Raw genomic sequence first — 99,836 nt, 5'->3', positions numbered from 1 at the left:
TGATGCTGCCCATCAATGCGCTGCAAGAAAACTTGAGTATTTAAATTTTGATTCGAAAATTGAATATGAATGGCACGTTTTTGTGCTGTAAGGCCGAGAGTCTCTAACGCTTGAAATATATTAGCCAACATCTTTTTTATAAAATATTAAATAAAATTTTAGGCATATTATACAAAATAGACTAGTTTGTCTATTTTGTATAATTATCGTTAATTCTAATTGCTTTGCCGTTTATAAATCCCTTCACTCATTAATGCATAGATATTTTCCAAGTCTTTTCGATGCATATTTGCCAATAGCTGAGTGTGCATATTTAATATATTCTGATCGCCACGCATTGCAGGCCCTGTCTGCATTTGGCGAGGATCATTGAGTGTTGCCTTATTCGCAGTTTCCCTTATTAAAGGGTATAACAAACTAAAATCAACCTGCTCAGCATCGACCACTTGCTTCGCCATGTCATAACAATAATTACTAAAATTACAAGCAAATACTGCGGCTAAATGCAAGGTTAAACGCTGTGTAGAACTATATTGATAAACACGTTGGCTTAAACTGTTTGCCAAATCCGTTAATAATGTTAAATCCTGTGTTTGAACTGCTTCGACAAACAAAGGTGTTTCAGACCAGTTCACTGCTCTTTCAAAACTAAAGGTTTGCAATGGATATAAAACCCCAGCGCGCGAATGCTCATGCTGAAGTATCGACAAATCCGTACTGCCTGAAGTATGAACAATAAGATTTTCTGGTAAAAATTGAGTAATCGCTTGAATCACGCTCGAAATTGCTTGATCACTCACAGCAATAATGACCAGATCTGTTTGTGGGTCAAGTTGTTGAACCTGATCAATTGCCTGAGCATTGACCTGATCAGCCAGTGTCTGTGCGTGCTGTAAATCGCGACTATAGATTTGAACGATTTGATGCTGTAACTGCAATACTTTTGCGAAATGTGTTGCCACACGCCCTGCGCCAATCAATGTAATTCGCATAATCTCTATCTATTCATCGTGATTGCTTAAGCATGCCAATAAAAAAAGGACGAATCAATTCGTCCTCGTTCTGGTTGCTTACTTAATTGACATTATTGAGATAAACAATACGCTCAATCGTACGTTGAGTAAAACATTTGGTGTATTGCATATCTCGATCTTGTTGACGCATTGCATCATTCCAATAACTGGATTGTTTCTGATAGGTCTCACGATCTTTTTCAGCAATGTCGTACACACTTTTTTGTGACAACACCTTACAATCGACATCACGCTTTTCAAACCAATCTGCTTGATCTTGCTGTAATTGTGACTTTTGTTCAGGGCTGAATTTATCCCATGTTTGGTTTAAACGCTCGACTTGTTTGGATTTCTCAGCATCAAGCTCTTTCTTGCGAATATCCATCGCTTTTTGCGCCAAGTCCATTTGAGCAGAAGATTCTGCATCATACTCTTGTTGTGCTTGTTCGCTACTTTGTTCCATCAAGCGATTTTCTTTTAAGTAAGCAACATATTGCACCGCCTTGGTCGCCATGAACACCACACCATCAATCACGCCATTTTGATCAGGGATATTGAAAACTAAACCATCCTTATCTGTTTTGGTCAGATTATAGGAAAACTCACCGCTTAATTGGTCATTTTCGAGTGTTAATGGATAATCACTATCCGAGAAATAATCACTCAACGTATAGGTTCTTGGATCTTCATCCTCACCATCGTGTTGATATTTTTGCTGTTCAAGATAGGCATTTTCCGCACGTTTCTGCAACCCTTTCGGGAAAGAAACCACAAGCTGGCTCTCACAACTCAATAAGGTCTTTGATGTCTGTTCAGTTTCACTGGCATCTAATGTGCGCACATTTTTAATTTCAAACTTTAAACCTTTATTGATGGTATCTAAAATCGTATAGTCCGCTTGATATTCACTGTCACGTAAACTGCGCTCTATTTGCTTTAAATACGCTTTTTTTAATGCAGCCTGAATATTATTGAGGTTGTCTTGATTGGTACAGCTCCACTCAGCAACAGCTGTACTATCTATATTTTCAACTTTATCTTTCGGCTTTAACTTATCACAACCTGTGAGTAAAACTGCTGCCGTTAATGTTGTGAATATAAAAAGCTTATTCATATTAATACCCTGTTATCTTGTTTTTTTTCGGGCGTATTCTACTCAATTTAAATCTAGACTTTCGAGTCTTTTCTTGGATTTTATGCAAACAACCAGTTCTAGAATCATTTTTACGCAATTAAATAATTAAAATAAAAGGAGTTATTACAATAATAACTCCTGTTTTAAATAGTACTTGAAGGATGAATTAAGGGGTCACAGAAAACTCAATACGGCGGTTTTTGAAACGGCCGTCTTCGGTCGCATTATCTGCTACGGGGTTATCTGCACCATGACCTACAGCGGTCAATTGAGCCGCATCAACGCCTTGGCTCACAATATAATCGACCACGGCTTGCGCACGTTTCTGCGATAAGGCTTTATTGCTATCAGCATTACCTGTCGAGTCGGTATAACCTGCAACCGTTAGTTTTGCATCTTTAGCGGTTTTCAATAAAGTCGCAGCTTTATCTAAAATTGCTTTATTTTCATCTGGAATCTGATTCGATCCTGTGGCGAAATTAATAATTTGTAGATTAAGGGCTTTTATCACTTCATTAATGTCAACTTTATTGCTATCAATATTGGCCAATACATCCTGAGCGGCATTTAAACTATTACTTACTGAATCAGCTGCACTCACAGGCGCTTCAATCACAACTTCTGTATTTGGAACCAGACCTTGAATCTTGCCTAATAACTCATTCAGTTTGGCTGTATCAGCACCTTTCAACGTGATTTTGTCCCCCACCCAATCCAAAGAGAGATTAGGGACACCTTTAAGCAATCCCAACACGCCAGCAAGTCCAGCTTGATCAGTAAATGTTGCGGCATGTGTTGTTGCAGTATCTACGGTACAGTCTTGATTGGAAGAGAAAACCTCTTTGACCTTCGCTTGAATGCTTGCCAAAAATCCTTGATCACCCACACCGACCTGACATTGAGCAACATTGCCACTGGCATCTGTGGTTAAAGACAAGCTTGCAGGCGACGTATCGCTAGTTACTTGTGATGCCGAAGTACCTTCATTATTGGTTGGAACAGCCACTTGTTTATGCTGACATGACTTCCATAGCCATGCGATCAATAATGCTAAAATAATGACAGCCACAATCGGTAGCCAAGCACGTGATTTAGTCCCAGTTGCAGCGGCAGTGTTTGCCAAATTTGAAGCTGAGGTCGAGCTAGTTGCGACCAGCCCTAATGGAGCAAGCAAGCCGACTGCCCATGCAGGCAAAAGCGAGCGAATTGAATCGGCATGCTGTTTTAAGTAATTCACGATGCTTGATGTGTCATTTCCTGCTTCATTGGTCAAAGCAACCAGACTCTTTGGAATCGCTTGATTTAATGTGTGTTCAACCTCAGCAGGTGGAACCTGACCACCTGCAAGATTAGACAACAGTGCATTTTTAACTTGATCATTGTGTCCAAATAAATCAAGTAAAGAGGGTGAGATTGATTCTTTGAGTTTCTGAATAAGTTCAGGTTTTGCGGCTAATACGGAAAGAAAAATCGGATAGAACCTAGATAACAGCGCACTTTTTTCGTTCGCCAAACTGTCTTGACCACTCACAACCGTCGAGGTCACTTTTTGCTTTAACAATTCCATTGGGTTTATTGACATTGTTATTCACTCCAACTCATTAAATTTATAATATTCAGATCGCTTAAGAAAAATGCGAAGCGCAAGCAAACTGATGCTTTTTCATTCTAATCATTTGTGTGTTTTTTATTCGTTTTTATATAATTTAAATACAATACTTACATCACACTTTACAAAGTGAAGTACAAGATAGCGCGTATTAATCCTCAATCAGCCAAACCTTCACTTGATGAGTTGATATAAAAAAACCAATGAAAAACTTGCGAAAATCAGAGTTAAAAATGGAAAAAATCGATAAGGCTTCTTCGCTGGTGGTAGATCAAGCTCTACTGGTGCCTCTTCAATAGGTTGTGCTGGAACAGCAACTTCATTTAAAAGCGAAAGTACCTCGTCAGACCAATTTGGTAACAGTGCATTGATCGATTGCTTATGTTCTCTCAGGTAATGAATAATGCTAATTGCATCATTTCCTACTTCATTCGACAGTACAGCTAAACTTTTTGGAATCGCTCGATTAAGCGTCAGTTCAGCCTCTGCAACCGAAACTTTGCCTGCTGCCAACCGCAATAGCAATGCATTTTTTACGCGTTCATTTTCTTCCAACAAATCAAAGACAGACGGCGTAAGCTTTTCTTTTAATTGATCAACCAATTCAGGTTTCTCTAAAAAACGATGCAAGAAAACAGGATAAAATCTTGATAGAACATCATTTTTTTCATTTACCAAACAGGTTTGGTCATTCACAATCACAGATGAAACTTTTTGTTTAAGTAATTCCATTGGATTTATAGACATGTTATTAAACTCCAATTATTTAACTAATTTATTTCTCGTTTTTATAATTTTATGTAAGGCATATCTCATTTATTCGCTTACTTTAATCTAATTTTTTTATTTTTATCTACATTTGTAAAATTTTAATACAATATCAACATCACACTTTACAAAACAGAATAAGACTTTTGCATCCTATTCTGCTTATTTCACATTAGTTTATGCAAAAGTCGTAAGCACTTTGCCTGTCAATTGCTGACCGAGTAATGGCGTATTTTTGCCTTGCGAAACAATGGTTTCTTTAGAAACAGTCCATTTCAGTTCTGGATCTACCAGCACCCAACCTGCTTCTTGCTGCCAGCGTTCCGTCATATTAGCCACTTGTGCAGGAATCGACGTCACTTTTGCCACCCATTCTAAAGGTTCGAATACACCTTCCTGAATCAATTGCACACCGAGGCCCACATAGGTATCAAATGCAGTAATACCAGGTTGCGTTTCTGCAAACGGTGCCATTTTGGCAGAACTACTCAATGGTTCATGATGGGTACAAATTGCATCAATCACACCTTCTTTAACGCCCTGACGTAATAAGGCTTTATCTTGTTCAGAACGCAATGGTGGGCGCACATGAGCCAAAGAGTTAAAACCATCTGTCAATTGTTCCGTTAAATGCAGTTGATGCATCGCAACGTCCGCAGTCACAGGCAAACCTTTGGCTTTGGCGATACGAATCAGTTCTACCGATGCACCACAAGACAAGAGACCAAAGTGAGCTTTTACACCCGTCACTTCAATCATCAACAGATATTTTGCGATTGCGACCGTTTCTGCAATCGCAGGAATCATTGGCAAACCTTGACGAGAAGCAATGAAGCCTTCATGAGCACAGCCGTCTTTGGCAATTTGTGGTTCTTCCGCATAGAACACAACGGTCAAGCCCAAACCAGCAGCATATTCAAGCGTACGGATCACTACATCATCATTTTCAAAAGCAGCATTGGCATTGGAAACTGAGGTACAGCCACCCTTCTTTAATCCCGCCATATTGGCAGGCTGTTTACCATTCAAACCTTGAGTCTGTGCGCCAATAATCTGTAAATAGATTCCACCATCTAATTGCGCTTTTTCAATCAAGCCATGAATCAGAGCACCGTTGTCTTGAACGATTGGCTTTGAATCGGGAGGCGTAATCACATGCAAAATACCATTGGTACGTGCCGCTTTACCTTCCGACTTTAAGGTTCCATGCTGTTGCTGACCCGGTTCACGCATTCGTGCGCACAAGTCCACCATGGTCGGCATTAGCCATTTGCCTTGTCCATCAATGTTTTCATCGACTTGATCTACTGCATCAATCAATTTACCGTTTTCAATATAAACCGTTTTGACTTGATCAGTATTTTGAATTGGATCGAGCACACGGACATTTTCAATTTTTACAATACTCATGTGATCTATCCCTTACAGTGCAATCGCTTCAATTAAACCTTGTTCTTGTAACTGGCCTTGCATCGCAAGTGCGAGTACCGCCATACGAACTGCAATACCATTGGTGACTTGCTTTAAAATCACCGATTGATCGCCATCCGCAACACTTGAATCAATCTCAACCCCACGGTTCATCGGGCCGGGATGCATCACGATACAATCAGGCTTCGCCATTGCAAGGCGCTCTTTATTCAGACCATACATTTTGTAGAACTCAGCCTGTGAGGATAAAGCTGGCGAATCAATACGTTCATTTTGGATACGCAAGGCGATAATCACGTCACAGTCTTTGACGCCATCATCCATTTTATTAAACAGACGGACATGCTCGCCATATTCATTGAAGCCTACTGGCAACAGCGTATTCGGTGCAATCACACGAATATCTTTACAGCCCAATGTTTGCAAGGCAGCTACATTTGAACGCGCCACGCGTGAATGCTTAATGTCACCGATAATGGCCACGGTTAATTCTTCAAAAGGCTTTTTGGTTTCGCGGCGAATCGTCAACATATCCAACATCGCTTGGGTTGGATGCGCGTGACGACCATCACCTGCGTTAATAATTGCAACTTTCGGACATACATCTTTGGCGATGAAATGCGCTGCACCAGATGATGAATGGCGAACAACGAAAATATCCGCTGCCATCGCTTCCAGATTCCACAACGTATCACGTAGCGTTTCACCTTTAGAGGTACTTGAACGCGCTATATCAATATTCAAGACATTAGCAGACAATCGTTTTGCTGCCGCCTCAAAGGTGGTACGAGTACGAGTAGAGTTTTCAAAGAACAGATTCATGACCGTCAACCCTTCAAGTAACGGACGGTTGATCAAATTATTATTTTCATCTAAAAAGCTTTGCGCTGTATCTAAGATCTTGGTTAAGGTTTCTTTGGAAAGACCTTCAATTGTTAAAAAGTGCTTTAGATTTCCTTGTTGATTGAGCTGGATCTGACTCAAAGTATGCAATGCCGCCAAGTGCATAAGAGATTCCTAACACGTTAAGTTAACGCATTATACAGACTTTAGATTTCATTCGTAGTTGAAGTTTTCAGCACTTAAGTAAAAAGGATGCAATTCCCCACTGACATCCTTTTATTTTATCTTTTTAAATGACTTATCGCTTAGCGTAACGCACCAATATAATGATGATGCACCTGTGCCTGATATATTTCCTCTTCAGTAACTTCCACAGAATAGGTTTCTAAAACCTCAGCTTTTACTTTTTTAGCTTCGGCTTTCACTTCTGTCACAACTACACTTGGCTCAGCATATAGATCAATCAATGGGCTTAAACGTGCGACAAATCGTTCGAGTTCTTGATCCTGAGTTGCTAAGGCAACCTCAAGCACATGTTTGGCATAATCTTGATTATTGACTAAATACATTACATCGATCACACGACCACAAACACGTCTTAAACGGACATACATTTGAGTTGCAATCGTAAAAGCTTCAGCATTGACCGATACTTCACTATTCATGCTTTCTTTCATAATATCCTCACAGCCATCAAATTAAAATTCTTAAATTTCATCAGCTTTAAGTAAAATCGTTTACTGATGTATTGCAAATCTAAAAGCAAAAGCTGTACCAACTATGCAATAAAATAATCAATAAAAATGAAATACATCACGGTCCTAATGCCGCATCTACCCAGCTCAATGAAGAAAAAATGTAATAATTAGATGATAAAGCTGACAATCAAACAAATATGCACCGACAGAACCCATAAAAATCAGTTAAAATAGCCGATTGCTAAAAATGTTTTGGAAATTTGAATGAACGCTAAACCACGTCTAACAGACTATTGGGTCACCTGTGCGGACGGGCTTGAAACCTTATTACAACAAGAGCTTGAAGATTTAGGCATTCAAAATATCCAACGTTTTGCAGGACGTTTAATATTTAAAGGTACATTGGAGAACGCTTACCGCATTTGTATGTGGTCTCGTTTGGCCTCTCGCGTGCTTTTACCTATTCATACCCATGAGCTTGAACACACGCATGATGCGCGTGATGTTGCTGAAGAACTCTATGAAGGTGCAATCAGCTTTGACTGGTCACTGATTTTTGCACCACAAAGTACCTTTGCCGTTCGTTTGCATATCGAACGTGACATTAAAGTAAACTCTCAATTTGCGACCTTGCGCGTAAAAGACGGTGTTGTAGATTCCTTTATGGAAGCGGTTGGCAAACGCCCAAGTATTGATATTAAACAACCAGAAATTACTCTGTATGTCTTAGCGGGTAAAACCGAACACACCTACTGTTTAGATCTCTCTGGTGATTCTTTACATAAGCGTGGCTATCGTCGTTTTATGACCGAAGCACCAATTAAAGAAAACTTGGCGGCAGCGATTCTACAAAAAGCACAACTCGCGCAATATCAGCCTGACATTATCCTCGACCCAATGTGCGGTTCAGGTACATTTATTATTGAATCCTTATTAATTTTAACTGATCGTGCACCTGGTTTAGTTCGCCGTTTTGGTTTTAATGGCTGGCACGGTCATGACAATGAATTATGGATGACGCTCAAAGCTGAAGCAGCTGAACGCCATGAAAAAGCATTGCAGCAACCCTTACCACAATTCTATGCATATGATGCAGACTGGGAAGCAGTAAAAGCAACACGTCAAAACATCATTGCCGCTGGTTTTGAGAATTTACTGGATAAGATTCAAATTGAAGAACGTACCTTAGCAGACTGGGATGATTTCCATGCTGAAGGAAAAAAAGCCTTTATTGTGACCAATCCACCGTATGGTGAGCGTTTAGGTGATAAAGCGTCTAACCGTTCGCTCTACCTAGGCTTATCTGCTTTATTGCAAAAGAATTTTCCAAATCAACGTGCTGCCATTATTGCTGCCCAAGTTGAACAGGCCGATGTGCTTGCCTTTAACGATCCGCAAATTTTACGTTTGATGAATGGTAAATTACCTATTTATGTTCGTTTTGGTACAGTCAAACCTGCTACTGTTACACAGCCATTTTTAGCAACTTGGCAACCCCAACAATTTGAAAAAATTGAAGGTGCTGAAGACTTTACCAATCGTTTGCAGAAAAACATGCAAGCATTGAAAAAGTGGGCCGTGAAAGAGAACGTCTACTGTTTACGTCTTTATGATGCAGATTTACCTGACTTCAATATTGCAGTCGACTTATATGGGGATCGATTGCATGTACAAGAGTATGCACCACCAAAAACCATTGATCCTGAAAAAGCTAAAAAGCGTTTTAACCTTGGTCTTGCCGCAATCCGTGCTGTAACAGGCTTAAACCGTGATGCTATTTTCATAAAAACACGTGCAAGACAAGCAGGTACCACGCAATATACTAAACAGAGTACCGCCTCTAAACGTTTTATCGTACAAGAAGGTGATGCACGCATTTTAGTGAATTTGACGGACTACTTAGATACAGGTTTATTCCTCGATCACCGCCAAATTCGTCTGAGAATTGCCAAAGAAGCGCGTGGTAAGCACTTCCTAAATCTTTATAGCTATACCTCAACTGCAAGTTTGCATGCCGCTTTAGGTGGTGCAGCGAGTACCACCAGTGTCGATTTATCCAATACTTATTTAGGTTGGTCGAAAGAGAACTTTGTACTGAATGGTTTAACGGTAGACCACGCAGATGAACAGCATATGTTCTTTGCAAGTGATTGCTTTGAATGGTTAAAAGAAGGTCATGAACAATATGACCTAATCTTTATTGATCCACCAACCTTCTCGAACTCGAAAAAGTTTTATGGAACTTTTGATGTTCAACGTGACCATATTTCACTGCTTAAACGTGCTATGAACCGTTTAACCACTGATGGAACCTTATACTTCTCAAATAACTATCGAGGCTTTGAGTTGGATGAAGAAATTGAGGCGATGTATCAAATCGAAGAAATCACCTCTGAAACCATTGGTTTAGATTTCAAGCGTAACCAAAAAATTCATCGTGCTTGGAAAATTCAACACCCTGCTATTTAATTACCAGTTCAGCTTTAGTGTCATCATTGTAAGTCACGTGAACGTTGCCTGATTCGAATTCATAAATCATGTAACGATCAGGTGGCTGTGCATGTGGCTTAATCGTAGCCTCGCGCTTATCCTTGTCTCTCGTATCAACAGCGAGTATTTTCTTTTGCTCTTCATGAGAGGAAAGTACGCCATCCAAGACGGTACTGACACGAATCTCGCCCAAAAATTTATCGCTTAAGGTACGCTGAGCACGCCAGCGTTCTTCTTCAGGCTTCAAGGCATCTTGTTGAGCTTTAATGATAATACTGGGAAGTGCATTATTCAGTACACCCGTTTGTAAAGCGAGTGTTCCTTCATTCAATGGCTGCGCAGCATGTACCATTGAAGATAAAGCGGTCATCAACAAAATTACACAACTATATGTGCAATGATGTCTGTTATTTTCCATTGCAATTCATCCTGAATTTTTTTGTTATTTGTTCAAGAAACTAGCAAGTTTTTCATCAAGTCGCAATGTTATCGGTAATATTACTGAAAAAATCAGACCAGTTGCACCAATACAAAAAAAGATGGTGACTTTCATCACCATCTTTTGAGTCAAAGGTTAAAATTTAGATTTAGCTCAATTTCATTTTATCAAACACAAGATGACCATTTTCACCTTTGATTAAAATGTTATCGCCAGCCTGAAATTCACCAGACAGGATTTTTTGAGCCAAACTATTTTCCACTTGTTGCTGAATGGCGCGTTTCAATGGACGTGCTCCATATATCGGATCGAAACCAGCATCGATTAACAAATCGAATGCAGTGTCATCTACTGTTAAGCCCATATCACGATCACTCAAACGTGAACGCAAACGATCCAACTGAATATCCGCAATACCACGAATCTGTGCTTTTTGCAGTGAATGGAAAATCACCAACTCATCAATACGGTTAATAAACTCTGGACGGAAATGCTGTGTTACCGCATTCATGACCACAGTTCGAACTTCATCATCTGTCGCCCCTTCACCCAGCTCACGTACATCTTGTGAGCCCAAGTTAGAGGTCATTACGATGACCGTATTTTTAAAGTCAACCACACGACCTTGTGAGTCGGTTAAGCGACCATCATCCAAGACTTGCAATAAAATATTGAATACATCTGGATGCGCTTTTTCCACTTCGTCAAATAGCACTACACTATATGGTTTACGGCGTACGGCCTCAGTTAAAACACCACCTTCTTCATAACCCACATAACCTGGAGGTGCACCCACCAAACGACTGACCGAATGTTTTTCCATAAACTCCGACATATCAATCCGGATCATGGCATCATCGCTGTCAAACAAGAAGTTGGCCAATGCTTTGGTTAACTCAGTTTTACCGACACCCGTCGGACCAAGGAACAAGAACGATCCACTTGGACGATTCGGGTCAGATAAGCCAGCGCGTGAACGACGTACCGCATTAGACACTGCTACCACGGCTTCATCTTGTCCCACCACACGATTATGTAAAAACTCTTCCATCTTCAGAAGTTTCTCACGTTCACCTTGCAGCATTTTGGTCACAGGAATACCTGTTGCCGCACTAACGACTTCAGCAATCTCATTCTCAGTCACTTTGGTACGAATCAACTTCGGTTCTTCGTTTTCCTCTGCAACTTCAGCTTGCTCTAAGCGTTTCTGCAATTCTGGAATTACACCATATTGCAAGCGCGCAGCTTCGGCCAAATCACCTTCACGTTTGGCTTTTTCCAAAGCACTACGCGCTTGATCCAGTTCGACTTGTGCTTTTTTATCACCTTCAACCAGTGTTTTTTCAGCTTTCCAAATCTCTTCTAGGTCATTGTACTCTTTCTGCTTTTCAGCAATTTGCTGTTCAAGATGATTGACTTCAGCTTTACTGCCAACATCTTCATCTTTTTTCACCGCTTCCAATTGCATTTTCAACTGAATTAAACGGCGATCTAATTTATCCAAAGCTTCTGGCTTAGAGTCGATTTCCATCTTGATACGTGATGCCGCTTCATCAATCAAATCAATTGCCTTATCGGGTAACTGACGATCAGTGATATAACGATGTGACATTTTCGCCGCAGCAATAATCGCTGAATCTAAAATTTGTACACCATGATGAGTTGCATATTTCTCTTTTAGACCACGCAGAATCGCAATGGTGTCTTCAACGCTTGGTTCATCCACCAACACTTTTTGGAAACGACGTTCAAGCGCGGCATCTTTCTCGATGTATTGACGGTACTCATCTAAAGTCGTTGCACCCACACAACGGAGTTCACCACGCGCTAAGGCAGGTTTGAGCATATTCCCTGCATCCATCGCGCCGTCACCTTTACCTGCGCCCACGAGGGTATGAAGCTCATCGATAAACAGGATGATTTCGCCTTCATGTTTTGCTAGGTCTTTAAGAACTGCTTTTAAACGCTCCTCAAATTCACCACGATATTTTGCACCTGCAAGTAATGAACCCAAGTCGAGTGACAGTACACGCTTATTCTTTAAGCTCTCTGGTACTTCACCATTGATAATACGCTGCGCCAACCCTTCTACAATCGCAGTTTTACCGACCCCTGGTTCACCAATCAGTACAGGGTTGTTTTTCGTACGACGAGAGAGCACCTGAATGGTACGACGAATCTCATCATCTCGGCCAATCACAGGGTCTAACTTCCCTGCCAAGGCACGCTCAGTCAAATCGATGGTATATTTATTTAGTGAGTCACGTTGATCTTCGTGATTGTTACTCATGACTTTGTCATTTCCTCGAATATTTTCAATTACCTTGCGTAAATTTTCTGGTGTTACTCCAACACTATTTAAAATAGTTTTGGTTTCGCCCGTTTCTGCCAAGCTCAGCAATACCCAATCCGTAGATAAAAACTCATCACCTGCTTTCTGTGCATAACGGTCAGCTAAATTGAGTGCCTTGACCGCTTCAGGATTCAGATTGATATCACCTGTCGGATTGGCCAAAGTAGGTGCATTTTGCACCGCTTGTTCAAGTTTCTGCTTTAACTCTGGTAAACGCGCACCCGCTTGTTGCAATAAACTCAGATTGGCCGGCTCTTCTAATAAAGATGTTAAGATATGAATCCCTGCAATTGCAGTATGGTCCTTACCCATAGCCAATGATTGTGCATCTGAGAGTGCTTGCTGTAAGCGGTTTGTAAATTTTTCAAATCGCATTCTTGTTATTCCTCACAACAAATTTTTAACTTATCACTTAGATGGGAACACTTTTTAAAATTTCAAATAAAATTTATATATTTTTCAATATATTATACAAAATAAAAAATATAAGACTCGGCTTTAATATGGGTACAAAAACAATCTATTTCAAGTATATTTTGTATAATTTTGCTACCTATTCTGTTTTGCACACAACCAATATTGTACTTTTAAGCAGAACCTTTTAGCTTAAAGCTTTACTTTACACATAATGATGATCATGTATTTAAAAAGAATCTATCTGGCAGCCACTTGCCTTCTTCCACTTCATGTTGCTTTTGCCCAACTGCCACAAGACTCAAGACGAGCTGGTGGGATTGCGGTTATTCCTCTAGAAGCAAATACCACGCAAGTGTTTTATGAACAAAATCCTGTACTGATTACGCAGGAAGGCTCACAACGTTATGCTGTGTTTGGTATCCCTTTATCTGTGCCTCTCGGTCCACTCACCTTAAAAACCAATAACAGTCCGATTCAAATTGAGCTTAAGCCATATCCCTATGCTGAGCAGCGCCTCAACGTCAAAAATCAGGATTACGTCAATCCAAAGCAAGAGCAATTGGATCGTTATACACGTGAAGCCAAAGAGCAAAATGATATTTATAGCTCGTTTAGTCAAAGCACATGGACAAAATTCCCAAATTTTATTCGACCAACTGCTGGTAAATTTAGCAACTCTTTCGGACGTAAACGCTTTTTTAATGGTGAAGAACGTGCGCCACATTCTGGCCTGGATATTCCTGCACCAGTTGGACAAAAAGTCGTAGCCCCTGCTGATGGTGTGGTGGTGCAAACTGGAAATTATTTCTTTAATGGTAATACGGTACTGATTGACCACGGTCAGGGCTTGATCAGTATGTTCTGCCATCTGAGTAAAATTAGCGTAGAAAAGGGACAGCAAATCCGTCAGGGAGAAACACTTGGATTAGTGGGAAATACAGGACGAGTTACAGGTGCTCATTTACATTGGGGCATGAGCCTGAATAATGCTCGGGTCGACCCACAATTATTTCTAAAATAAAAAGAAAAGCTTATAAAAAAGTGATCTATAAAAACAGATCACTTTTTAGCAAAACTTAATAATTTAAGCTTTATGCGGCTTCAACAATTTCAAAATCATGGGTAATTTCAACACCACCATCCGCAAGCATTTTACTTGCTGAACAATATTTCTCCGCTGAAAGTTCAACCGCTTTTTCAACTTGCTTGGTTTTTACTGCTTTACCTGTCACCACGAAATGTAAATGGATTTTAGTGAACACGGCTGGAATCGAATCTGCTCTTTCCGCCTTAAGCTGACATACGACACCCGTCACATCTTGGCGAGATTTCTTTAAAATGGTCACAATATCAAACGAAGCACACCCACCAAGTCCCATTAAAATCAATTCCATAGGACGTGGACCACGGTTTTCACCCCCATATTCAGCCGAACCATCCATCACCACAGTGTGGCCACTTTCTGATTTTGCCTCAAAAGCAACATTCTCTAACCAATGTACACTTGTTTGCATTGCAACTACCCGAAAAACGTTATAAATTTACTGTGTTCTTGTACACTAACATAAAATGAGTTGATAAGGAATTTCATCTCTTCTGTGTAGAAAAGGCTCTAGCAAGGGCCTGTGCGATCGGTTTTATCCAAATTCGGAAATTTTAAGCATGACTTCAAATTTTTCACAACTTAGCACTGATGCTTTGTCTCCAGGTCAACTACCTGAATCAGTTAAAGCATTGCTAAAACGTGCTCATATTAACAGATACCCTAAACGCACCGCGATTGTTGACGCTGGAACTGAATCAAAATCACTGTATTTAATATTAAAAGGTTCAGTGTCAATTATTTTACGTGAAGATGATGAACGTGAAATCGTCGTTGCCTACTTAAACCCTGGTGACTTCTTTGGTGAAATGGGGCTTTTTGAAAAGAACCCTCAGCGTACCGCAGAAGTACGTACTCGAGATGTATGCGAAATTGCAGAAATTTCTTATGACAACTTCCACGAGTTAAGTAAACAGTACCCAGATCTAAGTTACGCTGTGTTTGCTCAACTGGTGCGTCGTCTTAAAAATACAACGCGTAAAGTAACAGATCTTGCATTCATCGATGTGTCTGGTCGTATTGCTCGCTGTTTAATTGACTTATCTGCACAACCTGAGGCAATGATTTTGCCAAATGGTCGCCAGATTCGTATCACACGTCAAGAAATTGGTCGTATCGTGGGTTGTTCTCGTGAAATGGTTGGACGCGTACTCAAGACGCTTGAAGATCAAGGCATGATTCAAACTGACGGTAAAGCCATCTTAATTTTTGACGCTTCTTTAGAAGAAAATACTTTTACTGAAGAAGAGTATGATGAAGAGGATTAATTTGATCTGAGATCAAATGCGTTCGAATTAAAGCCAGTGCCCGTCACTGGCTTTAATTTTTTCAATCAAACCTATAACAGCTGCTGATTACATAATTACAATGATTATAGAGGTATTCAGAATGTTAACTGCTGTCAACATTTTTTATAATCCTCCCTAATCACGACTATATTCATAAGATACTGATTTGGAGAGAATAAGTATGAAGAAGTTAGCTTTGAGCCTTTGTGCTGTTACTGTAATGACTATTTCTGGCTGCGCATCTTTCGCAGATATGGCAGGTGCCGACAGCGCAACCTTGAATGCTCAATCAGCACAAGGCTTCTCTAAAATGACGCAAGAAGCGCGTGCCAAAAATCAACTTGATAGCAGCTCAAGTACTTATCAACGTATCAATACTGTCTTCCAGCGCTTAAAGCCTTATGCAGACCAAATGAACCAGACTGGCCAACGCTTTGACTGGCAGCTGGCTGTATTAAAATCTGATACCGTCAATGCGTATGTTGCACCAGGTGGTAAAGTGGTTTTCTATACAGGCATTGTCAACAAGCTTAATCTGACCAATGACGAAATTGCGGCAATTATGGGTCATGAAATGACACATGCTTTGGAAGAACACGCAAAAAGTAAAATTGGTGCTCAAGCTTTAACAAATCTTGCGATTGGTATTGGTAAGTCATACGCAGGTAGCAGTATCGGTGATCTTGGTAGTGCTGCAATCGATTTGGGCAGCCAAGTAGGTGTGGGTCTACCTTACTCACGTAATTTGGAAAGCCGTGCCGATTACGGTGGTTTAATGTTGATGGCGAAAGCAGGCTATAACCCAAATGCTGCGATTAGTCTTTGGGAAAAAATGAATCGTCTCGATGGTGCGGGTGGCAGTTCATTCTTGTCAACTCACCCATCAAATACACAACGTATTAGTGATATGCGTAAAAACTTACCTGCTGCTTTAGCGCTTTATAATAAACGTCGCTAAGCAAAAAGCCCTTCAATTCTCAGCGTAGAATTGAAGGGCTTTTTTAAAACAAACAATAGAATAAAAAATTAAGCTTTGAGCATACGCAGATGTAACATATGCGTCGCAACGGTATGACGGATACGATCTGGTCGTGCATAAAAATAACGCTCAGTTAATCCATCCCCTGATAAATCCTCAGTGACGATATATCCCATTTGTTCTACTGCCTGATGCAATACTTTGGGTCTAAATTGCCCTTTTAATGGTTCTTTTAAAAAACGAGTAAATTGCGACACAAACAACGTGCCTAAACGCTCTATACCCTCTAATTCACGATAGTCAACCGAATAGTCCAAGACCACTTCGCTTTCCTGTGCTGCTATCTGAGAAATGCTTGCCAATGTACTTAAGGTCGTTCTTGGTTCTAAATAATGTGTCGTCCCCAACCATGAGAAAAAAGCAGCTTGATCCTGCTTGAACGTACTCCGGGCTAAAGCATCTGCAATTGATTCTTTTTCAAAATCGATTGCAACAAACTCAACATTCGCTGGAAGCACTCCAAATTGGCGTAATTTGCTTTGTTTTGCTGCTTGGGTATCTGGATGATCGACTTCAAAAATTTTTAACTGTGGGTATTTCTGGGCCTGTCGTAAGGTAAAAGAATCTAAGCCTGCTCCTACGAGCACATATTGTTGAATTCCCTTCGCGATTGCATGCTCAAGCAAGTCTTCTGCATATCTTGAACGCCCGACCACTTGCCCTGTTAATAATCCAAAAGTGCGATTAAATACAGAGGAGTTCATGACTTTCACGGTCAACGAAGTGGTTAACAGTTTCTTCCAACCCTTACTGGTTAACTCAAATGCAAAAGGATCAGAGAATACTGGATTTTCAGCATTTTGAAAATGATTGGCACGTAATGCTGCAGCAGCTTCAGCGGTGCGACTCGATTGTCCTTCTTTCATTTTTATTCCCCATTTTTATTGCTATCTTGCAAAAAATAAGCAGCAAATTCTACCCTAAGATAAAATTTACTGCTGTTTGATGATTGATCTAAAATCAGTTGGTTTTTTCAGTCTGATAGGTCACTTGATAGTCATTCAAATCCATACGTTTCAAACGTTGCTTTAACTTTTTCAATGACCACGGCCACGCAGCAAAGTTACGGCCATTGGCATCTAAGTAATAGCTCTTACATCCACCCGCGTTAAACACTGTGGTTTTCAGATGTTTTTGCACCAGCTCGTTATGATGCTTGATCACTTCTGGCTTAATATTCAACTTACTGATGCCTTTTTCTTTGATTTTTAGTAAACCATCAACGATATAATCAAGTTGCGCTTCAGCCAAACCAATGAATGAATCATACACCAAAACATTTGGTCCTAAGACAAGGAAAGCATTCGGGACATTCTCAATACTGGTGCCTAGATACGCTTCTGGTGAAGTGCTCTTCCATAGATCATTCAGGCACTCGCCTTTCTCATTTGACACGCGCTTGCCAATCGGTGGATGAGACACCTCAAAACCAGTTCCCCAAATGATCACATCGACTTCATGACGTTCACCATTTGCAGAAACAACCGTATTGCCTTCTACTTTTACCAATCCATGTGGAATCAGTTTGGTATTCGGTTGTTGTAATGCAGGATAATAATTATTAGCGAACAGCAAACGCTTACAGCCAATCGTAAAGTTCGGTGTTACATTTTTACGTAATTCAGGATCTTCAATCTGGAAACGTAAAATCAATTTTGCCAATTCGCCAACAGGTTTTAACACGGCTGGATTACGTAAGCCGAAATTAATTGCATTCAACGATTGTGCAACCGCTTGACGCCATGTTTTTTGAATCAGTGGAAACTTCTCAATCAATGATTTACTAATATCACCTAGATCTGTATCTGGCTTTGGGACCACCCACGGCGCTGTACGTTGATACACGTACAATTCTTTTGCTAATGGCTGAATCTGAGGAACAAACTGAATCGCTGATGCACCTGTCCCAATCACAGCGATACGTTTACCTGTCAGGTCATAATCATGATTCCATTTCGCTGAATGGAACATTTCGCCCTTAAAGCTTTCTAGGCCTTCAAGTTTTGGAATTTGCGCTTCGGTAATTGGACCTGTTGCAAAAACCACAGTTCTGGATAGGTTTTGACCTTTATTGGTATCAATCACCCAAAGATTACGCTCTTTATCCCATGTCGCGTTGAGCAACTCGGTACCAAATTCAATTTTTGAGCTGACATTGAAATTTTCGCTGACTTCTTCTAGATAGCTTAGAATCTCAGGCTGGCGAGCAAACAGATGACTCCATTTGGCACTCGGTGCAAATGAATAGGAATACAACGCCGACGGTACATCACAGCCACAACCTGGGTAAGTATTTTCACGCCAAGTCCCACCCACACGTGTCGCCTTCTCAATGATCTTGTAGTTGCTATAACCGACCTGATCAAGACGAATTGCCGTTGCGATACCAGAGATTCCAGCACCCACGATAAAGCTATCATAGATGTGTGGTGGTAAAGCCTTTCCTTCAGCTGAGTTTAATTTTTTTGCTTGAGCTGTCATTTAAAATATCCTTTATTCATTCAACTGAAATAAGCCTATCGCCGATTGAGTTTCGTCTTATTTCAGTGTTTAAAATCTTTTATCCAAGGTGATTACTTCATAAATCGATATGATGTGCCTAAGAATTTTGCATATAAGTTCGGTGCAGTACGTTTCATCAACCAAAATAACTTGGCGTCGATTTGTGGAATGGTATAAAGCTCACCTTTGTCCAAACGATCCAAGGTCAATTTGGCTACCTTGTCACTGGTGGTAAAAGCCAAATTGGTCAGCGCATAATCCAACAGCCCTTTATGTGGGACTTTGCCATTTTTAATGATATTGGTCGGTACTAAAGTTGGACAAAGTACATTGACCTTAATATTTGATTTTCGTAGTTCAGCCGAAAGCGTTTCTGATAGAGCACGAACACCTGCTTTAGACACGTTATAGACGGTCATTTCTGGTGCTGCCGTATAAGATGCTGCTGATGCCACATTGATAATTGCGCCATGACCAAGTTGTTTAAACTTCGGTACAAAAGCACGGCAGCCGTGGATCACCCCCCACAAATTAATATTCATGCACCAATGCCAGTCTTCAGAAGACATTTCATCAAACTTGCCCCCTAAACCGATCCCTGCATTATTAATTACCAGTGTGACTGGGTTCTGCATCAATTGTTGAGCCTGCTCAGCCAATTGGTTGACTTGCTCTTCTTTGGCAACATCACATTGTACAGCAAAGGCTTTTGCTCCAAGTGCTTCCACTAAGCTCACCGTTTCTTTGGCTGCATCAAGGTTAATATCCGAACACACCACTGTGCCGCCACGTTTTGCCAATTCAAGTGCAAAACTACGACCAATCCCGCTTCCTGCACCTGTCACCACAGCGAATGCTTTTTCGCTAGGCTTGGTTTTTTTCCCAAATAATTTCATCTTTGCTTTCCAATAATCTCGTATTGATCTGGACCAAGTTATGCAGTCGCTGCACGTACAGGTGGTACAAACTCTTTCAGGAAATAAGGGCTTAATAAACCTGTTTCAGGGTTTAATAAACGTTCTTTGTAATACGCCATATACGCTGTGGTATCGTGGTCATTTGGATGAAAACTTGGACGTAGATATTCAAGAATGTGCATAAAGCTACTTCCGAATACCCCACGCTCGCTACCGAACAGTAAAGCTGTACTTTCCACGATATCTTTCATATAACAAGGATTAATCAGGTTGCTTGGCTTGCGTACAAATGGCATCAAATAACCACCCAGCGAAACACCACCTAAAATAGTTAAGCTTGCCAGCAAGAAACCTGTAATTCTGAGCCAATAATTACCTGATAACTCTAAGAAAACATCATATGCAATATCTTTATGTTCAGACTCTTCCAACATATGCCACATCCACATGGCACGCTGTCTTTCGTCTTGAGAACCCAACAGATATTCTTCATGCTGCATCATGAATTCAGCAAGCACAGCAGTGTAATGTTCAATGCCTGCCATCAATGAAAGCTGTAAAGACTGTGGAAGTTTATAGATGCCATATTCGAAAACTTTGCCTGCAATTGCGCGAAGCAATTCAACTGGATAACCATTTTCTTTCAACACTTCATCATTAAACTGATTGTGGATTTTTGAATGAATCGCTTCTTGCCCAATCAAAGACGTTAGTCTTTGTTTTAAAATCGGGTCTTCAATAAAATCACGATGATGACGTGCAGTATCGATGACCACATCTTCACCAAAGGTTAGGAAGATGGATAAAGCATGAAAATAAGAGGTTGCTAACTCTTTATTTAAAAAAAACTTTTCATCCAATTCATTTGGATTGAATTTAAAATCAAAATGACGAATTGGGATAGGTGATTTATTCGCTAGATTTTGAATAATCCCCTGATATTTGGTACTTAATTTGTCTGAGAAGACATTTCGAAGAACTTGAGCGACCATGTCTTAATTCCCATAGAGAGAGTAAAAATAAAATCAAACAGCAATGCATCCATCAAAAATCGTAAAGTTGTCTATAAGATTATTTCTGCAACTTTAACGACCTCGATTCTTAAACTTTAAGTTGGGATGCATCACCCTATACACGGGTCAGCTGAGAATGGTTATTTGCATAGTGCATGAGCGAAATAACGGCAACAAGAACCAAACTGCTCATAAGACATTGAGCTTTTTTGCCAACCTATTGCCTTTATTTCACCGCACTCTACTTAGCTATCTGATTCAAAAATTAAGCCGCTTGTACCTTAGGCGTGAACTCTTTTACAAAGAATGGATGCAATGCACCACCTTCTGATAAAAGTTTCTTTTCGTAGTATTCAAAATAAGCGGTTGCATCATGATCATTTGGATGGAAATCCGTACGTAAATAATCAAAAATACGACCTTGGGTACTTCCAAAAACCCCATCCTTCGGACTAAAGATCAGCTTGACACCACGTCGTGCATCTTTCCAAAATTTCGAGGTCAACATTTCTTGTGGCTTACGTAAGATCGGCACCATGGTTGCCGAGAACGGAATCAACCCAAGAATGGTGAAATAAGCCAGCAAGAAGCCTGAGATACGTAGGGCATAATTACCGTTCAGTGTTTGATAAACATCATAGGCAACATCTTTATGCTCTGATTCTTCAAGCATATGCCACATCCATAAGGCGCGGGTTTTTGCATCATCAGAAAAATAGAAATTCTGCTCATGCGCCATCATGTATTCCGCCAATACTGCGGTAAAATGTTCAATCCCGGCCATCAATGAAAGTTTCAGCGGTTGCGGGAATTTCAAGAAAATATGATCAAAGAACTGTTCACCCAGAAAACGATAGAGTCGTACTGGATAATCAAGATCAACAATTGCATCGTTAAATTCATTATGTAATTTTGAATGGATCGCTTCCTGACCAATCAATGAAGTCACACGCTGTCTCAAGATCGGATCTTTCAATTGATCGCGATGATGACGTGCTGTTTCAATCACCAAGTCTTCGCCATAAGTTAAAAATACTGACAGCGTAGCAAAGAAAATCGTAGCGAATTGATTGTTCATATAAAATGAGAGATCAACTTCTTTGCCTTCAAATCCGATGGCCAAGTGACGAATTGGAATACTTTTTTTACTCGCAAAATCGATTTGCTCAGTTATTGGGTTAGATTTAAATAAACTTAAACCTTTCTTTAATGTGCTGCTAATCATGGCTACACCTACCTACTTCACTTGAGCGTCATTTGCCCTTTGACATGCGTTGCATCGGGTTCATCTCTTTTCATCTTTCTCAGTCATTTGAGAAGTCTGAAAAAATATTCGGGAGATTTTTTTGAACCTGATCCTGATATGAAATTACTTTAAACCGATCTTATGTTCGGATTCAATTCGGGTAATTACCAAAGTTTGAATGGATAAATTCTTCATAAAAAGTGGTTCTTATCAAATTTTTAAAACACAAATAAGAACAGCTTAATTATATTTTTTACTTTTATTATCATATATATATTTAAAATTAAAAAACAAACTCCATAAGCCAAAATCAAGGTTAATCTTCGCAAACTGATTTTTATTACAGAAAAAATATAAATATTAAAATGCATGTAATTTTATTTGTTCGGATTAATTAAGCGACCCTTTCATAGGATTCCAGCACATGTTAATCTGACATTATGTTCGGATTTTAACAATAAAAGCTTATGGCGACTCGTAAACCACGTCAATCCCGCTCAAAAGTAACCGTAGATACCATTATCGAAGCTGGTTTCATTGCAGTTGCCAGTAATGGCACCAGTGGCACAACCACACGGCATATTGCAGATATTGCGGGTGTCAGTGTCGGCTCTTTATATGAGTATTTTAAAAACAAAGAAGAAATTTATGATGCAATGGCCAGAACTTTTGTCAAAGAAGTATTGGATATGGTCAAGGAACTCACGCCGATCATCATTGAACAGGAGTTAGAACCTTTATTTGAAATGATTTTCTATACCTTTAGAGATCTACTGACCCGCGATGATGACCGCTATCTCATCTGCCTAAGATATGCGACTGAACTTAAATATGAAAAATATATTGGTCAGATCGAAATGGCACTGATGGAAGTTTTGATGAAATATATGATTCGCCATCCTCGTTATCTAAAGGTCAATAATCTCAGCGTGACTGCTTATATCAGTATTAATAGCAGTATCTTCAATGTGGCACGTCATTTGATTTTACCCAATCCGCAAATCAGCTTTGATGAAATGGTCAAAGGTTTAAGCACCATGATTATTAGCTATATCGAAGCAGAATTGGCAAAAGCAGGAAATTAAAAGCCAGCTTTCACTGGCTCTGCTTAACTTTAGAATGGTCTTGCACCTGCCAAGCTGACACGTTTCAGCAAACGACGTTGCTCGGCAGGAAAAGCTGTACGTGAATGCAAGGTCAACTGATTATCCCAATAGACGATATCTCCAATTTCCCACTGGTGTTCATAACGATATTCAGGCTTGACGATATGCGCTCTTAAGCGTTCGATCAACGCGGCACCCTTTTGGTCATCATAGCCTACAACTTCAACTTCGGTCTGTGCGTCCAGATAAATACCACGTCGACCACTCTCAGAATGTGTACGAACCAATGGATGTGGAAACGCTGCACCTAATATCGGTTGATCAGAAAAGCGATACTTTGGAATCGGGCTTTTATCCTTCAAGCGCAAAAATGGATTATACGTAATCAACTGCAGCCCTTCGATTTCGTCTTTGGTTTCCTGATCAAGGTCTTCATACGCCTGAACGGTGTTATACCAACTGGTCGCACCACCATCTTTTGGAAGTTCAATTGCATAAAGCAAAGATCCACTAGAAGGCTGTGGGGTCCAGTGATGGTCACTATGCGGGGTGAGTTCGCCATGACCAGTATAATCCCCCTCTCCAACCGCATTGGATACAGGTACAATATCAGGCGGTGCGTTGGTATCATGACGTGTTGCCAATACAGGAATATCTGTTGGCGGACGGAAAATCCCGCCAAAATAACTCGCAAAGGCCAGTAAGTCGTTGTCTTCCAAGTCTTGTGACTTAAAAACCAGGATTAAATGTTCATGCAATGCCTTTTTCAGCTTGAGGATCACTTCCCCGCTCTGAGGTTTACTGGCATCCAATCCAGTCACAATCGCCCCCAATGCGCCTTCGATGGGTGTGATGTGCACGGTATCTAAACTATGCTTCTTGTATTCATGCCAACGCGGTGCACTTTCGATCGCGGCTGAAAGTTGTGTGAGTACGGTCATTTTCTTTCCTTTAAATCATTCATTATATTTTTTAAAGCATTCAGCTTTATTCACGATTCCCCAATCACATAATTAGTGATCTATTTAAATATATGCAAACCGTGAAATATAAGAACCAATATTTTTATATTAATTTATTTGTTTTTATGATTATAAATTTTAGTTCACTTGGGCTTACCAAGCGAACTGAAATTGATTAAAATCTTTAATTGGCGGGATAATTAAATGATCTTCAGTTGCATGACTAAAATCTGTCAAAATATCATTTCTAATCGCCGCAAGTCGAACGTCTTCTCGAACACGTGGGTGCGGTAAATGAACAGGAACAATTCGTTTAATTCGGCCAGGATTGGGTTGCATCACTACAACACGATCACCCAGAAAAACGGCTTCCTCGACATCATGGGTCACAATAATCATGGTAATTTTTTCAGTTTGCCAGATCCGTTGTAATTCCTTTTGTAGATTGGCACGTGTGAGTGCATCCAATGCGCCGAAAGGTTCATCCAACAACAAGATTTTAGGTCGATTAATCAGACTTCTTGCAATCGCAACACGTTGACTCATCCCCCCTGAAAGCTGTGCTGGATAAGCATCTTTAAACTTGCTCAAGCCGACCAATTCAATGTGTTCATCAATCAATTGATCCTGTTCAGCACGCGTTAATTTACTATTTAATAATGCAACCCGAATGTTATCTTGCACATTCAGCCAAGGAAATAATCGATGATCTTGGAAGACGATACCGCGCTCCAGACTGGTGCCTTGAATCGGTTGTCCATCGACCAGAATCTTACCTTCAAATTGATCATCCAAACCGACCAGTAAACGTAATAAAGTTGATTTTCCACAACCACTACTACCGACAATACTGACAAATTCCCCTGCTTTAATCTCTAAAGAAATATCATCCAATACAGTTAAGGCATGTTCTTGATACTGCCCATATGATTTATTGAGATGATTAATTTTTACTGAACCCACATTTAATAATGTCATTTTAGCCCCCCTAAAACAGAAATCAAAAATATAATAAAATCAATCTTTACTATATTTTTGATATGACGCTCTATAGTTTTGCCAAAGCAACTTCTGTAGACTTAATTAAAACAATGACTTCACTACCTAATTCTAAATTTAGGTTTTTCACTGATCGTGTGGTAATCACCGAAGTAAAAACTCCCGCAGGTGTTTCTACATCTACCTCAGAAACAACACTACCTTCAATAATTTCTTTAACGACACCACGAAACTGGTTACGCACATTAATTTGAGGAATACTCATCTTTCACCACTTTAGATCTGTTTATTAAGTTATGTTTAGCTATATTAGAAAATGTACAAATATTTAGAACTATTATTTTTGAATATTTTTTGATTAAAAAGTTATATTTATTTTAAATCATTGATTATTATTTTTTAAGAAAAGTGATTTTCAACCAATAAAAAGGTGAACGCTGTCACCTGATTATTGATTTCAATTAACCCAATAATTCTTCCAACATAATATTGACTACTTTATCGTTTCCCACCAAGCCATATTTGACCAATCTTGCACGCACGATGTTGCGACTAATTCCTAACAGCTTAGCTGTTTGGACCTGATTGCGATGGCAATATTCATAAGCAATCCGAATCGTTGCTTCTTCAATCAAGCGATCTAGATTTTCATTTTTCAAGGCATGCGACGATTCAAATAAATTCAGAAGCGCATGCTGCAACATTTGTTTAGGCAATAAATCTGTTCTTGGAATGGTGTGTGTGCTCTTCTCCAAATCAGAAATCTGTCGCAAATTCAAGCTACTGGATAAAGATGCAAAGCAAAAGTCAGTCGGCTGAATTTGATGATTCTTGCAGACCAGTAAGGCATGGTGAATGGCATTTTCCAGTTCACGAATATTACCAGGATAGCCATAGGTCAAGAGTTTCTGGACAGCACTTGGACTCATTGTCGCTATTGGATAGCCCAAACGTTTGCAATACTGGGCAATGAAAAAATTAGCCAATGGTAAAATATCGCCAGGGCGTTCTGCCAAAGGTGAAACTTTAAGCAAAGCGACATTCAGCCGATAAAATAAATCTTCTCTAAACTTGCCTGCTTGAACTGCCTCATCTAAATGGACATTGGTAGCCGCAATCACACGGACATTCAACTTAATTGGCTTGAGTGATCCGACTCGAACAATTTCACGCTCTTGCAGAACCCGTAATAATTTCACCTGCATTGCTGGAGATAAGTCACCGACTTCATCTAGAAACAACGTGCCATGATTGGCCGCTTCAAACCAACCCGCCTTGCTATTGATTGCACCTGTAAATGCGCCTTTTTCATGTCCAAATAACTCACTTTCAGCCAATGATTCTGTAAATGCGCCACAATTTACTGCCACAAAAGGACCACGACTGCGCTGGCTCATCATATGTACCTGACGTGCAACCAGTTCTTTACCCGTCCCGGTATTGCCAATAATCAGGACGCTCGCCTCACTAGGTGCAATCTGTTCAATGCGATCCAGCAAATCTCTTGATTTTTGATCTTCAAAAACCATCGCTGTCGCCCGCTCAGTTCGCGTTAAAGTCTGATTTTGTGGATAAGTAATGAATGACATGCATTTACTTCCCTATTGTTCTAAAAGAGAAGTTATCTTGCATGACTATTTGTTTAAATAGAAATCAATAATTCACCTTTGTTATTTCCATTTATTAAAATAGAAATAAACTCCAATTAATTAAACTACAAAGATGATTTAATTTGGGCTATATGCATTATATTGATTGCTATATATCTTTTTATAATCAATCTGATTTTGTTTTAACTGACCTTCAGAGATTAAATTATTAACCCATATTGTAAAATCATCATTTTTAAATTTCCCTGCATGACTAGGAATTCCCCATTGTGTCCAATATTTTAACATGGCACTATTTTCAGGTCGTTTACGTTTCTCCAAAATGTGTTCAAAACGCGCAATCACCTGATCTCTCGGTTGTTGTCTAGACCATTCAATTGCTTTGGCAATACCCGTTACCACTTTACGGGTAGTATTTGGATGTTCAGCAATATAGCGATTTGCCATGACATAAGTTCCAGTCGTCAGATCGCCAACCAGATCATAATCCCGATAAAGACGACGTACCCCACCCCGTTCGATTGATGGTCCTGTCAAAGGCGCTAAATCCACATGACCATTTCTTAGGGCTTGCTCTGAGGAACCTGGTGGCAAGACCACAAGCGTTACCTGATTAATTTCTTCAGGGCTAAGTCCTCCTTTTTTTAAATAGGTTTTGAGCATATATTCCACTTGTGCACCCAGAATATTGGTTCCAACTTTTTTACCAATTAAGTCTCTGGCTGAATGAATTGGGCTATTTTCCAGTACATAATAGCCAGCAAAAGGATCATCAAAAGTACCGTAGGCAGCAATGACGACGGTTCCCGGTACACCACTGGCCACCATTTTAACGGCTGAGCCCGCAAAACTTGGACTGCTTATATCACTATCACCTGACAAAGCCGATTGAATGCCCTGAGGTCCTCCTGTAGAAACACCCTGATAGCTTAATTTGATTGGTGCGAGATAACCTAAATCCTCAGCCAATTCCAATGGTGTCACCACGCCTGGTGAACCTAAATATTTAAATTCTAAAGATTCAAGTCCATCGACTGCGGTCAATTTCGATGCTGGTTTTGTACATCCCAACAAAATGAGCGACAATGTCACCACATAACTCAAATCAAATAGATGCTTTCCCCAGCCTTGCTTAAACATGTCGATGTACTCCTAACTACCTTTCAGTTTTCCACGCGGTCAAACGCTTTTCGATCGCAAGCAGACTGTAATTAAACAATAGACCAATCGTGGTAATACTAATGATGCCAAAGAACATTTCGGGAATCTGGAAGTTATATTGCGCATAATTAATCAGATAACCCAAACCGGCTTTCGCCCCAACCATTTCTGCGGCAATCAACATCAACACTGAGAATGAACCTGCCAAACGTACGCCCACGAAAATCGTTGGAATCGCAGCAGGTAAAATCACTTTACGGAACAACTGAATAGAACTCAGTCCCATGGTTCGTGCTGACTTGATCAACAATGGATCAACATTACGAACACCGCTGATGGTATTCAGCAAGATGGGCCAAGTGCAGGCATAAGTGACCAATGCAATTTTCGAACTCTCACCAATCCCAAGAAAAAGAATAAACACAGGCAATAAAGCTAATGCAGCCGTGTTTCGGAACACTTCCAATAAAGGGCTCAGAAATTCGGAAAAACGGGTGTACCAACCAATCGCCAAACCTAAAGGAATGGCAATAATGATCGCAAAAATAAAGCCACTGAGTGAACGAATCAAACTAGCTTGCAAATGTGTTAATAATTGACCATTTTGAATCAAGCCCCAACCACTCACCAGAACTGTAGAAAAAGTCGGTAAAAATGCTGAATCGACCAAGCCAATGCGCGGTACGATTTCCCAAATGGCCAAAAACAGTAAAATTGCAGCAGAACGCTTAAAACTACTGGAAAGCCAGCTTAGATTAAAACCATCCACCAATGAACTGATCTTAGATGGAGAAGAAATTGAACTGGACTGAATTGTTTTTGGAAACGTTAATGTCTCTTTTGTGCTCGACATAATCACCTCTGCTTCTTGTTAATCTTTAAAATACGCTGTGCTTAAGCGACCAACTGCTTTTGTTTTTCCTGCTCTTGGGCTTTTAATACTTCTTCACGTAACAAGCTCCAAATCTGATGACGCAGTTGGCTGAATTCGGGGCTGGAACGGACATCCTCCTGATCACTTCTTAGCTCAACTGGTACTTCAATCACCTGTTTGATGCGTCCGGGACGCGAGGTCATAATGGCAATGCGCTGTCCCAAATAAATCGCTTCATCAATACTATGTGTAATAAAAATGATGGTCTTCTGGGTCTGTTGCCAAATTTTGACCAGTTCAGCCTGTAAAGTTTCGCGGGTCTGTGCATCGAGTGCAGCAAAAGGTTCATCCATCAATAGAATGTCGGGGTCATAGGCCAAACTCCGTGCAATTGCGACGCGCTGCTTCATGCCACCCGAAAGTTCATTTGGATAATGATGTTCGAATTCCGCAAGCCCAACCAGATTTAAGAAATACTTTGCCGTTTGATAACGCTGTTGTTTATCAACACCTTTTGCATCCAATCCAAATTCAATGTTTTCTAAAGCCGTTAACCACGGAAATAAAGCATATTGCTGAAAGACGATACCGCGATCTAAACCCGGTTTCTTAATGGCTTGCCCATCAATGGTGATTTGACCTGAACTTGGTGTCGTTAAACCAGCCAAAAGATCGAGTAAGGTTGATTTTCCACAGCCACTGGGACCAACAATGGCAACAAATTCACCCGCCTTAACCTCTAAAGATAAATTTTCGACTGCCACAAAATCTTCGGCCTGGACTTTTGCACCTTTGACTTTTTTGGCAGCAAAAGACTTATAAACATTTTCAATTTTTAATTTTGTACTCATTGCTTCTGCTCCTTACTGTGCTGATCGTCAGCTACATTTTTGTTTACACTTACGTAGGGATTAAATTGATTGGTAAATAAAGCATCTGCCTTAACCTGATTGGGTTTGAACTCACCCCGTTTTTCAAATAGGTCAATCCAACGTTGATATTGTGCTGCATTTAACAACCCACCTTGACTGACTACCCCATAGCTGCGCCAGTACTGCATCAGCACATCGCTTTCATTGCGTTTTCTCTTTTCAATAATGCTTTTAAAACGGGCGAGCACTTGTTCTCGTGGTGTTTGCTTGGTCCATTCCACGGCTTTGGCAACACCTGTTACATATTGCTTGACCACTTCTGGGTGCTGCTGAATGAATTTTTCAGTAAAGACATAACTACCCGCGGTAAAACTGCCATACAGATCCGTGTCTGAGACCAGTTTTCTTAAACCACCACGTTCCAAGGCCTTATCTTGAAAAATAGAAACCAGCGCTGCGGCATCCACTTGTCCTGCACGTAAGGCTTGTTCTGTGTTGGTAGGCGGCAATACAACAAATTCCACTTGATTGATTTCGTCATTGCTTAAACCTTGACGTGCCAAATAGTCTTTCAAGACAAATTCGTAATGTGCACCCAATGTGTTTACAGCCACTTTTTTGCCGATCAAATCACGCGCTGAATGAATCTGACTATTATTCGGAACGTAATAACCGACCCAACTTTTATCATCACTGCCATAAGAGGCAACTACGGCCTTGATCTTAATCCCTGCTGCTGCAAGCTTGATGATTGCGCCATCAAAAGCCGTTGCAACATCCACATCGCCCGTCGTGAGTGCTTGTAAGTCCTGAGGACCACCTTGCACACTGCCAACATATTTCAGCTTTAAGTCACCTAAATAACCCAAGTCTTCAGCCAGTTCTGGTAATGAAACCACACTGGTTAAAGATTGATAACGAAGCTCATGTACCTGATTGGGAGGAATATCTGATTGTTTACTACATGCAATGAGACTGATTGCCATTAAACTCAATACGCTAATCTGCCCAAGCGATTTAAAATGCCGTTTGAAAAACTGCCGAAAATTCTGTTGTTTCATTTTATTATTCTCCTAACGTCGCCAAACCAAAATACGACGCTCAGTTAAGTTGGCTAAGCTATTCCACGCCACACCGATAAAACCAATCACGATTAAACCAAATACAATCAGACCAACATCTAAAGCAGCCCGTCCACGAATCACGATATTGCCCAGCCCGACACCATAGTTTGCCAATAAAAACTCTGCCCCGATGGTCGCTACCCAAGCGAAAATCAAACCCAGTTGTAAGCCCAAAAAGATTTGGCTGGCTGCCGCAGGTAAAATCAGTTTGCTCAAGGTCTGCCAAGCATTGAATTGATAGACTTTGGCAACTTCGTATTGATGCAATGGAATTTGTCTGACCCCATCAATGGTATGTAAAGCCACGGGATAAAAAACTGAGAGCACAATGAATAAAATTTTCGCGCTATTGCCATAATCCAAAAAGGTGGTGATTAACGGTAACCATGCAAACAAAGAAATCTGCCGCAATACATTAAAACTGGGCAAAAATAAATAATTGGCCCAACGTGAAACGCCAACGACAATGCCAAAAATAATGGCCAGAATGCTGCCTATGACAAAACCGGTCAGATCACGGAACAGGCTCGCGCCTAAACCTGTCCAAAACTCTTGCTGCTGAAATTGAAGAATTGCGATCTGCACCACCTCAAATGGTGCTGGAATGAGTTTAGGATTGACCCAATTCAACTTGGATGCGATCGCCCACAACACAATGAAAACAATCGGGAGGACCAAACCATAAACGTTTAAATAATTGAAATTAAATCTTGGTTTGGATGTAGACGTAATAGACATATTCAATCCCCTTAAAATGCACTGCGTTGCCAATGGCTAAACCAGCGTTCAACCCAACCCAAAATATGATCTAGAACAAAACCCACGATCCCAATCACAATAACAGCCATAAAAATAATGTCGGGTTGGATCAATTGCCGTCCCCACACAATCAGGTAACCAATTCCTTCACTACTGGCTAATAGTTCGACAAAAACCAGTGACAGCCACGCCTGCATAATCCCTTGACGTAAACCACTGACAATATTGGGCAAAGCAGAAGGCAAAATGACACGACGAAATCGCTGCCACGCACTAAAGCGATACACCTGCGAGACTTCTAATAAATGTGGAGGCACATTCAAAACACTGCGATAAGTCGCAACCAATACAGGCACAAATACCGCAAGTGAAATCGCTGCAATTTTTAAGCTTTCATCAATACCCAAAAAGATCATGAGTAATGGAATCCAGCCAATCACTGGAAATTGCGCAATCAGATTAAAAGTTGGGTAAATGAACTTGTGTGCGAGACGTGATAAACCGATCAGAAAACCCAATAACAACCCGATGCTGCCGCCCACCAAGACACTCCAAGCAACCCGTTTTAAGCTAATCCATAAATTATCCTGTAACTCATGCGTATCGATCAGTTCTAACGTGGTTTGCCAAACCAAGGCAGGACTAGGCAAAATTTGTTCAGGTAACCACTGCTTCTGAAAAGCATAATGCCAAACCGCCAAAGCGATCCCAGGTAAAACCAAAGCCAATAAAATACGAACTGCCCATATGCCGATTTGCTTGAAACAAGGGGATAAATTAATTCGCTGCCAAGTGTGTTCATTTTCTAATTGAGTTTCGATGCTACTCATTTTATTGACCCTCTATTTCTGAATACATTTCAATCTCTACGGGCGGTGCTGTAAAAACTTGTGTAAGTTGCTGGGCAAAGCCGATCAGCCCGCCAAATAAAACTGCTGAAATAAGAAACATCGACTGTAAGCCCCAGTAGTGACCTAGCCAGCCTCCTACTATGCTTCCTAGCAAAGCCCCCGCAGGTCCTGCCATTGCTGTTAATCCAGAAACCTTTGCCATTCCCAAGCGTTCACCCACATTGGCAAACATGGTGAAATTGACAATATGCAACATCGCAAGCCCCAAACCCAAAATCACAGCACCCATCCACAACAGCGCTGGAACTTTGGGAATACCCAAGGCCACAGATGCCACTGCAACACAGGCAAAACCCGTTTGATAAAAGCGTTTTATCCCCCAGCGTGCGAGTAAAGTACCTGTCGTAAATAAGGCCACAACAAACACCGCACCCTGTAGTGTCACCAAACTGGCAGCAATCGTTTCACTCAAACCAAAGTCTTTGATTGCAATAACAATGATGAAAAAACCGTAGTACGCCATCACGGCATTGCTCGCCATTTCAATTAGACTGGTACGTCGTAAAGCCTGATCTTGTTTTAATAAAACCAATTGCTTGGCAATTACGGCAAGGCTAAAGGCCTCGTTCTGTTGCGCTTGACTGATCTCTGTTGAGTTTGATCCAAAGGCCAATGGTGCAAACACTATCGGTAGCAAAAAAAGTACCGCAATCCACCAAAATGCGCCTGAGAATCCAGCCCCACTTACTAAACTCACGGCCAATAACGGACCAACCAGAAAGAAGCCCATCATATGCGTGCCTCTAAACCATCCCGCCCTAGCAGCACCTATACTTTTTAAATGCTGCATATACACTGTATTGAGCGAAACAAACCGCATTGGCATACATAGCCCAACAAGGAAAGTACATAAGATCAGATACCAAACCGCTGGATAAAACGGCACCGTGACATACACCACTGCTGCGAGAAAACTTCCTAACACAAACATTGTCTTAGGCCCGTGTCGCTGTACTAACAAACCAATTGGTAATCCGATCAGCAAAATACCTAAACTCTGTACTGCGGCAATCAATCCCATTTCAAACTCATTCGCAGCTAACTGCACCGCATATAACGAGGTCACGATTTTCGCAATACCAATGCCCAAGCCTGCACACAATGCCAAGCCAATAAAGCCCAATACAAAGTGCCACTGACCCAATTCAGCCTGAGCAACCGATTCCTGACGCATAGGTCATTCCTAAAATGGTGAACAAATAAACTGGCTTGCCAAAGGCATACACGCCCTTGGCTCAACCCAGATCACAATTACTTTTTACGGTTGCCATTCACATCAAATTTTGGCCAGAAGTTTTCCAGTCTCAGTTCTTGAATTGCCGTGTTGAGATACTTCGGTTCAATCCAAGAATCCACATCCACTGGACGTCGAATCAGTTTGTAATCAATCGACTGCTGAACTGATTTCTTTAAAGAGTTGACTGCGTAATCATCAAGGTATGGTGAGTTACGATCTTTCAGCGAGTAATCATCCCAGTCTTTTTTATAGTCAAGATAAGGCACACCGCTTTGAGCCCATAGCTTGTACTGCGTATCACGATTCTTTTCATCTGAGCTCCACACGTTATCCTTGATAAATGTGGTCACCACACGCTGTACAATTTGTGGATATTTCTTTTCAAAATCTTCGCTGACCCATGCCACCAACGGACCATTCAGGTTTGGATCTTTACGCACTTCTAAAATACGCTTTGCCACACCACGTGCTTCCAATGTCCACGGGCTGGTAATCAGACCATCAATATCACCTGTTGATAGTGAGGTTTGAGCTGAATAAAAGTCCTGACTAATTACACGGAAATCTTTTTCAGTGAATCCGTATTTACGGAATAAACGCCCTAAAATCAGCTGTTGGTTGGTGCCTTTAAATACAGAAATGGTTTTGCCTTTTAAATCTGCCAGACTTTTCGCACCTGAATCCGATGGCACTGCAAAGTAAACAGGTCCAAAACGCCCCGTCACAAATAACAGTTTGGATTTCAAACCTGTTGAACGTCCGACAATCGAAGGCAAATCACCATGCCCGATACCAAAATCAACTTTTTTGTTGGCTAATGCCTCATTTAATGCTGGACCTGCACCTGGGAAAAAGCTCCATTTCACCTTGATGCCGTCTTTGGCAAACTCTTTTTCCAAAATGCCACGTAAGTTCGCACTTGCATAAGCACTTCCCCCAACTTTGGGTTTTCCACCTACCCCTGCACCAGGAACCCCCAGTCGAATTTCTGTGGGATTGCTTTCAGCAAAAACTGAGAAACTGGTGGCAACCAGCAAACCTGCCGTTGCACCAATAAATAAATGTTTTGTCAAAAATTTCATTGTGTCATTACTCATATTGGAACATTAAAAGGTGTATTGGAATTGCGCTTGTACTTCCGAGAAGTCTTTTTGCGCAGCTGTCTCGTGGTCATAGCTCCAGCGATTCAGCCCTAATTGGAATTTTGTGGTTTGTGCAAAGAAGAAATTTAGGCCCAAAGTATGAATATCGACTTTGCCAAGTCCTTGCCCAGCAATGCCAATGACATCTGCACCTTTATTTGGGTTGTAGCTGTCATAGCGATAGAAGGTCTGGATTGATTTCGGCCAGAAGTCATCAAACTTCGCAACAGATTTCACACTGTTATAAAATTGATCGCCAAAGGTATAAAACAGGGTTGCGGTATGCCCTTCAGACTTTACTTCTGAGGTAGAGCCTGTGGCCGTTGCATAGTCACTGAGTCCTTTGACATATTCATAAGTCACGCCAAACGGTGCATGGTTGTAGTAAATATCGAAACCTAAACGATCATTGCGACCGTTACCATCGAGAACATTACTGCCTGCGATGACATTTTTACTGCCTTTGAGATACGAAGCACCAAATTTCAGCTCACGGAACCAACTGGCATAATCAACAGGTAAAGTGAAAGCGACCCGTCCGATATAATCTTTCTTGTCATTGTCATCGACTTTATTGGTCCCATTTCCATTAACCACACCCAAAGCATATTCAAATAATGGCGCTCGATAGTTTGATGAATAATCAACAAATGGTTTTACATCGCCACGCACAATCAGACCTGTCTGGCGATTGAATAAACCCAATTGCGCCAGTCCTGTTGCAACGTTGATGGTCGGCCGTAAATCCTCTGGAGATTGCGGGTCTAAGCCAAAGGGAATCAGTTGTTGTCCAAGCGTCACGTTTAAACGAGGGACTTCGGGACCACCATTGGTTGAAGTAAAGTTATAGCGTAAAAATGCATCGGCCAAATTCAAATCACTGGCACTACCCGCTGTACCTGTACGTTTGCCGTAGCTAAAAGACAATTGATAATCTAAGTTTTTGCCTTCTTTATAATCTCGATATAAATTTCCTCGTACGCCAAATAACGCCGTTGGGATATCAAACGTATTACGGCGTGGTGTAACCGGTGCAGGATTTCCAGCTGAGGTATCCCGACTTTGTGTTTGTGCACGGACTTGTACCGTTCCATACAAAGTCGTATCTCGAGTTGATTTCACCGAAGTACGCTCATATTGGCGTGATTGATCATACTTATAGTTTTCTAAATCACTCCGAAAACCAGCCAATTCGCTTTGAGTTGCAAAGCTATGTTCAGTATTTTCTTCCTGAGCATCAGCTGATGTTTCATCTTGAGCTGCAAGCTGTGCTGCCTCACCGACCTCGGTTGAAGCTTGTTTTTTTTGCTTTAACGCATTGACCTGTTGCTGTAATGCCGTCAATTGCACCTGTAATTGCGCTAATGTAGTATCAATATCTTCTGCTGCCTGAGCTGTGCCGCTTCCCAAAAGTGTTGCAATGCTCAAAGCAATCGATAAAGAGAGATGATGTTTTTTCACCAATAAAGCCCCTAAAACTAAAACAATAAAATTTGAGTAAAAAAATCCGATGTGTGACTGAATAAGCAAGCACACCGAAAAAAGATCCCAATGAAATGAATTAAAAAATGAGAGAGAAATTAACTTTCCATACAACAACGCAACATCTTCATCCTGTGCTCCTCAGCCTGCATAAAATCAATCTTTGATTCATATACCAAGATATTTGCAAGCAGCATGCCAATTATTAAATGTTTGTTTTTTATATAAATTTATAAAACCTCATCTCTATTTTTCTGTTGAAGCCATGTTGATTTTCCAACACCCTGCTTATACAAAAACAGCATATTTTCAGGTTTTTATTTCTTATTTTTAGATATTTGAATCGTACAGCGATATGCTTATCTGAAAATAAAAAAGGACAGCTGGAATGACTCAGCTGTCCTGAATAAAAGAAGAGATTAAATTGAACGATATTCCTTATGTTTTAAGGCGCAGGATTAGGATGCGCTTGATGAATTTGCTCAATCCCCTGAATGACCTCATCAGATAACTGTAGGTGAATACTCTCAATATTGGTTTTGAGCTGATGTAAATTGGTCGCTCCAATAATATTACTGGTCACAAAACGGCGGCTGTTCACATAGGCTAAAGCCAACTGGGCAGGATCTAAATCATATTGCTGCGCCAACGCAACATAACGACGGATTGCATCTTCAGATGCTTGACCTTTATAACGTGCAAAACGTTCCCATAAGGTTAAACGTGCTCCTGCTGGCTGCGCCCCATCTAAGTATTTACCCGTCAATGCACCAAATGCCAAAGGTGAATACGCCAGCAAACCCACCTGTTCTCGGATTGCAATTTCAGCATTACCGATTTCAAAACTACGGTTCAATAAATTATAGGGATTTTGGATAGACACAACCCGTGCTAAGCCCAAGGTTTCGGAATACTTCAAAAACTGACTCACGCCCCATGGGGTTTCATTGGATAAGCCAATATGTCGGATCTTGCCTGCTTGAATGAGTTCAGACAAAACAGTCAGCGTTTCTAAAATTGGAACGGTATCTTCATCTTCAACATGGTTATAGCCCAATTCACCGAAATGATTGGTACTTCGGTCTGGCCAATGAAGTTGATAAATATCAATATAGTCCGTCTGCAAACGTTGCAGGCTATCATGCAGTGCAGTTTCAATATTAGCGCGATCTAGCTTGGTTTGACCTGAACGAAAATGCGAAGCTTGGGTGAGTTTCCCTGAACGGCCTACCACTTTGCTGGCAATCAGGACTTGGTCCCGTTTCTGTGACTGCTTTAACCATGTCCCTATATATTTTTCAGTTAAGCCCTGTGTCTCAGGTTTCGGTGGTACTGGATACATTTCAGCGGTATCAATCAAATTTACGCCTTGCTCCACGGCATAATCCAACTGCTCATGTGCTTCGGATTCAGAATTCTGTTCACCCCAAGTCATCGTACCTAGCGCAATCACACTTACATCAATATCAGTTTGACCTAATTTTCTATATTGCATTTTTCACTCAATTCAATTGTGATGACACAAGAGCGACTGTTAATGGTCGCCCTTGTTTCTTTAATTTATGCTTCAGTTTTAACATGAATTTAACTGGCTTTGTTTTTTTCAACCTGTCGAGCAAGGACATATTGATTTTCTGGACGTGCCAGTCCCAAGTTTTCGCGCAACGTTGTTCCTTCATATTCGGTACGAAATAAACCACGACGCTGTAACTCTGGCACAATCAACTCGACAAAATCATTCAAGCCTGCTGGCGTGCTTGGTGGCAAAATATTGAAGCCATCGGCAGCTTCATTTTCAAACCATTGTTGTAATTGATCGACAATCTGTTCAGGTGTGCCAATCAGTTGCCAATGTCCACGTGCACCAGCAACCCACTCATAGAGCTGACGGATACTGAAATTGTTTTTCTTGGCAATATCTGCAATTAAAGCAGGACGACTCACCATTCCTTGCCCTTCACCTAACTCAGGGAATGGACCATCTAGATCATAGCCTGAAAAATCAAAGCCACCACTTAAACCACTCAGTAAAGCAAGCCCTGCTTCTGGTTGAATCAAGTCCGTAAGCTGTTGATATTTAGCGCGCGCTTCTTCTTCTGTACGCCCCACAAATGCAGAAACCCCGGGTAAAATTAAAAGTTCATCCGCTGAGCGTCCATATTTCGCTAAACGGCTTTTTACATCACGATAGAACTCTTGTGCATCTTCCAGTTTTTGATTGGCGGTAAAAATGACTTCTGCATAACGTGCTGCAAGATCACGCCCAGGCCCTGACTGTCCTGCCTGCACAATGACGGGGTAACCTTGAGGCGTACGCGGCACATTCAAAGCACCTTTTACGGCATAGTATTTGCCTTGATGATTCGGGTTATGAACTTTTTCGGGATTATAGAAAACACCTGATGCCTTATCATGAATAAAGGCATCATCTTCCCAGCTATCCCAAAGTTTTTTAATCAGCTCAACATATTCCTGTGCACGCTCGTAACGCTCTGCATGTGGAATTTGTTGTTCATAACCAAAGTTTGCGGCAGCAGCCTCCGAAGCAGAAGTCACCACGTTCCATCCAGCTCGACCATGACTGAGGTGATCGAGTGAAGCAAATTTACGCGCCAATAAGTACGGTTCTTCATACGTTGTCGACGCAGTTGCAATAAACCCGATATGTTTGGTTACTGTTGATAAAGCCGCAAATAGTGTGACGGGTTCAAAGCCAGCCACTTTATCACTATAGCCCGTTTTTTCTGCTTGTCCGAAATTCACAGCTAAACCATCAGCCAAGAAATAAGCATCAAATAAGCCTTTTTCAGCTAACTGTACCTGTTCTTTAATAAAATCAAAATCAACAGCTTTTGTCGGTTGCGATTCTGGATGTCGCCATGCAGCGATATGTTGTCCAGTTGCTGGAATAAATGCACCCAATCGAATTTTTCTACTCATGTTCTGCTCCAAATTTGTTGTTCAACACAATTCATCTTTCACTGTGATGAATACAAATTGGGTGCCATATTTTTATTTATAAATATCAAATAATTAAAAAATAGTCGTTTTAGCTATGCTTCAGCAACAGCATGATTCTGTTGAGGGGGTGGTGGAAAATCAACAATGCTCGTCGATAAAACTTCATTGAAGTAAATCTACTGTCATCCACATTTTGGATTTATTCTGAGGATGTCGTTATTGGTAACTTGATGCTAAACACACTATTCTGATTCGGATTGCTATATTCAATTGAACCTTTATGCGCAACCACAATCGCGTGGACAACGGCTAGACCTAAACCCGTGCCACCAAATTCTTTATTTCGTGACTGTTCCAGTCTAAAAAATGGATCAAATAGGTCTTGTTGATATTCTGGGGCAATACCTGGACCTTGATCCTCAATTTTCAGCACCCAATCATCTGCCACCCACTGCGTAGAAATTTTAAGTGTTCCTGCATTTGCATAGCGAATTGCATTTTCAATCAAGGCAATAAGTATCTGCTCAATACGCCGACTATCACAATGTATAAATGAGGCCCTGACATCCAGTACTGGGATAATTTGGGCTTTTGCCAAGCGATCTTCGAACAGTTTTAAAACTTTTTCCGCATGCAGTTTAAAATCAATCTTTTCATAATTTAATCTGAGTTGCTGATTTTCCACTAGACTCAGTGTCCGTAGGTCTTCAACCAAATGTGACAAACCTTCTACCTGACTTAATAAGCTTTTAAATAAGGCCTCATCGGGTTTAAAAACACCATCAAGAACCCCTTGTAAACGTCCCTGTAAAATCGTGATTGGTGTTCTCAACTCGTGTGCGATTGCAGCATTCCAGACCTGTGCATTTTCAACCGAGCTTTCTAGTTTTTTTGCCATATCGTTGAAATTATTCATCAGTTCAGCAATTTCAGTAGAATGAATCTTGCTGTCGTCTGCCCGTGCGGAAAGGTCACCGTGGCTAATTTTCTTTGCTGCTTCGGCCAAATAATTAATCGGTACGATAAACCGTTGTGCTAAATGCATACCAATAATCAATGAAATCACTGAACCACAAAACACCACCGTACCAAGCCAAATCCAATCGACAAAATGGAATTCCGTCCAATCTCCCTGTAAAGAACTTAACGTAATCCAACCAACATCAATGGCATAGTTATAAATGAAATAGCCTAGAAAAACTGAAAAAAGTGTCACGCTTAAGTTGACAATACTTAAGGCAATAAAGAGCTGTTTACTGATTCCTGAGCGACTTTTCATAACATTTTTTCCAGATAACTTGCCTGCTGATCTTTTGGCTACACTATATTTCCTGCGGATGATCGAGTCGATAACCCACACCTCGAACATTGATCAACATTTGCTGCAATCCATGCTCCTCTAATTTTTTTCTTAATTTACTGACATGACTATCTACAGTACGCTCCAAAGCGTCACTATCGGGTAAGCAGTGATTTAGCAACTCACTACGAGTAAATACTTTATGAGGATGATCAATCATTTGCAGTAAGATTTTATATTCAGTTAAGGTTAAATTTAGCATCACTTTTTTATGCTGCTGATGAATATAAACACTATGAATATCGGTATTAATTTCAATATTTTTATAACTTAGATTTCTATTAAGTACCTGCTGACTCTGCTGTGTTCGTCGCAGTACTGCTTGAACGCGAGCCACAACTTCATTCGGATTAAAAGGTTTGACTACAAAATCATCCGCACCAATTCTTAATGCCATGACCTTATCAATTTCCTGATCCAATGCCGTAAGCATAATGACGGGGGTTTGCGCCTTTTGACGAATTTTACTGAGGACGTCCCAGCCATTCAGTTCAGGCAATTTTATATCCAACACAATGAGATCAATTGTTTGTGCGGCATGGATTTCAATCGCCTGTTTACCATTCATTGCCCGAATAACACTCATCCCTTCACGCTTGAGATAGTGCTCAATAATATCGCCAATATCATACTCATCCTCTACCACAAGAATAAGTTTGTCGTGACAATCGAAAGAAAAGGAATGCTCAAACATAACGATCCAGATCAATAAAACAATCGATTCATCATACGCTGATTTATCTGTATATCTCCACACTTTTTCCACACTTCCCCGATGTTGGTTACACAAAGCTGGAAAATAATGTCAGCATCAAAAACTCCCAAGGTTTGGACAGAATGCAAAAGCATCTATTACTTCCACTATTTTTATCCATCGGGCTTGTATTACAGGGCTGTGGTTCTGATGAGGCAAAGCCAGCTGAAACGCCCCCTGCAAAAGTGAGTGTTTTAAATCTTCAACCTCAAGCGGTGAACTTTAGCGAAAACTTGCCAGCACGTGTACAGGCTTTCAGAACTGCTGAGATTCGCCCTCAGGTCGGCGGTATTATTGAAAAAGTGTTATTCCGACAAGGCAGTGAAGTCAAAGCTGGCCAAGCGCTATATAAAATTAACGCTGAAACCTTCCAAGCGGATGTGAACAGTAATCGCGCCTCACTGAATAAGGCTGAGGCTGAAGTGGTACGTTTAAAAGTTCAGTTAGAACGCTATGAACAACTATTGCCAAGCAATGCGATCAGTAAACAAGAAGTCAGTAATGCCCAAGCCGAATATCGTCAGGCCTTAGCCGATGTTGCCCAGATGAAAGCGCTACTTACCCGTCAAAACTTGAATCTGCAATATGCCACGGTACGTGCCCCGATCTCGGGTCGTATTGGACAATCTTTTGTGACCGAAGGTGCATTGGTCAGCCAAGGTGATGCCAATACCATGGCAACTGTACAACAGATCGACAAGGTTTATGTTGATGTAAAACAGTCGATTGGTGAATATGAACGATTACAGGCTGCGCTACAAAGTGGTGAACTATCTGCCAATAATGAAAAAACGGTACGTATTTCAAATAGCCATGGTCAAGCGTATAACGTCACCGCCAAAATGCTATTTGAAGACATTAATGTCGATCCAGAAACTGGCGATGTCACCATTCGGATCGAAGTTCAAAACCCTGAAAGAAAGTTACTTCCAGGTATGTACGTACGTGTGAATATTGACCGTGCTTCTGTTCCACAAGCTCTATTGATTCCAGCACAAGCGGTACAACGCAACATCAATGGCGAGCCACAAGTGTATGTGATCAATAGTAAAGGTGCAGCAGAGATTCGCCCAATTGAGTTGGGGCAACAGTATGATCAGTTCTATATCGCCAATAAAGGCCTTAAAACAGGCGATAAAGTGGTTGTAGAAGGTATTGATCGTATTCAGCCGAATCAAAAACTTGAAATCAGCAACTGGAAAGTCCCTGCAATACAAGGAGCTCAATGATGATGTCACAATTCTTCATTCGCCGCCCTGTGTTTGCCTGGGTGATTGCGATTTTCATTATTTTATTTGGGCTACTGAGTATTCCCAAATTACCGATTGCCCGCTTCCCAAGTGTGGCGCCACCTCAAGTCAACATTAGCGCGGTATATCCAGGAGCGACTCCAAAGACGATCAATGACAGCGTTGTGACTTTGATCGAACGAGAATTATCTGGGGTTAAAAACCTGCTTTACTATAGCGCGACTACGGATACCTCTGGTACGGCTCAGATTTCTGCGACCTTTAAACCGGGTACCGATGTTGAAATGGCACAGGTCGATGTACAAAACAAGATCAAGGCTGTTGAAGCACGTCTACCTCAAGTGGTTCGCCAGCAAGGTTTACAGGTTGAAGCTTCGTCATCAGGCTTCCTGATGTTGGTTGGAATCAACTCACCGAATGGGCAATATTCTGAAGTTGACTTGAGTGATTATCTGGTCCGTAACGTGGTCGAAGAACTGAAACGTGTTGAAGGCGTAGGTAAAGTTCAATCCTTCGGTGCAGAAAAAGCCATGCGTATCTGGGTTGACCCAAACAAACTGGTGTCTTACGGTCTGTCGATTAGTGATGTCAATAATGCGATCCGCGAAAATAACGTCGAGATCGCACCCGGTCGACTCGGTGATCTACCAGCAGTCAAAGGTCAATTAATCACGATCCCCTTGTCTGCTGAAGGTCAGTTGGGTGATGTTGAACAATTTAAAAATATCAGTCTCAAAAGTAAGACCAGTGGTAGTGTCATTAAACTATCTGACGTTGCCAATGTAGAAATGGGTTCACAGGCCTATAACTTTGCGATTTTAGAAGATGGCAAACCTGCAACGGCTGCTGCGATTCAGCTCAGTCCGGGTGCCAATGCGGTGAAAACAGCTGAAGGTGTCAGAGCAAAAATTGAAGAATTAAAACTCAATTTACCTGAAGGCATGCAATTCAGCATTCCTTATGACACTGCACCTTTCGTTAAAATTTCAATCGAAAAAGTAATTCATACCTTACTTGAAGCCATGGTTCTAGTGTTCATTGTGATGTATTTATTCTTGCATAATGTTCGCTATACCTTAATTCCAGCCATTGTTGCACCGATTGCGCTATTGGGTACCTTTGCAGTCATGCTGCTTGCAGGCTTCTCGATTAACGTACTGACCATGTTTGGTATGGTACTCGCCATCGGGATTATCGTCGATGATGCGATTGTGGTGGTGGAAAATGTCGAACGGATTATGGCAACTGAAGGCCTGCCACCGAAAGAAGCTACCTCCAAGGCGATGAAGGAAATCACCAGCCCGATTATAGGTATTACCTTGGTCTTGGCCGCAGTATTCTTACCGATGGCATTTGCCAGTGGTTCGGTTGGTATTATCTATCAACAATTTACCTTAACCATGTCAGTGTCCATTCTGTTCTCAGCATTATTAGCATTGATTTTGACCCCTGCACTATGTGCCACCATCCTCAAACCGATTGATGGACATCATCAAAAGAAAGGTTTCTTTGCATGGTTTGACCGTAGCTTCGATAAAGTCACTAAAAAGTATGAATTGATTCTGCTGAAAGTGATCAAACATAGCATTCCAATGATGGCGATTTTTGTGGTCATTACAGGCCTTACCTTTGCAGGCATGAAGTATTGGCCTACAGCATTTATGCCTGAGGAAGATCAAGGCTGGTTCCTGACTTCGTTCCAGTTACCTTCTGATGCCACTGCCGAAAGAACACGAAGCGTGGTCAATGAGTTTGAAAACAGTCTAAAAGACAATCCGGATGTCAAAAGTAACACTACCATTATGGGCTGGGGTTTCAGTGGTGCAGGTCAAAACGTAGGTATTGCCTTTACCACGCTCAAAGATTTTAAAGAGCGTACGTCAAGTGCAAGCGAAATGACCAATGCTGTCAATGAAACGATGGCACATAGTAAAGAAGGCGCAACCATGGCTGTGCTTCCGCCTGCCATTGATGAACTTGGGACTTTTTCAGGTTTCAGCTTACGCTTACAAGACCGTGCCAACTTAGGGATGCCTGCACTTTTAGCTGCACAAGACCAGTTAATGGAAATGGCAGCCAAGAATAAAAAGTTCTATATGGTCTGGAATGAGGGTCTACCGCAAGGTGACAATATTTCTTTAAAAATTGACCGTGCAAAATTGAATGTTCTTGGTGTGAAGTTCGCAGATGTTTCTGACATCATTTCTACTTCAATGGGTTCTATGTATATCAATGACTTCCCAAATCAGGGACGTATGCAACAAGTCATTGTACAGGTCGATGCCAAGTCACGGATGCAATTAAAAGATATTCTGAATCTGAAAGTCATGGGTTCAAATGGTCAATTGGTCTCGCTATCTGAAGTGGTCACACCGCAATGGAATAAAGCACCACAGCAATATAACCGCTATAACGGTCGCCCATCGTTGAGTATTGCAGGTATCCCAAACTTTGATACTTCATCAGGTGATGCGATGCGTGAAATGGAGAACCTGATTGCCAAATTGCCAAAAGGCATCGGCTATGAATGGACAGGTATTTCCTTGCAGGAAAAACAGTCTGAGTCACAAATGGCGTTCTTACTTGCACTCTCTATGCTGGTGGTATTCCTTGTTTTGGCTGCACTTTATGAAAGTTGGGCAATTCCGCTTTCGGTGATGCTAGTTGTACCTTTGGGTATCTTTGGTGCGGTGGTTGCGATTATGTCTCGAGGCTTGATGAATGATGTGTTCTTTAAAATTGGCCTGATTACCATTATTGGTTTATCCGCCAAGAACGCGATTCTGATTGTCGAATTTGCCAAGATGCTGAAAGAAGAAGGCATGAGTTTAGTCGAGGCTACCGTTGCTGCAGCTAAACTTCGTTTACGCCCGATTTTGATGACTTCGCTGGCCTTTACCTGTGGTGTGATTCCATTGGTGATCGCTTCTGGTGCCAGTTCGGAAACACAGCATGCCTTAGGTACAGGTGTATTTGGTGGCATGATTTCAGCGACAATTTTGGCAATCTTCTTTGTACCCGTGTTCTTCATTTTCATTCTGGGTGCAGTTGAAAAGCTGTTTTCTTCGAAGCAAAAAAATCCATCTTAACTGACATTGAGCAGAGGGAATCGAATGATTTTCTCTGACTCCTCCTCTGTATTTATCCTTATCTTATTTGGAGAAGACCATGTCTAATGTGACTGTCTTATCTCGTGGCCTGTTTGTCTCTACGCTTTCAATGGCCTTGACAGCGTGTATGAATATGCAGGCACCAAAACCTGTGATTAAATCCGATATTCCACAAAATTTTTCTCAAACCACAGTTGGAACTTCGATTGCCAACCAGGGTTATCAACAATTTTTTTCTGACTCACGTTTATTAAAAGTGATCGAAATCAGTTTAAATCACAATCGTGATTTACGTACTGCAACACTGAATATCCAACGTACACAACAACAATATCAAATCAGCAAGAATGACCAGTTACCGACCATCGGAGCAACTGGCAGTGCCGTACGACAAGTCAACCCTACTGTAAATCCAAATAATCCTTATTCCACCTTTCAGGTAGGACTTGGCGTAACTGCTTATGAGTTAGACTTTTGGGGCCGTGTACAAAGTTTAAAAGACGCAGCGCTGAATAATTACCTCGCCACCCAAAGTGCCAGAGATGCCACTCAAATTAGTTTAGTGAGTCAGGTCAGCCAAGCATGGTTGAATTATGCCTATGCAAAGGCCAATTTAAATCTGGCTGAGCAGACCTTAAAAGCACAACTCGATTCCTATAACCTCAACAAAAAACGCTTTGATGTCGGGATTGACAGTGAAGTTCCTTTACGTCAGGCGCAGATTTCGGTTGAAACAGCCCGAAATGATGTCGCGACTTATAAGACCCAAGTGTCACAAGCACAAAACCTACTGGATCTATTGGCTGGTCAAGCTGTTCCTCAAAATCTCCTGCCGAATCAAGCCGTGAAAAATATCAGTGCTGAAAGTAGTTTTGCAACGGGCTTAAGCAGTGATTTACTCAATCATCGTCCAGACCTAAAAGCTGCTGAATATCAGCTGCTTGCTGCTGGTGCAAATATTGGTGCAGCGAAAGCACGCATGTTCCCGACCATCAGTCTGACAGGTTCAGCGGGATATGCATCGACAGATCTCAAAGATTTATTTAAATCAGGGGGATTCTCTTGGTCAGTTGGGCCAAGTATTGATCTTCCAATCTTTGACTGGGGAACGCGTAAAGCCAATATTAAAATTTCTGAAACAGAGCAAAAAATTGCAGTTGCCGACTATGAAAAAGCCATTCAATCCGCTTTTCGAGAGGTTAATGATGCCCTTGCTGCCCGTGCCCATATTGAAGATCGCTTGAGTGCTCAACGCCGTTTGGTTTCAGCAACCGATACCACTTATAAATTATCTACGGCTCGCTTTAGAGCAGGCATTGACAGTTATCTGACCGTGTTGGATGCGCAACGTTCTGCTTATGCAGCTCAGCAAGGTCTATTGATGCTGGAACAAACCAAGTTAAATAATCAGATCGAACTCTATAAAGCTTTAGGTGGTGGATTATCTCGGGCTTCATAAACGCTTAAGTCGATTATTTGGGCTGATTTTTACAGACTCAGCCCTTATAGTATTTGGGTTTAAATGAGAAAATAACCATTGATCTATGTTTACACTTTCGATTACACCCAGATTTTATGAAACCGATGCTTTCGGACATATCAACAATACTGTCATCACAGGTTGGTTTGAAACTGCGCGTGAACCGGTTTTCCGCCTATTTAACCCAAGCATGGAAATCAAAAATCTGCCTTTGATTCTGGCACGGGTTGAAGTCGATTTTGTTGCCCAAATCTATTACGGCGCTGATATCGAAATCAAAACTTGGATTGAACAGATTGGAAATTCTTCATTCATCGTTGCGCATGAAGCTTGGCAAAATGATCACTGTGTGGCGCGTGGCAAAGCGGTTCAGGTGTATTTTGATTTCAGCACGCAAAAATCAGGTCGTATCCCAGATCAATTCCGTGTTCAGTTACAACAATACCTAATTAGCCAATAAATATTTCCCGCTGAAATAAACGTATTCATTTCAGCGGATCAAGCTTACTCGCCTAAATCTTCGAGAAAATCAAAGGTTGGAACGAAGAATAAGCTGCCTGAAACTGCGGTACTAAAATCGAGTAAACGATCGATATGCCCCGTTTCCTTGCCCAAGAACATATTCTCCAGCATGGTTTTGGTGATATTAAAAGAACGTGAATATCCGATAAAGAACGTGCCATATTCTCCTTCTGTTGGATTGGAAAATGGCATATTGGCTCTTAAGATTTTAAGCTCGTTCCCATCCGCATCATGTGCCTTACTTGCGACATTATGTGCGCTTTGTGGTTTGACATCATCGCCAAGCTCGACGTCATCATATTTCTTTCGACCAATCACCTTTTCTTGTTCTTCAGTGCTTAGGCCCTTCCACATTTCCATGTTATGTAAATACTTTTGAATAAACACATAACTACCGCCCAGAAACTCGGCATCTTCTTGACCGACATAAGCAATCTCTTTGGCAATTTCATGCTCAGGGTTCTCAGTCCCATCCACAAAGCCAATAATCGCGCGACCATCAAAGTATCTAAAACCCTTGGTCTCACTAATTGGATAGGTATCCTCTTTTAATTGCTCATGCAAAATTGAGGCAAGTTCATAACAAATTGCCATTTGATTGGCACGAATATGAAAGAATAAATCACCTGTTGTCGCGACCGCAGTATGTCTTGGCCCTTTGATCTCTTGAAATGGTGTCAATTCTTTCGGTTTATTTAGATCAGGGAAAAGTAAATCCCAAGCATTTGAGCCGATCCCCACCGAAGCACTGAAATTGCTGTTCGGAAAACGATTGGTCAGGCTGCGGACTAAGGCTGAAAAATTGGCGAGAAAATCAATCACCCCTGAATGATCTGGGTTGGTGTTGATGCCAAGTACGATAAATAAAGCATTTTCACCTGAAAGATTGTTGATCACAGGTTGAGGTCTTAAAGGTGTATTCATAATATTTGGGAATAAAAAAACTTAATGCTCATATCCTACACAAATCAATGCATTAGAGATCAAGCAAATCACAAATTTTTACTATTATTGCGTGTATAAAACAAAGCTATCTCCACGGCAAAAACTGGCCAAGGTCAGATTTAACTGTTTTGCCATCTCAATCGCCATACTGGTCGGTGCAGAAATTGTCGCCAATAGTCCAATATTGTATTGTGCGCATTTGCGAATCAGCTCATAACTGGCACGGCTGGTCATCACCACAAAACCCTCCGAAACATTCAACTTTTGCTCTGCCAGATGGCCGAGTAATTTATCTAAGGCATTGTGTCGCCCGACATCCTCAAAGAGCGCCACAATTTGTCCTTTCACCACCCAAGCCGCAGCATGTGCGCCACCGGTTAATTCACTAATTTTTTGTCTGGCTTTCAGTTGAGCAATGGCACTTGGAATTTGATTAAGCCACACAGATGGAACTTTACTACTGACCAACGGCAGCTCGGAATAGAGTTGTTTTAAACTCTCAATCCCACATAAACCACAGCCTGTACGTCCCACCATGATTCTGCGATGCTCTTTGAGCGCCATAAATGCACGAGAGGAAATCGTCATATCGACTTCAACCCCTAATGTATTGTGACGAATCTCAAGTGAATATAGCTCGCTTAGACTATGTAATATCCCTTCCGACAGGCTAAAACCTTTGGCAAATACCTCAAGGTCTGACGGTGTTGCCATCATCACGGCATGGGAAATTCCATTGTAAATCAGTGCAACAGGATACTCCTGAACAATATAATCCATTTCATTTTCAGAACTATCCTGATGAAAACGATGCACTTGCACCGTTTCATAGCCACGTGTTTTGGTATCCAAAATTGACCTCTTCGCTATCCGTGCAACTATGCGCCACTCACGCGTTCATTGGCGTGTTCAGGATCAACTGCAATCGCTAAGTTAAAATGTTCAGGTGCCTGACCCGCATGCAGGATTACAGGGATGCTTTTTGATGCCGGAATTTTGGCGTATTTATCATGACTGCCCAATGCTACCAATGGATTGGTTTCAGGATAATAAGCCGCCAGACTGCCTTGCGGGATGTTATAAGGCACGATACGGAAACTATGGACAATCCGTTTAACCCCATCCGAGAAGACACTTTCGATATCGACCCATTGATCAGCCTCAAAGCCTGCTGCATCAATATCTGCTTGATTCATAAATAACACTCGACGTTGCCCGAATACACCGCGATAGCGGTCGTCCAAACCATATAATGTAGTGTTGTATTGATCATGCGAACGTGTCGTCATCAATGTATAAACTTGTTGCTCACTATAAGCTGCGGCATACTGATTTTCTTTGTCTTCATATACTTCGGCCAATGGCGTCATCAAAAATTGTGCTTTGCCACTTGGTGTATTCCAGACATGCTGATTGGCAGGATGTTCTAAATGAAAACCACTCGGTTGATAGACCCGTTGATTGAAGTCATGAAACTCATCAAAAACATCGGCAATCGAATCACGAATACGGTCATAACTTTCAACATACCAACGCCATTTCACTTTACTGTCAGGTAAAGCTGCTTCTGCCATACGCGCTACAATATCGGGTTCAGATAAGATATTTTCAGAGATCGGTGGATTTCGTCCTGCTGAAAGATGCACATTACTCATCGAATCTTCTACTGAAATCGCTTGTGGTCCATGCACTTGCATATCCACTTCGGTACGTCCCAGACAAGGTAACATCAATGCATCCTGACCACACACCAGATGGCTACGATTCAACTTGGTGGTGATATTGACGGTTAAATTACAACGGCGTAAAGCTTCTTGGGTATAAGGTGTATCAGGCGTTGCGACCGCAAAATTACCGCCTAGACCAATAAAGACTTTTACATCGCCTTCGTACATCGCCTTGATGGTATCGACCACGCCAAAACCATGTTTACGCGGTGATTTAATTCCAAATACACGATCAATACTATCCAGCATTTTGTCACTTGGGTTTTCATTGATGCCCATGGTACGGTCACCTTGCACATTACTATGGCCACGTACTGGGCACAAACCTGCACCCGGGCGACCAATATGACCACGCGCCAGCATCAGATTCGCCAGCATATGAATATTGGCGGTGCCATGACGATGCTGAGTGATTCCCATCCCCCAACAGAAAATAGCCGTTTTTGCCTCTAGATACATCTTGGCAATTGATTCTAAATGCTCAGGTGAAAGCCCAGTATGTTTATGAATTTCAGACCAAGTAGTACGTTCAATCTCCGCCAACATTTCATCGAAACCCATAGTATTCATTTCAATAAAACTACGATCGAAAACGCTATGTTTCCCATTGGCAAGAGCCTTTTTATCCCACTCCAATAAATGTTTCATCACCCCGAACATCAGCGCATAGTCACCGCCAATTTTTGGTTGAAAATAGTAACGGCTGATTGGCGTACTGCCATTGGTCATCATTTCCAAAGGGGCTTGCGGATCTTGGAAGCGCTCTAAACCACGTTCTTTGATTGGATTAATCGCAACAATATTGCCTCCACGTCTGGACACCTCTCTCAAGGTTGCCAACATGCGAGGATGGTTGGTGCCTGGATTGTGGCCAAAACTAAATATGGCATCAGCCTGATCAAAGTCATCCAAAATAACCGTACCTTTGCCCAAGCCAATCGCATCTTTTAAACCGACACTGGTGGTTTCATGGCACATATTGGAACAGTCAGGAAAGTTATTGGTTCCAAAGCTTCTGACAAAAAGCTGGTATAAAAAAGCCGCTTCATTACTGGCACGACCAGAAGTATAGAATGCGGCTTGGTCAGGATGATCAAGCGCTTGTAAATGTTTGGCAATCAGTTGAAATGCATCATCCCAAGAAATCGGAACATATTTATCCGTGACGGGGTCATAGCGCATTGGATCGGTTAAACGTCCAAGGTCTTCCAAATAAAAATCACTCTGCTCGGATAACCAGCTAACCGTATGTTGGGCAAAAAATTCAGGCGTAACCGTCTTACTGGTGGCTTCAAATGCAACGGCTTTGGCACCGTTCTCGCAAAAGTTAAAGGCATGTGCATCCTTTTTCTCAGGCCATGCACAACCAGGACAATCAAAACCTGTTGGCTGATTGATATTGAGTAATGTGATTGAACCTTTTTTGAGGATATCTTGACGTTTGAGATTGCGTGCAACACTCAGTAATGCTCCCCAGCCACCTGCGGGCTGAGTATAAGGCTCAATTCTCGCGTAGCCATTATTCTCTTGCTTATGAATGGTTTGTTCTGAGTTATCCATTAGACTGCCCTCGTCTGAGCTATTTTTTCATTTATCACTCAGCTAGGATTAACATGATTTTTGCTTCTTTTCTATTCCTGATTTGTCTCATGGCATTAAATGTTCAGTAAAAAATAAAGCCCAGTTGAACTAGGCTTTATTCATCATTTGGTAAAAATAGCGACCCTTACTCGCCAGCTAAAGCACATTCAAAGTTGGCTTTATCCACTGAACAACGTGCTTTCTTTAATACAGACATCATGCCCGCATCGTAAATACCACGTTGAGTCAGTTCAATACGACCATCACGCATCATTTTTTGGTATTTCAATTTATCTTCTGGGGTTAAGTTCATTTTATATTTTGCAGGAATTTCAGCTTCCAAACGCTTAATCGTTGCAAATATTTTTGGCAATTGTTTTACCGACCAATCACGGGATTTTTGCCCAAAACCTGCGGGAAATTTCTCAGGACGGATCACTAGATTTGCAGTCACTTGTAATACAGGAAAATTATACATGACGCCATTGGTGCCTAAACCTTTGCTTAACTCCAAAGGTTTATATGCATAAGCTGGCGCGCCAATCATATCCACCTGACCATTGTTAAACTTAGCAGCAAAGTTGGAAATATCGGAAAGCACCGCTTGTGCGCCAACACGTTGTACAATCAGTTTTTGTGCATCGTCATACCCCAATACCGCAAACTTTTTACCTGCTGCTTTTTCTATTGAGTTAATGCTTTTATCGCGGACAAAGATATAAGCTGAGCCTAGTGGAGAAATGCCGACCACTTCATATTTATTACCACCCAAATTGGTGGTCATTTTCGCTGCATTACGAGGGTCAGATACGAAGGTAATGGCACGTTTCGCGATCTCATCACTCGGTACGCCACCTAAAGAATCAATTGAACCTACAAATTTATTATATGGACGGGCACGCATTGACGTCATTGCCACGCCAGCACATTTCCCTGCTTTAAAATTATTATCTGCCACCTGTTCATCGGTGATCGCCAAAAGGTTAATATCTGCGCCCCAGCCTTTGGCTGCCAGTGCCCAGTCTTGCATCATTTTATAAGCCTCACCAGACTTACCTAAAATATCAAAAACACAAACGTCAATCGCTGCTTGGGTCGAAGCAGAGACACTAAAAATTGAAGTTGTTGCGATAGCAAGTGCGATTTTTTTCATATTTTCTTCCTTCTACAAACTTGATGTTTGTTTTCCTCATAAGACACTCAATGTGTCTTTTATGTATAACGAATCCATATCATCGTTATTTTTATACTGAATTATAAAAAATTATAATTACAGTCCCTATTTTAAGGCTTGAACAGCAGGTGAACGTGCCAAATAATCTAAAGCTTGTTGCGTGTTTCCTTCCGTTTCTGGATGAAACTTCGGAGAAATCCAACGGATCGTTGCTTGAGTTAAAAACGTTAATGTTGGTCCATTGTCTGTCGCTTTGGCTTGTTTGTTATAGGTAGACAAAATGCCAAATAAGCTCTTATTCGCGATCTTTTTTACAGCTGGATCTGGATCTTGCTTACCTAAGTGTCGACCAACGTCTGCCAATACATAAATAAAAATCGGAAAAACCAAGGCCATCAAGAACTGGCGATAAAGATAAAAAAGAATCGGGTTAGGTAGCATTTCTTTAAATAAATCAAATGCAACACAACGATGCTCGACTTCTTCTGCCAAATGCCAACGGAACATATCGGCAATGACAGGATCAGCTTTGTCCCATGATTTATTGTCCATGCACCATTGTCCGAGTACGCCAGTAAAATGCTCAATAGCAGCAACCACACCCACTCGTGTAATTAACCAGAAATGCTCTAATGGCTTAACCTCTAATTGTTTAATGCCTAAAGGGCTTTCGCCTAACAAAATACCGAAGATCCAGTTAATTTTTTTAAACGCGGGGTCCAAATCATAATCATGCTGTTTCAGAAATTCCTGTGCCCCTTGATGTGCTCGTGCATGGGTTGCTTCTTGGCGAATGAAACCTTTGACGTCATCCATGAGAATCGGATCTTTTACATAAGGTAAAGCCTTGTTATATACACGACAGAACCAAAACTCACCTGCTGGTAAGATTAAATTAATCCCATTGATCAGATGAGAACACACTGGATCATTTGGAATCCATTGCACAGGAGAGTTAGAAAAATCAAACTTTACAGGTCGTGCAACCAGTTTATGATGATGAGTAATCGCATTCATATTGACCTCAACTTTACAACCTTCATTTATCACATCTTTAATCTTTGAATAAGCTCAGTGCATTACTGTGCTATTCACCACTCAATGAACACTCAAAATTGGTGCGTTCTACCGTACATCGTGCTCGCTTGAGCACACCCATCATGACAGGGTCATAAACACCCAATTTGGTTAACTCAATTCGTCCATCGCGTAGCATTTGTTGGTAACGACGCTTATCTTCATTGGACAGACTTTGTTTATATTTCACAGGGATTTCAGCTTCCAACCGTGCAATCGTGGCAAAGTTTTTGGGTAGTTGCTTGGTCGCCCAAGCACGTGATTTCAAACCAAAGCCCGCTGGAAATTTGCCAGGACGGATAATGATGTCGCCAGTTAAATTAATCACTGGAAAATTAAACATCGCCCCATTACTCCCTAAACCCTTCGCAATTTCTAATGGTCTATAAGCGTAGGCAGGCGCTGCAATCACATCGACTTGCTTGTTATTAAATTTCTTCGCAAAATCGGAAATTTCAGAAGGGACACCTACCAATTCCAGTCGATCGACAATCATTTTTTGGGCTTGGTCATAATGTAAATAGGCAAACTTCTTACCTTTACCCTTTTCAATGGTATTGATGGTTTTGTCTCTCACAAAGACATAAGCCAAACCAATCTGAGCGATAGCCGCCACTTCAAACTCATCATCATTGATACGTGTTACCAGACGGTGTTTATTACGCGGATCCAATACATAGGTAATGGCTTTTTGGGCAATCGAATTACTGGTGATTGCGCCTAATGCATCAATCGATCCAGCAAATTTATTGTATTTACGTGCTCGCATTGATGTCATGGATACCCCATCACATTTCCCAGCTTCAAAGTCATTTTGTGCTTTGGCTTCGTCTTGATACGGAATAAGATTTAAATCTGCATTCCAAGCTTTTGCAGCCAAAGCCCATTCTTCTACGATTTTGTAAGACTCTCCGGCCTTACCAAGTAAATCAAACACGCAGATATCAGCTTCTGCTCGTGTTGTAGTTGAAAATGCAGTGAGAAAGACTGTAATCAAAATTCCTTTTTTCATTACGGATCCTAGTACTATTTTTAAACGATCTGAACACTTTGATTCGCAGTGAATGCTGAAACATCAATCACCTGCCAAAGTGCGGATGCGCCTATTTTTAAATAAAAAAAAATGTTGTAATAGTTCCTAGCACGCCATTTTGGTATCATTTTCCGACGATCAAGGTTATGCCCTCAAACAAAGCATTAGAAAGAACAGTTCCTGGCACTTATATTGCGCTCATGGTTGATGTGGTATCGCGTTGGGATATTTCAGCGGATGAGCTACTCAGCGGCTCAGGCTTGACCCAAGAACAATTGGTACAACCTTTATGGAGAGCCGATGCCAAAATTGTGATGGGCATTCTGAGGCGTGCACTGGAGCTGACCCAAGTCCCTGCACTCGAATTCGGTTTTTATCTGGGCATGCAAATGACCATTACCTGTCATGGCTTGATGGGGATGGCAGCTATGCTCGCAAAAGATGTAAAGCAAGCACTCAATATTGCGCAGGAGTTTATTTCACTCCAATCCAGTATCCACACCATCAAGCTCAATGTCGTGGATGAGCATGCGATTATCTTATTTGAACAGACCGAAGCCTATTATCTGGATGAAGTCATTCAAATTGCGCTACTCCTCGGATTTGCACAGATGGGTAAAAACATCTCAGGGCAAGCACTAACAGGTTTCGCTGATGTTCAATTTAGTAAACCCGATTATTTTGATCAATTTCTACCCTTAATTCCCGGTGAAGTCCGATTTAATCGTGCTGCAACTCGTTTAGAATTTAAAAAAGAAATATTGGATCTTCCATTACTGCATTCTGATGCCATTGCTGAACGTCTGGCACGTGAAGAATGCAAGTCTCAGTTGCGTAAGTTATTAAAACAAAATAGCTTTAATAGCACGCTACAAGACCTGATCTATGATGAAGCCATGGGAATAAGCCCATTAACAGAAATCTTAAAGAAAGTTCAAATGTCTGAACGCGCCCTACAGCGAAAACTGGAAAGTGAAGGAACAAATTTTCGAGAACTGGTTGATAAAGTCAGATGTGAAAAAGCCATTCAACTCCTTAAAAATCCCAATTTATCACTTGAAAATATTGCAAGCCATTTGGGCTATACCAATACCAAAAACTTCTCGCGCGCTTTTAAACGTTGGACGGGAACCTCACCACGGCGTTATTAATTGTATAATGTGATCTAAATATTAAAAAAACTTACTGGTGAGTGCTCGGATCACCAGTAAGAGAGAAAAAATGTACTGCATTCGACCAAAAACTTATTTAGTTGGCTGAGCAGCTGTCTGTACTTGCGCTGCATTCTGCTTTTGTTGTGATGGCATATAATCTGGCTGATTACTCACCGCCAAAAAGAAAAACACCAAAAACAAACAACCAAGTAAAATACTGATTCCAACAGCAAGATAAGGAAATTTTGATTGCTCTTGAGACATAAGCTCTACTCCTATTTTCAAATACTAAAATTCAATTCGATATGATCTACACCATGGATAAAGCCTTAAAACTCGCGCCATTCTGGATACGGGTTTGCATGTATTCGGCATAAACCGATAACTTTTCAAAAATATGCTCTGAATAGAACATATCTTCAATTAAATGAGCCGCTTGTGCTTGGTTAAAGTGCCCAATATTCGCAATAAGGTTTGCATTGAGACTGGAAAATAAAGTACACACATTTTTGTGCCATTCATCTTTGTTTTTAAATAACAATTTGCGGGTATTTATATTGTCAGCAGTGATCTTGCTTGGAGATTGATCTGCCTCAATAACAAGAATTTTCACAGCAAAATAATCTTCAAGCGTTTGCAGTTGCTCATGATTGACAGCCAAATGGGTAATCAAGAAAAGATGCGAAACATCAGTCCGACATAAGGCTTTGACCAAGCTCCGGAACAAAAAATCTTCCTCGCTTTTTGGACCATCCACCAAATCGATATACAGTTTTAAACTATGAATAACATCTTCAATTTTTAAGTTGACACTTTTCTCGGCCTGAAAATATGTATTCAAAATCGATAATACTGGTGCAGCAATTGGTGTTGTATAAATCACAGGCTGATTCAGATTGGCGATAATAAATGGTGCAAATAAATAGCCCAGATTATTATCATTTTCAGCAATTGGTGCTTGTGCAATATAGGCAACTTTTTCTTTTGAAAAGTCTCTTAAAACTTTACCGCGCAATAAGGTTGCTTCAAGATTCACATATTCAAGCCGTAACTGTTCTTGTACTGATTGCGAAGGTTCTCTGCTTTGAAAAAGCTGAGTCATCGCATTAAGTTCTTTGGTTACAAACATAGTCATACGCCATTCAATCAGAATTATTGTCATTCAAACGACTTACAATGCTTGATCAAGATTTAACACACTGCATCGTTACGTATGTTATTTTGAATGAGGTACAAACAACTGAATAGCTACAGAGTTTCGCTAAAAAAATATAACAGATCATTTATCCATCTCGTATCTGTTATAAAAAAACAAGAAGAAATTGTATCTACTCATATACAGCAGAAGAATGGATGATAAATAAAACTTAAAGCGCTTTTAAATATTCAAGTAACGGTTTTCTCAGGTTCTGCTTATTTTCAATCGTTTAAGTCCATTCTTTCACATTTTCCTAGCGACTGCTCTGGTCTGTTATAGGAGAGGATATATGGATCTCGGTCTCACTGCTTTAGAATTAGCTCGAATACAGTTTGCCTTTACTGTGTCATTTCACATTATCTTTCCAGCCACTTCTATCGGCTTGGCCTGTTTTCTTACCATGCTGGAGTGGAAATGGCTGCGTACTCAAAACCCGATTTATAAAGATTTATTTAAGTTCTGGATCAAGATCTTTGCTGTTGCCTTTGGAATGGGCGTGGTTTCAGGCGTGGTGATGAGCTATCAGTTTGGAACCAACTGGAGTGAATTTTCCCGTATTGCAGGAAGCGTTACAGGTCCCTTACTTACTTATGAGGTCTTAAGTGCCTTCTTCTTGGAAGCTGGATTCCTTGGCATCATGTTGTTTGGTTGGGGACGTGTCAGTCCCAAAGCGCACTTCTTTGCCACGTTGATGGTTGCCATCGGCACCTGTATTTCCATGTTCTGGATTCTATCCTCAAATAGCTGGATGCAGACACCACAAGGCTTTACGATTGAAAATGGCATTATTATTCCAACAGATTGGTGGGCCATCGTCTTTAACCCATCCTTCCCTTATCGTTTTGCACATATGGCAGCCGCTGCTTTTTTAGTGTCTTCTCTACTTGTCGTTGGGACTGCCGCATGGCACTTAATTAAAGGCCGTCGTGATGAACTGGTCAAAAAATCATTTTCAATGGGACTTTGGATGGTGTTGGTCACCTCATGTCTGCAAGTGGTGATCGGTGATAATCATGGTTTAAATACCTTGCAACACCAACCAGCAAAACTTGCAGCCATTGAAGGTCATTGGGAAACCAACCACAATGAAGGCATGCCACTGCTGCTGTTTGCCATTCCGAACATGGACAAAGAAGAAAATCTCTATGAGGTCGGAATACCTCATCTCGGCAGTATGATTCTCACCCATTCTATGGAAGGCAAAGTTACAGGCTTAAAGGACTTTGCACCTGAAGACCGACCCAATGCCACCATTGTGTTTTGGAGCTTCCGTGTCATGGTGGGTCTGGGCATGTTAATGGTACTACTCTCTTTCATCGCATTATGGTTACGTAAAAAAGGCAAGCTTTATGGTTCATCTTGGTTCCATAAATTCGCTTTTGTGATGGGGCCAACAGGTTATATCGCGCTACTTGCAGGTTGGGTGACAACTGAAGTCGGTCGCCAACCTTGGGTGATTTATGGCGTGATGCGGACCAAAGATGGTTTATCACAGACCGTCACAGCCGACCAAGTGGGTATCAGCTTAATTATCTTTGTGGTGGTATATAGCATCGTATTCGGTAGCGGTATTTATTACATGTTAAAGCTACTGAAAAAAGGCCCTGAGTTTATCGAAGCGATTGATCTTGAACCCGCAGGTCATGGACATTTCAAAACACCGATGCGTCCTTTAAGCGCGGTTGATGAAACTATTGATACACAAAATCCAAATAAGGAGAAACACCATGATTGATCTCTCTCTGATTTGGGTTGGTATTATCGGACTTGGCGTATTGATTTATGTCATTCTGGATGGTTTCGATCTCGGTATTGGAATTCTATTTCCCTTCATTAAAAACAGCGAAGAACGTGATGTGATGATGAACACCGTTGCACCTGTCTGGGATGGTAATGAAACTTGGATGGTCCTCGGTGGTGCTGGCTTGTTCGCAGCTTTTCCGTTGGTCTATTCAACCGTCCTTTCAGCGTTGTACATGCCGATTACCTTGATGGTGATTGCACTGATTTTCCGTGGCGTTGCCTTTGAGTTTCGCTTTAAAGCCAATCGAACCAAACATTTATGGGATCAAGCCTTTATTTGGGGTTCAATTCTCTCTAGTTTCTTACAAGGTGTGATTCTGGGTGCTTATATTCAGGGCATTCAAACCACCAATGGCATTTTCTCAGGCTCAAGTCTAGATTGGTTAACACCTTTCGCACTCTTTACAGGGCTTGGTGTAGTGGCCATGTATGCAGCATTGGGTTGTGGCTGGCTGATTATGAAAACCGATCATGAGCTACAGGACAAAATGTACCGTTTGATGCCGAAGCTGATCATACTTCTGTTTGTGGTATTTGCAGGTGTCAGTCTGTATACCCCACTAACACATCCTGAAATCGCAGCTCGTTGGTTTGCTCTACCAAATCTGCTGTATTTTAGTCCTGTGCCTATTTTGGTGTTGTTATTTACGGCGTTGATTCTTCAAGCCTGCAAAACACGTCAAGACTTTAAGCCTTTTATCTATACCTTGGCCTTGGTATTCTTGGCTTTCACAGGTTTTGTGATCAGCCTGTGGCCGAATATCATTCCACCCTCAGTCACAATTTGGGAAGCGGCAGCACCGCATTCCAGTCAGAAATTCGCGCTTGTGGGTGCTGTGATTCTAATCCCGATTATCATTGCCTATACCATTGTTTCCTACTGGGTATTTCGAGATAAGGTCCGTGTCGGTGATGAAGGCTATCACTAGGAGCTTTGCATGAAAATAAAATCTCTGCATTTAAGCCAAACTCAATGGTTTATAATCTTATGGTTAGTTGGTTTTTTTGCACTCGCTATCATTGCTGGCCTATTTAGGCTGTTATTGATGTTTGCTTATTAAATGATGGATGGAATAGCTTGGCTTAAGTTATTCCATCTAAACGGATTCACTATACCTTATGTATAAATCAGAACAATTAGCACATAACCTGAAACTTCTCATTGAAAATGGGTCATGGAAACCACATACCAAGCTTCCTTCTTTACGTGAGCAGGTACAAAGGTCAGGTTTTAGCTTAATTACCGTGATGAACGCTTACCAAGAACTGGAAGCGCAAGGTTTGATTTATTCTAAAGAAAAGTCAGGTTATTTTGTGGCTGAGCAAAATAACATCCAGATTCCACAAGCCTATTCGGTGGTCTCTTTAAATCCGAAAATTGAAATCAACTCGTTGGTTTTTAAATATCTTAAATCAATTCAATCCAAACAAGTCAGTCCACTAGGCTCTGCTTTTCCCGATAGCCAATTGCTCTATCCACCCAAGCTGATTCAGATCATGGGGCAACTTTCCCGTAATCGACATAGTTATGACCAAACTTCTAATCTACCACCAGGTAATTTGGCACTTAGAAATTTAATTGCGCAACGCTATTGTATGCAAGGGATTCCAACAGATGCAGATGACATTGTCATTACATCTGGTGGCCTAGAGGCTCTCAATCTTTCGCTGCAAGCGATTACCCAACCAGGCGATTATATTTTATTGCAGCAAACCATTTTCTATGGTGCCTGGCAGGCTGCTGAGCGTTTGGGCTTAAAGGTTATTACGATTCCTGAGCACCCGCAACATGGTTTCGATATCGAAGCCTTTGAGCAAGTCATCAAAAACTATCCGATCAAAGTGTGTTGGTTTATGCTGAATGCGCATAACCCGATTGGCTTTACGGTCAGTGATGAGATCAAATATAAAATTGCCAAGCTCCTGCATGAGCATCAGATTCATTTAATCGAAGATGATGTCTATGAAGAATTGTTTTATGGCAATCAAAAACCGCTGCCAATGAAGTATTTTGATCAACAAAATCTGGTACTGCACTGCTCTTCTTTTTCTAAAACCTTAGGCTCGGGTTTCCGTATGGGTTGGGTGTATGCAGGTAAATTTTCAGAACATATTCAACATCTACAATTGATGAGTACCATTTCAGCCAATGCGCTGATTCAGAATGCGCTGGTTGAGTTTTTATCACATCATCATTATGAAAAACATTTAAGAACACTCAGACGTGCTTTGGAAAAGAATAAGAAACAGTTTTTCCACTATCTCAAGCAGCATCTACCCCAAGACTGCAAAGTGTATAATTACCCAAGTGGTTATTTTCTATGGATTCAGCTCCCTGACAAAGTCAGCAGCATGCAGGTTTATGAACAACTGATTCAGCAACAGGTAGGCGTTGCACCAAGCCCGTTATTTAATGTACTGCCTTCACATCAGCATTTTATTCGTATGAATTGCTCTTTTGAATGGACCGATCAGATTCAGCATTCACTGGAATCGTTTATTCAAACTGTTCAGCATGCTGCGTCGGATTAATCGACTTGAGTTAAACACCTTTTCCGATACTGGCTCGGTGTTTCCCCAAAAGTCTTTTTAAAGGCGCGAATAAAATTGGTGGCTTCTTCGTAACCGACCAAACCAGCAATATCTTGGATGCTGTATTGCTGCTGTTGCAGTAATTTCTTCGCTTGATTAAACCGAACCTCCGCCAAAATCTGTAAAAAGGTCGTTCCTTGCGCCTGTAAATGCCGTTTGATGGTTCGCTCAGACATATTCAAGCGTTGGGCAATCACAGACAACGTTGGATAAGCATTGCTTGAGTGATATAACAATTCAGATCGAATACTTTTTTGCAAATCACGAGCACCCTCTTTCACTAATTTGAGCTTGTCATTTTCACAATAAAGTACTGCTTGCTGAAAAGCGACTTGGTCTGCGTTTGGATTTTTACAATGCAGATATTGTTTTGGAAAGCGTAAACCATTGCGTGCTTGATTAAATTGAATCTTGACCTGAGATAAATCAATTTTTTTATAATTCTGGGCGCCCGCCCAATCCACAAATACCTCACAGTTTTCGGCAATACGTCCAGAAAACAAAGTCAGAAAATGAATCGCACCAAATAACAGACTTTCTAATAGGAAATGCCTTAATTGATCCGATTGTTCTGCATCACCCAATTTCACTGGATGTACATCATCCAGATAAACATAGACGAAGTCGTCATCGATGTACCATTCTGGCGTGAAATTCTGTATCCGCGTACAAAAATACTGCTGGCAAAGGCTTAAAGCAGTTTCTACATCTGTACAGCTGAGAAATGCAAATCCTAAAGGACCATGCGAAGTTGGACGTAATTTAAAACCATATTCAATCCCAAGCCGTGGATTGCCTGTCAAGCGTAAGGCATTGACGACCAGTTTCGACCATTGATGCGCACTCATTTTGGCATCAGTCTTTTTTATTTCAACCGAGTCAAGACCAGTACCATTGAAAATACTTTGAGTATCAACACCATAGTTATACACAATTTCTAATAAAATATGTGCATAAGATACGGAGATGGTTTCCTGAAACAACCCAAATGGATCTCGCATCACAGACATCCTGTCCTAAAATGATCATCAATATGGCATAGCCACACCTATTGTGCGAGTGTTTTATTCGAAATAATAGCTTCAATAATAAACAATGGCACAATGAGGATGTACTTAAATGGCAACCATGAAGCTTGATCAACAGCAGTCCATTTATGTTCTTACATTAACCAATGGCGATCAGGAAAATGTCTTAAATCAAGATGTACTGAATGAGTATATTGAAGTATTTAATGAAATTGAAAGTCATCAACACAATGCATGTTTGGTCATTCAAAGTGACCATCCAAAAACGTTTTGCAATGGCTTGGATTTAGCATGGCTAATGCAGCAATCCATAGAGGATAAGAAAGCCTTTACCCTACAACTAGAAAATATGCTGTTGCGTTTGGCCTTGCTCAACTTGCCTGTCATCGCTGAAATTAATGGCAATGCCTATGCTGGTGGTGCAATTTTAGCATCGGGTTGCGATTTTCGATTTATGCGTGCAGACAAAGGACGCTTTTGCTTTCCCGAAGTTAAACTAACCATTCCCTTTACCGATGCGATTGCAGAAATTGTGCAATTACTTCCCAATCAACATACGATCTGGGAAATGTCATTGACGGGCAAATCAATGACAGCGGTTGAATGTTTAGAGACGCAAGTAGTCAATCAAATTCATCCCGTAGAATCATTGCATTCCGAAGTCTTTAAATTTGCGGAAGACATGTCTCAAAAGCATCGTTTAACCTATGCTGTGATTAAACGCCAGTTACGCCATCGTATCGTCGACATTGCGAAACAGCGTCAACTGTACAATCCTGAAAAATTTGCACATCCCTTTATGGTTTAACTCAACTTTTATAAAAATTAAATATAGGCAGTCTTCATGAAAAATATGCAAGGAAAAACTATTTTTATTACGGGTGGCAGTCGAGGAATCGGCAGAGCAATTGCAATTAAAGCAGCACATGCGGGTGCCAACGTTATCATTGCAGCTAAAACCGAAGTCGAAACGGCTAAATTAACAGGTACGATTTATAGCGTGGCGGAAGAGATTGAAGCCGCAGGTGGTAAAGCATTGCCATTATTGCTTGATGTAAGAGACGAACAACAGATTCATGCTGCCATGCAACAAGCAGCCAAGAACTTTGGTGGTATTGATGTACTGATTAATAATGCAGGTGCCATTGCCCTAACAGGCGTAGAAGCAACCTCCTTAAAACAGTATGATCTGATTCAAAGTATTAATCATCGTTCCACTTTTATCTGCGCACAAGCTGCTCTCCCTTTTTTGAAACAGGCTGAGCATCCACATATCTTAAGCTTATCACCTCCTGTGAATATGTCGCCAAAATGGTTAGGCATGCTCTCGCCTTATGCCCTGTCTAAATACGGGATGACGATTTTGACTTTAGGCATGGCGGAAGAATTCCGTCAATATGGTATTTCCTGTAATACCCTCTGGCCTGAAACTTACATCGCAACAGCTGCGGTTTCAAAAAATTTAGGTGAAGAAAATACACAACAGCTCAGCCGAAAACCGGAAATCATGGCAGATGCAGCTTTTGCCATTTATAGCACAGCCAAAGGTGAACTTACTGGACAAAGCCTGACGGATGAACAAGCTTTGGCGCGTATGGGTATCACTGATTTTGCTCAATATGCTTGTATTGCAGGTAATCGCCAACTGCAAAAAGATTTCTTCTTAGATTAAATAAAGCATAAAAAAAACGACCTTAAAACATCAGTCTTAAGGTCGTTTCAAAAGCAAAGAAAATTAACCCGGGAAAATACCGCGCTCTTTACGTGCTTTTAAGATACGCTCACAGCCTAAAATGAAGGCAGCAGTACGTAAGGTACATTCTTTTTCGCTTGATTTATGCCATACATCATTAATGGCTTGAATCATTAACTTATCCAGTCTTTCGTTAATTTCTTCTTCAGACCAGAAGTAGCTCGACATATCTTGAACCCATTCGAAGTAAGATACAGTTACACCACCCGCATTACAGATGACGTCAGGTACAACAGTGATACCACGTTGAACAAGTACATCATCCGCTTCTGGGAAAGTTGGACCGTTGGCACCTTCAAGTACTAACTTGGCAGTTAACTTTTGCGCACGTTCAACTGTGATTTGGCTTTCCAATGCAGCAGGGATCAGAATATCCATCTCTACATTCCAAAACTCTTCATCACTGATCACTTGTGCACCAGCAAAACCGCCTACACCTTGGTGAGTTTGCATATGTGTTTTTAATGCAGCAACATCGATCCCTTCAGGGTTGTAAATCGTACCTGTGTGATCTTGGATGGTTACGATTTTAGCTTTTGACTCAACAAATAAATAAGCAGCTTCGCTACCTACGTTACCAAAACCTTGAACCGCAACTTTAGCGCCGTCTAAAGGTAATTTGATTTTTTCAGCAACTTGTTGACCCGTGATAAATACACCACGACCTGTTGCTTTAATACGACCTAAAGAGCCACCTAAATGGACTGGTTTACCAGTTACTACACCTGTAACAGTATGACCTTGACCAGATGAATAAGTATCCATGATCCAACCCATGACGTTTGGATTGGTACCCACGTCTGGTGCAGGGATATCTTTTTGTGGGCCAATAATATGGCTGATTTCACTGGTATAACGACGTGTTAAGCGTTCTAATTCACGTGGAGAAAGTTGACGCGGGTCAACACGGATACCACCTTTTGCACCGCCGAATGGTAGATTTACCACCGCAGTCTTAATTGTCATCCATGCTGAAAGTGCCATTACTTCATTTAAATCTACATCTGGGTGATAGCGAATACCGCCTTTACCCGGACCACGTGACAAGTTGTGTTGCACACGATAACCTTCAAAATGACGAATTGTGCCATCGTCCATAACAATTGGCACGTCAACGATCAAAGCACGTTTTGGGCGCTTCAATGTGTCCACATAATCTTCTAAACCTTCTAGATATGGAGCAACACGCTCGATCTGTTCAAGGTAAGTTGCCCATGGACCGTCATTTTGAGAGACATAAGATAAATTAGACATGTTTTAACCTTTTGATGAATTCACATGATCCATCAATCAAATATGTAGTTAAAAATTATATAAGCGGCCAATTTGGCAGTTCTACTATCCAAATCAAACCGTGGATTACATTCCGCCACATCAAAAACTTTAATCTTTCCGGTTTCCTTAATGGCCTCTAGTAATGGGTCAAAGACTGATAAATCAATTCCTTTTACCGCAGGTGCGCTTACACCTGGCGCAATGCTAGCACTAAATACATCAAGATCAACTGTAATATACAAATAGTCAACTTTTCCGATAAAAGCTGTGATTTTTTCGATTAAATTTTCAACATTTTGTTGCTGTAATTCATGGTCAAAAATATAAGTACAGTTCAGTCGATCTGCGGTTTCAAATAAAACCTTAGTATTTGAATGTTTCGCTACACCAATACACAAATAATGAAATGCTTGCTGATGCTGTTCAGACAATTTTGCAGCATTTAAAAATGGTGTCCCTGATGTCACTTGTTCCGCTTCACGCAGGTCGAAATGCGCATCAAAATTGATGATACCGATCTTCTTATCCGGTTCATTATTTTGTAGATATTGGAACAAGCCAGAGAAGCTACCAAACGCCACTTCATGGCCACCACCTAAAACAATGGGTTTCATCCCCTGTTTTAAGCTTCTTTCCACCTGTTCTGCCAACTCAGCCTGTGCCTGTTCTAGTTTTGAACCGTCACAGACCACGGTACCAATGTCTGTGATCGTGATGGGTTGATGTACAGGTAAATTGGCCAATTGCGCCCGAATGCTGTCGGGAGCATCTGCTGCACCCAAGCGTCCTTTATTGCGCTTTACACCTTCATCGGAACTAAAACCAATTAAGGCGTAATCCGCACGTGGACTAGTATTGATGACTTGATGAATGCGCAGATGTGCAGCACCCTCGCCATCTTTACGTCCCTGCCATGTAAATGAATGATTCATCCTGCAAACTCTTTTTAAATAAGTCTAAAACTAGATTGATATTTCATTGCCATGCCGAATAATTCGCTTTGACAAATCTCCACCCAACCAATAGACAATCTCAGAAGGATGCTCGATATCCCACGCAATAAAGTCAGCAACTTTACCTGTCTCCAAGGTCCCGTGAGTATCTTGTAAGCCCAGTGCATGCGCTGCATGAGTCGTCACACCTGCTAAGGTTTGCTCAGGGGTTAAACGGAATAAGGTACTGCCCATATTCATCATTAAGCGTAAAGATAAAGCTGGTGAAGTTCCTGGATTTAAATCACTGGATAAGGCAATCCGCACCCCATGTTGCTGCAAACTTTCTAACGGTGGGTATTTGGTTTCTCTCAGAAAATAAAATGCGCCAGGCAATAACACCGCCACCGTTCCAGCCGCCGCCATTGCCTTCACATCATCTTCAGTCATAAACTCTAAATGATCTGCCGATAAGGCTTGATAACGCGCAGCCAAGCTTGAACCGCCAAGTGAAGACAATTGTTCAGCATGCAGTTTAATGGGTAGATTTAAAGACTGGGCAGTTTTAAATAGACGTTCAACTTGAGCAGGAGAAAAGGCCAAATATTCACAAAATGCATCGACAGCATCGACCAGACCTTCTTGGTGTAATTTTGGCAGCATTTCATTGCAGATATGCTCGATATAAGCATCGCTTTGATCCTTATACTCAGGCGGTAAAGCATGGGCAGCCAAACAAGTACTGCGTACTGTTATTGGCAAGATGTCTGCAATTTGACGAATCACACGCAGCATTTTACGTTCATTGACATAGTCCAAGCCATAACCAGACTTAATTTCAATGGTGGTGACACCATCTTGAAGCAAACAACGAACGCGTTTCAATGCCGAAGCCAATAACTGTTCTTCACTGGCTTCGCGGGTGGCACGAACCGTACTGGCAATGCCACCACCGCTCGCTGCAATTTCAGCATAGCTAACACCTTGCAAGCGTTTTTCAAACTCAACACTTCGGTTGCCACCAAATACACTGTGGGTATGACAATCAATCAAACCCGGTGTGACCCATGCTCCATTCAGATCAATGGTTTCAGCATAAGCATCGGCAGGAAGGTCTTTAAATGCTCCAATCCAGTGAATATGCTGTCCCATAGTAACAATTCCAGCATTCTCAATACTGGAGTACTGTCCATCTTGCATGGTGGCGATATGACAGTTTTTCCAAAGCTTTTTCATTCAAAGTTCCTCTCACTGCTCAGGCATGGCTTACACCTGAGCAGTTTGATCATTAGCTTTCCATTTCGATATTTTGATGCTGCATAGTTTGATTTTCTTTGACTGTGTTTTGCTTCGGTTTGACCCAAATGGTATAAGCAATCCAAAGTAAAATTAACCATGTTGCACCGACATAAATCGCAGGGCGTGAGTCTGGGAAATATCCCATCATGGCCAAAATAAACAGCATGAATGCGATTGCAAATGCAGGTGCATATGGCCAACCAATCACAGGAAAATCTAGCTCTTTAATCTCCGCTTTAGACAATTTGCGACGCATCGCAACTTGAGAAAGCAAAATCATGAGCCACACCCAAACTGTTGCGAATGTTGCGATTGAAGCAATGATGATGAACACATTTTCTGGGATCATGTAGTTCAACACCACACCGATCATCAATACACCTGCCATCACCACAACAGTCATCCAAGGCACACCATTTTTAGAGATTTTTTGGAACACTTGAGGTGCTTGTCCACGACTCGACATGCCGTAAAGCATACGACCCGCACCAAATACATCACTATTGATTGCAGAAATGGCCGCAGTAATTACCACGATATTTAAAACAGTAGCGGCAGACTTAATGCCTAGATTTTCAAAGATTTGTACAAATGGGCTACCTTGGCTACCAATTTGATTCCATGGGAAAATCGACATCAGTACAAAAATCGTCATGACATAGAACAACAAGATACGTACCGGTACTGCATTAATCGCTTTAGGAATCGACGTTTTCGGGTCTTTAGACTCACCCGCAGTGATCCCAATAATTTCAATACCACCAAAAGCAAATACCACCACAGATAAACATGCAACTAAACCTGCAATCCCATTTGGCATAAAGCCATCATGAATCCATAAATTTTGAATGCCTGTGGTAAAACCACTGTGGTCAGCATGGAAACCATAGAACATCAGGCCTAAACCACCGACAATCATGGCCACAATCGCAGTGACTTTGACAATTGAAAGCCAGAATTCCAGTTCACCAAAGACTTTGACGTGAATCAGGTTGATTGCACCCAAGAACATGATCAACGACAAAATCCAGATCCAGCGTGGCACATCGGGATACCAGAATCCCATATAAATCCCAAAAGCCGTCACATCTGCCAACGCAACGATGATCATCTCAAACACATAAGTCCAACCCGTCGTAAATCCTGCGAGTGGACCAATATATTGCGAGGCATAATGGCTGAATGAACCCGACACTGGATTATGTACAGCCATTTCACCAAGCGCACGCATCACGATATAAATTGCAATCCCTGCAACGATATATGCGAGTAATACGGACGGACCTGCCATTTTGATGGCAGTTGCCGAACCGTAAAAGAGTCCTGTCCCAATGGCTGAACCCAATGCCAAAAAACGAATATGGCGGGTGTTTAACCCCCGCTGTAATGTGGAGTGTTGTGACATTATAATCTCCAATCCTTGAGGAAATTTAGTTAGATTCGGCCACTCCATGTGACCGTTTTATTGATCACACTTCAGACAAACTCGGTAATAGCTGTGGAATGAGTAATTCGTTCAGGCAGCCACTTGCAAGCAGTTCACTCGCCTGCTCGATATCGGGCGCAAAGAAACGATCTTCACTGTAATAAGGCACTTGGTCACGCAGCACTTTACGCGCGCGCTCAAGTTTTGGAGAACTCTTCAAACCTTCACGGAAATCAAGACCCTGACATGCACCTAACCACTCAACTGCAAGAATGCCGCGAACGTTGTCAGCCATGTACCACAAACGTTTGCCCGCATTCGGTGCCATAGAAACATGGTCTTCCTGATTTGCAGAGGTCGGTAAACTATCAACACTGGCAGGATGTGCAAGTGCTTTATTGTCACTTGCTAACGCAGCGGCTGTTACTTGAGCAATCATGAAGCCTGAATTGACCCCACCATTGGCAACCAAGAATGGCGGCAACTGTGACATATGACGGTCCATCATCATCGAAATACGGCGTTCAGACAGTGAACCAATTTCTGCAATGGCCAATGCCAAGTTATCCGCTGCCATGGCAACAGGTTCAGCATGGAAATTCCCCCCAGAAATCACATCACCTTCTGCTGCAAACACCAATGGGTTATCCGACACGGCATTTGATTCAATCGCTAGTACTTCTGCAGCTTGACGAATTTGAGTCAAGCACGCCCCCATCACCTGAGGTTGGCAACGCAGTGAGTATGGGTCTTGAACCTTGCTGCAATCTTCATGCGAATGTGAAATTTCACTCGATTCAGTCAATAAGTCACGATAGGCAGCAGCAACATCAATTTGACCACGTTGACCACGAACTTCATGAATACGAGCATCGAATGGCGCACGTGAACCCAACATGGCTTCAACACTTAAACCACCGCACACCGTTGCAGCTGCAAATAAATCTTCTGCTTCAAACAAACCACGTAAAGCATAAGCGGTTGAAACTTGCGTACCATTTAACAGTGCCAAGCCTTCTTTCGCCGCTAAAGAAATAGGTTCTAAACCTGCAATTTTAAGTGCTTCAACTGCTGGCAACCATTCACCTTTATAACGTGCTTTACTTTCGCCTAATAACACCAAAGACATATGTGCGAGCGGTGCCAAGTCACCAGAAGCACCAACAGAACCTTTTAATGGAATATGTGGATAAACTTCTGCATTGATCAACGCCAAAATCGCATCGATCACTTTACGGCGAATACCTGAAAAGCCACGTGCCAAGCTATTTGCTTTAAGCAACATGATCAGACGCACCATCGCATCATCAAGCGGCTCACCCACGCCAGCAGCGTGTGACAGCACTAAAGAACGCTGTAATTGCTCTAGGTCTTCTGGTGCAATTTTAGTTGATGCAAGTAATCCAAAACCCGTATTGATCCCGTAAGCCGTACGGCCTTCATTGACGATTTGTTCGACACAAGCAACACTTGCATTGATGCCAGCAGAAGCGCTGTCATCGAGTTTCACTTTGATTGGATTTAAATAAGCGTGGCGGAGATCTGCTAAGCTAAGTTTGCCGGGTTGAATTAGAAGTTCCATTATTGGCGTCCTGTTTTGCACTCTATTGTTCTCTTACGATGCTGCTTACACAATTGCAAAAAGCATCGTAATGTCCTTGTCTGTTTATTGTGTGATCATTGGCAAGTTCAAGCCTTGCTCTTTGGCACAATCAATCGCGATGTCATAACCCGCATCGGCATGACGCATTACCCCTGTTGCAGGGTCATTGGTCAGTACACGTGCAATTCGTGCTGCTGCTTCATCGGTACCATCACACACGATTACCACGCCTGAATGTTGAGAGAAGCCCATACCTACACCACCACCGTGATGCAATGACACCCAAGTCGCACCGCCAGCAGTATTGAGCAAGGCATTTAATAACGGCCAGTCTGATACGGCATCTGAACCATCTTTCATTGACTCGGTTTCACGGTTAGGACTAGAGACTGAACCTGAATCCAAGTGATCACGACCAATCACGATCGGTGCTGAAAGTTCGCCGCTACGAACCATTTCATTAAATGCCAAACCAAGTTTTGCACGTAAACCTAAACCCACCCAGCAAATACGTGCTGGCAAACCTTGGAAGCTGATGCGTTCACGCGCCATATCCAACCAGCGATGTAAATGTTCATCATCTGGGATTAACTCTTTTACTTTGGCATCTGTCTTATAGATATCTTCTGGATCGCCTGAAAGTGCAGCCCAACGGAATGGACCAACACCGCGACAGAACAATGGACGGATATAGGCAGGAACGAAGCCGGGGAAATCAAAGGCATTTTCTACGCCTTCATCTTGCGCCATTTGGCGGATGTTATTGCCATAGTCGAAAGTTGGAACACCCATTTTCTGGAAGTCCAGCATCGCTTGAACATGTTGCGCCATCGATTGTTTAGCTGCTTTCACCACGACTTCTGGTTCAGTTTTCGCACGTTGACGGTATTCTTCCCATGTCCAGCCAATGGGTAAATAACCATTCAACGGATCATGTGCGCTGGTTTGGTCAGTCACCATATCTGGATGTACACCACGGCGAACCAATTCAGGTAAAATCTCAGCAGCATTGCCATGCAGTGCAATCGAAACAGCCTTGCCTTCTTTAGTATATTTTTCAATACGCGCTAACGCATCATCCAAATCAGTTGCTTGCTCGTCGACGTAACGGGTACGTAAGCGGAAATCGATACTGGTTTGTTGGCATTCAATATTCAATGAACATGCGCCTGCCAGTGTTGCAGCCAAAGGTTGTGCACCGCCCATACCACCTAAACCAGCCGTTAAGACCCAACGACCTGTTAAATCGCCGTTGTAGTGTTGGCGACCTGCTTCAACGAAAGTTTCATAAGTACCTTGTACAATGCCTTGGCTACCAATATAAATCCAAGAACCTGCTGTCATTTGCCCATACATTGCCAAACCTTTGGCATCCAATTCATTGAAATGCTCCCAAGTTCCCCAATGAGGAACAAGATTCGAGTTTGCAATCAAAACACGCGGTGCATCTTTATGAGTTTTGAATACGCCCACTGGCTTACCAGATTGAACCAACAAGGTTTCATCAGTTTCTAAATTCTTCAGCGTTTCAACGATCTTGTCGAAACATTCCCAGTTACGTGCAGCACGACCGATACCACCGTACACAACGAGTTCTTTTGGATTTTCTGCAACATCAGGATCAAGATTATTCATCAACATACGCAATGGTGCTTCTGTTAACCAACTTTTGGCATTGAGCTGTGTACCACGCGGTGCGCGAATTTCTACATCACGAAATTTTGTTGTCGTTGTTGTCACAATCGGACTCCTTCCATTGAGTTTGAATCAGCAAATTAATCTGCTTTTACTGTATAGCAATGTATTAACTTGTATATACATCCATATACTACACAAAACTTTTATATTGAAAAGATGCTTTTCAAATATTTTATGAAAATAAATTACAAGCCAATGAAATAAATTGATTTATTTTTTATAAACAATAAAAAAACACATACAACCTAAGGCTGTATGTGTTCTCAAAAAAATAAGAAAACTAGATTTTTATCAGTTCAATTAGACAAGTTTGCTTTAAAATCTGTGGATTCAAAACAATATTTTTGAGTGATTTTTCATGCTCAATGTGAAGACTTTCATGATGCTGCAATTGAAAAACCTGCCCATCAATTTCAATATCTAACAGCTCTGTACTCTGATTAAATATAAAAATCAGATCGGCTGAGCTAAAAATCTCAGTCTTTGTCGGCTCAAAATACCACTGCAAACGCGCATGAAACTGCTTGGGATCATAAATCAGATTAAAATCCCGAATCGGCCCATCAATCAATTCACAACGGGTCGCACTTTCACCACTAAACTGCACCGATTGCAAAGTCGCTAGAGCTTCATGCTTGTCATCAATACTAAGCCCGATGCCATGACCTTCAAGCACGGTTAAGATACGCTGCATTCCGTTAAATCTGGAAAAACCACCTGAGCTTTTGACATCTGCCATGGAAATACGCCAAGCAAAGGTATCCAGATTTTCACCAGCACTACGCGCCAGTTCAACGGTATAACCTGCACCATTTTTCCACAGCATTTGTTGATAATCAGCACTGCTTAACTGCTTAATCATTGGGTAAATTTACCTTCCAGATAATAACGGCTACCTGGATAAATCAATCGCGCACTGGAAATCAGTTGTTTATTTGACCATGTTCTGCGACGAATCAACAGACAAGGTTCGGTCTTATTAATTTTCAGCCATTTACATTCTTGCGCTGAGGCTAAAATCGCTGTCACCACATGCTCACCTTCCGTCACAGGTGCTTTAGACATTAAATAAGCATTTGGCGTAATTGATTTAAAGTCTTGCGACAAATAATCAGGAATTAAAACAGGATCGACTAAACGGTCCTCAATCTGTACAGGCACATCATTTTCATAATGCACAATGATCGAATGAAATAGCTTTTGCCCTTCACGAATCTGCATCAACATGCTTTGTTCAGCATTGGCCTGAATCTGTTCAAGTACCAATACTTCGGCATGATGTTTATGATTCCGGGCAATGATTTCTTCAGCAATATTATTGACATGGAATAAAGCCGTTCGACCCTGTCCTTCTGCAACAAAAGAACCGACACCTTGTATACGCACCAACAAACCTTCGCTGGTGAGTTCACGCAAGGCACGATTCACGGTCATCCGACTACAACCGAGTAAATTGACCAATTCACTTTCAGAAGGAATTTTTTTATTAACGGTCCATGTACCCTCATAAATTTTTTGTGAAATCATCTGTTTCACACGCAGATACAAAGGAACAGGACTATCTTCTTCTAAGGACAAATCTAAATCGTTTTGCTTTGTCGCTCTTGACATTGGCTAAAACTCATACTAAATACTATAAGTCATTGTATATTGAATTGATGCAAATTGTATATACAAGCCTATACAAATAACCTATTTCGTGCAAAAGTCTCTTTTTCTCCAAATTTATATTTTAAAAATCCCTCTTCCACTTATACCGTATAGCGCTTACTTAAACCCCATTCTGCCAAAATACGACGGTACATGGTCGATGAGCGATCCGCTTCAAAATGTGCCTCCATACCAATATCTAAAGGCAATTCTTCTGGCTTTTGTGCCTCAACCATCTCTTGATCTTCTGCAAAAATCTGCGCATTAAAATCATAGACTGCCTGTAAATCCCCGGTAGTATCGAAATTACGCGTTAATGGTACAAATAAACGGGTCTTGTTATGTGAAATTGGGCAGCACGCATTTAAAATTTTGAGCATTCCATTATTAGGAAAATGAATCGTCAGTACCGCTGAAAATGGTGGATAAACATCAAAAATCCGTTCCCACACAAAATCATCAGGTGCTAAATGCTGCATCCCATGCGGATAATTACTGACATTGCTGGTGTAGTTGGTATGCAAACCATAATCAGTACGTTCAGTCGAGTATTTAGGCACAACAGGATTATCTCGATCGGCAAAGGCCTGATGATGCACCCAAGCAAAATGTGCGACATCAATAAAACCTTCTAATTGACGACCACTTGAACCTGCAATATCGACTGAAGGTGGCAAAATGGCTTGATGTTCATCATGTTCCCAAGTCTCTAGCACAGGAAAATTAGCCAAACTTTCATCTCTACCTAAAAGACTGGTCCAGACCAAGCCATATTTTAAAACTACAGGAAACTTGGTCAGAGAAAATCGATCTGAAATTTTAGTTAAATCAGGTTGAGCTGGGATTTTGGTACATTTACCCTCTTCATTAAAATGTAAGCCATGATAAGGACAAATAATGGTTTCACCCTCAACCCAGCCTTTACTCAACGGCACACCGCGATGCGGACAAATATCCCGCGCTAAATGAATCTGTCCTGTTTCGGTTTTATACAAGGCCAAATTCATATCCAATAAAGTGACTTGCTGTGGTTTGTGAGTTACGTCTTGAATGCGTGCGACTGGATACCAATGCTGCGCAAGAATCTGCCAATCCTGATCATCAAATTGGCTATGACATGGCTTATTTGGAAGATTGATGAATGGAATCGCGTTCATATCCTGTGCTCATTTTTTAATGTTTTCTCTGTGATTTGCAGTGTGTAATACAAGCTTAACTTCGTCTATTAAAATGATTTATATGCATCATTCTAAAAATTAGAACGCCACAGGCATTAAAATTGCTTTTGCATTTGGATCAGTTTTATCTTGAGAGCATGCGATGGCACTGCCATTTTCACGTTTTGCCGATTATTTTATGGCCGTTGCCAAAACAGGAAGCTTGAGAAAGGCAGCCGATCAACTTTTCATTTCTGTATCCGCAGTCCATCGGCAAATTGTTCTAGCGGAAGAAGAACTTGGAGTGAGCTTATTCGAACGACTTCCGAATGGGTTAAAACTGACTTTGGCTGGTGAATTGCTCTATGCCGATTTACGCACTTGGCAAAAAGACTTTCAAATCACACAAAAACGTTTGCATGAAATCCAAGGGTTGCAACGAGGCTCGATTGATTTTGGAATGATTTCAGCATTGAGCGAAAGCTTTGTCAGTACAGTAATTCAATCGATTCACCAGCAATATCCATGGATTAATTTTCAGATTCGTGTATTGGACAGTGACAGTGTCGCTGATCTGGTGATGGCTGCCGACCTCGACTTTGGCTTAATTCTCAATCCCAAACATCAGCATCAGTTACAGATCAGTGCATTTATTGAAATGCCCTTAGGCTTTGTGATTCCAAAGCAACATCATTTAGCGCATAAGGAAAAAATCTATTTCTCAGATACTTTGGAGTTCAATCATATTCTGCCCGCCGAACCTTTGATTATTCATGACCATGTCACGGCCTTGTATAAAAAACAGGACTTTCATCCACGGCATAAAATCGCATGTAATGATATTCGTATGATGATTTCCTTACTCAGACAAAATTTAGGGATTGGCCTCATGAGCTATCTGGATGCCGCACCATATATTGAAAGTGGAGAATTTGTATTTAGGGCAATTGACGACCATGGACTGCATCCAATTACCGTTGCGTTATGTGTTGCACCAAAACGGCAACTTTCTCGGATTGCTCAAATCATGATGAATCAAATTATTGCAGAAATGGAAGCACTAAAATCACGCATGTTAAAGCATATTTGCTAAATAAATTGTATTTTTGCACCAAAACAAATCACACAAGATATTGATTTTGATAAATATAATATTTGACACTCAATTATTCTATCGAGTAATTTGATGTGAAGATTCAATGATTTCACAATTCAGGCATCGCTATGGTTCGGTCCAGTACAGACTTTGATTTAACAGCAGATTACCCGCGAGACATGGTCGGTTATGCAGACCAGCCTCCACATGCTCAATGGCCAAATCAAGCAAAGATCGCTGTCCAGTTTGTGCTGAACTATGAAGAAGGCGGGGAAAAGCATATCCTGCATGGTGATGAAGGCTCGGAACAGTTTTTATCTGAAATCAGTGGTGCTGAGAGTTATCCTGCACGACACCTTTCGATGGATTCAATTTATGAATATGGCTCACGGGTAGGTTTCTGGCGTATTCAACAGGAATTTGCCAAACGCCAATTACCTATGACCATTTTTGCTGTGGCGATGGCACTGCAACGAAACCCTCTGGTGGTTGAAGCGATTAAACAGCACAACTATGATGTGGTCTCTCATGGCTTACGCTGGATTCATTATCAAAATATTGATCTTGAAACCGAGAAGCAACATATGGCTGAAGCCATGCAAATTTTCAAAGACCTATTTGGTGAAATGCCAACGGGTTGGTATACAGGTCGTGATAGTCCGAATACCCGTCAATTATTGGCTGAATATGATCATGTACAATATGACAGTGATTATTACGGCGATGACTTACCCTTTTGGACAACATTTAATAACCAAGCAGGCGAAATACGTCCGCATTTAATTATTCCCTATACGCTCGATACCAATGACATGAAGTTTGCTTCACCGACTGGCTTTAATCGCAGTGAGGATTTCTTTGAATATTTAAAAGATGCTTTCGATGTTCTTTATGCTGAAGGAACGACCTCACCCAAGATGCTTTCGATTGGCATGCATTGCCGAATTTTAGGACGTCCTGCCCGCTTTAAGGCGCTACAACGTTTCTTGGACTATGTGCAAAATCATGATCGCGTCTGGATTTGCACCCGTCAACAGATTGCAGAGCATTGGTATAAATATCATCCATATCAACATAAAACAAAAGCATGATGAAGTAATAGAGTATAAATTTGAAAAAAAAATTTAATAAACATGCAATCTCATAAAAACATCCTTGCTATTTAACCTTTTGTTTTATTTGAGCCTTCTTTCTCGATCTTTTTTGAGTTGTTTTGTGAGGTGCTTTTTGGGGAATAATAATTCTTCCAGTGCCTAATCCCCCTGAAAAAAAAGTTAAACAGATAAACGAATAAAAAACCAAAATAAAAAAAGGAAAGACCGTAATAGTACTAATACAGGCTTCCCAAAAAATTACGCCGATCCGATAATTATAACTTAATTGGATAAGTGCTCCCCTACGACTGCCATCCTGAAAGGAAATTTCATCATGGAGAAAATGTAGTATGCCGATTAAAAAACATAAGAGGAATATACCTGAAACAATCGTTTTTTTGATGAATGGCTTTTCAAGCCATGGATACGTTTTTGAAGTCTTAAATTCAGCTTGAAAGAACTTACTGTAAATATTTTCTTGGAATTCTTTGTTTATACCAACGCTCTTAATAAATGAAAAGCACATATAGCAACCAAAAATAGAAGTTACAACGCTATAATAAATACTTGCAAGAATCGTAAAAAAAGGCAACGGACCTTTGGTACCAACGATGATAAACATTTCCTCAGTGATATAACGATAAATATCATACTGCCACTGATTGTGTGGATATGCTGGAAATAAAAATAACGGTAAAGCAAATACAATAATAAAAAAAGTGATATGTACTTTCGCTTTTCTTTTTTCTTTAGCTTGTTGTTCAACTGCTAAACGTCTTTGTTCTAATTTCTCAAGCTTCTTTTGCTTGATATGCTGTTCAAGTAGGTCTCGTGCGACATAACGATTCTTAGACATATAAAATTAATATTTTTTGCAAACAGAAAATTTTCATTAGAAAATAATAAAGATACGAGATTATCTATATGTTTTCGAATTCTAAATTAAAATGATCGACCTTCCAATATTTTAAAGTATATATTTTCTTTCAATAGAATTTATATCGTCAGAGATTTACAATTTCAGATTGCATTAAAGCTTCAGTGATCCAATATGACTGAGATAAATGGTGTATATCACAATTACTACCGCTACCAATCCGATCAACCACTAAAAAATCACTATCTGCTTCTAAAGTAATTAATGGGTGGTGCCATACCCCTTGATGATAGGTAATTCCCTGCTGTCCATTGCTAATAAAAGCATAGATCTGTTGTTCATCTGGTTGTCTCTGATCCAAAGGCAATGCCACAACAATAATAAATTTCTGTTGCTGCAATGGAATAAAAGACTGAGAGCCATAAGGATGTCGTTCTAACATCTCAATCTGAAACGGAATCTGTGTTGCAAAAAGATTATGAAAAATACTCATCCCTACTGCTACATTCTCTCCTGAAACTTGTGCCAGTGATAACGCATGGTAACGTTCGGTAAGCCCTTGATTGATTGAAATCATATCATCACGATTCTTCTCAATCACATCACCAAAAGGTGCAAAATTAGTTTGAGTCAGAGGCTGAATCTGAATATTTTTTTCATTCACCATTGTATGCTCTTAAAGATATGATTAGCCTCATTGGATCACAATAAGGCTATCCAATTAGGAAACTATTTAACCACTTTGCCCCATAAACGAAGTCGACTAATTCCCCCATCTGGAATCATATTGAGGCGGATATAATTCACTTTTTGCTGCTCAAGCACTTCTGCAACGTATTCATGAATATTGTCCATCGTCAAAGGCTGCTGTTCCAATAAAAAGGGCCAAAACATACTCTGTGGAATCAGTTGTGCATCTGTTGCATTTTCAACATAAGCAGCCTGGATCGAACAAAATGCAGGAAAATTGCCTTTAAAATAGGCAGTATCCACTTCAATTTTTTCAATCTGCCCAGTTTGCCCCAAGGCAATAATGCACCAATCAAACCCTGGTGCACGACGGCGTTTGGTCTCCCAACCATCGCCCATATTTAAGCCACGGTCTGGGCTCAGTAGATTATTGGGATGCCCAAAATGCGCATCACTAAATGCCACAATACGACCACCATTTTTTAACCCAATCAGATCAATCTGCTGGGTGGTATCTACATGGTCGACCACGACTCGACCATAAACTCTTAAACGTGCAATCCCACCATCAGGAAAAATATTAAGTCGAATATGGGTAATTTTCTGTGCAACACAATCAAAGAAATGATGCTGATCTGGAGATAAAACTGAGTTTTCTAATAAAGACGTCCATTCCACATCATCCAGCTCATTATCTAGTGCATAACAACCCTCAATCAATGCAGATGCTGGATAGTTCCCTGTAAAAAATGAGGTATCAATATCAAATCCTGATACGTTTCCTGTTACACCTAAACGAACAATGCACCAGTCATAGCCAGCTTCTCGCTTACGCCGTGTTTCCCACCCATCCATCCATTTGCCATGGTCATCAAATTTTCCCTCAACAAACTGAGCTGGTGTGTTTTGCAGCATTCGCTCCGCTTTTGCAAAAAACTCATCAGAACAGCTCACAATACTTGCACCGATTCTGGCATCAGCGAGATTGGTTAATGTTTGCAAATGGGTCGGTAAAGTTACGGCTTTGGCAATATGCACTGTCATTGATCAATCCTGAAGGTTTCATTTCTAGTCTATTATGCAAGATCCAGTCCAACTGGTCTGACCTGTTGTTAAAAATATAGCTATTTTTAATCAAGAGCGCCAACAAAAAGATAAATTTTGTGTAGAATCAAACTGTTTATTTTTATATTTAGGCTGCGTTGTCTATGAGCCCACAAGCGATGCTCAATGGAAAATCATCTCAGGTGACTGAGCAAGCGGTGGAAATCATTCATCAACGCATTCAACAAAATACTTATGCGGTCGGCTCTGTCTTACCTTCACAACGGGATCTTGCTATTCAATTGGGAATCAGCCGTGCCTCTTTACGTGAAGCACTGACCCGTCTTGCTGCTTTAGGTTTATTGGAAATCAAGGCAGGTAAAGGCGTTTACGTGATTTCTCAGCACAGCCAAGCAGCAGAGCAATGGGATGGCGAGCATCGAGTTTCACTTAAAGATTTCTATCAATTGCGTTACGTACTGGAAGGTTTTTGTGCGCTGCTGGCGTGTGAATATTTAACCGAAACAGATAAGTTGAAACTGCAACAGCAGCATCAAGCACTTGCGACAGCAATTAAAGAACAAAACTGGCAAACAGCATCTGAATCGGATTATGCATTTCATCAACACCTCATTGATCTAAGTCATAATCAATCAATTATTCAAACACTTAAAATGCATACAGAATGGATTAAAAAGAGTCAAATCCTGCCTTTTGCTCAATCTAATCTGGCATTTAAAACAATTCAAGAACATGAGCTAATTTTGCAGGCATTGTTTAATCAGGATGCACAGGCTGCTGAAAAAGCCATGCATGCGCATATTATCGGTGCTGCACAACGTGCAGGTGTTTATTTTTCAAGACACAACAACTAAATATCCTCATTAATCTCAAATCCAATTGCCCAAAGCTTACACTTGCACGTTTTTGCAGCATACTTTGACCCACATCCATGCACCCTTTCTCGCTGTGCTTTTTATTAAAGCACAATATCTGGTATGACCAGTAAAACCAGTTCATTAAAATTGGCACACTTCTCGCTTAGAACAGCTTAGAAACTTTTGTAAATATCTAGGGTCTGAATGATGAATATTGCAATTATAGGTGCAGGTATGGGTGGTTTGACTGCTGGTATCGCTTTAAAAAAATTCGGCCATCAAGTCACAATCTATGAACAAGCAGCCGAAATCTTACCTGTCGGTGCCGCCATCTCACTTTGGTCCAATGGCGTCAAATGTCTCAATTATTTGGGGCTGACTGACCAAATTCAGGCGCTAGGCGGACAGATGGAATCTTTGGCCTATGTTGATGGCCTTAGTCAGCAAACCATGACCCAATTTAGTTTAGCTCCTTTATATAAAGAAGTCGGACAACGTGCCTATCCTGTGGCCAGAGCCGATCTACAACAACTGTTAATGCAACAATTTGGACTCAACGATATTCATTTAGGCATGAAAATGACAGCACTTGAAACACATCAAGATGAGGTCACGATTCATTTCCAAGATGATTCTCAAGTGACTGCTGATTTACTCATTGGTGCAGATGGTACACATTCGCTTACCCGAAAATTTGTACTTGGCTATCAGGCTGAACGTCGCTATGCAGGTTATGTCAACTGGAATGGATTGGTTGAAGTGGATGAAAGTATTGCCCCCGCTCTGCAATGGACGACATATATCGGCGAAGGAAAACGGGTATCTCTGATGCCAGTCGCTCAAAATCGCTTCTATTTCTTTTTCGATGTGCCCTTAGATGCTGGGCTACCAAATGATCGTAATTATTATAAACAAGAGCTCAAAGCTCATTTTAATGGTTGGTGTGAACCCGTACAGAAACTCATTGATCGTTTAGATGAACAAAAAACCAACCGCGTAGAAATTCATGATATTGAACCTTTTATGGATTTTTATAAAGGACGTGTCGTTTTATTAGGCGATGCGGCACATAGTACTACGCCAGATATCGGACAAGGTGGCTGCCAAGCCATGGAGGATGCGATTTATCTTGCCCGTGCATTGCAGATCAATACCTTTGGTTTAGAAGATGCATTAGCACGTTATCAAAACAAACGTAATGATCGTACTAGAGAAATGGTCTTAAGAGCGCGTAAACGTTGTGATGTTACCCATATGAAAGATCCCCAAGTGACCCAAGAATGGTATCAGTCACTTTATCAGGAACAAGGCTCGCATATTATGCAAGGAATCATTAGCAATATTATCGGGAATCCATTAGATTAATAACTGAAAGTTTAACTCCCCCCTGTATAGGGGGCTTTTTTTTACTTAATTTTTAGAAAATAAAAATGCATACCCACTTAATATGCATTTAGTTCTACCCTTTGCCTCATCAATGTCCTGAATTTAAAGGGAGTGTTGCGACCGCTACAGATTTGTTGCCAAATGGCAAATGGTTAAAAATAATATTCAGTAAAATCGCGGTGATACAGGCAGAACTGATACCTGAATGCAATAGCGTTTTTACCCATGTCGGGAATTGAGCATAGAATTCCTGATTCACAATCGGGATCATACCAATGGCCAGCGAGGTCGCCACAATAATCAGGTTTTTGTGGTCGTTATAATCGACTTTGGCGAGTGTTCTGATTCCACTGGCAGCAACTGTACCAAATAACACAATCCCTGCTCCACCCAAAACAGGCATCGGAATTGATGCAACCAAACGGCCTACGATCGGCAATAAACCCAGAATAATTAAAATCCCGCCTGCAGTTGCCACCACAAAACGGCTTTTAATTCCTGTAATTGCGACCAGACCTACATTTTGAGCAAACGCAGTTTGCATAAATGAACCAAAGATTGGAGAAATTGCACTGGATAACATGTCGGCCCGCAAACCATCACCAATACGTTTTGAATCGACCTTGCTTCCCACAATTTCACCAATCGCAATAATATCAGCTGTGGTTTCAGTCATAATCACTAAAGTCACAATCACCATGGAAAGAATGGCTGAAAATTCAAATACAGGCGAACCAAAATGGAAAAAACTTGGGAACGCAAAAATGGGGCCTGTACTTACTTTGGAAAAATCAGTAAATCCTGCAACATAGGCAAATACTGTGCCCAATATGATTGCCGCAAGAATCGCAAGTCGGCGCAGCACCTGACTACGCAACATATTAAAAACAATCACAATTGCCAGTGTCACAACCGCCAAACCGACATTGGCAGGATCACCCCAGTTTTCAGCTTTGGGATTGCCTCCCATCATCCAGCGAATCGCAACAGGCATCAGCGAAATACCAATCATAGTAATTACGCAGCCCGTCACTACAGGTGGGAAAAAACGAATAATCTTTGCAAAAAATGGCGTCAGCAATAAGCCAATTAAAGAAGCAACAATCACTGCACCAAAAGCAGATGCCAAACCTCCACCTGTACTCACAATTGCCAAAATGGTTGCAACACCAGCAAAAGAAACACCTTGTACAATTGGTAATTTTGCACCGAAATGCTTAAACCCAATGGTTTGCAAAACCGTTGCAATTCCGCCAACAAATAAGGCAGCTGCGACCAACAATCCTATCTCAGAAGCATCTAACCCAGCCGCCGCGCCAATAATTAAAGGCGGAGCAATAATGCCACCATACATGGTCAAGACATGCTGTAAGCCATATAGAATATTCTTATTCATTCCTAAATATTGATGTTCAGCGGTTCTATTGGCATCTTGCTCTAAATGTAAGTTATCTTGATGCATCGCTTATTCCTCTAATTAAATCATAATGTCCACATTGCTTGTACTGGTTTAGCTGCCACGATAAGTTGAGTATGAAAAAGGGCTAATTAATAAAGGGACGTGATAATGCTGCTGAATATCCACGACCTTAAAATCAATAGAAACCCGTGGATAAAAACTATCAGTATTTAAAGATTCAAAATAATCTGCCACTTCGAAAATTAACTGATAATTGGTTTGGATGAGTGCATCGATTTTAAATACTGGAATACGACCATCTGCGTCAGTGAATTGTTGATCCAGTAAAATATATTCATGGTCAATTTCTTGTCGTAGCTTGACCAAGACTTTTGCTGCGGGTTGCCCCAAAGAAGCATTTAAAATATGTGTGCTGATACCCACCATTATTGAATCTCCTGTTTTAAACGCATCAAGGCAATCTCCGCCAATTGTTGTTTTACTTCAGCTTGCTCTTGTTCAACCGTATTCAATAATCGACGTTGCAGCTCTGACAAAATTTGTTGGCCTGAGCGACCAGCAGCACGAATCAGATAGATATGTCCAAATTTACGCTCATAATCTAAATTGCCCTGATATAGCGCCAGTTGCACGACAGCATCGGTTTCAACTTGGCTTTGTTCATGTTGAGAAAATTGCTGTTCTTTTTCAGACAAAACCGCTGCTGCTTTTTTCTCGCCAATACGTGGATGTTGTGCCAAAGCTTCAGCAATATCAGACCATGACCATGTCTGGGCTTGTGCAACGGCAACTTGATAAAGCTGGTCTATAGACAAATAAGGACGTTGACCTACCAGTTTAGAAGTCCAAGTCGGGATATGTACGCAAGCTTGTAAAACAAGCCCTGCTTCCCCTGAATCCAGTTGATTAAATGTTTCTAGCTGCATAGCTGCTCCAATTTAACGCATTGTCTGACTGGTCAGACCAGATATGTTAAATTAAGCAATGACTATGCCAACTGTTCCCGAACATGCAGGATTCTTTATTGTTCTTTTAATTTATTTAACCAATCTAAATGCATTTATTTAAAATTGAATAATCTATTTTTATTTATAAGTTGTATTAATAAATAAAGTATTACCTTTCAATATAGAAAAATTGACTATAAAAAAATCATCTGCTAGTTTTTATCTGCTCGCACGATCTTATATATTTAGAGCATATACATAATAAATTAAGATCAAATAAAAACCAAAAACCATGCTTTATTTTAATAATCAAAAGAGAAAATAATATGTGTACCGAGTTTATTCTACCTCAAGCAACAAACTACCGTATTTCTGGACGTACAATGGATTTCGCTGCTACGTTTACATGGCAGTTGGCAGCAATTCCTTTGGCAACATCTTTAAAAGCAATCGGCACGCTAAGCTCGCATTCACCCGCCTATCATTGGACAGCTAAATATGGGTTTATGGGGATTGGGATTAAACTCCCTTTAAATCTGTTTGATACAAAACTATGTGATGCCATGAACACAGAAGGCTTTTCAGCAGCGGCCCTCTGGTTGCCACCTTCCCGTTATCCGAAAAAGGCAGATGCACCGCAAAATGCCAAACTTATTTCTGCATTGGATATTTGTGGTTGGGCTGCCTCGAATTACAACTCAGTCGAAACGTTGAAAAAGGATTTATACGCTATCCAGCAAGGTCAATCCACTTCACTCGGAGAAGTTTTGTATTTTTGGGATCCACTACAGTTCTCTGAACACAGTGAATTGAATCAAAGCGATGAACTGAAAAATCTCATTCCGATTCATTTCCAATTTCACGATAAAACTGGCGCAAGCTTGGTACTTGAGTTTCGTGATGGGCAATTGTCGATTACAGACAATACCGATATTGGTGTTATGACCAATACACCTTTTATTGAATGGCATCGTACCAATTTAGAAAATTATCTGGGCGTCACCAATGTTGAAACTGACAGCCAAACTATCATCGGTTTGAATGTGAATAAAGCAGGCAATGGTGGTGGTTCGATTGGACTTTCTTCATCTGCATTGCCTTCCGATCGGTTCCTACGAACAGCATTCACGCTAAATTATTCAATTCCTTGGTTAAACCAAGCACAACGCCCAAGTAATACCGCTGCTGTCGCCCATGTAATGAATGTGATTAAAGGTATTTATGTCACTCGCGAGCAATGCATTAATCAAAGTGGCAATATTAAAGGTGACTATACCCAATGGGAAATTGTCCGTGATCATAGCAATCTGGTTTTCTATATTTCAACAACTGCAAGCTTAGGGTTCTGGCAAGTTAACTTTTCAGATTACCAACTGGGTCAAAATGCCCAACCACAGTTTGCTGTCATTTCAGATGCAACTCAAATGCCGGTTTTAACTGCAACGGCTTAAAACAAATCAAAAAAACGGCAATCCCTAGGGATTGCCGTTTTTTAAGGTTGAATGAAAGGTTTAGTTCAAGCTATACGCAATCACATAATCCCCATGATCAGGCGATTGACGCGCGCCACCCGCAGTAATCAAAACATATTGCTTACCTGATTTTGGTGACACATAGCTGATTGGCGTACCTTGACTACCCACAGGTAAACGTGATTTCCAAAGCTCTTTGCCCGAAGATGAATCCAATGCACGCAAGTAATAATCTTGAGTTGCAGCAAAGAACACTAAACCACCTTGAGTAGCCATTGGACCACCAATAGTTGGCATGCCAATTGGAACAGGTAAACCCATTTTGATTCCCATCGGGCCAGTATCCTGTACTGTTCCCATGGGTACTTGCCACGCCACCTGACGAGTTTTCATATCCACTGCCGTCATGGTGCCATATGGCGGTTTTTGGCAAGGGATCATCAATTTCGACCAGAAACGATCTTTATTGACTTTGTACGGTGTTCCTTTCATTGGTACCGCGCCCATACCTGTATTGACTTTTTCACCACCATTGGCCTGAACAGCCAGATCTTCTGGGGTTTGTTCAATCAACTGAATCCATAGACCTAAGCGCATGTCATTGACGAACATATATTGATGGCTTGGATCGAAGGCAATACTGCCCCAGTTCATCCCGCCCAAAGAACCTGGGAAGCTCAATGACTTATCTGTACCTGGTGCAGTAAATAAGCCTTCATAACGCATTGATTTGAAGTTGATCCGGCACATCAGCTGGTCAAATGGTGTTGCACCCCACATATCCGATTCAGTGATGGTCTGGTTACCAATTTGTGGCATTTCTACCGAACGTGGTTGAGTTGGGCTGTATTGCTCTCCTTTGATATCGGCAGGTTTTACAGGCTGCTCAATCACTTTGGTGAGCGGTTGCCCTGTTACGCGATCCAAGACAAAGAACTGACCAGATTTGGTGCCAATCACCACAGCAGGTTTATTGCGACCATCCTTCATTGGGAAATCCACCAAGCTTGGCTGCATTGGCAAGTCAAAATCCCATAGATCATTATGAACTGTCTGATAGACCCACTTTTCCTTACCCGTGGTCGCATCTAAAGCAAGAACAGAGGAGTTGTATTTATGGTCCAATGGTTGACGGTTACCGCCCCATACATCGACAGATGAGCTCCCCATTGGCAAGAATACCGTGTTCATTTGCGGATCATAAGACATCGCTGCCCAAGAATTTGCTGAACTACGTTTATAGGTTTCTCTATCCTTTAACACATAGTTTGGATCAGGATTACGTGGATCAAAGGCCCAACGTAATTCACCTGTAATGACATCGTATGCACGAATCACACCACCAGGCATATCGGCAGCAAAGTTATCGGCAATACGACTACCCACCACAATCACTGTACCCGCAATAGTTGGCGCAGAAGTAACCTCAAAACGAGGTGCTGTTGTGCCCTCACCCAAACCTTTAAGTAGGTCAACGGTGCCTTCTACACCAAAGTCTTTACAACGTTCACCCGTATCTGCATTGACTGCGATTAAGCGACCATCTGGTGTATTGGTATAAACACGACGTGGGCATGAGGTATTGTTTGCCACCGCTTTTACTGGCGTCGCTCCTGCTAAAGTCGGCTGAACCAGTGCTTGCGTTGAGTCAAAATAAGCAACTCCACGGCAACGTTCCCATGCATCCGATTTAGAATTGACTTCGGCTTTCCAGAGTTGTTTACCTGAATCAGCTTGTAACGCAAAAATATTGTTATGCGGCGTACATAAGAAAATCTTATTACCAACCTGTAGCGGCGTCATCTGATCTTCTGCACCATTTCCCGAACCTGTGGTGAAATCACCCGTACGGAAACGCCAGACTTCTTTCAACTGGTGCACATTATCGCGTGTGATCTGATCCAGTGCAGCAAAACGGCTACCCCCTGAATCCTGACCATAATGCTGCCAGTTGGTTTGTTTCATGTCCGTTTTTACTGGAATCAGTGGTAATGCCTCACCAGAAGCCATCACGGTTGGATGTGGCTGGAACATCTGATAAAGACCAATCACCATACCAATAACCGTCAATATCCCGAGACCATAAGCAGGTAAATCTGCACTCGGTTGATATTGATAACGACGAATGGCAGGTAAAGTAAACATCAGGGCTGCAAATAAACCTGCGGGGAACATCAGTCTTGAAAATAGAGGCCAGAACTCCCAGCCTGCATCAAACAATGACCAAACAATCGTTCCTGCAAACACCAGTGTAAATAACCAAACACCCAACGCTTTTTTCTTAAAAATAAAAAGTGCTGCGATCAGGGTGAGTACACCTGAAATCAAGAAATACCAAGTACCACCAAGCGTTGCTAATTTGAACCCACCCACTGTAAAAAACAGGCCTGTGAGCAACAAAACTAACGCCAAAATAAAGCACCATATTTTTAGTATGGTATGTGAGCTAGAAGATTCAGACATCGCTCATCCTCCTGTATTAGAAATTCACACGCATGCTTAAACCTGCAACCCACGCATCATCGACCTCTTTAACACCCGCAGGTTGATGAATATATTGCAAGTTCGGTCTTAACATGACCGCAGGTGACCACTGATAGGTATAGTTCAGCTCAATATTGAGCTCATCACGCTGAACAGGTACATAATCCGCCGCAAGCGCATCATATTGGTCATAACCACGACTTTGGTTGATTTCAATCTGACGATCTTTATAACGATCATTGACGAGGTAATTGGCAATACCAAAACCAATTGAGTCATTTGGACGACTATCGAAAGGCCCTTTGTACCAAAGTGCCAGTTGCTGGGTACTGGTTACGGCTGTGGTGGCTTTATCGTTGACCACCGCATTGAAACTGACGTATAAGCCACGCTTTGGATCATTACCGATTTGGCTGAGTTGTTGTTGTGCATTGAGCCAGAAGCTATGTTTTCCATCATGTATCTTGCCCACTGTTGTAATATCATTGGCTTCAGCCGTTGAATATAGTGCCCCGAATTTATATTCACCTGACAAGCCATTGAAGGCAGCAAGTTTCGGTCGCCATGCCAGTTCTACAGGAATGGTCGCACCTTTGACATGGTCCATATCCAGATTAAAACCATCCCGATTTCGATCAGTTTTGATATTGTCTGGATTGACTTCGTAGACACCTACACCGAGTGTCCATTCAGGTGCGAATTGATATTTAACATTGGCGCCCCATAATCCAACAGGCAAGTTGTACCAGATTGAACCGATCGATTTTCCAAGCTGTCCGCCACACAGTAACAGATTCTGAAACTCACATTGCGAGCCATTAAAATCTTCTGACATTCCCATACGACCAATCTTGAACTGCACCGTATTATCAACGAAGCCCTTTTTCACCCACGCCTGACTCAAACGCCAGATTTTGCCGCGACCATAAATTTCCTGTGAATTACCAAGCGCACCGGAACGAGGATCTTTAATTCGATCCAACGACAAAGCATTACCATCGCGTTTAGTCACTAAAAGACTCGCGCTGGTATCTTTCCAGCCTGCAATTTTTTCTAAATCAAAATTGGCGCCTAGCGACAATTGCGCGGCATTTTTAAAGGCATTGTCATCGTTATAGCCACCATCCAAATTGGTCGCACTTTGACTCATGATCGAGGCAGTAAATTTATAGCCTTCTTTTTCCAGTTGCTGACGCTGTCCATTCCAATCATCCAGTAACCATTGATGATCCTGTAACCACGGTTGATCCGCAAAACTAGATTGAGCAGCACATACAGCAACTGCCAGACAGCTCATCTTGAGCAATAATGCATTCGACTTCATCTTCAGCCTCCTTGCCGTTTATTTCAGTTTCACAGCTGAACTAAGTTCAGATGTTGCACCAACGCGGTCAGTGATATTTGCTGTCACTGAAGCCACTTGCATTGTTGGTTTCCAAGCAAGCGTTGCTGTTCCTTGCGCATTGGTTGCAGCGACTGCTAAACCTAGATAGAACTCTGCTTCATTCGAGTTTGCCGATGAGTTTCCAAAAAATTCCACCTGATAGCGCTGATTCGGTTGTCCTTTGATCTCAGCCCTAATTTGTCCTTTAGCGAATGTTAATTTTGGTGCTTGAATATTCTGATTGGGCTGTGCATTACAGCCCTGTTCATTTGCTTGTTGGCAAGTTTTTTGTAGATTGGCAGGATCAATCTTGACACCATGACCACGTGAACCCACAAAATGTGAATGTTCCAATCCGGGAATATCAAAGATGATCGCACCGACGCGTTGATTCGGTACGCAACTTCCACCCGCTTCACAACGTTTAATATCTTTGCCGTTATTCCAGATTAAATTCTTGGTCAGGGTAATATGTGCATTGGCATCTTTTTCAGAGCGAATCGCAATCCCTACCCGATTACCATGCACTTTATTGCTGTCAAAAATATTGCCATCACCCGTCAGGTTAAAGCCATTGGAGTTATTGGTCAGCTCGTTATAGGCAATATAATTGCGCTTGCCCCAGTTGATCTGTAAACCATCTGAGTAATTCTCAAATTTATTGCCCACCACCGCATTGTCATTGCCCCATAATATCTCGATGCCTTGTGATGGTTCAGGATTGGCAGCAGTAGAAATAAAATGATTGTTGGCAACCAGATTAAATGCTGCGCCACGGGTCAGTTCAAGTCCATCGCCATTGTCCTGAAAATAGTTATTCAGCACTTTATTGTTATTGGTCGTGGTCGCTGTTGGATGGCCTTTGCCATCATCACCTGTCAGCATTACCCCTGCGCCACCATAGTTATGCATGATACGGTTATTTTGAATCAGGTTATTGCTGGCACGATTCATCAAAATCCCAATACAGAAATGACGGATTTCTAAGCCTTGGATGGTGACGCCATTGATGTCACGTAATACGATGCCAGGCAAAGTTGTGGTCCGAACATTGGTGCCGAATTGTCCCTCAACTGCACCCGGGCAGGCTTCAACGCCTGTGCCTTTAATATAATTTGATCCATCGACCGCAATAAACTCACCTGTTTTCGCCCATTGCGTACCAATAATTTTTACTGGGGCTTTAATTTCAGGTAATGGACTGTTGACCTGAATTGCATAAGGCGCTTTTCCTACAGCCTGAATCAGAATTTCGCTGGCCTCAGTTGGCTTGCTGTTGGCCTGTTCAATCGCCCAACGCAGTGAACCTTTTTCAACATCATCCTGATATCGGTCAACGATATAGGTTTCTGCTGTTGCTAATCCCGAAACTGCCATAGCGATGGCTAAAGTACTTAAGCGTACATAGATTGATTTCATGTGTTAAAAATCCTTTTATATTATTGTGTTGGTTGAACTGTTTTTAAAAACTGTTTTAGTTGAGTCACATCAATCTGCCCCGGTGCAGAAGCTTCACCAATCATGCCAAAACTAAAACTGCCGCCCATGTTGGCTGTCGCAATTCGGGAAATGGTGCCGAGTTTACCCATCGACATGGTGAGTAATGGCTTTTTAGATTGCTGACTGACGTTTAAGGTGGCATTCATTAAGGTGAATACATCCTGTTTGCTTTGCGGCATCACTGCAATTTTAAGAATATCGGCCCCTAACTCATCCTGCTTGAGTAAGCGCTTGATGATTTCGGCCTCAGGTGGTGTTTTTTGAAAATCATGACTGGACATCACAATCAGCACTTTTTTCGCATGTGCCAATTTGACGGTATTTTTTACAATTTGCTGATCACGGAACATTTCCACATCCAGCATATCCATAAATGGCTGCTGTAAATAAGCCTGATAGGTCTTGCTATAATCTGCATCACTAATGGTCAACTGCCCACCTTCGTTATGGGTACGAATGGTAGCAATCATCGGCTTAGCACCGAGAATCTGTTTTAATTCATGCCCCAAGGCAATCACTTGCTTGCTATCACTGGCAAAGTTCAGTAAATCAATCCGAAACTCGGCGAGATCCGCATCAGCATTGGCTGCAATCACTTTTGCCTGTGCAATCGCCTGCTCTTTGGTTTTGGCTGTAATTGGTACAATGGTTTTGACAGGCAGCTTTGCCAATTCAGCTAACTCAACCTGTTTTTGGACACTGTCCTGTGCTTGTACTGTTTGAACCAGCAATAGAGGGCTAACCAGCAGCATTAACGCTGCCAATGTTTTCATATCCATGAATATTTTCCTTAGTCAAAATTATTGTGTTGTTACACTGCGGCGTCTTACTAAGTTCTCACCCAATTTTCGGATAAGCTTTCAGCTGGACTTACTTTGGTTTCGCCCTGAGAAGCGCTTGAAGCTTCGTAAGGGCAAAAGCATTATCATCTGCAAAACCTGTTTTATTCTGTCAACGATCCTTTCTATCGCAGAAACAATATCTTATTGATCCCACGCAGGTTGCAGATGACATTCCCGAGTAGCTAATTTCTACATACGTTTCTTTAATATATTTAAATATCAAAAAACACCGTTTCATCATCACCTTGAATACGAATATCAAAGCGATAAACCACTTCGCCATCCACTTCACTGCGTTTGGCGATTAGCGTTTGCCGACGTACCGCCCACTCAATACTGTTTAAAACAGGATCGTTGGCATTGGCATCCACTTCATCTTCAAAATAAATACGGGTATGCAAACCAATATTGATGCCGCGTGCAAACACTGCCACAGCAATATGTGGTGCCTGAATTGAACCTTTACGCCCAGCAACCGCCCCTGGTTTTACCGTATTAAAGCTCCAGAAACCAGTTTCAAAGTTTGCACCAGTACGGCCCCAGCCCTGAAAATGTGGATCGACCATTTTACCTTGCGTATCAGCCTGACTTGGATAAACACCATTGGCATCCGCCTGCCAGATTTCCAGTAACACATCTCTTAATGGCAGACCAAGGCCGTCAAACACCTGACCTTCGAGACGAATACGTTGACCTTGGGTTTGCTCATTCACTAACTGATGATTGAAGTTATGCTCAAACACTTCAATATTGGCTTGTTGCGGTAATAAGCCAATATGAACATAAGGACCACCTGTTTGTGATGGGGTTTCCTTCAATTCCTGAAAATTCCATGCATTCATCGTTTGTCTCCCTTAAGTCAAATCATTTTCAAAATAAGTCGCACGACGACCACGAAGATGAATATCAAAGCGGTAACAACGACTGTCTGCTTCAATGAAATTATTTTTATCTTCCAATGCAATCAAGGCACGACGCTGATCTTCAGAGGGAATGGTTTTCAAAATCGGGCAAGTATCAATCAGCGTATCGCCTTCAAAATAGAACTGTGAAATCAGACGCTGTGCCCACCCATCTGCGATCAAGGAAAAGTGAATATGCGCTGGACGCCATTCATTGATACGGTTACGCCATGGATATGGACCTGGTTTAATCGTACGGAAAATATAGAAACCATTTTCATCGGTTAAAGTACGACCACAACCACCAAAGTTTGGATCCATCGCACCAATGAATTTGTCATTTGGATGACGATAACGGCCTGATGCATTGGCCTGCCATACTTCCAATAAAGCATTTTTCACAGGACGACCAAACTGATCACGCACATAACCATGCACAATGATACGTTCACCGACAGGTAGACCTTCTTTGGCATAATTCAGAATCAGGTCGTTGTCTTTCGGGCCAAAAATACTTGGTGAAAAATGCGGTGAAGTCACTTCAGTCAAAGTTTCATTAATTGAAATCAATGCATTCTTTGGAGAGCGTAATACACTGGTCTTATAACCGGGTGTATATGCTGGCGGATGATCATCAGTATTGCGTTGTGGATATGCACCCAATGTATGCTTTAACATGCTTGTCTCCTTAATCCTGTGGTTGTGCCGCAACGGGTTGCACGTCAATGCCAAGCTCTTTAAAGACTTCTTCGGCCATATGCATCGCCGCATTTGCTGCGGGTAATCCTGCATATAAAGAACTATGTAAAATCAGCTCTTTTAATTCGTCTTTCGTCACACCGTTGTTGAAGCAAGCACGTAAATGCATTCGAAGTTCATCTTCACGCCCCAAAGCCAATAGAATGGCAATGGTGACTAAACTGCGGGTATGACGTGGCAAGCCTTCACGTGACCACACTTCGCCCCAAGCAAAACGACTAATAAAGTTCTGGAAATCCTGATTGAAATCATTAAGGTTCGCCAAAGAGCGGCCGACATGTTGTTCACCCAGTACTTCGGTACGGACTTTCAGTCCTTGTTGATAACGTTGTTCATCATTCATGAACGTTGCTCCTCATCTTGAAAATATGAGCCTTAGGTTGCATCGGTGTGAGCAACTAGAGATTTAACAAAAATTGCGATGGCTGCTGCCGTAGCAGGAATCATCAACAAACTGAGAATGGCGGTAAATGACCAGTCATTGCCCAACAACACTGCGCCAATCCACGCACCAAACACGGCACCGAAACGGCCAATACCTGTCATCCATGCCACACCTGTTGCACGGCATTGGGTTGGATAGAAACGAGCACTTAACGCAGGCATTGACGATTGCGCCCCGTTAATCGCAACGCCTGCACAGAGCACAAGGATCGCCAATAAAGTTGGATTGCTGAGGCTTTGCCCAACCGCAACGGCAAATAGACCTGCGACAAAATAGAAACCTGAAATAATACGGTTTGGATTAAAGCGATCCATTGCCCAACCAATGAACAAGGCACTAAGCACACCACCAAATTGGAATAACCCACCAATGAAAGCAGCACGCTCCATAGTTGCCCCTGTTTCACGCATTAAGGTTGGTAACCAGCTGGTCAGTAAATAAATCACCACCAAACCCATGAAATATGTCGACCACAATAAAACCGTACCTTTGGCATATTGTTTGGAAAACAGCATGCCAAACACATTTTTCTTTTCTGCAACAGCAGACTGCTCTTCTGGAATATGGAATTCGGTGATTCCTTGAATTTCTTTAGGTGCAATATGAGCTAAAATTTTGCGTACTTTTTCAGGGTCACGGCCTTTAACAATCAAAAAGCGATAAGACTCAGGTAACAAGAAAATGACCAATAGCATTAAAATAAGTGGTGACCAGCCTCCCAATAAAAACAAGCTATGCCATCCAAATGCAGGAATCAGCCAACTACTGATAAAACCACCCGTTGCCATGCCCAAGTTATAACCACAAAACATACATGTGATGAGCAGTGAACGACTCCGTTGCGGGCAGTACTCTGAAAATAGTGTTGTCGCATTCGGCATCGCCGCACCAAGACCAATACCAGTTAAAAAACGCAATACCACTAAGCTATCGAGATTGGTGGCAAAAGCGGATGCCAAAGTGAAACCACCGAAAATCAGCATCGAAATGGTTAAAACAATTTTTCGTCCAAAACGGTCTGCTGTCGGTCCTGATACCAATGCACCAATGATCATGCCACCCAGTGCTGCACTCATGACGGGGCCAAGTTGAGAACGATCAACCCCCCAATCCTGAGCCAATGCAGGCGCAATAAATCCCATTGCCGCAGTATCGATACCATCTACAAATACAATGAGAAAACAAATAATTGCGATCATCCATTGATACTTGCTAATCGGTGCATTATTGATGAGTGCCTGCGCATCCATACTATTTTTTGGGGCAGCAAATTCCTGTGCCATAGTTGCCTCCTTGTCGGCGAATTCCTTTCTAACCCTTATGGTTATATATTTTGAATGAACTTGGACAATGCCTGATTGAACACTTGTGGTTGTTCAATATTGGACAAATGAGACGCTGCCAAGATTTCAAGCTGACTGGTTGGAATGAGTTGATGCATAAACTCTGCATCTTGAACCGTTGTGACAGGGTCGTACTGCCCCGCGATAATTAAAGTGGGAATTTGAATTTGGTATAGCTGATCTCGAACATCGGCATCGGCCAAAGTACGACATGCATTGGCATAGCCTTGCGCAGGTGTCACCGCGAGACTTTGAATGGTTTTCTGTGCCAAAACATCATGCCGATAATCAAAATATTCGCTGAACCACCGGGTATGCGTGGTTTTCACAATTTCAGCCAAACCATTTTGCTCCACGCTATCCGCACGGGTATTCCAAGCTTCGGCAGTGCCAATTTTTGCTGCCGAGTTTGCCACGGTGATGCTGTGAAAGCGTTCCGCGTGGTCAATCGCCAAAGCCAATGCAGTAATTCCGCCCATTGAAATACCGCAGAAATGAGCTTTTTCAACGGTTAAAGCATCAAGAATATCGACCACATCTTCTGCCAGATTTTGTAAGGTCGTATCAGCAATTACTGTGCTGGTCCCATGTCCACGTGTGTCATAGGTGATGACCTGATAATGCTCAGTCAAAGCTGTCACTTGCGCCTGCCACATACCATGATCTGTTCCCAAAGAATTAGAGAACATGATCACAGGTGCATCTTTGCGCCCTTGAACCTGAACAACAAGCGGATGTCCCTGACGATTATTGATATGAGTGACCATGTGCTTACTCTCCTTGTGCTGCATGTAATACCGCATCAATTTGTGCCTGAATATTGCCTAGGTAAGATGCAGGATTGAACAGCTCATCTAATGCTTGATCACTAAAATGGGCATTTACTTGATCCATATTGGATAACACAGTTTTTAAATGCTGATGTTGGGCAACGGCTTGCTGGCAAGCCTGCTCAACCAAATGATGTGCATTCAAACGTCCAAGTTTTGGTGCAAGCGCCATCATTACTGCTTCGGCCATAATGAGGCCATGCGTACATTCAAGATTACGTTGCATTGCTTCTGCACTAACTTGCATATGCTCAAGCACATCGCTAGTGCGTTCTAAAGCACCTGCACATAACTGGAAAATTTCTGGGATTGCGAGCCATTCTGCATGCCAAGCCCCTAGAGCACGTTCATGCTCTTGCACCATGCTTTGATAGACACTGGCCATTAAGGCGGGCACGCGATTCGCTGCTGCAAGAATTGAAGCTGCCGCAACAGGATTACGCTTATGTGGCATAGTTGATGAACCACCTCGCCCTTTTGCTGCAGGTTCGAAGACTTCTGCGATTTCAGTTTGCATCAACAATGACCAGTCTTTCGCCATCTTGCCAACATTCCCAACAATCAAAGCAAGCGTACTAGCAATCTCAACAATACGGTCGCGCTCACCATGCCATGTGCATTCAGGAACGGTTAAATCGAGTTGTGCGGCAAAAGCTTGAACGACAGTCGAACCTTGATCTTGTAAAGACGCCAGTGAACCAACTGCACCACCGAGTTGTGCAGTCAGCACGCGACTTTTCATGGCTTGTAAACGATCAAGATCACGCTTGAAAGCACTTGCCCAACGCGCGAATTTATGACCCAAAGTAATCGGTAAAGCTTGCTGTAGCCAAGTACGCCCTATCATGACCTGATCGCGATATTGCTGTGCTTGCCTTAAGCTCACTTGATAAGCCTGTTGCACTTGCTTTTCGATCAATGCCAAGGCATCACGACACTGTAAAATCGTTGCAGTATCAATAATATCCTGACTGGTCGCACCCCAATGCACATAACGTGAAGCATCTTCATCCTGCTGTTTCACCAAAGCAGTGAATTGCTTTACCAATGGAATTGCGATATTGCCAGCCAAACCCGTTGCTGTTGCAAGCGCATCCATATCGATTTTCGTTACGGCATTGTGTCCAACCTGTTCAATGATCGTTGCCGCTGAAGCAGGAATGACATTGACCTGTGCCTGAGCTTTGGCTAAAGCGACTTCGGCTTGGATCATATAACTCAATAAAGCATGATCACTAAAAATTGCAGTGACATCAGGCTGATAAAATAAGCTGGCGTATAACTGGCTCATGGCAGACCTCACTCAACACGTTGAATAATCAAAGCAATCCCTTGACCGACACCAATACACATCGAACACAAGGCATATTCACCCTTGATCTGTTCAAGTTGATTTAAAGCTGTGGTCACTAAACGTGCACCTGAAGCACCCAATGGATGACCTAAGGCAATTGCACCACCATTCGGGTTAATTCGTGCATCGTCATCCGCCAAAGCTAAATCACGAGTTACCGCTAAAGCTTGTGCTGCAAAGGCTTCGTTTAACTCAATCACATCCATCTGCGCTAAAGAGAGATTGGCTTGCTTAAGTAATTTCTTAATTGCAGGCGCAGGCGCAAAACCCATAATCCGTGGTTCAACACCCACTGTGGTGGCTGCAATGATTTTGGCACGTGGTTTGAGTTGATATTTTTCCACCACTTCGTCCGAAGCAATCAATAAGGCAGCAGCGCCATCGTTAATCCCAGAGGCATTGCCTGCGGTGACTGTGCCTTCGGCTTTGACCACGCCTTTAAGTTTGGTTAATGCTTCTATTGTGGTTGATGCACGTGGATGCTCATCACTATCCACCACAATGGCATCGCCCTTACGCTGTGGAATCGTCACAGGCACGATTTCGTTCGAGAAAAAGCCCTTGGCTTGTGCGATTGCAGTACGTTGTTGGCTGGTTAAAGCAAACTGATCTTGATCGGCACGGTTGATATTGAATTGTTCTGCCACGTTTTCCGCGGTTTGTGGCATGCTGTCCACGCCATACATTTCTTTGAGTTTTGGATTGATAAAACGCCAACCCATGGTGGTATCTTCAATCTTTTGACTACGTCCAAAGGCGCTGTCTGATTTACCCATCACATAAGGGGCACGGCTCATGCTTTCGACACCGCCTGCAATAATCAAATCTGCTTCATTGGCTTTAATGGCACGGGCAGCCATGGCAATTGCATCCAGTGACGAACCACATAAACGGTTTACGGTGGTGGCAGGCACTTGATAAGGTAAGCCTGCCAATAATGCTGACATACGTCCGACGTTACGGTTATCTTCACCTGCCTGATTGGCACAGCCATAGATCACATC

86 protein-coding genes and 1 pseudogene are annotated in these 99,836 nt (G+C 41.6%); 20 read left to right on the top strand and 67 right to left on the bottom strand.

The features are described 5' to 3' along the window. Positions 1-215: 215 nt before the first annotated feature. From MMO42_RS16450 to MMO42_RS16420, 7 genes are all read right to left on the bottom strand, one after another. Positions 216-992 carry a Rossmann-like and DUF2520 domain-containing protein gene (locus MMO42_RS16450; RefSeq protein WP_241321357.1) on the bottom strand — a complete coding sequence of 259 codons (777 nt, stop codon included), beginning with the start codon at positions 990-992 and terminating at the stop codon, positions 216-218. An 82-nt stretch (positions 993-1,074) separates the two neighbouring features. After that, a complete protein-coding gene (locus MMO42_RS16445; RefSeq protein WP_241321356.1) occupies positions 1,075-2,127 on the bottom strand; it encodes a DUF1311 domain-containing protein in 1,053 nt (350 codons plus the stop codon). 187 nt (positions 2,128-2,314) lie between these two features. After that, positions 2,315-3,730, bottom strand: coding sequence for an OmpA family protein (locus MMO42_RS16440; protein WP_241321355.1), 1,416 nt, complete (start codon positions 3,728-3,730; stop codon positions 2,315-2,317). Positions 3,731-3,931: 201 nt separating this feature from the next. After that, the gene (locus MMO42_RS16435; RefSeq protein WP_241321354.1) at positions 3,932-4,504 is read right to left on the bottom strand and encodes a hypothetical protein; all 573 of its coding nucleotides are present in this window, start codon (positions 4,502-4,504) and stop codon (positions 3,932-3,934) included. Positions 4,505-4,702: 198 nt separating this feature from the next. Beyond that, complete coding sequence (locus MMO42_RS16430) at positions 4,703-5,935, bottom strand: dihydroorotase (protein WP_241321353.1); 1,233 nt, start codon at positions 5,933-5,935, stop codon at positions 4,703-4,705. Between the two features lie 12 nt (positions 5,936-5,947). Further along, entirely contained in the window at positions 5,948-6,964 is a 1,017-nt protein-coding gene (locus MMO42_RS16425; RefSeq protein ID WP_005153914.1) for an aspartate carbamoyltransferase catalytic subunit, read from the bottom strand. Positions 6,965-7,104: 140 nt separating this feature from the next. Further along, positions 7,105-7,476 carry a hypothetical protein gene (locus tag MMO42_RS16420; RefSeq protein ID WP_241321352.1) on the bottom strand — a complete coding sequence of 124 codons (372 nt, stop codon included), beginning with the start codon at positions 7,474-7,476 and terminating at the stop codon, positions 7,105-7,107. Positions 7,477-7,761: 285 nt separating this feature from the next. Here MMO42_RS16420 and rlmKL point away from each other — a divergent pair, with 285 nt between their 5' ends. After that, the gene (gene rlmKL / locus MMO42_RS16415) at positions 7,762-9,966 is read left to right on the top strand and encodes a bifunctional 23S rRNA (guanine(2069)-N(7))-methyltransferase RlmK/23S rRNA (guanine(2445)-N(2))-methyltransferase RlmL (protein WP_241321351.1); all 2,205 of its coding nucleotides are present in this window, start codon (positions 7,762-7,764) and stop codon (positions 9,964-9,966) included. On the opposite strand, the gene MMO42_RS16410 is transcribed toward rlmKL, so the two are convergent. Together MMO42_RS16410 and clpB are read right to left on the bottom strand one after the other, a co-directional pair. Next, complete coding sequence (locus MMO42_RS16410) at positions 9,959-10,405, bottom strand: hypothetical protein (RefSeq protein WP_241321350.1); 447 nt, start codon at positions 10,403-10,405, stop codon at positions 9,959-9,961. The two genes, rlmKL and MMO42_RS16410, sit on opposite strands and share 8 nt — an antisense overlap. A gap of 169 nt (positions 10,406-10,574) precedes the next feature. Then, positions 10,575-13,154, bottom strand: a complete 2,580-nt coding sequence (gene clpB / locus MMO42_RS16405; protein ID WP_241321349.1) for an ATP-dependent chaperone ClpB — start codon at positions 13,152-13,154, stop codon at positions 10,575-10,577. A 262-nt stretch (positions 13,155-13,416) separates the two neighbouring features. Between clpB and MMO42_RS16400 the strand changes: the two genes are divergently transcribed. Continuing rightward, positions 13,417-14,217 carry a M23 family metallopeptidase gene (locus MMO42_RS16400; protein WP_241321348.1) on the top strand — a complete coding sequence of 267 codons (801 nt, stop codon included), beginning with the start codon at positions 13,417-13,419 and terminating at the stop codon, positions 14,215-14,217. Between the two features lie 70 nt (positions 14,218-14,287). Here MMO42_RS16400 and MMO42_RS16395 read toward each other — a convergent pair whose 3' ends face one another. Then, complete coding sequence (locus MMO42_RS16395; protein WP_005295012.1) at positions 14,288-14,710, bottom strand: OsmC family protein; 423 nt, start codon at positions 14,708-14,710, stop codon at positions 14,288-14,290. A gap of 148 nt (positions 14,711-14,858) precedes the next feature. Between MMO42_RS16395 and crp the strand changes: the two genes are divergently transcribed. Both crp and MMO42_RS16385 read left to right on the top strand, forming a co-directional pair. Continuing rightward, positions 14,859-15,566: a cAMP-activated global transcriptional regulator CRP gene (crp, locus tag MMO42_RS16390; RefSeq protein WP_005187555.1), complete on the top strand. Its 708-nt coding sequence runs from the start codon at positions 14,859-14,861 to the stop codon at positions 15,564-15,566. A gap of 202 nt (positions 15,567-15,768) precedes the next feature. Next, on the top strand, positions 15,769-16,545 hold the full coding sequence (locus MMO42_RS16385; RefSeq protein ID WP_005295015.1) for a M48 family metallopeptidase: 777 nt from the start codon (positions 15,769-15,771) through the stop codon (positions 16,543-16,545). Between the two features lie 68 nt (positions 16,546-16,613). Here the strand turns inward: MMO42_RS16385 and MMO42_RS16380 are convergent, their stop codons facing one another. The 5 genes from MMO42_RS16380 to MMO42_RS16360 all read right to left on the bottom strand — a co-directional run bounded on the left by MMO42_RS16380 (position 16,614) and on the right by MMO42_RS16360 (position 22,283). Further along, positions 16,614-17,492 carry a class I SAM-dependent methyltransferase gene (locus MMO42_RS16380; protein ID WP_241321347.1) on the bottom strand — a complete coding sequence of 293 codons (879 nt, stop codon included), beginning with the start codon at positions 17,490-17,492 and terminating at the stop codon, positions 16,614-16,616. Between the two features lie 94 nt (positions 17,493-17,586). After that, on the bottom strand, positions 17,587-19,107 hold the full coding sequence (locus tag MMO42_RS16375) for an NAD(P)/FAD-dependent oxidoreductase (RefSeq protein ID WP_241321346.1): 1,521 nt from the start codon (positions 19,105-19,107) through the stop codon (positions 17,587-17,589). Between the two features lie 92 nt (positions 19,108-19,199). Beyond that, positions 19,200-20,024 (bottom strand): SDR family NAD(P)-dependent oxidoreductase, encoded by an 825-nt coding sequence (locus tag MMO42_RS16370; protein ID WP_241321345.1) that lies wholly within the window; start codon positions 20,022-20,024, stop codon positions 19,200-19,202. A gap of 38 nt (positions 20,025-20,062) precedes the next feature. Further along, positions 20,063-21,037, bottom strand: coding sequence for a metal-dependent hydrolase (locus MMO42_RS16365; protein WP_241321344.1), 975 nt, complete (start codon positions 21,035-21,037; stop codon positions 20,063-20,065). Between the two features lie 286 nt (positions 21,038-21,323). Continuing rightward, complete coding sequence (locus MMO42_RS16360) at positions 21,324-22,283, bottom strand: metal-dependent hydrolase (protein WP_005295027.1); 960 nt, start codon at positions 22,281-22,283, stop codon at positions 21,324-21,326. A 488-nt stretch (positions 22,284-22,771) separates the two neighbouring features. On the opposite strand from MMO42_RS16360, the gene MMO42_RS16355 reads away from it, so the two are divergent. Continuing rightward, on the top strand, positions 22,772-23,389 hold the full coding sequence (locus MMO42_RS16355; RefSeq protein WP_005295029.1) for a TetR/AcrR family transcriptional regulator: 618 nt from the start codon (positions 22,772-22,774) through the stop codon (positions 23,387-23,389). A 29-nt stretch (positions 23,390-23,418) separates the two neighbouring features. Here the strand turns inward: MMO42_RS16355 and MMO42_RS16350 are convergent, their stop codons facing one another. From MMO42_RS16350 to adeR, 17 genes are all read right to left on the bottom strand, one after another. After that, positions 23,419-24,351: a TauD/TfdA family dioxygenase gene (locus MMO42_RS16350; RefSeq protein ID WP_241321343.1), complete on the bottom strand. Its 933-nt coding sequence runs from the start codon at positions 24,349-24,351 to the stop codon at positions 23,419-23,421. Positions 24,352-24,525: 174 nt separating this feature from the next. Next, positions 24,526-25,350, bottom strand: coding sequence for an ABC transporter ATP-binding protein (locus MMO42_RS16345; RefSeq protein ID WP_241321342.1), 825 nt, complete (start codon positions 25,348-25,350; stop codon positions 24,526-24,528). A gap of 70 nt (positions 25,351-25,420) precedes the next feature. Continuing rightward, the gene (locus tag MMO42_RS16340; protein WP_004654121.1) at positions 25,421-25,636 is read right to left on the bottom strand and encodes a TOBE domain-containing protein; all 216 of its coding nucleotides are present in this window, start codon (positions 25,634-25,636) and stop codon (positions 25,421-25,423) included. 196 nt (positions 25,637-25,832) lie between these two features. Continuing rightward, the gene (locus tag MMO42_RS16335) at positions 25,833-26,960 is read right to left on the bottom strand and encodes a sigma-54 dependent transcriptional regulator (protein ID WP_241321341.1); all 1,128 of its coding nucleotides are present in this window, start codon (positions 26,958-26,960) and stop codon (positions 25,833-25,835) included. Positions 26,961-27,098: 138 nt separating this feature from the next. After that, positions 27,099-28,121: an ABC transporter substrate-binding protein gene (locus MMO42_RS16330; protein WP_241321340.1), complete on the bottom strand. Its 1,023-nt coding sequence runs from the start codon at positions 28,119-28,121 to the stop codon at positions 27,099-27,101. 16 nt (positions 28,122-28,137) lie between these two features. Further along, positions 28,138-28,995 (bottom strand): ABC transporter permease, encoded by an 858-nt coding sequence (locus MMO42_RS16325; RefSeq protein WP_241321339.1) that lies wholly within the window; start codon positions 28,993-28,995, stop codon positions 28,138-28,140. Positions 28,996-29,036: 41 nt separating this feature from the next. Next, a complete protein-coding gene (locus MMO42_RS16320; RefSeq protein ID WP_241321338.1) occupies positions 29,037-29,867 on the bottom strand; it encodes an ABC transporter ATP-binding protein in 831 nt (276 codons plus the stop codon). After that, entirely contained in the window at positions 29,864-30,949 is a 1,086-nt protein-coding gene (locus tag MMO42_RS16315; protein WP_241321337.1) for an ABC transporter substrate-binding protein, read from the bottom strand. The genes MMO42_RS16320 and MMO42_RS16315 overlap by 4 nt, the downstream gene beginning before the upstream one ends. 12 nt (positions 30,950-30,961) lie before the next feature. Further along, entirely contained in the window at positions 30,962-31,750 is a 789-nt protein-coding gene (locus MMO42_RS16310) for an ABC transporter permease (RefSeq protein WP_241321336.1), read from the bottom strand. 11 nt (positions 31,751-31,761) lie between these two features. Continuing rightward, the gene (locus MMO42_RS16305; protein ID WP_241321335.1) at positions 31,762-32,601 is read right to left on the bottom strand and encodes an ABC transporter permease; all 840 of its coding nucleotides are present in this window, start codon (positions 32,599-32,601) and stop codon (positions 31,762-31,764) included. Between the two features lies 1 nt (position 32,602). Beyond that, positions 32,603-33,856: an MFS transporter gene (locus MMO42_RS16300; protein ID WP_241321334.1), complete on the bottom strand. Its 1,254-nt coding sequence runs from the start codon at positions 33,854-33,856 to the stop codon at positions 32,603-32,605. A 77-nt stretch (positions 33,857-33,933) separates the two neighbouring features. After that, the gene (locus tag MMO42_RS16295; RefSeq protein WP_241321333.1) at positions 33,934-35,001 is read right to left on the bottom strand and encodes an ABC transporter substrate-binding protein; all 1,068 of its coding nucleotides are present in this window, start codon (positions 34,999-35,001) and stop codon (positions 33,934-33,936) included. Positions 35,002-35,025: 24 nt separating this feature from the next. Then, entirely contained in the window at positions 35,026-36,549 is a 1,524-nt protein-coding gene (locus MMO42_RS16290; RefSeq protein WP_241321363.1) for a DUF3138 domain-containing protein, read from the bottom strand. Between the two features lie 439 nt (positions 36,550-36,988). After that, positions 36,989-38,038, bottom strand: a complete 1,050-nt coding sequence (locus tag MMO42_RS16285) for an NADP(H)-dependent aldo-keto reductase (protein WP_241321332.1) — start codon at positions 38,036-38,038, stop codon at positions 36,989-36,991. Positions 38,039-38,127: 89 nt separating this feature from the next. Next, complete coding sequence (locus tag MMO42_RS16280) at positions 38,128-39,483, bottom strand: LLM class flavin-dependent oxidoreductase (RefSeq protein ID WP_241321331.1); 1,356 nt, start codon at positions 39,481-39,483, stop codon at positions 38,128-38,130. A 220-nt stretch (positions 39,484-39,703) separates the two neighbouring features. Continuing rightward, entirely contained in the window at positions 39,704-40,783 is a 1,080-nt protein-coding gene (gene adeS / locus MMO42_RS16275; RefSeq protein ID WP_241321330.1) for a two-component sensor histidine kinase AdeS, read from the bottom strand. A 43-nt stretch (positions 40,784-40,826) separates the two neighbouring features. Next, entirely contained in the window at positions 40,827-41,558 is a 732-nt protein-coding gene (adeR, locus tag MMO42_RS16270; RefSeq protein ID WP_241321362.1) for an efflux system response regulator transcription factor AdeR, read from the bottom strand. A gap of 143 nt (positions 41,559-41,701) precedes the next feature. Between adeR and MMO42_RS16265 the strand changes: the two genes are divergently transcribed. The 4 genes from MMO42_RS16265 (at position 41,702) to MMO42_RS16250 (ending at position 47,918) form a co-directional block, all read left to right on the top strand. Beyond that, entirely contained in the window at positions 41,702-42,847 is a 1,146-nt protein-coding gene (locus tag MMO42_RS16265) for an AdeA/AdeI family multidrug efflux RND transporter periplasmic adaptor subunit (protein WP_241321329.1), read from the top strand. Further along, positions 42,847-45,957 (top strand): multidrug efflux RND transporter permease subunit AdeB, encoded by a 3,111-nt coding sequence (gene adeB, locus MMO42_RS16260; RefSeq protein WP_241321361.1) that lies wholly within the window; start codon positions 42,847-42,849, stop codon positions 45,955-45,957. Before MMO42_RS16265 ends, adeB begins: the two co-directional genes overlap by 1 nt. A gap of 79 nt (positions 45,958-46,036) precedes the next feature. Further along, complete coding sequence (adeC, locus tag MMO42_RS16255; protein WP_241321328.1) at positions 46,037-47,437, top strand: AdeC/AdeK/OprM family multidrug efflux complex outer membrane factor; 1,401 nt, start codon at positions 46,037-46,039, stop codon at positions 47,435-47,437. 85 nt (positions 47,438-47,522) lie between these two features. Then, entirely contained in the window at positions 47,523-47,918 is a 396-nt protein-coding gene (locus tag MMO42_RS16250) for a thioesterase family protein (RefSeq protein ID WP_241321327.1), read from the top strand. Between the two features lie 44 nt (positions 47,919-47,962). Here MMO42_RS16250 and MMO42_RS16245 read toward each other — a convergent pair whose 3' ends face one another. The 6 genes from MMO42_RS16245 to MMO42_RS16220 all read right to left on the bottom strand — a co-directional run bounded on the left by MMO42_RS16245 (position 47,963) and on the right by MMO42_RS16220 (position 55,496). After that, positions 47,963-48,904 carry a Dyp-type peroxidase gene (locus MMO42_RS16245; protein ID WP_241321326.1) on the bottom strand — a complete coding sequence of 314 codons (942 nt, stop codon included), beginning with the start codon at positions 48,902-48,904 and terminating at the stop codon, positions 47,963-47,965. A gap of 84 nt (positions 48,905-48,988) precedes the next feature. Further along, positions 48,989-49,777, bottom strand: coding sequence for a formate dehydrogenase accessory sulfurtransferase FdhD (fdhD, locus tag MMO42_RS16240; protein ID WP_241321325.1), 789 nt, complete (start codon positions 49,775-49,777; stop codon positions 48,989-48,991). A gap of 26 nt (positions 49,778-49,803) precedes the next feature. Next, positions 49,804-52,212: an FdhF/YdeP family oxidoreductase gene (locus MMO42_RS16235; protein WP_241321324.1), complete on the bottom strand. Its 2,409-nt coding sequence runs from the start codon at positions 52,210-52,212 to the stop codon at positions 49,804-49,806. Between the two features lie 166 nt (positions 52,213-52,378). Further along, positions 52,379-53,386: a putative solute-binding protein gene (locus MMO42_RS16230; protein ID WP_241321323.1), complete on the bottom strand. Its 1,008-nt coding sequence runs from the start codon at positions 53,384-53,386 to the stop codon at positions 52,379-52,381. A 126-nt stretch (positions 53,387-53,512) separates the two neighbouring features. Continuing rightward, on the bottom strand, positions 53,513-54,424 hold the full coding sequence (locus MMO42_RS16225; protein ID WP_241321322.1) for a metal-dependent hydrolase: 912 nt from the start codon (positions 54,422-54,424) through the stop codon (positions 53,513-53,515). A 70-nt stretch (positions 54,425-54,494) separates the two neighbouring features. Continuing rightward, positions 54,495-55,496, bottom strand: coding sequence for a putative solute-binding protein (locus MMO42_RS16220; RefSeq protein WP_241321321.1), 1,002 nt, complete (start codon positions 55,494-55,496; stop codon positions 54,495-54,497). Between the two features lie 167 nt (positions 55,497-55,663). Between MMO42_RS16220 and MMO42_RS16215 the strand changes: the two genes are divergently transcribed. Then, positions 55,664-56,668 carry an AraC family transcriptional regulator gene (locus tag MMO42_RS16215; protein WP_241321320.1) on the top strand — a complete coding sequence of 335 codons (1,005 nt, stop codon included), beginning with the start codon at positions 55,664-55,666 and terminating at the stop codon, positions 56,666-56,668. 93 nt (positions 56,669-56,761) lie between these two features. Here the strand turns inward: MMO42_RS16215 and MMO42_RS16210 are convergent, their stop codons facing one another. Both MMO42_RS16210 and MMO42_RS16205 read right to left on the bottom strand, forming a co-directional pair. Continuing rightward, the gene (locus MMO42_RS16210; RefSeq protein WP_241321319.1) at positions 56,762-56,935 is read right to left on the bottom strand and encodes a hypothetical protein; all 174 of its coding nucleotides are present in this window, start codon (positions 56,933-56,935) and stop codon (positions 56,762-56,764) included. Positions 56,936-56,981: 46 nt separating this feature from the next. After that, a complete protein-coding gene (locus tag MMO42_RS16205; protein ID WP_241321360.1) occupies positions 56,982-57,800 on the bottom strand; it encodes a hypothetical protein in 819 nt (272 codons plus the stop codon). Between the two features lie 358 nt (positions 57,801-58,158). Between MMO42_RS16205 and MMO42_RS16200 the strand changes: the two genes are divergently transcribed. The 3 genes from MMO42_RS16200 (at position 58,159) to MMO42_RS16190 (ending at position 62,204) form a co-directional block, all read left to right on the top strand. Then, a complete protein-coding gene (locus MMO42_RS16200; protein WP_241321318.1) occupies positions 58,159-59,604 on the top strand; it encodes a cytochrome ubiquinol oxidase subunit I in 1,446 nt (481 codons plus the stop codon). Continuing rightward, positions 59,597-60,601, top strand: coding sequence for a cytochrome d ubiquinol oxidase subunit II (gene cydB / locus MMO42_RS16195; protein ID WP_241321317.1), 1,005 nt, complete (start codon positions 59,597-59,599; stop codon positions 60,599-60,601). The genes MMO42_RS16200 and cydB overlap by 8 nt, the downstream gene beginning before the upstream one ends. 190 nt (positions 60,602-60,791) lie before the next feature. Further along, positions 60,792-62,204 carry a PLP-dependent aminotransferase family protein gene (locus MMO42_RS16190; protein ID WP_241321316.1) on the top strand — a complete coding sequence of 471 codons (1,413 nt, stop codon included), beginning with the start codon at positions 60,792-60,794 and terminating at the stop codon, positions 62,202-62,204. Here MMO42_RS16190 and MMO42_RS16185 read toward each other — a convergent pair. Next, a complete protein-coding gene (locus MMO42_RS16185) occupies positions 62,201-63,265 on the bottom strand; it encodes an AraC family transcriptional regulator (protein WP_241321315.1) in 1,065 nt (354 codons plus the stop codon). The genes MMO42_RS16190 and MMO42_RS16185 overlap by 4 nt on opposite strands. Positions 63,266-63,383: 118 nt before the next feature. On the opposite strand from MMO42_RS16185, the gene MMO42_RS16180 reads away from it, so the two are divergent. Continuing rightward, the gene (locus MMO42_RS16180; protein WP_241321314.1) at positions 63,384-64,100 is read left to right on the top strand and encodes an enoyl-CoA hydratase/isomerase family protein; all 717 of its coding nucleotides are present in this window, start codon (positions 63,384-63,386) and stop codon (positions 64,098-64,100) included. Positions 64,101-64,136: 36 nt separating this feature from the next. After that, positions 64,137-64,964, top strand: a complete 828-nt coding sequence (locus MMO42_RS16175) for an NAD(P)-dependent oxidoreductase (protein ID WP_241321313.1) — start codon at positions 64,137-64,139, stop codon at positions 64,962-64,964. Between the two features lie 63 nt (positions 64,965-65,027). Here MMO42_RS16175 and MMO42_RS16170 read toward each other — a convergent pair whose 3' ends face one another. From MMO42_RS16170 to MMO42_RS16130, 9 genes are all read right to left on the bottom strand, one after another. Beyond that, a complete protein-coding gene (locus tag MMO42_RS16170) occupies positions 65,028-66,299 on the bottom strand; it encodes a Glu/Leu/Phe/Val dehydrogenase (protein ID WP_005295144.1) in 1,272 nt (423 codons plus the stop codon). A 32-nt stretch (positions 66,300-66,331) separates the two neighbouring features. Beyond that, positions 66,332-67,252, bottom strand: a complete 921-nt coding sequence (gene hutG, locus MMO42_RS16165; protein WP_241321312.1) for a formimidoylglutamase — start codon at positions 67,250-67,252, stop codon at positions 66,332-66,334. A 30-nt stretch (positions 67,253-67,282) separates the two neighbouring features. Continuing rightward, positions 67,283-68,488, bottom strand: a complete 1,206-nt coding sequence (gene hutI / locus MMO42_RS16160; protein ID WP_241321311.1) for an imidazolonepropionase — start codon at positions 68,486-68,488, stop codon at positions 67,283-67,285. A 52-nt stretch (positions 68,489-68,540) separates the two neighbouring features. Continuing rightward, the gene (locus MMO42_RS16155) at positions 68,541-69,956 is read right to left on the bottom strand and encodes an amino acid permease (RefSeq protein WP_241321310.1); all 1,416 of its coding nucleotides are present in this window, start codon (positions 69,954-69,956) and stop codon (positions 68,541-68,543) included. A 64-nt stretch (positions 69,957-70,020) separates the two neighbouring features. Continuing rightward, positions 70,021-71,559: a histidine ammonia-lyase gene (hutH, locus tag MMO42_RS16150; protein WP_004806245.1), complete on the bottom strand. Its 1,539-nt coding sequence runs from the start codon at positions 71,557-71,559 to the stop codon at positions 70,021-70,023. Between the two features lie 84 nt (positions 71,560-71,643). Beyond that, positions 71,644-73,320, bottom strand: coding sequence for a urocanate hydratase (gene hutU, locus MMO42_RS16145; RefSeq protein ID WP_004772775.1), 1,677 nt, complete (start codon positions 73,318-73,320; stop codon positions 71,644-71,646). A gap of 238 nt (positions 73,321-73,558) precedes the next feature. Further along, positions 73,559-74,140 (bottom strand): HutD family protein, encoded by a 582-nt coding sequence (locus MMO42_RS16140; RefSeq protein ID WP_241321309.1) that lies wholly within the window; start codon positions 74,138-74,140, stop codon positions 73,559-73,561. Further along, positions 74,137-74,889 carry a histidine utilization repressor gene (hutC, locus tag MMO42_RS16135; RefSeq protein ID WP_005154049.1) on the bottom strand — a complete coding sequence of 251 codons (753 nt, stop codon included), beginning with the start codon at positions 74,887-74,889 and terminating at the stop codon, positions 74,137-74,139. Before hutC ends, MMO42_RS16140 begins: the two co-directional genes overlap by 4 nt. 140 nt (positions 74,890-75,029) lie before the next feature. Beyond that, positions 75,030-76,085, bottom strand: a complete 1,056-nt coding sequence (locus MMO42_RS16130; protein WP_241321308.1) for an aromatic ring-hydroxylating dioxygenase subunit alpha — start codon at positions 76,083-76,085, stop codon at positions 75,030-75,032. A 163-nt stretch (positions 76,086-76,248) separates the two neighbouring features. On the opposite strand from MMO42_RS16130, the gene MMO42_RS16125 reads away from it, so the two are divergent. Both MMO42_RS16125 and puuE read left to right on the top strand, forming a co-directional pair. Next, entirely contained in the window at positions 76,249-77,178 is a 930-nt protein-coding gene (locus MMO42_RS16125; RefSeq protein ID WP_241321307.1) for a LysR family transcriptional regulator, read from the top strand. A 131-nt stretch (positions 77,179-77,309) separates the two neighbouring features. Beyond that, positions 77,310-78,272 carry an allantoinase PuuE gene (gene puuE, locus MMO42_RS16120; RefSeq protein ID WP_241321306.1) on the top strand — a complete coding sequence of 321 codons (963 nt, stop codon included), beginning with the start codon at positions 77,310-77,312 and terminating at the stop codon, positions 78,270-78,272. Between the two features lie 67 nt (positions 78,273-78,339). Here the strand turns inward: puuE and MMO42_RS16115 are convergent. The 3 genes and pseudogenes from MMO42_RS16115 to alc form a co-directional block, all read right to left on the bottom strand. After that, a pseudogene (locus tag MMO42_RS16115) lies at positions 78,340-79,131 on the bottom strand (hypothetical protein). Positions 79,132-79,279: 148 nt separating this feature from the next. Next, complete coding sequence (locus tag MMO42_RS16110; protein WP_241321359.1) at positions 79,280-79,816, bottom strand: ureidoglycolate lyase; 537 nt, start codon at positions 79,814-79,816, stop codon at positions 79,280-79,282. Between the two features lie 65 nt (positions 79,817-79,881). Beyond that, complete coding sequence (alc, locus tag MMO42_RS16105) at positions 79,882-80,886, bottom strand: allantoicase (protein ID WP_241321305.1); 1,005 nt, start codon at positions 80,884-80,886, stop codon at positions 79,882-79,884. A 164-nt stretch (positions 80,887-81,050) separates the two neighbouring features. On the opposite strand from alc, the gene MMO42_RS16100 reads away from it, so the two are divergent. Then, positions 81,051-81,761, top strand: a complete 711-nt coding sequence (locus MMO42_RS16100; protein ID WP_241321304.1) for a FadR/GntR family transcriptional regulator — start codon at positions 81,051-81,053, stop codon at positions 81,759-81,761. A gap of 210 nt (positions 81,762-81,971) precedes the next feature. Next, a complete protein-coding gene (hpxO, locus tag MMO42_RS16095; protein ID WP_241321358.1) occupies positions 81,972-83,129 on the top strand; it encodes an FAD-dependent urate hydroxylase HpxO in 1,158 nt (385 codons plus the stop codon). Positions 83,130-83,238: 109 nt separating this feature from the next. Here the strand turns inward: hpxO and MMO42_RS16090 are convergent, their stop codons facing one another. Genes MMO42_RS16090 through uraD form a run of 3 tightly spaced genes read right to left on the bottom strand, consistent with a single transcriptional unit; the run spans position 83,239 to position 85,496 of the window. After that, positions 83,239-84,612 (bottom strand): nucleobase:cation symporter-2 family protein, encoded by a 1,374-nt coding sequence (locus tag MMO42_RS16090; protein WP_241321303.1) that lies wholly within the window; start codon positions 84,610-84,612, stop codon positions 83,239-83,241. 48 nt (positions 84,613-84,660) lie between these two features. Next, entirely contained in the window at positions 84,661-84,996 is a 336-nt protein-coding gene (uraH, locus tag MMO42_RS16085; protein WP_241321302.1) for a hydroxyisourate hydrolase, read from the bottom strand. Beyond that, the gene (gene uraD / locus MMO42_RS16080; protein ID WP_241321301.1) at positions 84,996-85,496 is read right to left on the bottom strand and encodes a 2-oxo-4-hydroxy-4-carboxy-5-ureidoimidazoline decarboxylase; all 501 of its coding nucleotides are present in this window, start codon (positions 85,494-85,496) and stop codon (positions 84,996-84,998) included. The genes uraH and uraD overlap by 1 nt, the downstream gene beginning before the upstream one ends. Positions 85,497-85,843: 347 nt before the next feature. Here uraD and MMO42_RS16075 point away from each other — a divergent pair, with 347 nt between their 5' ends. After that, positions 85,844-86,968, top strand: a complete 1,125-nt coding sequence (locus MMO42_RS16075; RefSeq protein WP_241321300.1) for a linear amide C-N hydrolase — start codon at positions 85,844-85,846, stop codon at positions 86,966-86,968. A gap of 60 nt (positions 86,969-87,028) precedes the next feature. On the opposite strand, the gene MMO42_RS16070 is transcribed toward MMO42_RS16075, so the two are convergent. The 11 genes from MMO42_RS16070 to pcaF all read right to left on the bottom strand — a co-directional run. After that, positions 87,029-89,452 carry a glucose/quinate/shikimate family membrane-bound PQQ-dependent dehydrogenase gene (locus tag MMO42_RS16070; protein ID WP_241321299.1) on the bottom strand — a complete coding sequence of 808 codons (2,424 nt, stop codon included), beginning with the start codon at positions 89,450-89,452 and terminating at the stop codon, positions 87,029-87,031. A gap of 16 nt (positions 89,453-89,468) precedes the next feature. Next, complete coding sequence (locus MMO42_RS16065; RefSeq protein ID WP_241321298.1) at positions 89,469-90,797, bottom strand: carbohydrate porin; 1,329 nt, start codon at positions 90,795-90,797, stop codon at positions 89,469-89,471. An 18-nt stretch (positions 90,798-90,815) separates the two neighbouring features. Continuing rightward, the gene (locus MMO42_RS16060; protein ID WP_241321297.1) at positions 90,816-92,276 is read right to left on the bottom strand and encodes a right-handed parallel beta-helix repeat-containing protein; all 1,461 of its coding nucleotides are present in this window, start codon (positions 92,274-92,276) and stop codon (positions 90,816-90,818) included. Between the two features lie 20 nt (positions 92,277-92,296). Beyond that, positions 92,297-93,136, bottom strand: a complete 840-nt coding sequence (gene aroD, locus MMO42_RS16055; protein ID WP_241321296.1) for a type I 3-dehydroquinate dehydratase — start codon at positions 93,134-93,136, stop codon at positions 92,297-92,299. A gap of 275 nt (positions 93,137-93,411) precedes the next feature. Further along, complete coding sequence (gene pcaG, locus MMO42_RS16050; RefSeq protein WP_241321295.1) at positions 93,412-94,041, bottom strand: protocatechuate 3,4-dioxygenase subunit alpha; 630 nt, start codon at positions 94,039-94,041, stop codon at positions 93,412-93,414. Positions 94,042-94,053: 12 nt separating this feature from the next. After that, positions 94,054-94,779, bottom strand: a complete 726-nt coding sequence (gene pcaH, locus MMO42_RS16045) for a protocatechuate 3,4-dioxygenase subunit beta (RefSeq protein WP_004806145.1) — start codon at positions 94,777-94,779, stop codon at positions 94,054-94,056. A 10-nt stretch (positions 94,780-94,789) separates the two neighbouring features. Then, positions 94,790-95,203, bottom strand: coding sequence for a 4-carboxymuconolactone decarboxylase (gene pcaC, locus MMO42_RS16040; protein WP_241321294.1), 414 nt, complete (start codon positions 95,201-95,203; stop codon positions 94,790-94,792). 32 nt (positions 95,204-95,235) lie between these two features. Beyond that, complete coding sequence (locus MMO42_RS16035; RefSeq protein ID WP_241321293.1) at positions 95,236-96,588, bottom strand: MFS transporter; 1,353 nt, start codon at positions 96,586-96,588, stop codon at positions 95,236-95,238. 41 nt (positions 96,589-96,629) lie between these two features. Further along, complete coding sequence (gene pcaD, locus MMO42_RS16030) at positions 96,630-97,415, bottom strand: 3-oxoadipate enol-lactonase (RefSeq protein ID WP_241321292.1); 786 nt, start codon at positions 97,413-97,415, stop codon at positions 96,630-96,632. Between the two features lie 4 nt (positions 97,416-97,419). Further along, positions 97,420-98,769 carry a 3-carboxy-cis,cis-muconate cycloisomerase gene (locus MMO42_RS16025; RefSeq protein ID WP_241321291.1) on the bottom strand — a complete coding sequence of 450 codons (1,350 nt, stop codon included), beginning with the start codon at positions 98,767-98,769 and terminating at the stop codon, positions 97,420-97,422. Between the two features lie 8 nt (positions 98,770-98,777). Next, positions 98,778-99,836, bottom strand: a 1,059-nt coding sequence (pcaF, locus tag MMO42_RS16020) for a 3-oxoadipyl-CoA thiolase (protein WP_241321290.1), incomplete at its 5' end; no start/stop codon positions are given.

This window comes from Acinetobacter sp. ANC 3882, from assembly GCF_022549545.1.
Taxonomy (GTDB): domain Bacteria; phylum Pseudomonadota; class Gammaproteobacteria; order Pseudomonadales; family Moraxellaceae; genus Acinetobacter.
Note: the sequence above shows the minus strand (reverse complement) of the source record. Positions and strands in the feature narration are given on the sequence as shown.

Bases quoted from the DNA above. Each gene is read 5' to 3' on its own strand.
- pcaH (WP_004806145.1), bottom strand. From the start codon at position 94,779: ATGTTAAAGCATACATTGGGTGCATATCCACAACGCAATACTGATGAT.
- MMO42_RS16445 (WP_241321356.1), bottom strand. From the start codon at position 2,127: ATGAATAAGCTTTTTATATTCACAACATTAACGGCAGCAGTTTTACTC.
- puuE (WP_241321306.1), top strand. From the start codon at position 77,310: ATGGTTCGGTCCAGTACAGACTTTGATTTAACAGCAGATTACCCGCGA.
- MMO42_RS16205 (WP_241321360.1), bottom strand. From the start codon at position 57,800: ATGTTTGTAACCAAAGAACTTAATGCGATGACTCAGCTTTTTCAAAGC.
- MMO42_RS16315 (WP_241321337.1), bottom strand. From the start codon at position 30,949: ATGAAACAACAGAATTTTCGGCAGTTTTTCAAACGGCATTTTAAATCG.
- MMO42_RS16025 (WP_241321291.1), bottom strand. From the start codon at position 98,769: ATGAGCCAGTTATACGCCAGCTTATTTTATCAGCCTGATGTCACTGCA.
- MMO42_RS16175 (WP_241321313.1), top strand. From the start codon at position 64,137: ATGAAAAATATGCAAGGAAAAACTATTTTTATTACGGGTGGCAGTCGA.
- MMO42_RS16330 (WP_241321340.1), bottom strand. From the start codon at position 28,121: ATGTTTAAGCAAGGCTGGGGAAAGCATCTATTTGATTTGAGTTATGTG.
- adeR (WP_241321362.1), bottom strand. From the start codon at position 41,558: ATGTTTGAGCATTCCTTTTCTTTCGATTGTCACGACAAACTTATTCTT.
- MMO42_RS16075 (WP_241321300.1), top strand. From the start codon at position 85,844: ATGTGTACCGAGTTTATTCTACCTCAAGCAACAAACTACCGTATTTCT.
- pcaC (WP_241321294.1), bottom strand. From the start codon at position 95,203: ATGAATGATGAACAACGTTATCAACAAGGACTGAAAGTCCGTACCGAA.
- crp (WP_005187555.1), top strand. From the start codon at position 14,859: ATGACTTCAAATTTTTCACAACTTAGCACTGATGCTTTGTCTCCAGGT.
- uraD (WP_241321301.1), bottom strand. From the start codon at position 85,496: ATGCAGCTAGAAACATTTAATCAACTGGATTCAGGGGAAGCAGGGCTT.
- MMO42_RS16335 (WP_241321341.1), bottom strand. From the start codon at position 26,960: ATGTCATTCATTACTTATCCACAAAATCAGACTTTAACGCGAACTGAG.
- MMO42_RS16360 (WP_005295027.1), bottom strand. From the start codon at position 22,283: ATGATTAGCAGCACATTAAAGAAAGGTTTAAGTTTATTTAAATCTAAC.
- MMO42_RS16310 (WP_241321336.1), bottom strand. From the start codon at position 31,750: ATGTCTATTACGTCTACATCCAAACCAAGATTTAATTTCAATTATTTA.
- clpB (WP_241321349.1), bottom strand. From the start codon at position 13,154: ATGCGATTTGAAAAATTTACAAACCGCTTACAGCAAGCACTCTCAGAT.
- MMO42_RS16325 (WP_241321339.1), bottom strand. From the start codon at position 28,995: ATGTCGAGCACAAAAGAGACATTAACGTTTCCAAAAACAATTCAGTCC.
- MMO42_RS16420 (WP_241321352.1), bottom strand. From the start codon at position 7,476: ATGAAAGAAAGCATGAATAGTGAAGTATCGGTCAATGCTGAAGCTTTT.
- MMO42_RS16320 (WP_241321338.1), bottom strand. From the start codon at position 29,867: ATGAGTACAAAATTAAAAATTGAAAATGTTTATAAGTCTTTTGCTGCC.
- adeS (WP_241321330.1), bottom strand. From the start codon at position 40,783: ATGAAAAGTCGCTCAGGAATCAGTAAACAGCTCTTTATTGCCTTAAGT.
- MMO42_RS16350 (WP_241321343.1), bottom strand. From the start codon at position 24,351: ATGACCGTACTCACACAACTTTCAGCCGCGATCGAAAGTGCACCGCGT.
- MMO42_RS16430 (WP_241321353.1), bottom strand. From the start codon at position 5,935: ATGAGTATTGTAAAAATTGAAAATGTCCGTGTGCTCGATCCAATTCAA.
- MMO42_RS16215 (WP_241321320.1), top strand. From the start codon at position 55,664: ATGCCCTCAAACAAAGCATTAGAAAGAACAGTTCCTGGCACTTATATT.
- hutC (WP_005154049.1), bottom strand. From the start codon at position 74,889: ATGTCAAGAGCGACAAAGCAAAACGATTTAGATTTGTCCTTAGAAGAA.
- MMO42_RS16235 (WP_241321324.1), bottom strand. From the start codon at position 52,212: ATGGATAACTCAGAACAAACCATTCATAAGCAAGAGAATAATGGCTAC.
- MMO42_RS16385 (WP_005295015.1), top strand. From the start codon at position 15,769: ATGAAGAAGTTAGCTTTGAGCCTTTGTGCTGTTACTGTAATGACTATT.
- hutH (WP_004806245.1), bottom strand. From the start codon at position 71,559: ATGGAACTTCTAATTCAACCCGGCAAACTTAGCTTAGCAGATCTCCGC.
- alc (WP_241321305.1), bottom strand. From the start codon at position 80,886: ATGACAGTGCATATTGCCAAAGCCGTAACTTTACCGACCCATTTGCAA.
- MMO42_RS16190 (WP_241321316.1), top strand. From the start codon at position 60,792: ATGTATAAATCAGAACAATTAGCACATAACCTGAAACTTCTCATTGAA.
- MMO42_RS16285 (WP_241321332.1), bottom strand. From the start codon at position 38,038: ATGCAATATAGAAAATTAGGTCAAACTGATATTGATGTAAGTGTGATT.
- hpxO (WP_241321358.1), top strand. From the start codon at position 81,972: ATGAATATTGCAATTATAGGTGCAGGTATGGGTGGTTTGACTGCTGGT.
- MMO42_RS16130 (WP_241321308.1), bottom strand. From the start codon at position 76,085: ATGAACGCGATTCCATTCATCAATCTTCCAAATAAGCCATGTCATAGC.
- MMO42_RS16300 (WP_241321334.1), bottom strand. From the start codon at position 33,856: ATGCGTCAGGAATCGGTTGCTCAGGCTGAATTGGGTCAGTGGCACTTT.
- MMO42_RS16440 (WP_241321355.1), bottom strand. From the start codon at position 3,730: ATGTCAATAAACCCAATGGAATTGTTAAAGCAAAAAGTGACCTCGACG.
- MMO42_RS16035 (WP_241321293.1), bottom strand. From the start codon at position 96,588: ATGGCACAGGAATTTGCTGCCCCAAAAAATAGTATGGATGCGCAGGCA.
- MMO42_RS16225 (WP_241321322.1), bottom strand. From the start codon at position 54,424: ATGAATGCGATTACTCATCATCATAAACTGGTTGCACGACCTGTAAAG.
- MMO42_RS16295 (WP_241321333.1), bottom strand. From the start codon at position 35,001: ATGAAATTTTTGACAAAACATTTATTTATTGGTGCAACGGCAGGTTTG.
- hutG (WP_241321312.1), bottom strand. From the start codon at position 67,252: ATGAATCATTCATTTACATGGCAGGGACGTAAAGATGGCGAGGGTGCT.
- MMO42_RS16370 (WP_241321345.1), bottom strand. From the start codon at position 20,024: ATGAAATTATTTGGGAAAAAAACCAAGCCTAGCGAAAAAGCATTCGCT.
- MMO42_RS16140 (WP_241321309.1), bottom strand. From the start codon at position 74,140: ATGATTAAGCAGTTAAGCAGTGCTGATTATCAACAAATGCTGTGGAAA.
- adeB (WP_241321361.1), top strand. From the start codon at position 42,847: ATGATGTCACAATTCTTCATTCGCCGCCCTGTGTTTGCCTGGGTGATT.
- MMO42_RS16125 (WP_241321307.1), top strand. From the start codon at position 76,249: ATGGCACTGCCATTTTCACGTTTTGCCGATTATTTTATGGCCGTTGCC.
- MMO42_RS16435 (WP_241321354.1), bottom strand. From the start codon at position 4,504: ATGTCTATAAATCCAATGGAATTACTTAAACAAAAAGTTTCATCTGTG.
- MMO42_RS16280 (WP_241321331.1), bottom strand. From the start codon at position 39,483: ATGAGTAGAAAAATTCGATTGGGTGCATTTATTCCAGCAACTGGACAA.
- MMO42_RS16170 (WP_005295144.1), bottom strand. From the start codon at position 66,299: ATGTCTAATTTATCTTATGTCTCTCAAAATGACGGTCCATGGGCAACT.
- MMO42_RS16230 (WP_241321323.1), bottom strand. From the start codon at position 53,386: ATGAAAAAAATCGCACTTGCTATCGCAACAACTTCAATTTTTAGTGTC.
- MMO42_RS16400 (WP_241321348.1), top strand. From the start codon at position 13,417: ATGTATTTAAAAAGAATCTATCTGGCAGCCACTTGCCTTCTTCCACTT.
- MMO42_RS16155 (WP_241321310.1), bottom strand. From the start codon at position 69,956: ATGTCACAACACTCCACATTACAGCGGGGGTTAAACACCCGCCATATT.
- pcaG (WP_241321295.1), bottom strand. From the start codon at position 94,041: ATGAATGCATGGAATTTTCAGGAATTGAAGGAAACCCCATCACAAACA.
- MMO42_RS16180 (WP_241321314.1), top strand. From the start codon at position 63,384: ATGGCAACCATGAAGCTTGATCAACAGCAGTCCATTTATGTTCTTACA.
- MMO42_RS16425 (WP_005153914.1), bottom strand. From the start codon at position 6,964: ATGCACTTGGCGGCATTGCATACTTTGAGTCAGATCCAGCTCAATCAA.
- pcaD (WP_241321292.1), bottom strand. From the start codon at position 97,415: ATGGTCACTCATATCAATAATCGTCAGGGACATCCGCTTGTTGTTCAG.
- MMO42_RS16450 (WP_241321357.1), bottom strand. From the start codon at position 992: ATGCGAATTACATTGATTGGCGCAGGGCGTGTGGCAACACATTTCGCA.
- MMO42_RS16220 (WP_241321321.1), bottom strand. From the start codon at position 55,496: ATGAAAAAAGGAATTTTGATTACAGTCTTTCTCACTGCATTTTCAACT.
- MMO42_RS16100 (WP_241321304.1), top strand. From the start codon at position 81,051: ATGAGCCCACAAGCGATGCTCAATGGAAAATCATCTCAGGTGACTGAG.
- MMO42_RS16265 (WP_241321329.1), top strand. From the start codon at position 41,702: ATGCAAAAGCATCTATTACTTCCACTATTTTTATCCATCGGGCTTGTA.
- MMO42_RS16365 (WP_241321344.1), bottom strand. From the start codon at position 21,037: ATGGTCGCTCAAGTTCTTCGAAATGTCTTCTCAGACAAATTAAGTACC.
- MMO42_RS16355 (WP_005295029.1), top strand. From the start codon at position 22,772: ATGGCGACTCGTAAACCACGTCAATCCCGCTCAAAAGTAACCGTAGAT.
- MMO42_RS16380 (WP_241321347.1), bottom strand. From the start codon at position 17,492: ATGAAAGAAGGACAATCGAGTCGCACCGCTGAAGCTGCTGCAGCATTA.
- adeC (WP_241321328.1), top strand. From the start codon at position 46,037: ATGTCTAATGTGACTGTCTTATCTCGTGGCCTGTTTGTCTCTACGCTT.
- aroD (WP_241321296.1), bottom strand. From the start codon at position 93,136: ATGGATATGAAAACATTGGCAGCGTTAATGCTGCTGGTTAGCCCTCTA.
- MMO42_RS16410 (WP_241321350.1), bottom strand. From the start codon at position 10,405: ATGGAAAATAACAGACATCATTGCACATATAGTTGTGTAATTTTGTTG.
- MMO42_RS16250 (WP_241321327.1), top strand. From the start codon at position 47,523: ATGTTTACACTTTCGATTACACCCAGATTTTATGAAACCGATGCTTTC.
- MMO42_RS16090 (WP_241321303.1), bottom strand. From the start codon at position 84,612: ATGCATCAAGATAACTTACATTTAGAGCAAGATGCCAATAGAACCGCT.
- hutI (WP_241321311.1), bottom strand. From the start codon at position 68,488: ATGAAAAAGCTTTGGAAAAACTGTCATATCGCCACCATGCAAGATGGA.
- MMO42_RS16185 (WP_241321315.1), bottom strand. From the start codon at position 63,265: ATGCGAGATCCATTTGGGTTGTTTCAGGAAACCATCTCCGTATCTTAT.
- MMO42_RS16395 (WP_005295012.1), bottom strand. From the start codon at position 14,710: ATGCAAACAAGTGTACATTGGTTAGAGAATGTTGCTTTTGAGGCAAAA.
- MMO42_RS16375 (WP_241321346.1), bottom strand. From the start codon at position 19,107: ATGACAGCTCAAGCAAAAAAATTAAACTCAGCTGAAGGAAAGGCTTTA.
- MMO42_RS16060 (WP_241321297.1), bottom strand. From the start codon at position 92,276: ATGAAATCAATCTATGTACGCTTAAGTACTTTAGCCATCGCTATGGCA.
- MMO42_RS16245 (WP_241321326.1), bottom strand. From the start codon at position 48,904: ATGAATACACCTTTAAGACCTCAACCTGTGATCAACAATCTTTCAGGT.
- rlmKL (WP_241321351.1), top strand. From the start codon at position 7,762: ATGAACGCTAAACCACGTCTAACAGACTATTGGGTCACCTGTGCGGAC.
- cydB (WP_241321317.1), top strand. From the start codon at position 59,597: ATGATTGATCTCTCTCTGATTTGGGTTGGTATTATCGGACTTGGCGTA.
- MMO42_RS16305 (WP_241321335.1), bottom strand. From the start codon at position 32,601: ATGAGTAGCATCGAAACTCAATTAGAAAATGAACACACTTGGCAGCGA.
- uraH (WP_241321302.1), bottom strand. From the start codon at position 84,996: ATGGTGGGTATCAGCACACATATTTTAAATGCTTCTTTGGGGCAACCC.
- MMO42_RS16070 (WP_241321299.1), bottom strand. From the start codon at position 89,452: ATGTCTGAATCTTCTAGCTCACATACCATACTAAAAATATGGTGCTTT.
- MMO42_RS16210 (WP_241321319.1), bottom strand. From the start codon at position 56,935: ATGTCTCAAGAGCAATCAAAATTTCCTTATCTTGCTGTTGGAATCAGT.
- MMO42_RS16200 (WP_241321318.1), top strand. From the start codon at position 58,159: ATGGATCTCGGTCTCACTGCTTTAGAATTAGCTCGAATACAGTTTGCC.
- MMO42_RS16340 (WP_004654121.1), bottom strand. From the start codon at position 25,636: ATGAGTATTCCTCAAATTAATGTGCGTAACCAGTTTCGTGGTGTCGTT.
- MMO42_RS16345 (WP_241321342.1), bottom strand. From the start codon at position 25,350: ATGACATTATTAAATGTGGGTTCAGTAAAAATTAATCATCTCAATAAA.
- MMO42_RS16065 (WP_241321298.1), bottom strand. From the start codon at position 90,797: ATGAAGTCGAATGCATTATTGCTCAAGATGAGCTGTCTGGCAGTTGCT.